Here is a 111970-nt window from a genome sequence, read left to right as displayed (position 1 = left end):
GTCGTTCCAACCGTGTGTCGGCTCGTGCCAATTGCGCGCAGAGCCGCCTGGCTGAGTGCGCCTTTCGATACGCAGCCCTTTCACACGCCTCGCAGACGCTGTGGCCTCTGCGAGGCGAACAGAAGGTTTGCGAAGCTTCCGCTTGCCGCGCAGAACGAAATCGCTGATGGCGCCGTGACGCTCGGCAGATCCGGGCGGTGGCGGGCTCAGGTGATGATGAGAAGTTCGGTGGGGGAGGCGATTTCGGTGCGCAGTCCGGCCTTCTCCGCGACCCGGGCCACGGCGCGGATGTCGGCCGGTTCGGCGCGGGTGAGGACGAGCGCGCGGGCCAGCAGGCCCTTGTGGTGCTTGTTGAAATGACTCACCACGGTGCGGGTGCCGTCGGGGTGCTCGGTGAGCACGTTGGCGGTGATGGCGCCGGGGACGCGGCCGAGTTGCTGGTAGGTGCCCGAGCGCAGATCGACGACGAGGTCGCCCGCGGCCTCGGCCAGCAGGGCCTCGGGCAGGACGTCGCGCCAGACCGCCGAGAGGGTGGGCAGACCCGGCAGCTTGGAGCCGCCGGAGAGCCGGTAGGCGGGGATCGGGTCGCCCGCGCGCACCGCGCCGAACAGCGCGGAGCCGATGCCGAGCCGCGCGTACGCCTTGGCGCGCTGCGCCTTGGTGAACGACTTCGCGTCGAGCGCGTCGTAGAGGACGCCGGTGTAGCGCTCCAGCGCGGGGCGGGTCGGGGCCGTGCGCAGCGCCGCGTTCCTGGCGATCTCGGCGTCGGCGCCCTTGCCGAGCCCGAGCGCCGCGCGGGAGGCGTCCGCATCGGCGGCCAGCCGCCCCAGTTCGGTCGCCAGCTTGTGCCGCACCGGCGTGAGCTGCGGCATCGCGAGTGCGTCCAGGTCGAGGGGCAGACCAGCGCCGCCGTCGGACTTGGTTTCGGAGGGAGGGAGCAGCACCAGCACGAAGCGATACCGTACCGGCGCGAGCCGGTCAGGGCCGGAGGCGGTAGCGCAGCGTGACCATGTAGGCCCCCGGCTCGTGCAGAGTTGGGCACCGCGCGAGCCGGTCAGGGCCGGAGGCGGTAGCGCAGCGTGACCATGTAGGCCCCCGGCTCGTGCAGAGTTGGGCACCGCGCGAGCCGGTCAGGGCCGGAGGCGGTGGCGTGGAGTGATCTTGGCCCTGCTCCGCCGCAGGCCGAAATGGATAACGCGTTGCGGACGCCTCGTGGCCGGCGACTACGCTGTGCACCCGTGATCACCCGCCTCTCCCACCTCTTCCTGCGTACCCTGCGCGACGACCCCGCCGACGCCGAGGTGCCCAGTCACAAACTGCTCGTGCGCGCCGGATACGTCCGCCGCGTCGCCCCCGGCGTGTACTCGTGGCTGCCGCTGGGTCTGAAGGTGCTGCGCAAGATCGAGGACGTCGTCCGGGAAGAGATGAACGCCATCGGCGCGCAGGAGATCTCGCTACCCGCGCTGCTGCCGCGCGACCCGTACGAGACCACCAACCGGTGGACCGAATACGGCGACGGCCTGTTCCGGCTGCAGGACCGCAAGGGCGCTGACTACCTGCTCGGCCCCACCCACGAGGAGTTGTTCGCGCTCACCGTGAAGGGCGAGTACAACTCGTACAAGGATCTGCCGGTCACGCTGTACCAGATCCAGACCAAGTACCGCGACGAGGAGCGGCCGCGCGCAGGCATCCTGCGCGGGCGCGAGTTCGTCATGAAGGACTCCTACTCCTTCGACCTCGACGAGGACGGCCTGAAGAACAGCTACAGCGCCCATCGCGAGGCCTATCAGCGCATCTTCGACCGGCTCGGTGTGCAGTACGTGATCGTGGCGGCCACCTCGGGCGCGATGGGCGGCAGCGCCTCGGAGGAGTTCCTGGCCGACAGCCCGGTCGGTGAGGACACCTACGTGATCTGCCGCGAGTCCGGCTACGCGGCCAACGTGGAGGCCGTGGTCACGCCCGCTCCCGAAGCGCAGCCGATCGAGGGCAAGCCCGCGGCCGTCGTGCACGAGACGCCGGGCACCCCCACCATCGCCACGCTGGTGGACTGGGCCAACGCCGCGGGCATCGGCGAGCAGTACGGCAGGCCGGTCACCGCGGCCGACACCCTGAAGAACGTGATGGTCAAGCTGCGCCTCCCGGACGGCAAGACCGAGATCGTCGGCATCGGCATCCCCGGCGACCGCGAGGTCGACGACAAGCGCCTCGGCGCGTCGGTCGAGCCCGCCGAGGTCGAGTTGATCACCGAGGCCGACTTCGCCGCCAACCCGTTCCTGGTGAAGGGCTACATCGGGCCGAAGGCGTTGCAGGAGAACGGCATCCGCTACCTGGTCGACCCCAGGGTGGTCGCGGGTACCTCGTGGATCACCGGCGCGGACAGCGAGGGCAAGCACGTGGTCGGCCTGATGGCGGGCCGCGACTTCACCCCGGACGGCACCGTCGAGGCCGCTGAAGTCCGCGACGGCGACCCCTCGCCCGACGGGCGCGGCACGCTGGTGTCGGCGCGTGGCATCGAGATCGGGCACATCTTCCAGCTCGGCTACAAGTACACCGACGCCTTCGAGGTCGATGTGCTCGGCGAGAACGGCAAGCCGGTGCGGTTGATCATGGGCTCCTACGGCGTCGGCGTGTCCCGCATGGTCGCGGTGGTCGCCGAACAGCAGCACGACGAGAAGGGCCTGCGCTGGCCCGCGGAGATCGCGCCGTTCGACGTGCACGTGGTCATCGCCAACAAGGACGAGGCGGCCCGCGCGGGCGCCGAGGACGTGGTGTCCGGTCTGCACACCCAGGGGCTGGACGTGCTCTTCGACGATCGCACCGCTTCGCCGGGCGTGAAGTTCAAGGACGCCGAACTCCTCGGCATGCCTTGGGTTCTCGTCATCGGGCGCGGCTGGGCCGAGGGCAAGGTGGAGTTGCGTAACCGCTTCACCGGCGAGGCCGAGGAGATTCCGGCCGCCTCCGCCGTCGAAACGGTGGTCGCGAAGATTCGCGGCTGATCCGCTCCGAGATTCTCGTTCGCCGCCCCGGTCCCGCACAGGGACCGGGGCGGCGGCCGTTTTCGACCGAGACCGTCGAGGGCGCACGGCGACGCGCGCTCCAACGCTTGGCGCATGTCGAGTGGGCGTCCGCGCGCTGCTCTCGTCGACTCGGTATCCGGGCTCCGATGCCTTGCGCGTGAGAAGGTGGGGCAGTCACTTTCTCCTTACGCTTCCGTAGGCTGAATTTGCTGATCGCAGAACCGGCAGACCCGCCACACGCTGCTGTTACCCGCTGGTAAGTTAACCGCCATGACAAGCACCGAGGCGTTGTTGTTCAACCCGGCCACCTACGATCCGCAGCACTTCGACGCGGAGACCCGGCGGTTGCTGAAGGCCACCATCGAGTGGTTCGAGAGCCGCGGCAAGCGGCAACTGCTAGCCGACGACCAGAGCGCCGTGTTCACCGCCGACTTCCTCGAGTTCGTCGCGAAGGAGAAGCTCTTCGCGACGTTCCTGACCCCCGCGGCCTACGCCGACGGCGATTCGAACCGCCGCTGGGACGCCGCGCGCAACGCCGCGCTCTCGGAGATCTTCGGCTTCTACGGCCTGGCCTACTGGTACGCCGAGCAGGTGACCATCCTCGGCCTCGGGCCGATCTGGCAGAGCGACAACGAGGCGGCCAAGCGCCGCGCGGCCGCCGACCTAGCCGACGGGCAGGTGATGGCCTTCGGTCTGTCCGAGCAGTCGCACGGCGCCGACATCTACAACACCGACATGGTGCTCACGCCGACCGAGCCGGGCAGCGCCGACGCCGAGGCCGGAATCCTGTTCCGCGCCAACGGCGTCAAGTACTACATCGGCAACGGCAACGTGGCCAGCATGGTCTCGGTGTTCTCCCGCCGCGGCGACATCGAGGGTGCGGACGGCTACATCTGGTTCGCCGCGGACAGCCGCCACGAGAACTATCACCTCATCGACAACGTCGTGGCCGAGCAGATGTACGTGAGCACGTTCCGGCTGGAGAACTACCCGGTGCGCGCCGAGGACATCCTGCACACCGGGCCCGAGGCGTTCTCCGCGGCGCTGAACACCGTCAACGTCGGCAAGTTCAACCTCTGCCACGGCGGCATCGGCATGGTGGAGCACTCCTTCTACGAGGCCATCACGCACGCCAACAACCGCGTCCTCTACGGCAAGCACGTCACCGACTTCCCGCATGTGCGCGGCAATTTCGTGGACGCCTACTCCCGCATCGTCGCGATGAAGCTGTTCAGCGACCGGGCCGTCGACTACTTCCGCACCGCGAGCCTGGACGACCGGCGCTACCTGCTGTTCAACCCGATGACCAAGTCGAAGGTCACCTCCGAGGGCGAGGTGGTCATGACCCTGCTGCTGGATGTGCTCGCGGCCAAGGGATTCGAGAAGAACACCTACTTCAACGAGGTGCAGCGCCTGATCAACACCCTGCCCCGGCTCGAGGGCACGGTGCACGTGAACGTCGGCCAGATCCTCAAGTTCCTGCCCAACTACCTGTTCAACGCCAAGGACTACCCCGAGGTCGGCACCCGCCTGGACGCGGCCGACGACGAGTTCTTCTGGCGGCAGGGCCCGGCCCGCGGCGCGGGCCGGGTGCAGTTCGCGGACTGGAACCCGGTGTACGAGAAGCACTCCGACGTCGCGAACGTGGCGCGCTTCTACGAGCAGGCCAAGGCGCTGCGTGAGCTGCTCGCCACCGCGGCTCCCGACGAGGCACAGCAGCAGGACCTGGACTTCATGCTCACCATCGGCCACCTCTTCTCGCTGGTGGTGTACGGCCAGCTGATCCTGGAGCAGGCCGCGATCACGGGTCTGGACCGCGACGTGCTCGACCAGATCTTCGACTTCCAGATCCGCGACTTCAACACGCACGCCACCACGCTGTACGGCAAGGCGTCGGCTACCTCGGCGCAGCGTGAGTGGGCCGTGGCTGCGCTGCGCACCCCGAGCGTGGACCGGGAACGCTTCGACCGGGTGTGGGCGCAGGTGGCGTCCTACGACGGCGCGTACGAGATGCGTCCCTGAGTGAGCCGGGTACGGCCGAGTTCGTCTCGGCCGTACCCGATTTCGGCCGCGTCGCACCGGTCCGGATCTGTCCGCCCGAGGCGCTCGGCGCGGATGTGTGCGGCGCGAGGCTCGACGGTGCACGAGGCTTGCCGGGATTGCGTTGCGGCGGGTGACTTACCGAGCGTGGCGCTACTCGCCGGGGTCGGCGTTCGGCGTGGAACCTGTCGAGAGCGCCGCTCGGCTCATGGCTTGCCGGGGAAAGCGGCGGTCGGCGGGGTCGCGCCGAGGATCGCCTGCCAGGCGGCCGCGCGCAGCGCGCATTCGGTCAGCCCGTCGATTCCGGTCCGGCGCGCCTCCCCGGATTCGCCGTGCTCGACCACCGCGCGCCAGGCGACGGCGGTGTCGTTCTCGACGGTGACGGCCAGCCGGGCGGCGGCCACGGGATCGTCCACCGGGAACGGGATGGTGTACGCGGGTTCGGGCGGCGGCGCGGTCGTCCCCGCCGCACGGAGCGCGTCGACGGTGGTGTCGCGGCGGGCTCGGTGCGCGGCGGTGTTCTCGGCGATGAGGCGGTCGCGGTCGGGCGAGGCGAAGGCCGCGATCACACCGTAGGCATAGACCGCGGCGTATTCGGCGGCGAGCGCGCCGAGCAGGGCCTGGCGTTCGGCGTCGGTCATGCCAGCAGCACCCCCGCGTGGACGGCGCAGGCCGCGCTGATCGAGGCGAGCAGACCCGCGCGGTAGGCGGACTGCGTCACGGCGAGATCGGCCGCGGACTTGCGCGAGCGGGCGAGCTGCTCGCGCAACTGGTCGACGCTCGGCGGCGAGATCGGTGGCACGGCCGTACCTGTCGCCTCGGGGCCGGTCGTGCTCGCGGCGAACGGTGCGGCCAGGTCTTTGGTCTTGCGGGCCGGGGTGGTCCCGTCGCCGTAGACGCCGACCACGCGGGCGATTTCCGCGCGCAACGCGTCCGCGTGCGCGGTGCGTTCGATCGCGATCGTGCTCAACGCGGTCTGCCGCTGCGGGGCGAGCGCGATCGCCGCGGTGGCCGCGGCGGCGTCGGTGCGGGCCATGACCTCTTGTGCGGCAAGCGGATCGGGCTCGTGTACGGGCTCGTCCGCGCAGCCCGCGGCGGCGCCGAGCGCGAGTGCGCCGACCGTGCCGCCGCCCGCGAGCCGCAACGCGGTGCGGCGGTCGACCAGCGGGACACGGTGCGCGACGGTGTCCTGGGAGGTGTGCCGGTCGACCCGGCTGCCGAAGGTGCGCCCGGCTCGTGGCGGGGCGGGGAGGCGGAGGGGCACGGCACTATCGTGCCAGACCGGTCCGACCGCTCCGACCATCCCGAGGGCGGCCCGCGCGACCCGCTGCGCGCGCCGGGGACCCGGGACGCTTGCCGCGGGCCGATGGTCCTTTACACTCTCGTGGCGCGTTACGCTAGACCTTCGGTACAGAAAATTCCGACCGCGTCACAACTGAACCAGGAGCCGCCCCACATGCCGATGCCGACCGAGGAAAGGGTGAGCCAGCTCGTTGCTGGACTCGTCGAACGCCGGGGATTCGACCTCGAGGGCGTCGATATCTCGACGGCAGCCGGGCACGCGGACGCGCAAGCCAAAGTCAAGGTCACCGTCGACAGCGACGGTACCGCCGACCTCGACACCATCGCCACCCTCAGTTCGGACCTCTCGCTGCTGCTCGACGACGCGGGCGATTTCGGTGAGACGCCCTACCTGCTCGAAGTGTCGACGCCCGGCATCGACCGCCCCCTCACCGCCGACCGGCACTGGCGCCGCGCGCAGGGCCGCAAGGTGCGCGTCACGCTGAGACCGGGGGCCGAGCCACCGGAACCGGGCGGCTCGGCGCGGTTCGAGGCGCGGGTGGGCGCGCTGGGGCAGGATTCGGTGGCGCTGGTGTTCGGCGGCAAGCGCAATCCGCACCGGGTGCACGTGCCGCTGGCCGATATCGCCGACGCCGTCGTCCAGGTCGAGTTCTCCCCGCCCGGCGCGCGGGAGCTGGAGCTGGCGGGCGGAGTGGCGCCAGGTCGGCCGAGGCCAGGGCACGACGACGATGCCCTCGCGGTCGACGATGCCGCAGATGTCCGAGGAAACACCGAAGCATTACCTGTAACAGCGTCCGATTCGACCGAAGGGATCGTGGAATGAACATCGAAATCGAAGCCCTGCGCGCGATCGTGGCCGACAAGGGGATCTCGATCGAGACGGTGATCTCCGCGATCGAGTCGGCGCTGCTGACCGCGTATCGGCACACCGAGGGCCACCAGCCCAACGCGCGTATCGACATCAACCAGAAGACCGGCGTGGTGCGGGTGATGGCCCGCGAACTCGACGCCGACGGCAACGTGATCTCCGAATGGGACGACACCCCAGAGGGTTTCGGCCGGATCGCGGCGACCACCGCGCGCCAGGTGGTGCTGCAGCGGTTGCGCGACGCGGAGAACGAGAAGTCCTTCGGCGAGTTCTCCACCCACGAGGGCGACATCGTCGGCGGCGTGGTGCAGCGCGACGCGCGCGCCAACGCCCGCGGCACGGTGGTGGTCCGCATCGGCAGCGAACTGCACGGCACCGAGGGCCTGATCCCGCCCGCCGAGCAGGTGCCCGGCGAGACCTACGAACACGGCGACCGCATCAAGTGCTACGTGGTCGGTGTCTCCCGCGGCCCGCGCGGACCGCAGATCACCTTGTCGCGCACCCACCCGAACCTGGTGCGCCGATTGTTCGCGCTGGAGGTCCCCGAGATCGCCGACGGCTCGGTCGAGATCGTCGCGGTGGCTCGCGAGGCCGGGCACCGCTCCAAGATCGCGGTGCGCTCCACCGTGCCCGGCGTCAACGCCAAGGGCGCGTGTATCGGCCCGATGGGTCAGCGTGTGCGCAATGTGATGAGCGAACTGGCGGGCGAGAAGATCGACATCATCGATTACGCCGAGGATCCGGCCGCCTTCGTCGGCAACGCGCTGTCGCCGTCGAAAGTGGTTTCCGTCACTATCGTGGACGCCGACGCGCGCGCGGCCCGGGTCGTCGTGCCCGATTTCCAGCTCTCGCTCGCGATCGGCAAGGAGGGGCAGAATGCCCGCCTGGCCGCGCGTCTGACCGGGTGGCGCATCGATATCCGCAGCGACGCGGCCCCCGACGTGGGCGGTGGCGTGCGGACGGAGGCGCATCGCAGTTGAGCGGAGCTCACACCGCGAACAGGGAATCCCGCCCCGGGGATGACATGTTGGTAACTTCCGCGGGGGAGGGGTTCGGCGTTCGGGGCCGGGCAGCGGTACAGTGGTCCAAGGTTCAGCACGAGCCTTCGGCACCTTCGCCCGAACGCACCACCGAGCAACACCCCGCGCCCGCGCGGCGATCGGTTCCGGTGCGTACGTGTATCGGATGCCGGAAGCGCGAGTTGGCCGTCGATCTGTTGCGGATCGTGGCACAAGATCGGGACGCCGGAGACGGATCCCGTATCGTCGTGATCGTTCCCGATCCGCGGCGCAGACTTCCCGGGAGGGGTGCCTGGTTGCACCCCCTTTCGTCTTGTCTGAGCACTGCAGAACGGCGCCGAGCATTCGGCAGAGCACTACGAGTGTCCGGACATCTGGATATCTCAGCCCTGGAGCATTACCTCGAGAACAGGCACGAGCACTCATGAGCACACCGTGAAGTACCAACGATGAACGTCCATCGGAGATAACCCGAGGTCGTGCGGGCCGCCGTCCCCTGAAACGGTGGCACTGCTCGACCTCTCAGTGAGGAGAGCAGTGGCAGGCAAGGCCCGCGTGCACGAGTTGGCAAAAGAACTCGGTGTCACGAGTAAAGAACTACTCGCAACGCTCAAGGAGCAGGGCGAGTTCGTGAAGTCGGCGTCCTCGACGGTGGAAGCGCCCGTCGCGCGTCGGCTGCGAGAGTCGTTGGCGGCGAAGTCCGCGCCGGCGGCAGACTCCAAGTCCGGGGCTCGCCCCGGGCCCGCTTCGTCGGCTCGACCGGCCGCGAAGCCCGCCGCGGGCGGTCCGCGCCCCGGCCCACGTACCCCGGCTCCGGCGCAGGCCGCCGCGTCGTCCCCGGCCGCTTCCCCGGCCGCCGCGGCGCCCAGCCCGGCCACCGCCCGTCCCGGTGACGGTGTGCGCCCCGGTCCGGCCGTGAAGCCCGGCCCCGCGACGCCCGCGCAGGAATCGGCGCCCGCCGCCAAGGCCGCGCCCGCGCCCGCGCCGTCCGGTCCGCGCCCCACTCCAGGTGGTCCGCGTCCCGGCCAGCAGCAGCGCCCCGGCGCGTCCGCGCAGGGTGGTCCGCGTCCCGGTGGTCCGAAGCCCGGTCCGAAGACCCCGCGTGTCGGTAACAACCCCTACTCGTCGACGCCCGCGCCCGAGCGCGCCCCGCGTCCGGCCCCCGGTCACGGTCCGCGTCCCGGCCCGACCCCGGGTGGTCCGCGTCCCGGCCCGCAGGGTGGCCCGCGTCCGGGTCCGGCCCAGGGTGGCCCGCGTCCCGGTCCGGCTCAGGGTGGTCCGCGTCCTGGTCCCGGTCAGGGTGGTCCGCGTCCGGCAGCCGCTCAGGGTGGCGGCCCCCGTCCGGGTGGTCCGCGTCCGAGCCCCGGCTCGATGCCGCCGCGTCCGAATCCCGGTGCCATGCCGCAGCGTTCGGCGCGTCCGGGTCCGGGCGGCGCCGGTGCCGGTCGTCCCGGTCGTCCGGGTGGCGGCGCCGGTGGCGCCGGTCGTCCGGGCGGCGGTGGCGGCGGCTACCGCGGCGGCGGTGGCGGCGGTACCGGTGCACCCGGTGCGGGCGCAGGCGCTCCCGCGGCCGGTGGTTTCCGTGGTCGCCCCGGTGGTGGCGGCGGCGGTCGTCCCGGCGGTCCCGGTGGCCGTGGCGGTGCGGCAGGCGCGTTCGGTCGTCCCGGTGGCGCGCCGCGTCGTGGCCGTAAGTCGAAGCGGGCGAAGCGCGCCGAGTACGAGAGCATGCAGGCGCCCGCCGTCGGCGGCGTGCGGCTGCCGCGCGGCAACGGCGAGATCATCCGGCTCGCCCGCGGCGCGTCGCTGTCGGACTTCGCGGAGAAGATCGACGCGAACCCGGCCGCCTTGGTCCAGGCGCTGTTCAACCTCGGCGAGATGGTCACCGCGACCCAGTCGGTGAACGACGAGACCCTCGAGCTGCTCGGCAGCGAGATGAACTACGTCGTGCACGTGGTCAGCCCCGAGGACGAGGACCGCGAGCTGCTGGAGAGCTTCGACCTCACCTACGGCGAGGACGAGGGCGACGAGACGGACCTGCAGGTCCGCCCGCCGGTGGTGACCGTCATGGGTCACGTCGACCACGGTAAGACCCGACTGCTGGACACGATCCGCAAGGCCAACGTCCGTGAGGGCGAAGCGGGCGGTATCACCCAGCACATCGGCGCCTACCAGGTGATGACCCACCTCGGCGACGACGACCGCCTGATCACCTTCATCGACACCCCGGGTCACGAGGCGTTCACCGCCATGCGTGCCCGCGGTGCGAAGGCCACCGACATCGCGATCCTGGTGGTCGCCGCCGACGACGGCGTCATGCCGCAGACGGTGGAGGCGATCAACCACGCGCAGGCGGCCGACGTGCCGATCGTCGTGGCGGTCAACAAGATCGACAAGGAAGGCGCGAACCCGGAGAAGATCCGGCAGCAGCTGACCGAGTACAACCTGGTGGCCGAGGAGTACGGCGGCGACACGATGTTCGTCGACATCTCCGCCAAGCAGGGCACCAACATCGAGGCACTGCTCGAGGCGGTCCTGCTCACCGCGGACGCCGCCCTCGACCTGCGCGCCAACCCGGACATGGACGCCCAGGGTGTCGCCATCGAGGCGCACCTCGACCGCGGCCGCGGCCCGGTGGCGACCGTGCTGATCCAGCGCGGCACGCTGCGCGTCGGCGACTCGATCGTGGCGGGCGACGCCTACGGTCGCGTGCGCCGGATGGTCGACGAGCACGGCGACGACGTCGATGCGGCGCTGCCGTCGCGGCCCGTCCAGGTCGTCGGCTTCACGTCGGTGCCGGGCGCGGGTGACAACCTGCTCGTCGTCGACGAGGACCGCATCGCTCGCCAGATCGCCGACCGTCGCAATGCGCGCAAGCGCAACGCGCTGGCCGCGCGCAGCCGCAAGCGCATCAGCCTGGAAGATCTGGATGCCGCGCTGAAGGAGACTTCGGAGCTGAACCTGATCCTCAAGGGCGACAACTCCGGTACCGTCGAGGCCCTCGAAGAGGCCCTCATGGGTATCGAGGTCGGCGACGAGGTGCGCCTGCGGGTCATCGACCGCGGTGTCGGTGGCGTCACCGAGACCAACGTCAACCTGGCCTCGGCGTCGAACGCGATCATCATCGGGTTCAACGTGCGCGCCGAGGGCAAGGCGACCGAGCTGGCCAACCGCGAAGGCGTGGACATCCGGTACTACTCGGTGATCTACCAGGCCATCGACGAGATCGAGAAGGCCCTCAAGGGCATGCTCAAGCCGATCTACGAAGAGGTCGAGCTGGGTCGCGCCGAGATCAGGGCCATCTTCCGCTCGTCGAAGGTCGGCAACATCGCGGGCTGCATGGTCACCTCCGGGTCGGTCAAGCGTAATGCCAAGGCGCGTCTGCTCCGCGACAACGTGGTGATCGCCGAGACCGTGACGATCTCCTCGCTGAAGCGCGAGAAGGACGACGCGACCGAGGTCCGCGAGGGCTTCGAATGCGGTATGACGCTGACCTACTCCGATATCAAGGAGGGCGACGTCATCGAGGCGTACGAGCTGCGCGAGAAGCCGCGCGACTGATCGGTCCGAACTAGCGAACACCGCACCTGTGTCCGAGGCCCCGCCCGTACGGCGGGGCGCCGGGCGCGAGGTGCGGTGTTCGGTTCGGCCTTCGACACTGGAAGGTGTGTGGGTGTACCTAGGTGCACTGGAATTCGACATCCTGCTCGGCGACGTGCATTCGTTGAAGGAGAAGCGGTCGGTCATCCGGCCGGTAATCGCCGAGCTGCAACGCTTCGGTGTGAGCGCGGCCGAGGGCGGGGAACACGATCGGTACCGGCGCTCGTTGCTGGGGGTGGCCATGGTCAGCGCCGGCATGGATCACCTGACCGAAGTGCTCGACAAATGTGAAAGGCACGTCGCGGCGCGTCCGGAGCTACAGTTGCTGGCAGTACGCCGCCGGATCTTCGGGCCCGAGGACTAGGGCCGCGACGCCAACCGAATACTGACAACAGTGAGGAGGAAACGGCCATGGTGGATCAAGCCAGGGCACGCCGACTCGCGAAGCGGATTTCCTCGATCGTGGCGACCGCGATCGAATACGAGGTGAAGGATCCGCGGCTGCGTTTCGTGACGATCACCGACGCGAAGGTCACCGGTGATCTGCGCGAGGCCACGGTGTACTACACGGTGATGGGTGAAACCCTCGACGCCGAGCCGGATTACGCGTCCGCGGCCTCCGGTCTGCAGAAGGCCACGGGGGTGCTGCGTTCCAAGGTGGGGGCGGGGACAGGGGTGAAGTTCACGCCGACGCTGGCCTTCGTACTGGACAAGGTGCCCGACGCCGCGCGTGAGATGGAGGAGTTGCTCGCCCGCGCCAGGGCCGCCGACGACGCGGTGGCCAAGACGGCCGCCAACGCCACCCACGCGGGCGACTCAGACCCGTACAAGGTCGAGCGCGACAGCGCCGAGTGACGCGCGGGCGCGGATGACGACGAGCGGTAACGCGGCCGAGCTCGACGCGGCCGTCGCGGCACTGACGGCCGCCGGATCGGTCACCATCCTGTGTCACGTGCAACCCGACGCCGACACCATCGGCAGCGGCCTGGCACTGGCACTCGTGCTGCATCGGCGCGGCATCCCGGTGTGGGTTTCGTTCGCCGAGCCGGCCGAACTGCCTGCCTCCATGCGCTCGCTACCCGGGATCGAGCATCTGGTCGCGCCCGCGGAGGTGCCGCGCGAGGTGGACCTGCTCGTAGCGGTGGACTGCGGCAGCGCGGGTCGGCTCGGCGCGCTGGCCGACCGATTGTCCGGCGCCGCGACGACTCTGGTGGTCGACCATCACCGCTCGAACACCAGCTTCGGCGCGATCAACGTGGTCGACCCCGGCGCCGAGTCCACGACCAGCCTGATCGCCCGGCTGCTCGACGCCTGGGGCGTTCCGATCGATCCCGAGGTGGCGCACTGCCTGTACGCGGGCCTGGTCACCGACACCGGCTCGTTCCGCTGGGTGCAGCCGGGCACCCATCGACTGGCCGAACGGCTGCTGGCCACCGGGATCGACGGTGCGGAGATCGCGCGCACGTTGCTGGACACGCATCCGTTCGACTGGCTGCCGATGCTCTCGCGGGTCCTCGGCACCGCCCGGTTGGAGCCGGGGGCGCGCGGCGGCACCGGATTGGCGTATGTGTTCGTGCGCCGCGACGACGCGACGGGGGTGCGCTCGGAGGAGGTCGAGAGCGTCATCGATATCGTCCGCACCACGGCGGAGGCCGGGGTGGCTGCGGTGTTCAAGGAGTCGCGCACCGTCGACGGCCGCTGGACGGTGTCGCTGCGGTCGCGGGACTCCGGGCCCGGCGCGCGGGACGGCGTCGACGTCGCCGAGGTGGCGACCGCGCTCGGCGGTGGTGGCCATCGTTACGCGGCCGGGTACACCACCGACGGACGCCCGGAGGATGTGGTGCGGGCGCTGCTCGCCGCGCTGGGATAGCGGATGAGCAGACAGGATGTCGGCGACGCCGAGGAAGTCCGCGCGGATCCGGTCGGTAGCGGCGCCGATCCCGCTGAGGCCGGGCCGCGGCGCATACTCGGGCTCGCGCTGCCCACGCTGGGCGTCCTGGTCGCCGAACCGCTCTATCTGCTGTTCGATCTGGCGGTGGTCGGCAGGCTCGGCGCGCTGGCGCTGGCCGGACTTGCCGTCGGGGGATTGATTCTCGCGCAGGTGAGCACCCAGCTGACCTTTCTGTCCTACGGGACGACCGCTCGGGCGGCGCGCAGGCACGGCGCCGGTGACGAGCGTGGTGCGGTGGCCGAGGGCGTGCAGGCCACCTGGCTGGCGGTCCTGGTCGGTCTGCTGATCCTGATCACGGTGCAGGCGTTCGCCGTTCCGCTGACCGAGGCGATCGCGGGCGGCGGGGACATCGCCGCCGAGGCGCTGCCGTGGGTGCGGATCGCGCTGTTCGGCGTGCCGCTCATTCTGATCGCTATGGCGGGCAACGGGTGGTTGCGCGGTGTCCAGGAGACCCGCCGTCCGCTGCTGTATGTGGTTGCCGGTCTTGCGCTTTCTGCCGTCCTGTGTCCGATGCTCGTGCACGGACTGCTAGGCGCGCCGCCGCTGGGGCTGCCCGGCTCGGCGGTGGCGAACCTCGCCGGGCAGGCGGTGACGGCCGTGCTGTTTCTCGGCGCCCTGATGCGGGAACGGGTTTCGCTGGTTCCGCACTGGTCGGTGATGCGCGCCCAGTTGGTGCTCGGCCGCGACCTGATCCTGCGCAGCCTGGCTTTTCAAGCTTGCTTCGTATCGGCGGCGGCCGTGGCTTCGCGGTTCGGGGCGGCCTCCGTCGCGGCGCACCAGCTGGTCCTTCAGCTGTGGAATTTCCTTGCGCTGACCCTGGACTCGCTGGCCATCGCCGCGCAGACGCTGGTGGGTGCGGCGCTCGGCAGCGGCAACGCCGTGGGGGCGCGGCGGCTCGCGTGGCGCGTCACGCGGTGGTCGGAGGTCTTCGCGCTCGCGCTGTCCGCTGCGTTCGCGGCCGGGTACGCGGTCGTCCCGACGCTGTTCACCGACGACCCGGCCGTGCTTGATCGCACCCACGTGGCGTGGTGGTACTTCGTGGGGATCATTCCGGTCGCCGGTGTGGTCTTCGCGCTCGACGGCGTGCTGCTCGGCGCCGGTGACGCGGCGTTCCTGCGGACCGCTACGCTCGGCGCCGCGCTGGCCGGGTTCCTGCCCGCCATCTGGCTCTCGCTCGTCTTCGACTGGGGGCTCGCGGGCATCTGGTCCGGCTTGGTCGCGTTCATGGTGCTGCGCTTGGCGGCGGTCGTCTGGCGGACACTGTCGGGCCGCTGGGCGCAGGTGGGCGCGGAGATCCCGCGGGGGCGTGCCTGATCGACCGGGTGCGATAGTTCGATAACGATATTCATTCCTGGCAAGATGTGGGAATGCTCGAGCAGCTGACAGCGCGCCGCGCGCGAACCCGGGTGTCGTCGACCTACGTTCTCGCCGGATTGCTGGTGGCGGGCATCGCCTGGCAGGCGCAGCTGGCCTCGGCGATCGACGCGCGAGTGCGGCTACAGACCGCGCTGACGATGTTCGTCGGAGTTTTCGTGCAGGCCATCCCTTTTCTCGTGCTCGGGGTAGTTGTCAGCGGCGCGATCGCCGCGTTCGTCTCGCCCGCGCTGCTGCGGAAGGTCTTGCCCCGCAACGAGATCGCGGCGATCGGAGTCGGCGGGCTGGCGGGGGTCGCGCTGCCAGGGTGCGAATGCGGCGTGGTACCGGTGGCGCGCAGGCTGATCGATCAGGGCGCGCCGAGTTCGGCGGCGCTGGCCTTCCTGCTGTCGGCGCCCGCGATCAACCCGGTGGTGCTGGTCGCCACCGCGGTCGCGTTTCCCGGCGAGCCCGGGATGGTGGCGGCGCGGTTCGCGGGCTCATTGGCAACCGCGCTCGTGATGGGAATGCTGTGGTCGCGTTTCGGCAGCCCCGCCTGGATGCTGCCGCGCGGCGGGCCCGGCCACTGCGTAACCGGCCGCAGTCGGGCCGAGGTCTTCGCCGAGGCAGCCCGGCACGACCTGTTGCAAGCCGGCGCGTTCCTGGTGCTCGGCGCGGCCACCGCGGCGGCGTTGCACGTGCTCGTCCCGCCGCGATGGTTCGAGCAGCTGGCCACCCAGATGCTGCTGGCCGTCCTGGTGCTCGCGGTGCTGGCGGTGGTGCTCGCGCTGTGCTCGGAGGCCGACGCGTTCGTCGCGGCGAGTATGTCGACGCTGCCGCTGCTGCCGCGGCTGGTGTTCCTCGTTGTCGGGCCTGCCGTGGACGTCAAGCTGTTCGCGATGCAGGCCGGCGCGTTCGGGCGGCGGTTCGCGATGTGGTTCGCGCCGTCGACTTTCGTCGTCGCGATCGTCTGCGCGACGGTGGCGGGCTATGTCTTCCTCGGGGGTACGCGATGAGGCGGGAAACGCAGAATCTGCTCGTGCTGCTGATCGGAATCGCGGTGCTGCGCATCACTTTCGACGGCACTTACCTGCGCTACGTCAAACCGGGGCTCTTTCCGTTCCTGCTGGTCAGCGGGATCGGCATCGTCGCGCTCGGCACCGCGGCCATCATCGGCGACCTGTATCGCGGGTCGTCGCGCGGCAGCAACCATCGCCACGAGCACGAGCACGAGCACGGGCGTGTCCAGTGGTTGCTGCTCGCGCCGGTCGCCGTGCTCCTGCTGGTGGCGCCGCCCGCGCTCGGCGCGGGAGCCGCGGTGACCAGTTCGGCGATCCGCCCGCCGGATCCCGTTGTGGCGCAACCCGAGCTGATCGACTACCCGCCGCTGCCCGACGAGCCCGCTCCCATCGTCTCGATCAGCGAGGTGGTGAACCGCGCGACACTCGACGCCACGCGGTCGCTGGACGGCCGCGAGATCACCGTCAGCGGTTTCGTGCTGCGCCGCATGCGCGGCTACAGGATCGACCTGGCCCGCGTGGTCATCACCTGCTGTGTCGCGGACGCCCGCTACATCCGGTTGCACCTGACCGGTATCGAGGAGTCACTCGACGAGGACACCTGGCTGGAGGTGCGCGGCGTCGTCGAACAAGACAGCGCGCGCCGCGATCGCGACGGGACGCCGACGCTCGTGGTGCACGAATTCCGGCGGGTCGAACGACCCGATCACTCCTATGAGCGCGGTCGCTGACGCGGACTCAGGCCAAATTCACCGCGGCGTTCTCGGTCGCGCGGAAGCGGCGGACGACGACGCCCGCGGGACGCACCGACCGGCCCGCGACGGTGAGGCCGGGCTGTACCAGCGCCTCGACGGTGCGGTCGGCATCCGGGTCGGCGGTCGCGGTGACGTCGGCGGCCTCCATGGTGAGCGAGTCGAAAGGGTCGTCGGGTCGCGGCGTGACCAGCGCCGCGCCCCGGCCGGTGAGCAGCCGCTCGACGCGCGCGACGATGGCCTCGAACGCCGCTCGCTCCCTCGGGGTCTCGGCGGTGGCGGCGCAGGCGGCGGTGTCGCCGTGCAGCGCGAACAGCTCGACCACCAGCGGCAGATCGGCGCCCGCGCGGTCCTGGCGGGCGCGGGCCTTGGCCTCGTCGGCGAGGCGCTCGATGGTGGCGGCCTGGCGGGCGACGACCCGGGACAGGTCGTCGACGCGTTCGACGAGTTGGGCGAGCGATTCCGCGACTGGTTCCGTCATGATCGCACCATAGCCGGGGCGCGCGGCTATTGGATTGGGCGTCAGCCGGATTCGCCGAACGGTCGCTGCGCCGCTGTCGGACCCGGCTGATACCATCGCCTGCCATGGGGGTCTACGGCATCGACCTGGGCACAACGAACTCGGCGATCGCGCGGATCGACGCCGACGGTCGGCCCGAAGTAATGATCGGCATGAACGGGGAACCGACGGTTCCCTCCGTCGTGCTGTTCGCATCCGCCTTCGATCATCTGGTGGGCGAGGGCGCCCGGCGGCAGGCCCGGCTGGATCCCGAGCACGTGTGCTCGCTGGTGAAGCGCCGGATGGGCGACTCGGAGTGGCGTTTCGCGGCGCACGGCGAGACCTGGTCGGCGCCCGCCGTGTCGGCGCTGATCCTCAAGAGTCTCGCCGCCGACGCGGAATTCGGCGGCGGCGAACCGGTGCGGCGCGCCGTGATCACGGTGCCCGCGTACTTCGGCGACGAGGAGCGCCGCGCCACGATCCAGGCGGGCGCCTACGCGGGCTTCGACGTCGCCGGCGTGCTGTCCGAGCCGATCGCGGCGGCGTTCTCCTACGGGTTCGGCAGGCTCGACGGCGGCGTGGACATCGGCACATCCGGTGCGCGCGAGACCGTTCTCGTCTACGACCTCGGCGGCGGCACCTTCGACGCCACCGTCATCGAGCTGGCCGACCGGCGTATCTCCGTGCTCGCCGTGGAAGGCGACCATCAGCTGGGCGGCGCGGACTGGGACGAGCGGATCGCCCTGTACCTGTCCCAGCGGTTCTGCGCGGCCAACCCCGATGCCGAAGACCCGCTGGACGATTCGGCCGGTTCGCAGATGCTGGTGCTGGCCGCCGAGCGGGCCAAACGCGAACTCAGTGAACTGGAGAGCACCGAGGTGGTGGTCGCGCACGACGGAGCGCGCGCCGTCGTCACGCTGACCAGGGACGAACTCGAGTCGATGACGGCCTCGCTGATGCGCCGCACCCTCGATCTCACCAGGGACTGCCTCGCCGCGGCGGGCAAGCGCGGCGTGACGTCGATCGACCGGCTGCTGCTGGTGGGCGGCTCCTCCCGGATGCCGATGGTCGCACGCGAATTGACCAAGGAACTCGGCCTGATCGGCGAGCTGCGCGACCCTGACCTGTCGGTGGCGCGCGGTGCGGCGCTCTACGGCGAGAAGCTCGAGATGGAACGGTTGATCGTCGCCGACCTGGTCACCCGCGGCAGGCTGCGGGACGGCTCCGGACTGAACGAGGCGGCGTCCGCGGATCTGGACCAGTCGATCGCCCGGGTCGCGGAGTCGTTCGGCCAGCCGGTGAGCTTGGTGCGGCGGATGCTGGAGATCCAGGTCGACACCGTCGTATCGCGCGGATTCGGTGTGCTGGCGCTGGATTCGCACTACGGGCTGGCGGCCGCCTGGCTGGTGCACCGCAACCAGACGCTGCCGGTGCGGGTGCGCCGTTCGTTCGGCACCGTGCGCGAGGACCAGGACCAGATCGAGCTGACCATCGTGGAACAGCAGGGGCAGGCCGCCTCGGTGCGTCCCGAGGACACGAAAGTACTTGTGGAGGGCCGGATTCGCGGCATTCCCCCGGGCTATCCCGCGGGCAGCGAGGTGCGCGTCACCTTCGAGATGGGTTTCGACGGCGTGCTGCACGTGACCGCGCACCACGTCGACGCCGACATGCCGCTGACGTTGTCGGCGCAGACCGGAGCCACCCTGTCCCAGTCCGACGTCGCGCGGGAACTCGACCAGGTGCAGCGCTCCCGGCGCCGCGACAGCTGAGCCGCCGTGCACGCATTCGACCCCAACGACTACCGCAAGCGGGTGCTCGCCGCGGTCGAGCGCCGCGGCGGCATCGAGCATTCCGACCCGTTCGAGCTCTACGACATTCCGCTCGACGAAGCCGAGACCCTCGGCGACGCCGAGGTGTCCGCCCGGGTGGCCGAGGTGTGGGGCTTCTGGCAGCGCCAGCGTGACCATCCGAAGTACCGCGTGTTGGTCGGGCTGCTGGTGGAAAGCCACGACCGGCTGTCCTTCCTGCTGCTCGACGCGTCCGCGCGACGGGCCGAGGCGATCCGAATCCGGCAGGAGCGCGAACAGCGCGACGCGGAACGGTACGAGATGCTCGACGTCGCGATCTCCCGGCTGGTGCAGCGCCACGGCGGGGTGCCCGCCGCGAAAGTGCCGGGGCTGGAGGAGATCGGATCGATGGGCGGGCTCACCGCCGCCGAGGTCGCCACCCGCCTGCGCCGCCATCGGATCATCCAGAACGAGCAGCCGCCCGCCGCGCCCCAGGCCACCGGCGCACTCTCCGACCAGCGACGCACTCAGATCCGCGGGCTGCTCGCCGAATGGGCGCGGCTGGTGGACGGTCCGCCCGCGCCGACACTGCTCGGGCTGCTCGGGCTGGATCCGAGCCGCGCCACCCACACCGGCGAGATCCGGCTGCGCGCCGACGCGTTGCGCGCGCGGTCGCGCGAGCTGCCGCCGGGGCGGATGCGGGTGGTGCTCGACGAACTGCTGGTGCACGTGCAGGATCTGCTGGAGCCGGGCGGGCCGGTGGTGGCCGAGTACGTCGCCTCGATCGTCGAGGACGTCACCGCGGAACTGCGGCCCAAGGTGCGTGCGGCTGTGCTCATCGAGGACGAGCTGGTGGGGGAGGACTACGAGTTCCTGCTCGACGAGGCGATCGCCCTCGGTATGGACCCGCGCGACGCGAGTCGATTGCTCGAAGATCTCGCCGCCGAATTGGGTTCGCGCGCTGTGGGATCCGCGCGGCCCGCACCGCCGGCGCACACCCCCGCCCCGTCGACTCCGAGCCCGGCGCCGGCGCGACGGCTGTGGGAGGAGTCGCTGAAGGCCGCGCGGGCGGCGCTGCGCAACGGGCACCCGCAAGAGGCCGCGCGGTACATCGCCGAGGCCAGGGGACTGGACCCGCACAACGAGGGCACGACGCCCATCCGCTCGGTGTCCGACGACGTGGAACGGGTGCTCGCCGAGGCGGCGCGGCACTGGCGCGTCGCCCTCGCGGCGCGCGCGGCCACCCGCTATGTCGAGGCGCTCGAACATCTCCGCGAGCTGCGTCGCGTCGCCGCCGACGTGCCGCCGCCCACCGGGTCCACCACGGGCCTCGACGAACTGCTCGCCGAAGCCGAACGGGCCGTCGCCGAGGCCGACCGTTTGGTCGCCGCCGCGGCGGCGGGCCCGCCCGCCGAACGTTCGCGCACACTGCGCGCCGCCCAAGCCGCGTGCCTCGATCACCCCGGGGCGAGCGAGGCGCTGGCCGCCACCCCTCTCCCCGCCCCCGGGCGAGTGACGGCTACCCGCATGACGAACGGCTCGGTGCGAGTGACGTGGTCGCCCGCATCGGCCGACGATGTCGATTACCGCATCACCCGTCTCCAGCCGGACGGCTCGTGGCGTGTGGTCGGCCGCACCCGCGGCACCGAACTCGAAGACGGCGGAGCGCCGACCGGTGAAACCCCGGTCTACGCCGTCGCCGCCGCCACCTCCGGTCGCTACTCCGACACCGTGCGCTCCGACGCCCCTCCCGAACCCCGCGCCGACCGCACTGCTCAAACCGCGGCAAACTCTTCCGGTTCGGCACGGCCCGGCGCCGTCGGCTCGGGAGGTTCGACGAGCGAGCCCGGTGCGAGCTTCGACCCCGGCGGGGTTGGCGGTCCGACCGACCCCGCTACGAGAACCGAGCCCGGTCCGGTCGGCTCTGGTGCTTCGACCAGCGAGCCCGGTGGGAGCTCCGGCTTCGGCGCTGTCGGCGGTTCGACCGTCGAGCCCGCTGTGAATACCGAGCCCGGTCTTGTCGGTGGCTCCGGTGGTTCGACGCTCGAGCCGGGCGCAAGCGCCGAGCCCGGCGTGGTCGGTCAGCACAACTCGGCTACCCCGCCCACGCAGACGACGCAGCCGCACCCTGTCGTTGCGCAGGACCCTGGCGTGGTCGTACAGCCAAACTCAGCCGTCCCGCCCGTGCAGGGGACGCAGCCGGACCCCGTCGTTGCGCAGGGCCCCGGTGCGTTCACCGAGCCGGGCAGCGTCGCCCGGCCTGATCCGGCTGCTGTCCGGCCGGAGCGGGCCACGCCGCAAGCTGCCTCCCCGGTCGTACCGTACAACTCGGCCGTCCCGCCCGTGCAGGGGACGCAGCCGCACCCCGTCATTCCGCAGGGACCCGGCTCGGTCGCCGAGGCAGGCGGCGTCGCCCGGCCTGATCCGGCTGCTGCCCGGCCGGGGTGGGCCGCGCCGCAAGCTGCCTCCCCGGTCGCACAGGACGATCCGATGCCCAGCGGCATCCCCGTCGTCACCGGCCTAGCCGAACGCGCGGGTCTGCTGACCTTCGTATGGCCGACGGGAATCACCGAGGTGATGGTCGTAGCGTGCACCGATCGCCCACCGGCTACCCCGGACGAGCCGGAGGCGCGCGCGTGGAAGGTCACCAACACGCGGTACGAGATCGACGGTGGCGTCCGGGTACCGCCGGATCTCCCGCGCCCGTGCCACATCGGCGTGGCGTCGTGCCGCCGTGAACCCAACGGCACGCTCACCGTGGCCGCCGGTTTCGCGCCGAATGCCCGGATCCACTGGACGCACGCCTGACGCGACGTCGCCCGCCGGAATGCCGCGCCCGCCCGGCGTGTTCGGATCGGGGACGAATGGTGTCGATGGAGGCAGGCGGCCGGTGGTCGCCTCGGATGTGACAAGGTGGGTCTGGTGATACCCAAGTTGATGGCGGTGAGCGACGTACACGTCGGGCATCAGGGGAACCGGCCGATCGTGGAGCAGATCCAGCCGGACTCGCCGGAGGACTGGCTGATCGTGGCCGGCGACGTGGGCGAGAAGACCGAGGACATCCGGTGGGCGCTGGAACTGCTGCGCAGCCGGTTCGCGAAGGTGATCTGGGTGCCCGGCAATCACGAGCTGTGGACCACGGCGAAGGATCCCGTGCAGATGCACGGCGTCGCGCGCTACGACTATCTGGTGTCGATCTGCCGCGACCTGGACGTCGTCACGCCCGAGGATCCCTTCCCAGTGTGGCGCGGCCCGGGCAGCGAGGCGCACGGCGGCGCGGTGACGCTGGCCCCGATGTTCCTGCTCTACGACTACTCGTTCCTCCCGGAGGGCGCCACCACCAAGGCCGAGGGCCTGGCCATCGCGCGTGAGCGCAACGTGGTCGCCACCGATGAGTTCTTGCTCTCCTCGGAGCCGTATCTGACCAGAGACGCCTGGTGTCACGCCCGGGTACAGGTCACCAAGCGCAAGCTGGACGCGCTCCCGCCGGAGACGCCGCTGGTGTTGATCAACCACTTCCCGCTGGTGCGCCAGCCCACCGATGTGCTGTTCTACCCCGAGTTCGCGCTGTGGTGCGGCACCGATCTGACCGCCGACTGGCACACCAGCTACAACGTGGTGTGCTCGGTGTACGGGCACTTGCACATTCCGCGCACCTCCTACTACGACGGCGTGCGCTTCGAGGAGGTCTCGCTCGGCTATCCGCGCGAATGGCAGCGCCGCGGTCTGCCGGACAAGCTGCTGCGCCAGATCCTGCCCGCCCCGGAGTACCCGCCGGGCACGCTGAACAAGTGGGGCGGCCACTTCAAGGTCACCCCCGAGATGGAGGCGGCTGCGGCCGAGATGCGCAGCCGCGCCCAGCGCAGGCGCGGCGTCTGAACCGGCCACCGGCAGGCGCTCGGGGACGGAGTCCGTCGCCGACCTCGCGCATGGCTGGAGCCGATGCGGCGGTACGCCTCGACTAGGCTCGGAGCCGATGATCGAGAACATTCTGCCCAGTGATGTCGCCTCGGCCGAGCTGTTGGCGTACCCGGAGGATCTGAAGCCGCATCCGGCCGAAGAGCATCTCATCGCGAAGTCGGTGGAGAAGCGGCGGCGCGACTTCATCGGCGCCCGCCACTGCGCCCGGCTGGCCCTGGAGCAGCTCGGCGAGCCGCCGGTCGCGATCGGCAAGGGGGAGCGGGGAGCTCCGGTGTTCCCGCGCGGCATCGTGGGCAGCCTCACCCACTGCGACGGCTACCGCGCCGCGGCGCTGGCGCACAAGATGCGCTTCCGCTCGATCGGCATCGACGCCGAGCCGCACGGCGCGCTGCCGGACGGCGTGCTCGATTCGGTGAGCCTGCCCGCCGAACGGGACTGGTTGCACGACACCGATTCTCGACTACACCTGGATCGGCTGTTGTTCTGCGCCAAGGAAGCCACCTACAAGGCGTGGTTCCCGCTGACCACCCGCTGGCTCGGTTTCGAGGAGGCGCACATCACCTTCACCGTCGAGGAGAACGCCGACGGCACGGGCTCGGGCACCTTCCGCAGCCAGCTGCTGGTGCCGGGCCAGACCAACGACGGTGGGCTGCCGCTGACCTCGTTCGACGGACGCTGGCTGATCGCCGACGGGCTGATCCTGACCGCGATCGCGCACGCCTGATGACCGGACCGACCACCCAGGCGCAGCGCCCCGACGTGCTCGGCGGCCTGCTGATCGTCGACAAGGACGGCGGCTGGACCAGCCACGACGTGGTGGCCAAGTGCCGGAAGTTGTTGCGCACCAAGAAGGTCGGGCACGCGGGCACGCTCGACCCGATGGCGACCGGCGTGCTGGTGCTCGGCGTCGAACGGGCCACCAAGCTGCTCGGCCTGCTGACGCTGACCACGAAGGCGTACACCGCCACCATCCGGCTCGGCCAGTCCACCACCACCGACGACGCCGAGGGCGAGACCCTGGTGACCGCCTCCGCGCTGCACCTCGCCGACGCCGACATCGCCGCGCGGATCGCGGCCCTGACCGGCGACATCGACCAGGTGCCCGCCACCGTGAGCGCCATCAAGGTGAACGGCGAACGCGCCTACGCCCGCCACCGCGCGGGTGAGGACGTGCGGCTGGCCGCCCGGCCGGTCACCGTGTCCCGCTTCGACGTGCTGGCCCGGCGCGATGTTCCGGACGGTGAGTTCGTCGATCTCGATGTCGTGGTCGAATGCTCGTCCGGCACCTACGTGCGCGCGCTGGCCCGCGATCTGGGCGCCGCGCTGGAGGTCGGCGGCCACCTGACGGCGCTGCGCCGCACCAGGGTCGGCCCCTTCACGCTCGAACACGCCAGGACGCTGGACGAGCTCGCCGAGGACCCGACCTTGAACCTCGGCATCGACGAGGCGGTCCGAATCGCGTTCCCGCACCGCACGATCGACGACCGCGAAGCCGAATCCCTGCGCGACGGACGGTGGTTGGATCCGATCGGCATCGCGGGCGTGCACGCCGCGCTCACCGCCGATGGTACGGCCATCGCGTTGCTCGAGGAGAAGGGCAAGCGCTCCTCGCCGGTCTTCGTGATCCGCCCGCGCGGCCTGGTCGACTGACAGCGGGCGCGCCGGATCGCTTCGGTGACGCTACGCCCGAACGCGTATCGGCCCAGCGCTATTCGCCGCGCTGCCCGAGGATGGGCTCGAGCGCGCCGAGTAGCGCGCCGACGCTGATGTCGCGCACGTCGTTCCGGCTCATCGCGCGGTGCTCCAGCCAGTCGACGGTGAGGACGCGGACGAACGTCAACCAGCTCATCAGCACCGACGAGGCCGCGGCCCGTTCTGCCTCGCTCAGCCCCATCACGTTCAGCAGACGGCCGCGCAGTTCGTCCAATTCCCCGGAGATGATCGACTGGATGGTCGGGTCCCCGGCCAGCATCCGGTTCGCGGCGATGACAGTGCGTGCGTTGGCCTCGAAGTAGTCGAGGTGGGCGTCCAGCCCGGCCGCCAGCTGGTCGCGCAGCGGGGTCTCGGCGTCCAGTTCGGTCGCCACCAGCAGTCGATCCGCGGCCTGCTGGTAGACGGCCGCGAACAGGTCGCGCTTGCTGGGGAAGTGGCGGTACAGCAGGGCGCGGGACACGCCCGCCGCGGCGGCCACGTCCTCCATGAGCACGGTGTCGTAGGCGCGTGCGGCGAACAGCTCGGCGCCCGCCGCCACCAGTAGGCGGCGGCGTTCGTCGGGGGAGAGGCGGCGGCGGGTACTCATCACCGACGATATTAGTTGACGTGTGTCTACTAGCGGTCGTAGCATCCCTATTAGTAGACATATGTCTACTAAGGTGGCCGTGGATCGTGAAGCTTGATGCGCGGCAGAGGGATACCGTCCTGCTGAGGGAGAACGACCATGGCGAAACTGCTGAAGGTCCTGGCGCTGGTGATGGGCGTCGCCTGCGTGGCGATCGGCGTGTTCCACATCGCGCTCGGCATCGACTCGGTGCCGGGCATGGGCTCGTCCGGTGTCACGGCCGACAGTCAGAGCCGCTTCTTCGGGGCCGTCTTCGTCGGCTACGGCGTGGCGTGGATCTGGACCGCGCGCCGCACGCCCATTCCGGCGGTGGCCGTGCGCTGGCTGGCGGGGATCTTCCTGCTCGGCGCGTTCGGCCGGGTGCTGTCGCTCGCGGTGTACGGGTGGCCGCACTGGTTCCAGATCGTGCTCACCGTCATCGAATTCGTTCTCCCGCCGGTGTATTTCTGGTTGGCCGACGCCGACGAGAAGCGGGCGGCGGCCGTGGCTGTCCGATGACTCGGCCGAGCGTGCCCACGCCGATCTCGCGCACGTCGGTCCGGCGGAGCGACACCCGTCGCGATGGACCCCGGACGCCGGCAACGGAATCGGAGGCGAACCGTACAGTGGTCGTGGGTTCGTCGTCCGAAACCGTCGGCGGCCGTGGGAAGGCAGTGGGCATGAGTGAACATCCGGTCGATACGTTCGAGCTGTGGGACCGGGACGACGACGGGCTCGTCTCCGTGCAGGACATCACCGACGGCATCCGCGCGCTCGGGCTGGAGGTCGACGCCGATGCCGTAGAGCGGCTGGTCGCCGCGGCCGACACCGATGGCGACTTCCTGGTCTCCAAGGCCGAATTCGACGCGGCCTTGGTGACCGGACGCCTGGAGGTGACCGACGCCGACGCCGCCTTCCGCGTCTTCGATACCAACGGCGACGGGCGCATCTCGGTCGAGGAACTCGAATCCCTCATCCGGCACGTCGGCGCGGGCCGTATCGACGTCCCCGCCGCCGACCTGCTCGCCGCCGCCGACCGGGACGCCGACGGCTATCTCTCACCGGCCGAATTCCGCTCTCTGCTGGACGAACTCGCGCGCTGATCCGGGGCAGAGTCGGTCCCGGAACCGGATGAGCACGAGTCGTTGTCCATTCGTCACGCGCCGAACAGTCCTCGGACCAGTCCGGCCGCCTCGGCTGCCAGTCCGGGCGGGTTGGTGGCGATGAACATGGAGTCGGCCGCGAGATTGCCGAGCACATGCCAGCTCGGATCGGGCGTACCGCCGACCATCGCACGCCGAGTGCCCGGTTCGGCGCGCAGGCCACCCGCCGGATGCGGTTCGGCGGCGCCCGCCGCGAGCAGAGCGCCCACCAGCGGCTGGGTTTCCGAGGGCGTCGTGTAGGCGGGCGGGTTGACCGCGTTGAAGACGGTGTCCGCGGACCAGTTTCGCGCGTCGTACACGGTGAACCCGCCGCCGGACCGCGCCTCGATCTTGGTGACGCCCGCGCGCAACCGCAGCTGGCCGGAATCGAGCAGCCGCAGCACGATGCGCGCGTTGTGCGGGACCATCGGCGAGCTCAGGCTGTTGATGGTGCGGAAGTGTCCGGTGCGCAACATCTCTCGGTCCCGCTCGGCCAACAGCGGCCACGCGGTCGGGCCGACGACGCGGATGACCATGGCCAGCAGGCGCCGCCCGTGGTGCGGTGCGTCGACCGCGTCGAGCTGGCGGCGCAGGCGAATCACCGGATCCTCGGAGCCGGTGATCTCGGCGGCCAAGGTGTCGAAATCCTGTCCCAGTGCCGCGAGTTCGGTGCGCATGAGCGAAACCAAGTGGGAGAAGGGGAGTTCGCCGTGCTCTGCAGCCAGTTCCCGCACCGCCCCTGGCGTCAAGTGCACGGGGTCGAGGCGGACCGGACGCTGCTGGACGAAGGGGAGTTGCCCGCTGCGTGAGAGCAGCGTGATCGGCCCGGTGTGCCCGTTCGCCGCCAGGGTGACGGCGATGTCCACCGCGGTCAGACCGCTGCCGATGACGGCGAGATGGTGGTCCGCGGGGAGTCCGGCCACGGTGCGGGCGAGGGGATAGGGCTCGTTGACGTAGCCGGGTGTGCCGGTGAGCCCGTAGTGGTCACGCGGGCCGCCGCTGCCGACCGCGAGGACGGCCCGGTCCACCGGGACGTGATGGCCACTCGCGGTGTGCAGGACCGCCCGCTCGTCGCGGGAGAATCCGGTGACGGCCGAACGCACCACGCGGACAGGGCAGCCCGCGAGACCCAGTCGTGCGATCGCGTCGCGCGCGGTGTCTTCCAGGTACTCGCCGTAGACCGCGCGCGGGACGAGCGGTTGGCCCAGCCCTTCGTCGAGGTAGTCGGCCACCTCGCGATTCGCAAGCCAGCGCTGGTAGTGCCCGGGGTCGCCCGCGCGCACCGACATGATGGGCGGCGGCGCGTTCACCCGCACCGCGTCGAGGTCGGGCTGGTACGGGCGGCCCCGCCAGAGCGCGGGCGCGCCGTCGAACACGGTGACGCCGCTCGGCTTGTCGTCCGCGAGGGCCAGCGCGTCGAGCAGCGCGACGGCGGCCGCGCCCGCTCCGATGATTCCGATGTGCATGGGGCTCCTTCGGTTTCGTGTGTGCGGCACCCAGCGTCCCGGGGTTCGGCGGCGCGGAACATCCCGCGATCGAGGGGGTTCGCCACCGGCGACGCGCGATCGACGGGTCGAGTGTTCGCGGCCGAGGTCTCCGTGGGCCGGAATTTCACCGCGCGGCGGGCGCTTACCCCTCATATGTGGGATGGCGAGCGCGCGACAGGCGGCCGAGGATGACACGCATGACCGCAACGACCGCGTTAGACGCACTGCTCGCGAGCATCGCCGCCGCGCCCGACGCGCACGCGCTGTTCGCCGACGCGTCGGCCCGCCTGCGGCGCATCGCGCCGTTCGACGCCGCCGTGTGGGTGGCCACCGATCCGGTCAACGGGCTCACCACGGCGCCGGTGCGGGTGGAGAACCTGCACGAGGGCGGCTGCGGAACCTACTGGGAGTCGGAGCTTTTCGCCGAACACGTCAATCTGTTCCGCGATCTGGCGCTGGCGAAGGTCCCGGTGGCCGGGCTGCGGGAGGTGACAGGAGACCGGCCGACGCTGAGTCCGCTGTACCGCAGCTTCATGCGTCCGCGCGGGTTCGACGACGAGTTGCGCGCGGTGTTCCGGGTGGACGGGCAGCCGTGGGGACAGCTGAGCCTGTTCCGCGAGCGGGGCAGGCCGCCGTTCCGCGCCGAAGACATCGCCCTGGTCCAAGTTCTCTGCACGCCGATGGCGCAGCGATTGCGCGCCTTCGCGCTGCCCAGCGCGACACCGCCGTCCGCTCTCGCCGCCGCGCCCGGTCTGCTGCTGTTCGGCGCGGGCGGCGAACTGCTGTCCCTCAACGACGAGGCCCGCGAGCTGCTGGCCGAGATGCCGCCCGGCCCTGCCACGCAGACCCCGCTCGGCATCGATCTGCCGCTGCCGGTCTGGATCCTCAGCACCGCAGGCCGCGCCCGGCTCACCGGAGTCGCGTCGCGGATCCGGGTGCGCACCACCGCGGGGCGCTGGCTGGTGTGCCACGCGACCTGCCTGCGCGACGCCGAAGGGCGTTCGGGCACAACGGCTCTGGTGATCGAGCAGGCCAAGCCCGCCGAGGTGGCCGAGTTGATCGTCGCCGCCTACGAACTCACCTCTAGGGAACTCGAGGTGACCGAACTCGTCGCCCGCGGCCTGCCCACCGCCGATATCGCCGCGCGGCTGTTCCTCTCCCCGCACACGGTGCGCGACCATCTGAAGTCGGTCTTCGACAAGGTCGGCGTCACCAGCCGCGGCGAACTGGTCGCCAAACTCTTCACCGAGCATCGCGAACCCCTGACGGCCGCCGCCACGGTCCGCGTTCTCGATGCCGCGAGCTAGACCGACACAGCGGCGGCTACCAGACGATCACCCGCGCTCTGCGCCGCAGGGCGCGGCTGGCCGCCGAACACGACGCGCCGCGCGGGCCAGGCCGACCGGTGCGCGATGACGCCACGCCCGCGACCGATTGCGGTGTCGGGCGATTCGACCACGGCGCGATCGGTCGCGCGCGACGCGCCGCCCGAACCTCGGCGACGACGGCGTGGTTTCGCCGCCGCGTTCGTGCCCACGGAGGCTCGGCGCGGACCTCGTACGGCACGGTCCGGTCACAGGCGCGACGCACCGTCATAACACCCCGTACAGTCCTGTTGACCTGCGTTAACGCGCTTCCCGCTCGGTCGATACGTCGGTAAGAGTGGCTCGATCCGGAGGCTAGGGCGATGCGGGCGGTGGGAATCGTCGGGGTGGTGTGCGCGGTGTTCGCGCTCGTGGCGGGATGCGGCCGAGACGCCGACGTGGCGGATCGTCCGGCGGCGAGCGCCACGGTGAGCGTGAGCGCGACCACCGCGGGCCGTACACCCCAGATCGCCGAGGCGCCCGCCGCCCCCAACTCCCCGCAACCGCGCCCTGCGCCGCCGTCGCCCGCTCCCGCACCGCGACCGCCCGCTTCGCCCGTACACGGCACCGCCGTCATCGAGACCGTGACGCTCGGCGGCGTCGCGGTACCAGACGTCCCGGTCAGCGTGCGCCAGATGCGGCCGTGCGATACCGCGCAGCGCGATATTCCGTTGGGCGCCACCGAGATCGCGCACTGGGACGCGGTGACCGGTGACGACGGGCGGGCCGTCTTCGTGGTGCCGGTCGGTTGCTTCCGATTCCGGATGGACCCGCCGCCCGGCACCGACCCGGTGCCCGAGGGAATGCACACGCTGTTCGTCACCGAATCCGGTCAGGTCGTGACCGGCACGCTGCGCTTCAACGATCCGGCGCCCGCGGCCTGCGCCGCCGCGACCATCGTCGACGAGCTGGACGACGCGGGCGACCTCGCGGCCCACGCGGCGACGGTCGGCGAATGCGACGGAGCCTGGGCGGTCATCGCCTGGGACATCCCCGGCGACAGCCGGCGCATCGTCCACCGCGGTCCCGGCGGCTGGCACACCTACGTCGCCTTCCCGCACGACACCTGCTGGTCCACCGCCGCAGCCGACGGCGTCCCGAGTCGCCTCGAACCGTACTTCCACTCCTGCTGACGCACGCGGCAGGTGTAGCCCCTGCGAGGCGTCGAAATGGCTTGCGAGGCAGTAGGTCAGGCCGTGAGCCAGATGGCTTCGGCGGCGGGGCGGCCGAGATCGGTGGTGGCGGTGGCATCGCCGATGCGGATGGCGATGGTGCCCGCGAAGTCGCGGCGTTCGACGACGGCGATGGTGGTGTCCAGCGCGATGCCGACGGAGTCGAAGTAGCGCAGCATGTCCGGGTCGGAATCGGAGATGCGGGCGACGCGGCCGGACTGGCCCGCCTGGAAATCGCTGAGCTGGCGCGCGGGCGGCGTCGGCACCGCGCCGTCCACCGACGGGATGGGGTCGCCGTGCGGATCGCGGTCCGGGTAGCCGAGTTTGGCGTCGATGCGGGCCATGAGCAGTTCGGAGACCGCGTGCTCGAGCACCTCGGCCTCGTCGTGCACCTCGTCCCAGCCGTAACCGAGTTCGTTGACCAGGAAGGTCTCGATCAGCCGGTGCCTGCGCACCATCGCGACCGCGGCACGGCGGCCGTGCTCGGTGAGCGTGATCGAGCCGTACCTGGCGTGCTCGACCAGGCCCTGGTCGGCGAGCTTGCGCACGGCTTCGGAGACGGTGGAGGCCGAGACGCCGATGCGTTCGGCCAGCAGCTTGGTCGACACCTTCTCCTGCGACCACTCCTGGGCGGTCCAGATGACCTTCAGGTAGTCCTGGGCGACCGAGGTCAGCTCCGGCGCCAGGGTCGCGGTGCTGCCGCTCGGCTCGCCCGGCGCGGTGCTGTCGGTCAGCTCGCGGCGGGTGGCGATGTCTCGTTTACCAGGCACATACCCGAGCTTATGCACTTCGGTCCCGATTCACACAGTCGGACACCGGGATGCGTCGAACTCGTTCACCGCTCGTGTTCTCGCCGGTCGTGGCCCGGTCGCCCGCGGGCAATGTCCCGGACGGAACCGCAGGTCGGCGTGTGCCTGGACGAGCGCGGTCGTTCCGGCGCGGCGACCGCGAAAGCTGACGGCCCGCTCCGGACCGGGTCGGTTGTGTCCGCGATTTGCTCGGAGGAAGCTGAGAGAGTCGGGGCCGTCGGAAGCTGGTTCGGTGGGCCCACGTGCGATCCCCTCTCGTCACGAGCGTGGCGGCACTCGCCGCCGTGCTGAGCACGGGTGTGGTGCTCGCCGTGGACTGGAGCGATGCGGCCGTGCGCGATCCGGCGCGCACCCTGTTGCTCGGGCCGCGCGAGGCCTTCGCGGCGGCGCAGCATCCGGCGTGGCCCGCGTTCACGTCCGCCGAACTCGTGCTCTACCTCCTGGCCGGTGCGGCGTTCGTGGTGCCGGGACTGTGGATCTGGACCAGCGGCCGCTACGACCTGGCCGGTCCGCTGCTGGCCGTGGCGGGTCTGACGTGGCTGGCGGCGGGCGTGCGCCGCTCCAGCGACCCGCTGCTGTTCACCGCGGGCGCCCACCTATACCGACGAGGGCGTCGTCGTGGCCGCCACCATCCGGCGCGACTGCCCGGGGACGGCCGTGCTGCTGCTCTCGCAGTACATCGAGACCGACAGCGTGCTGGACCTCCTCCGCGACGGCGCGGACCACCTCGGCTATCTGCTGAAGGACCGGGTTTCCGACATCGACGACTTCGTGGCCGCGCTGCGCCGGGTCGCCTGCGGCGGATCGGCGATCGATCCCGACCTCGTCACCCGCCTCGTCGGCAGGCCGCATCGTGGCCACCGCCCGCTCGACGAACTCTCGCCGCGCGAACGAGAAGTCCTGCGGCTCATGGCCGAAGGACGCTCGAACCGGGCGATCGGCGCCGCGATGTTCCTGGGGGAGCGCACGGTCGAGGCGCACGTGCGCAGCATCTTCGTCAAGCTCGGCCTCCAGTCCGAACCCGACGACCACCGCCGCGTCCTCGCGGTGCTGACGTATCTGCGCGCCGAGTCCTGATCAGCGCACCCGCCCGGCGTCCAGTCGGGCCGTTGCCGTCCAGGAAGTGGACGACCTCTCACAGATGCCCGTCCGGGTCGGCGAAATAACCGGCGTAGATGCCCCATGCCGGGCCAGGAAGTCTTGAAGGAATCGGACATGTCCGCGTGACGGTGCGGCAGACGTTCTGTGACATCTGGTACGCCCGAATACTGTTCGCACCTCGACTTGCGTAGGCTGCGAACGTGCAGAGATGGCGATCCCTCGACGAGGTGCCCGCGGACTGGGGACGGTGCGTGCTCACGATCGGCGTGTTCGACGGAGTGCACCGCGGCCACGCGCAATTGATCAGCCGGGCCGTGAAGTCCGCGGCCGCGCGCGGCGTCCCCTCGGTGTTGATGACCTTCGACCCGCACCCCATGGAGGTGGTGCGGCCCGGATCGCACCCCGCGCAGCTGACCACGCTGACGCGGCGGGCGGAACTGGTCGAGGAACTGGGCGTCGACGTGTTCTGCGTGATGCCGTTCACCCACGAATTCATGAAGCTCACCCCCGGCCGCTACGTGCACGACCTGCTGGTCGAGCGGCTGCACGTGACCGAGGTCGTGGTCGGCGACAACTTCACCTTCGGCAAGAAGGCGGCGGGCACCGTCGAGACCATGCGCGAACTGGGCGAGCGCTTCGGCTTCGAGGTCGACGGCGTGACGCTGCTCGCTGAGCACGCGGTGACCTTCTCCTCCACCTACATCAGGGCCTGCGTGGACGCGGGCGACATGGCCGCGGCCGCCGAGGCGCTCGGCCGCCCGCATCGCGTCGAGGGCGTGGTCGTGCACGGCGACGGACGCGGCCGCGAACTCGGCTTCCCCACCGCCAACGTAGCGCCGCCCATGCACGCGGCGATCCCGGCCGACGGTGTGTACGCGGGCTGGTTCACGGTGCTCGGGCCCGGCCCCACGATCGGCACCGTCACGCCGGGCGAGCGGGCGATGGCCGCCATCTCGGTCGGCACCAACCCCACGTTCTCCGGCCGCGCCCGCACCGTCGAGGCGTACGTCATCGACGGTGACGCCGACCTCTACGGCCAGCACGTCGCGGTGGACTTCGTCGAGCATCTGCGCGGCATGCGCAAGTTCGACACCATGCACGACCTCATCGAGGCCATGGGCCGCGACGTCGAGAATTCGCGCAAGGTGCTCGCCGCCGCCGACGCGGGAGCTCGGTCGAGCACCGAGTCCTGAGCTCAGTCCTGATCCTCGCTCGGCACCGTCCAGCGGTAGATCTGACCGTCGCGCAGCTCGTAGGAGACGGGCGGCGCGCTGGTCGGGTTCGCGGCGATGTGGGCGAGCACCTTGGTGCGCCCGCGAATCGTGTCCGCGCCGTCGGTCCACCGCAGATACGGGTGCAGCAGCGGACGCAGGGACGCGTAGTCCCCGCGGGCCAAGGTGTCCAGCACGTCGCGTACGGCGGGATCCATGGCTCGATTGCAGCACGCCGATCCGGTGGCCGCACCGCGATTGGGTTCGCGCGATGCGCTCCGGTAAGGTGGATCCTCGGGTTTGCTGCGGTCCGCGGTGGCGCCCGACCCGGGAAACCGGAACCTTCGAACGCGGAACTGAGAAATAGGAGTGGATGCCTCGTGGCGCTGACCACCGAGCAGAAGTCGGCGATTCTCGCCGAGTACGGCCTGCACGAGAAGGACACCGGTTCGCCGGAAGCGCAGATCGCGCTGCTGTCCAAGCGGATCGCCGACATCACCGAGCACCTGAAGAAGCACAAGCACGACCACCACACCCGCCACGGCCTGATGGCGCTGATCGGTCGTCGCAAGCGCCTCTCGAAGTACCTGCAGGACAACGACATCGCGCGTTACCGCTCGCTGATCGAGCGCCTGGGCCTGCGCAGGTGATCTCCCGCCGCGCCGTCGGCGCGGCGAGTTCCGCGGCTTCCCGGCCCGGGATCCGACGATCTCGGGCCGGGGCCGCGAACGGTGATCGACGGCCTCGCACGAGGCGGTGAATCCGTCCGAACGGACGTGCGACACGCTGCCTGCCAGAGGCGGTCGTCATATCGCCAACGGCGAGACGTACAATCTCCCCGTTGGCTATTTGTGTATGAGGGGTGGACCGCATCCCGTCGTACGACAACATGGACAGCCGTATGCACCCGCCGCGTGGCGTCGGTCTTCGGTAGTGGCCTCCCGGCGCAGCGCCGGCGGGCTTCGATCGATGACCGCCTCCGCGTCGCCGTATCCAAGGGGATTTCGGCCGGGTGTGCGCGTCGCAGCCAGGAGGGTTGCCGCGCGTCCGTCTCCGGGTACGGCTGACGACAGCCGGATCGCGCCCACTGCGCGCTCGAGCCGGCGAGACGAGAGGTTGAGAGAAGAGAATGTCCGAAACAACTGAACGCAAGTCCTCGGCCGTAGAGGTCGAGCCGGGTGTGTTCGAGTCCGTCGCGCTGATCGACAACGGCTCCTTCGGCACCCGCACCGTACGTTTCGAAACCGGTCGGCTGGCCCGCCAGGCCGCCGGTTCGGTCGTCGCCTACCTGGACGACGAGACCATGCTGCTGTCGGCGACCACCGCGAGCAAGGCGCCGAAGGATCAGTTCGACTTCTTCCCGCTGACGGTCGACGTCGAAGAGCGCATGTACGCCGCGGGCCGCATTCCCGGCTCGTTCTTCCGCCGCGAGGGCCGCCCGTCCACCGACGCGATCCTGACCTGCCGCCTGATCGACCGTCCGCTGCGTCCGTCCTTCGTCGACGGCCTGCGCAACGAGATCCAGGTCGTGGTCACGGTCATGAGCCTGGACCCGAAGGATCTGTACGACGTCGTGGCGATCAACGCCGCGTCCGCGTCCACCCAGATCGCGGGCCTGCCGTTCTCCGGCCCGGTCGGCGGCGTGCGCGTCGCGCTGATCGAGGGCCAGTGGGTCGCGTTCCCGACCGTGGAGCAGCTCGAGAGCGCCGTGTTCGACATGGTGGTCGCGGGTCGCGTGGTCGAGTCCGGCGACGTCGCGATCATGATGGTCGAGGCCGAGGCCACCGACAAGGTCATTGCCCTGATCGAGGGCGGCGCGCAGGCGCCGACCGAGGCCGTGGTGGCCGAGGGCCTGGAGGCCGCCAAGCCGTTCATCGCCCGCCTGTGCCGCGCGCAGGCCGACCTCGCCGAGCTGTCCGCCAAGCCGACCGGCGAGTTCCCGCTGTTCCCGCCCTACGAGGCCGACGTGTTCGAGGCCGTGGAGGGCACCGCCAAGCGTGAGCTGAACGAGGCCCTGAGCATCGCCGACAAGCAGGAGCGCGAGGCGAAGATCGACGAGATCAAGCTCGACGTGCTCTCCCGCCTCGGCGACGACTTCGCGGGCCGCGAGAAGGAGCTGGGCGCCGCCTTCCGCTCGGTCACCAAGAAGCTGGTGCGTCAGCGCATCCTGACCGACGGCTTCCGCATCGACGGCCGCGGCCTGGCCGACATCCGCGCGCTGTCCGCCGAGGTCGCCGTGGTGCCGCGGGCGCATGGTTCGGCGCTGTTCGAGCGCGGCGAGACCCAGATCCTGGGCGTCACCACGCTGGACATGGTGAAGATGGCGCAGCAGGTCGACTCGCTCGGCCCGGAGACCTCCAAGCGCTACATGCACCACTACAACTTCCCGCCGTTCTCCACCGGTGAGACCGGTCGCGTCGGTTCGCCGAAGCGTCGCGAGATCGGCCACGGCGCGCTGGCCGAGCGGGCGCTGATCCCCGTGCTGCCCAGCCAGGAAGAGTTCCCGTACGCGATCCGTCAGGTCTCGGAGGCGTTGGGCTCCAACGGTTCCACCTCGATGGGCTCGGTGTGCGCCTCCACCCTGGCGCTGCTGAACGCCGGTGTGCCGCTGAAGGCCCCGGTCGCCGGTATCGCGATGGGTCTGGTCTCCGACACCGTCAAGAACGACAAGGGCGAAGACGAGGTCCGCTACGTCGCGCTGACCGACATCCTCGGCGCCGAGGATGCCTTCGGCGACATGGACTTCAAGGTCGCGGGCACCCGCGAGTTCGTCACCGCGCTGCAGCTCGACACCAAGCTGGACGGCATCCCCTCGCAGGTGCTGGCCGGCGCGCTGAGCCAGGCGCACGACGCCCGCACCACCATCCTGGACGTGATGGCCGAGGCCATCACCACCCCGGACGAGATGAGCCCGTACGCGCCGCGCGTCACCGCGATCAAGATCCCGGTCGACAAGATCGGCGAGGTGATCGGCCCCAAGGGCAAGGTCATCAACCAGATCACCGAGGACACCGGCGCCAACATCTCCATCGAGGACGACGGCACCGTGTTCGTCGGCGCGACCGACGGCCCGTCGGCGCAGGCCGCGATCGACGCGATCAACGCCATCGCCAACCCGCAGCTGCCGAAGGTCGGCGAGCGCTTCCTGGGCACGGTCGTCAAGACCACTGCCTTCGGCGCGTTCGTCTCGTTGCTGCCGGGTCGCGACGGTCTGGTGCACATCTCCAAGCTGGGCAACGGCAAGCGGGTCGCCAAGGTCGAGGACGTGGTGAACGTCGGCGACAAGCTGCGCGTGGAGATCGCCGACATCGACAACCGCGGCAAGATCTCGCTGATCCCGGTCGACGAGAGCGCCGAGGAGCCCGGCGACTCGGATGCCGTCGACGCCGGAACCGAGTAGTACTTGTCGGTGTGACGAAGAAGAAGACGGCAACCCCCCTGCTCCCGACCGGGCAGGGGGGTTCGTCACTACAGCGGCGGGTGGACGAGGCACGGATGGCGGATACCGGGGTGCGGCGCACCGTGCTACCCGGGGGGCTGCGGGTGGTCACCGAGCACGTGCCGGGCGTGCGCTCGGCTTCGATCGGCGTCTGGGTCGGCGTCGGCTCGCGCGACGAAGGGCGCACGGTGGCGGGCGCCGCGCACTTCCTGGAACACCTGCTGTTCAAGGCGACTCCGACCAGGAGCGCGCTGGACATCGCGCAGGCCATGGACGCCGTCGGCGGTGAACTGAACGCTTTCACCGCCAAGGAGCAGACCTGCTACTACGCGCACGTGCTCGACGAGGATCTGCCGCTGGCGGTCGATCTCGTCTCCGACGTCGTGCTCAACGGCCTGTGCCGCGCGGTGGACGTGGACGTCGAGCGTCAGGTGGTGCTCGAGGAGATCGCGATGCGCGACGACGACCCGGAGGATCTGGTCGGCGACGCGTTCCTCACCGCGCTCTTCGGCGACCACCCGATCGGACGACCGGTGATCGGTTCGGTGGAGTCCATCGAGGCCATGCAGACGGGTCAGCTGCGGAGCTTTCACGTGCGCAGGTACCGTCCGGACCGGATGGTCGTCGCGGTCGCGGGCAATGTCGAGCACGACCACACGGTGGAACTGGTGCACCGCGCGTTCGAAAGCCGCCTCGACCTGGCAGCCGAACCGGCGCCGCGCCGGGAGGGACGGTTCCGTCCGCACGGTGTCCCGGAATTGGAGTGGAACTACCGCGACAGCGAACAGGCCCACCTCGCCTTCGGCGTCCGCGCGTTCGGCCGCCACGAGGGCGATCGCCGGTGGCCGCTGTCGGTGCTCAACACCGTCGTCGGCGGTGGGCTGAGTTCTCGTCTGTTCCAACGGATCCGGGAGGAACGCGGCCTGGCGTACTCGGTGTACTCCAGCGTGGACACCTTCGCCGACACCGGCGCGTTCTCGGTGTACATCGGCTGCCAGCCCGAAAACCTCGGCAAGGTGGCCTCTTTGGCGCGCGGCGTACTGGAGGAGGTCGCCGAGCACGGCATCAGTGATGCCGAATGCGCTCGCGCGAAGGGCTCGCTGCGCGGCGGATTGGTGCTCGGCCTGGAGGATTCGGCTTCCCGGATGAACCGGATCGGTCGCAGCGAACTGAGCTACGGCAACCACCGCAGCGTCTCGGAGACGCTCGCGCGGATCGACGCGGTCACCACCGAGGAAGTCACCGCCATCGCTCGCACGCTGCTCGCCCGGCCGTTCGGTGCGGCGGTCGCCGGACCGTATCGCCGATCCCGCGATCTGCCCGTTGCGGTGCGCCGTCTCGTCGATCACTGAGCCGCGCGTACGTAAGTCGTTGTGCGGCTGAGTAGCGGTACTGGGATCGAGCGGGCCTGAGTGGCTGAGGAATTGGGGCGGCGAATCCTCGGTGGCGGGTCGACCGACCGAAGCTGCTGCGGCTGAGGTGGTCGACGCCGCGGAGGCCGTCGAGCCCCTGAACGATACGACGCCCGCGCGCCCCTCGGTCGACGTTTCGGCAGTGGTCCTCGGAATGTGGTGGGGCATTGCCGAGTTGGCGGCGAAGCGCTGCTGAGCGCGACGCTGCCCTGTCCGGTTGTCGATGTGCGTTCATCGAGGCCGACCGGGTAGCGTGCGGGCGACCGATCTGGCGAGGGGGAGTCGATGAGCACGGTATGGGAGGCGGTGGGGCGGGCGCGCGCCGCGCGGGATCTGGATCGGCTGCCCGAGGCGCGGCGCATTCTCGGCGAGGCGCTGTCGGCGGAGCCGTTCGATCCACTGTTGCTCACCGAACTGGCCGATATCGATTACCGGCTGGACGACCACGCCGCGGCGCTGCGCGGCGCGCGGGCCGCGATCGCCGCCGACCCGAACCGGGTCGACGCCTACCTGACTGCCGCCCTCGTCCTGCATCTGGAGGACGAACGAGACGAGGCGCTGCGGCTCGCCCGCGCCGCGCTGCGGATCGCGCCGTACAGCGTCAGCGCGCTGCTCACCCTCGCCCAGATCATCGCGGGCGGTCCGAAGACGGACGAGCTGCGCGCCGAGGCCCGCGCCGCGCTGCGAACCGCGTGCGAATACGCGCCGCACGACGCGGACGTCCTCGCCCACGCGGCCGAAAGTTACCGGAAGCTGGCCGATTCGGCCGAGGCGCGCCGCCATGTGGAGCGCGGGCTCGCCGAGAATCCGCTGCACGTCGAACTGCTGGAGATGCGCGCCCGGCTGGAGTTCGAAGATTTCTCCACCCGAGACAAGGCGGTGGCGACGCTGCGCGGACTGCTCGGCGCGAGCCCGGACCACGCGCCCGCACGGCGGCTCCTCGCCGAGATCATGTGGCGGGCGCTGTTGCGTCTGGCGGCATGGGTGTGGTTCTTCGCGGTCGCGGTCGTCGCGCTGTCGATGTGGGTCGGTCCCGGTGTGCTGCGGGTCGTGACCCCGGTGCTGTTCCTCGTCGTGTTCGCCGCGTGGATTCGAGTGTTCCGCTCCCTGCGCGGGCAGTTGCCGCCGCGCTATCTGCGCAAGCGGCTGCTGCGCCGCCCCGAAGCGCTGTTCGGACTGTGCGTGCTGGTGTTCGCGAGCCTGATCGCCGACCTCGGCGCGGTGGTTTTGCGCAGTTCGCTGGTCGGCGTCGGCTACGCGCTGCTGATCGTCGGGGTGTTCGGTGCGTGCCTGGCGCACCTGCTGCTCTTCGCGGCGTGGCTGCGCCGCTTCGGTGACGAGACCGACCGTGACGCCGCCGAGAGCTACGCGCTGCTGAGCGTCACCGCGGTGGTGTGCTTCGGACTCGTGGTGCTCGGCGTGCTCGGCGCACTGCGGTCGTGGTCGCGGGCGCCGGAAGCCTTTCCGGTGCTCGCCGCGGTGCTCGGCGTCGTCGTGGTGACGTTGCTGCTCGAACTGTTGCTCGTCTTCGCGGTGGGGCCGAGGTACTGGCGGCGGCCGGTCGCCTATTGCGCCGTGCTGCTGACGTTGCTCGCTCTGGCGGTGCTCGGAACCCGGTGGAGCTTTCTGCGGATGGCGGCCGAGACGTTCACCGGGCCGTCCTGATCACCGGGTGATGTCGACCGTCGCGTCCTCGTGCGCCCGGTTGGCGGCATCGACGACCACGTCGAGCAGTCCGGGGAGCGCGGCGTCGAGGTCTTGGGCGCGCAGCCGCTGACAGGTCTGTCCCTCGATGACGAGGCGCTCGATCACGCCCGCCTCGCGCAGGATCTTGAAGTGGTGGGTCGCGGTGGACTTGTTGATCACGTCGTAGAGCGCGCCGCAGCGCACGGCGGTCCCCGCGTTGCGGAGGCGGCGCACCATCTCCAGGCGCACCGGATCCTGAAGCGCGCCCAGCACCGCGGGCAAGGGTGCGATGGGCGGAGCGGCTTCGTTCGCGTCGGTCATGATCTACCTCACTAGGGGGTTTGATGATCATCGAACCGGTTGTATGGTCGATGGAGTTCGATCAATATCAAACTTACCTGATCGGGGTATCGATGGCAGCGACAACGGCAGTGGCCGCCGACGAAAGGACCACGCAACGCTGGGCCTACGCGCTGGTGCTGGTCGCCAGCGGCGTGGCGCTCGGCGTGTCGGGCGTGCCCGCGCCGCTGTACGGCATCTATGAAACGCAGTGGCACCTCTCGCCGCTCACCACCACCATCGTCTTCGCGGTGTACGCCATCGCTGCGCTGGGTGCGGTCCTGGTGTCCGGCCGCATCTCGGATGTGGTCGGCCGAAAGCCCGTGCTGCTCGGCGCATTCGCCACCATGATCGCGGGGTTGGTGGTGTTCGTGCTGGCCGACTCGGTCCCGATGCTGTTGCTGGCCAGGGCATTGCACGGCATGGCCGTCGGCTCCACCGTGGTGGCGGGCGCCGCCGCGCTGCTCGACCTGCGTCCGCACCGCGGCGCGCGCTCCGGACAGCTGAGCGGCGTCGCCTTCAATGTCGGTATGGCCGTGGCGATTCTGGGTTCGGCGCTGCTCGCGCAGTACGCGCCGCACCCCCTGCGCACGCCCTACGTCGTCATCACGGTGGTCTGCTTGGCGATCGCCGCGGGCGTGCTCGCCCTGCAGGAACCGCACAGCGCCCGGCAGGCGGGACGGATCCGCATCGCCAAACCGGCCGTGCCGCAGGAGATCCGAGCGGACTTCTGGTTCTCGGCGATCGGCGTGATGGCCGCCTGGTCGGTGCTCGGCGTGCTGCTCTCGCTGTATCCGTCGCTGGCCGCACAGCAGACCGGCATCCACAACCTGGTCTTCGGCGGTGCGGTCGTCGCCTCGACCGCCCTGTCCGGCGCCACCGCGCAGCTGTTCGCGACCGGCATCCCCGCGCGCAGGGCCGCCGTCCTCGGCGACACCGGCATGGCGCTGGCGCTGCTGCTCACGGTGCCCGCGCTGGCCACGCACAGCTGGATCGCGGTGCTCGGCGCCGGCGTCGCCCTCGGCGCCACCTTCGGCCTCGGCTTCGGCGGATCGCTACGCCACCTGTCGAATGTCGTCCCGCAGCACAAGCGCGGCGAGACGATGTCGGCGTACTACCTGCTCGCGTACTCGGCGATGGCGTTGCCGACGATCCTGGCGGGCTGGGCGGCTACGACCTGGGGGTTGGACACGGTGTTCCCGTGGTTCGTCGGGGTGGTGGCGGTGGCTTGCCTGGTGGCGGCTGGGTTGGGGGTTCGGGGGAGTCAGGCGGAAGCAGTCGAGGCGGTGGGTGTTTCGGATTAGGACCGAGGCTCCGAATCACTCCTCCACGGCGGTCTCGTGCACGGTCAACCAGCGATACCCGGAACTCGAATCCTCCAACACGGCTGACACCCGGCGCGAAGACGAGCCCTCATCGGAAAGGTGGCGCTCCAGAAATCGCACCACCACGAGCTCACCCTCGTGGTACAGCTCCGTCAGCTCGGCCACCTCGATCCGCAAGCCCGGCTCCGTATTTCGCGCTTCCCGCAACCCGGTCAGCAACTCGTCGCGGCCGAGCACCGTACCGCACATGGCTACCATCGAGAACCACTCGTGCTGCGCTTCGGCGAACCGCTCGAAGACCTCGAGCGGTGCGGCCGATCCCAGCCAAGCAGCGAGGTCGGCGTGCAGCGATTCGACCACACTCACGATGTCCTTCTCCTGTCCGGTCATCTCCGAATCATACGAATGAATTGCCTCGCAGCGTTTTCGCGCACCTCGCGGGCAACTACGAATGCCGCGCGGTGTAGCGAAGCTCTGCGAGGACGGAATCGGCCCCGGTAGTGGGGGCGCGGTGATCGGGTTACCATGCAGCTCATGCGATGGTGGGGGAAGTTGGGACGCCGGATGCACCGTGCGGCGTTGTTGCTCGCGGTGTTCGGTGCGGTGCTCGGTGGACTGGCCGTCGCGGGGTTGACCTGGTGGTTGTTGTGGTGGGGGCTCGGTGCGAAGGCCGAGACGCCGAATCAGGTGGAGCTCACCAAGATTGCGTTGTCGGTGTCGGCGGGCGTCGGTGGCGCGGTGGCATTGGTCGTGGCATACCGGCGGCAGCGCGACCTGGAGCGCGGCAGGTTCGCCGAGCTGTTCGGGGCGGCGGCGCGGCAACTCGGCGACGAGGATCCGGCCGTTCGGCTGGCCGGTGTCTACGCGATGGCCGGTGTGGCGGACGAGTTCTCGGCTCCGGTGCGGCGTCAGCAGTGCATCGATGTGCTGTGCGGATACCTGCGCCTGCCCTACGAACCGGACGACGGCGCCAACCACCTGATCTCGCGCGCCGAGACCGCCCAGGAATCGGGCCGCGAAATCGAGCGCGTCTATCGGATACGGCACAACGATCGCGAGGTGCGCGCCACCATCGTGCGCGTGATCGCCGAACACCTACGGCCGTACACCGAAGCGTCCTGGTCGCGTTGCGATTTCGATTTCACCGGCGCGGTGCTGGAGAACGCGGACTTCGAGGCGACCGAATTCGGCGGGCGCTGGACCACTTTCGCCAGAGCCAGGTTCGTCGGCGACCGTTTCGCCGACTTCAACCGGACCCGGTTCACCGGGCACCACGTGACCTTCCGCGACGCCGCCTTCGCCGTTCCGATCGTGAACTTCGAGAACACCGAATTCCGCACCGAGCGAACCACCTTCGACGGCGTGACCTTCGAGAGTCAGCGAACCTGCTTCGACGACGCGACCTTCGCGGGCGCGCGCACCGGGTTCGTCGGCGCGCGATTCCTCGGCGCGCGAACATCGTGGCGGGCGGCCGTGTTCCGGGCCGAACTGACCTCCTTCGCGCAGGCGACCCTGGACGGCGAGCACGTCTGCTTCGAGCGGGCCGTCTTCTCCGGTCAACGTGTCGCGTTCACCGCGGCGCAACTCTATGCCACGGCCGTCACCTTCGAGGAAGCCGAACTCGGCGCCGCCCAGCGCCTGCGCCGCCGCAGTACCCGCGAAATCGATTTCGTCGGAGCGGAATTCCACGGCGCGGTGAGCTTCGCCCGCAGCACCATCGCCGGACGCACCGCCGACTTCCGCACCGGCGATTTCTTCGGCGACATCTCCTTCGTCGCCACCCGATTCATCGCAGGGGAAACGCATTTCGACCGCCCCAAGGCATGGGTCGGCGTACGTTTCGACTGGGACGACAACCCCACCAGCAAACCCGCTTCGGTACAACCGAATCCGTGGCCGCCCGTCCCGGAGACCGCGCCCACGCCGAGCGCCTAGCACCGCAGGCCGGGGCGCGGTAGCCGAGCCCGCGCTGGAGCTTCGAGCACAAGCGGGCGGCACCCGAAGTGGATGCCGCCCGCTCGCGCACTACTCGTGGCTCCGCCTTCACCCGGCCCTGCACCGGCTTCCGGCGGACGGCCCACTACTCCCGCCAACCCCCGTACGGAACGGTGATCAATTCCATGAAGTGGCCGTTCGGGTCCAGGAAGTACACGCCGCGCCCGCCGTCGTTGTGGTTGATCTCGCCGGGCGCCTGCTGGCGCGGATCGGCCCAGTGGTCCAGCCCGTAGCGCTGGATCTTGGCGTAGGCCGCGTCGAACTCGGCCTCGGAGACGAGGAAGGCGTAGTGCTGGGGTTGGATCTCGGTGACGTCGTCGGGCACGGCCGCGAAGTCGAAATCGACGCCGTTGCTCATCGGAAGCTCGATGAACGGTCCCCATTCCTTGCCGACTTGGAGGCCGAGGATATCGGCCCAGAATTCCGCGGAAACTCGGTTGTCGCGGCAGCCGACGATGGTGTGGTTGAACTGAATGGACAGGATATTCTCCTCGAATCGTGACGGTCCCGACCCTGGGCTCGGTACAAGGCGGCCTACAGGAGCACCGTCACGCCGAACGACAATAGCGGCGGATCCCCGGCCGCGCCACCCTCCGCTTCTCCGGAGGTCGTCGCGTCGCCCGAGTTTCGGCGGTGTCGGCGCCACTCCGCGCGGCGCGCGGTAGCGTCGCAACCATGAAGATTCGTGGAGCGGTCCTGGAGCGGATCGCGGCGCCGGCACCGTTCGCCGAGTCGGCGCCGATCAACGTCTGTGAGCTGGAGCTCGGCGAACCGGGACCGGGTGAACTGCTGGTGCGGATCGAGGCCGCCGGGCTGTGCCACTCCGACCTCTCGGTCGTGGACGGCAACCGGGTGCGCCCGGTGCCGATGCTGCTCGGGCACGAGGCGGCGGGCCGCGTCGTGGCGGTCGGTGCGGGCGGCAGCGATATCGCCCTCGGGCAGCGCGTGGTGATGACCTTCCTGCCCCGCTGCGGCGAGTGCGCGGGCTGCGCCAGCGAGGGCCGCACACCGTGCGTGCCGGGCAGCGCGGCCAACAACGCGGGAGAACTGCTCAACGGCGGACGCCGGCTGCGCCGCGACGACGCGGAGGTGCACCACCACCTTGGCGTCTCGGCGTTCGCGACGCACGCGGTGGTGGACCGCCGCTCGGTCGTCCCGGTCGACGACGACGTGCCGCCGGAGGTCGCGGCGGTGCTCGGCTGCGCGGTGCTCACCGGCGGTGGCGCGCTGCTGAATTCGGCGCGACCCGGGCCCGCGGATCGGATCATGGTGGTCGGCCTCGGCGGTGTCGGCATGGCTGCCGTGCTGGTGGCCGTCTCACTGGGCGCTCCCGAGGTGATCGCCGTCGACACTGTCCCCGAAAAGCTCGCTATGGCAAAGGAGCTCGGCGCTACGGCGACATACACCCCGGCCGAGATCGCCGAACAGGGCGTGCAAGCCGAGGTGGTCGTCGAGGCGGCGGGCAACGTGCGCGCGTTCGAGACCGCGGTCGCGGCGACCGCGCCGGGCGGCACCACGGTCACCGTCGGTCTGCCCGCCCCCGACGCCCGCGTGAGCATCTCGCCGCTGGGCTTGGTGGCGCAGGGACGCTCCATCGTGGGCAGCTACCTGGGTTCGGCGGTGCCCTCACGCGACATCCCCGAGTACGTGCGGATGTGGCGGGAGGGGCGGCTTCCGGTGGAGCGGCTGGTGTCGGCGCACGTCGGCCTGGACGACATCAACCGCGCCATGGACGAGCTCGCGGCCGGGCACGCGTTGCGTCAGGTGATCGTCTTCGACTGACCGGTGATCGTCGTCACCGCTGCCGCGCCGTGCGCTCGTTGCTTACCTGGACGTGCGTATTCGACCGAAAAGTAGGTACTTGTCGGTCGTCGCGGCCCCGCGCAGACTCGCCTCCGCAAGCCCCGGACGGGGACGAAACGGCTTGGGAGGCAAGATGACCGACGGAGCGCGCGGGCCCGTGACCGTAGTGGGACTCGGTTCGATGGGCGGTGCCGTGGCCGCGGCGTTCGTCGCGGCCGGACATCCCACCACGGTGTGGAACCGCACCCCCGGCAAGGCCGCCGCGCTGGTGGCGCTCGGCGCGAGGCAGGCGACGACGATCGGCGACGCGGTCGCGGCGAGCCCGCTGATCGTGTCGGTGCTCACCGGATTCGAGGCCACGCTCGACGCGCTCGCCCCGGCGGGCGAGGCGCTGGCCGGACGCACCCTGATCACCCTCAACAGCGGTACACCGGCGGGCGCACGGCGCGTCGCCGCGTGGGCCGAGGCGCGCGGGGCGCGCTTCCTCGGCGGCGCGATCAAGAACGTGCCCGCGGCCGTCGGCGCCGCCGACACGCTGCTGTACTACGGCGGTGACCGCGCCGTGTACGACGAATACCTGCCCACGCTGGGTGTACTCGGCGGCGAGACAGTGCATTTGGGCGAAGAACCGGATCTCGGCGCGCTGTACGAGTCGGCCGTCGGCGCGACCCTGCTGCCCGCCCTGCTCGGCTTCTTCGAGGGCGCCGCGGTGCTCGCCGCGCGCGGTATCGAGGCCCACGCGATGGTGCCGTACTCGGCGAAGTGGCTGCGGATGATCGAGTCGCTGCTCCCGCTGCTGGCCGAGGAGATCGACACCGGCGACTACACGAAGCTCGGCTCCTCGGTGGGGCTCTTCCACGACGCCGTCGGCGACGACCTGGCGGTGGGCGCGGAATCGGGCGTCGACATGTCGTGGCACGCGCCCATGGCGGAGTTGCTGCGCCGTGCGGTCGCGCGCGGGTATCGCGAACACAGTGTGACGGCGCTGATCGAGGTGCTCAAGACTCCGGCGGCGTAGCGTCGGCCGCGTCCATCGCGTCCACGAAACGGCCTAGCAACCGGGCGAATTCGGCGCGTTCGCGCTCGGTCCAGTGCGCCATCGCCGCCGCCGTCGCCGCCGCGCGCCTGCGGTGGGCCGCGGCGAGGATCCTGCGGCCGAGCTCTGTCGGCCGCAGCACCGCCTTGCGTCCGTCGCGCTGGTCGGCGACACGTTCCAGCCATCCCTCCGAAACGGCATGGGCGACAAGGCGGCTCGCGCGCGGCTGGTCGACGCCCAGTGCCGGGGCAAGCGCTCCCACGGTGGCGTTCTCGATGCTCGATGCCGCATCGAGAACCCGGAAAACCGCTGCGGGAACCCGGCTCTCGCCCGCCAGCGCGCCGCGCGTCTGCCTGTGCCGGATGCGGACCATGGCCGCCGCGACCGCCTCGGTGTACGCGCTGTGCTCTTCCATCGCACCTATTTCCATGTAAGACTGCATATAAATGTCATAGTACATGTACTTGGAGGACTGATGGCCGAGCGCAGAATCGGATACCTGCTCAAGGAACTCGACCGGCTGATCGAGGCGCGATTCGACGACGATCTCGCGGCAGGCGGGCTGAGTCGTCGCCATTGGCAGCTGCTGCACACACTGTCCGAGGGGCCGCGCTCGGCCGACGAGCTGCGCGAAGCCTTGGCGCCATTCTGGAAAACCGAGGGGGAATGGCGCATCGAGATTCGCGACTTGTCCTCGGCCGAGCTGATCGACGGCGATGCGGGCGCACTCGCCCTGACCGCCGCGGGCCGGACGATCCACGACGAAACTTTCGTCCGTATCGGCGAACGCCGCCGCGCGATGGCGTCGGGGGTCGAACCCGACCAGTTCGCGACCACGTTGCGAGTCTTGGAACGGATGATCGGCAATCTCGCTGGCACTCGGAATGGGTGAAACCGCGGCGACGGCCGAGTCGCACGGGGTGGACATCGTCACCCGCAATGTTCGGCACTTCAGCTCTACCGGGGTGCGAGTCGTCTGTCCGTGGACATAGCCCTATCGAGTTATGCGCATCGATCGATGCATTGCGAGGCGGGTGGACGCCCGGGGAAGTCGCGCTCCCCCACCGCTCGATAGGCTTGCCCCAACACCAGCGGAACGAGGAGGTGCGGTGACCATTCGGGTCGGAGTGCTCGGAGCACGCGGGAAGGTCGGACAGGCGATCTGCGCGGCGGTACAGGCGGCGGACGACCTGGAGTTGGTCGCTGAGGTCGACAAGGGCGACGCGCTGGAGACGTTCGCGGCGAACGGCGTCCAGGTTGTGGTCGACTTCACCCACCCCGACGTGGTGATGGGGAACCTGAAGTTCCTGGTGGAGCACGGCATTCACGCGGTCGTCGGCACCACGGGCTTCGACGAGGCGCGGCTGAACGAGGTGCGCGGCTGGCTGGCCGACCGCCCCGAGACCGGCGTGCTGATCGCCCCGAACTTCGCCATCGGCGCGGTGCTGTCCATGCGCTTCGCCGAGCAGGCGGCGCGGTTCTTCGAATCCGTCGAGGTCATCGAGCTGCACCACCCGAACAAGGCCGACGCGCCCTCGGGCACCGCCTACCGCACCGCGGGCCTGATCGCCGAGGCCAGGGCGCGCGCGGGTGTGGGCCGCAGCCCCGACGCGACCACCACCGAACTGGAAGGCGCGCGCGGCGCCGACGTCGACGGCGTACGGGTGCACTCGGTGCGCCTGGCCGGGCTGGTCGCGCACCAGGAGGTGCTGTTCGGCACCCAGGGCGAGACCCTGACCATCCGGCACGACTCGATCGATCGCTCCTCGTTCGCGCCGGGCGTGCTACTCGGCGTCCGGGAGATCGCGGGTCGACCAGGCCTGACCGTCGGACTCGATCCGTTCCTCGATCTATGAGCGGGATGAGCGAGCGCGCCGTGCGGTCGACGGCCCCGTCGAAGGCGCACCCGTGAACGCCGAACCGGAGGCGAATGCCAGCCGCGGTGAGATCGTGCGCGTCGTCGGACTGATCGCCGCGCTGGTACTCGCGCTCGGTTTCTACTTCCTGCTGCTCGGCCGAATCGCGTTCGCCCTGATCGGCTCCGGCGAACCCGCTGGCGTCGCGATGGGTATCGGCGTGCTGCTGCTGCCGATCGTCGGCGTGTGGGTGGTGGTCGCCACCGTGCGCGCGGCACTCGCTCACCAGCACCTGTCTCGCCGCATCCACGAGGAGGGCCTGGAACTGGACACCTCCACGCTCGCGCGGCGACCGTCCGGCCGCATCGAACGCGCCGCGGCCGACGAACTGTTCGAGCAGGTGAAGCAGGAATGGGAGGCCGACCCGGACAACTGGCGGGTCTCCTATCGCCTGGCCCGCGCCTACGACTACGCGGGCGACCGCACCCGGGCGCGCGAAACCATGCGCCGCGCGGTGGCACTGGAGAAACTGGAACGCGAGCAGCGCGAAGGGTAGCGAACAGTGGCCCGACTGTTGATCATCCACCACACCCCGTCGCCGCACATGCAGGCGATGTTCGAGGCGGTGGTGTCCGGCGCGACCGATCCCGAGATCGAGGGCGTCGAGGTGGTGCGTCGTGCGGCGCTCGGGGTCACCGCGAGCGACGTGCTCGCCGCCGACGGATATCTGCTCGGCAGCCCGGCGAACCTCGGCTACATGTCGGGTGCGCTCAAGCACGCGTTCGACACGTTCTACTACCCGTGCCTGGACTCCACCAAGGGTCGCCCCTACGGCCTGTACCTGCACGGCAACGAAGGCACCGAAGGCGCCGAACGCGGTGTCGATCGCGTGACCACCGGGCTCGGCTGGGTGAAAGCGGTCGCGCCGGTGATCGTCATGGGCGCGCCGACCAAGGCGGACTTGGAACAATGCTGGGAGCTGGGCGCCACGGTCGCCGCACAGCTGATGGAATAGATCGGCCCCGATTTTTGGTGTCTGACCGGCTTGCCCACAGTGCCGTCATACTGCGAGGTGACGTTGAAGCGGGGGGCTGTGGACGAGTTGCTCGGGATGGGAGTGTCTAGGTGACGTGGGCCGACGGCGGCGGCGAGAGGGTAGTGCGAAGGATCGGGCTGGTCGAGGACCACGAATCGGTCGCGATAGGGCTCGCCGCGATGCTCGCGCCGGAACCGGATCTCGATCTGGTGTACACGGCGGGAACCGTGCCCGACCTGCTCACGGCGGCCGGGCCGGCGGCCGCGCTGGATCTGGTGGTGCTGGATCTGCGGCTGGCCGACGGCTCCGCACCCGAGGACAACGTGCGCGCGCTGCGTGAACGCGGCATCGAGGTGCTGGTGTTCACCGGAGCCGACAACGCGTTCTTGGTGCGGTCCGCGGCTCGCGCCGGCGTGCTCGGCGTGGTGCGCAAATCCGAGGACGTCCCGACCGTGGTGGCGGCCGTGCGCCGCGCCGCCTCGGGTGAGCAGGTGGTCACCACCGACTGGGCCGCCGCCATCGATGGCGACCCGCAACTGTCCGACGTGGGCCTCAGCCCCCGCCAGGAGGAAGTGCTCACCCTGTACGCCTCGGGCGAGAAGGCCTCCCGCGTGGCACGCTTGACCGGCCTCTCCGAGCAGACCGTCAACGACTACCTCGGCCGCATCCGCCAGAAGTACGCCGACGCGGGCCGTCCCGCCCCGACCAAGACCGACCTCTACAAGCGCGCCGTCGAGGACGGATGGCTTCCGGTTCCCGAGCGGCACCCGCGCGGATGATCCCGTCCAGCACGCTGGACACCGCATCGAGCGCGCTCGCGCCCGGACCCGACTCGACGTCGGCGAGCCGGTGGCGTCGCGTACGGGGAGTGGTGGGCGCCAACCATATCGACGAGGCCGCCTCGGACCGCATCCTGCGCAGGCTCGGGTTGACCTTCGCCATCGCCGGAATGATCGCCGCGGTGGTCGAGCTGCCGGAGATCGCCGATCAAAGCCGGTTCGCGCCGCTGGGCTGGACGGTGCTCGCGTTCGCGCTGGCCTTCGGGTGGTCCCCGGTGCTCGCCATCGTGTCGGTCCGCATGAGCAGGCGGGTCATCCAGTTCGTCGCGGGCGCCGCGGCGATCAGCTACATCGTCGCGATGGCGCTCATCCCGTTCGCGTATCACCAGCCCGTGACCGACGCCACCTCGGTGTGGCTGTACCGGGTGTTCGCGCTGGGCGTGCTGGCGGCGGCGCTGGCCTGGCGGCGGCCGATCGCGGTGTGCTACTTGGTCTTCGGCGGCGCGGTGGCGTCCGCTGCCAACATGTCCGTGGTGCCGCACGGCACGGGCTGGTCGCTGCTCAGCGATTTCGCGCGTGCCGTCGGGCTGTGCGCGCTGTTCCTCTGGTGTGCCGTCTACGCCAGGGCCGCCGCCGCCCGCGTCGACCGGGAATCGGCGATCGCGAGCAGCCGGGCCGCCGCCGCGGCGGGCGCGGCCGCCCGCGACCGGGAACGCGCCCGCTTCGCGGCGCTGATCCACGACGCGGTGCTCTCCACGTTGCTGGACGCCTCGCGCACCGGCACCGATTCCCCGGTGCTGCGCAAGCAGGCCGAACGCACCCTCGCCCAGCTCGACGAACTGCGCGGCAGCGAAGCCGAACCCGACCGGCTCAATGCCCAAGGGGCCGTCGGCTTCCTGCGCGCGTCGGTGCACGAGGTCAACCAGGGCATCGCGTTCAGCGCGCGCCGCTGGTCCGGAGTGGACGACCTGCGGCTGCCGGTGGACGCGGCGGGAACCATCGCCGCGGCGCTGGCGGAGGCGGTGCGCAACAGCCTGCGGCACGCCACGGTGCCGGGGCGCGCGGTGCAGCGCGCGGTCACCGTCACAGTGAGCGCGGGCGGTATCCGGGTGGTCTTCCGCGACGACGGTGCTGGCTTCGACCCGGCCAAGGTGCCGGTGGACCGGCTCGGCATCTCGGTCAGCATCCTCGGCCGCATGCGCAGGCTGCCGGGCGGCGCGGCGTTCGTCGAATCACAGCCGGGGGAAGGCACGTCGGTGACGCTGGTGTGGGGGAGCGATGGTTGACGCCGATTCCGATCTCGGGGTGCGCGATCTGCTCGGCCTGCGCGACGCGGCGGCCTGGCTGTTCCTGATCATCCTCGAGGTGACCATCGTCCTGTACATGGTCCGCAACTTCTCCGACGCGTCGCCGTTCGCGGCCATCACCGGGATCGTCCTGCTCGTGGTGGCCGGGGTCCTCGTGCTCGTCATCCCGGTGGACCCCTTGCCGTGGCCCGCAACGGTTTTCGTGGCCGCCTCCGGGCCCGCCGCGACCGCACTGAACACCTTGCACATCGATGAGGCCTGGTCGAAGCCGGTGTGGTCGGCGTTCGCCTCTTCGTATGTGCTCGCGGTGCTGGTGCTGCGCGGCAGGCTCGGAGCCGCCTGGCTCGGCGTCGCCGGCGTGGCCGCGGTGGTCGCGACCGTCAGCGCGACGGCCGGGCTGCGCGGCGGCGTCCTCGCGGGGACCGTGGTGCCGATCGCGACGGTCGCGAGCGTCTCGGTGTGCGCCGCGATCATGCGGCCCACCCAGCGCTCGCTGCGCCTGCTGCGCGAGGAAGCGACCATGCGCGCGGCGGCCGAGGCCACGATGGCCGCGGAGAACGGCGAACGCGATCGACAGCTGGCCCGGCTGGACAAGGTGGCGCGTCCGATTCTGGAGCGCATCGCCGACGGCGTCGAACTCACCGCCGCCGAGCGCGAACAGTGCAGGCTGCTGGAAGCCGAACTGCGCGACGGTCTGCGCGCGCCCCAGCTGGTCACCGACGAACTCAGCAGCGCCGCCCGCGGCGCGCGCTCGCGTGGTGTCGAGGTGGTGCTGCTGGACGACGGTGGTTTCGCCGGTGTGCCGCGCTGGGTGCGGCAGCGGGTGATCGACGCGGCGATCAGGGAATTGGACGCGGCGAACGCGGGCTCGATCACGGTCCGCGTGCTTCCGATGGGCCGCCGCATCCTCGCCACGGTGCTCGCGAACGCCCCCGCCAATGCGCGCCGCACCGAGATCGACGCGGCGGGCGAGGTCGCCGTCACGATTTGACCCCGGTCATTCGAGCAACGGGAAACGGCCCGAGGTCAGCAGCCCGGTGATGGCATCGATCTTCGCTTGCGGCGCGGCGTAATCCGGGTGTGCGCTCAGCACGGCGGCGGCGTCGCGGAGGCGATGGATCTGGGCGGCGGCTTCGGCGACGCCGCGCCCGCCCGCGCTGACCCGGTGACCGGCGAAGGCCGGGTTGCCGATGTCGACGCGGCCGAGGGCCATGGCCTTGTCGACGCGACGTGGGCAGCGGCACAACGCCTTCGGCTCGACCACCCCGCAGGTCGACCGCAGGAATGCGGCGAGACGCTGTTTGACGCGTTCGAGCCGCTTCTGGCAGGCCGCCGGTGTGGTGCCGAGGATCCAGGCGGCCTCGGCGGCGGTCAGTTCGAAGATCTCGCCGAGCACGAAGACGACGCGTTCGTCGCGGCCGAGGCATTGCAGCATCGCCTGCGTGCAGCTCAGCCGCACTTCCTCGGCCAACAGGGCGGCCTCGGGGCCCGCGTAGTCGACGGCGGCGAGTCCGTCGGCGAGGTCGTCGCGGAGATCGTCCAGGCCGATCTGATCGCGTTCCTGCGGTGACCGCCTGCGCAGGTTCAGCAGGTAGTTGACGCCGACGCGGTAGGCCCAGGTCAGCAGTTTCGCCTCGCCCCGCCAGGTGGACAGCCGGGTGACGACGCGCAGCAGGATCTCCTGCACGGCGTCCTCGGCATCGGGCGGCCGGCCGACCATGCGCAGCGCCAGCCGGTACAGCGGATCCTGCAGGCGGCCGATCACCTCCCGCAGCGCCGCCTGGTCACCGTCGACGGCGCGCGCGACGAGCCGCAGCTCTTCCTGATCCGGGCCCGTCACCTGATGGCCGGGGAGCTGGTCGGCTTCGACGGTCCGTGCCTCGAGCGGCCCCGACGGAGCGCTTCCGGCCGGGCTGTCGACGGGCTCGTGCGTGCCCCGTTCCCGCCGACGAGCGCTCGGTGGCGTGGCCGCCGCCCTTTCGGAAGCGTCGCGCATCGTTATCGATCCTCTCTGTTTCACACCGCGGTCGGCTGCGCGGTCAGCGCGTGCCTGCGCAGCCAGTTCGCGACCGCCCGCCCGATGGCGTCGGGCTGGTCCTCCGGGCTGTGGTGGGCGCCCGGTCCGACCGACTCGACCTCGACGGCGGCGAAAGTCCGTGCCGCCCAGTCGATCACCTCCGGAGAACCGAGGCCGACCCCCGGCTCGACACGCATCAGCAGCTTGGGCACCTCCGGGCTCTCCGCCATCCAGCGTCCGTAGTCGCGGACCCGCTGGGCGACGTCGGCGGGCTCGCCGTCGAGGGGGAACTCCCTGGCCCACGCCAGCATCGGCTTGCGCGTGTCCGGGGTGGGGTAGGGCGCGCGGTAGGCGTCGAGATCGGCCTCGGTGAGTCCGGCGATGAGCTTGGGCAGGTTGTATTCGATGAACAGATTCTGTTCCAGCACGGCCTTTTCGCCCTCCGGCGAGCGGAAGGTGCGGAACATCTCGGCCGATCCCTGCGGCAGTTCGTCCCAGCGCGTCGGGCGCAGGAACGTCTCGATCAGCGCGATGCCGCCGACCCGGCCCGGGTGGCGGGCCGCGTAGTCCATCGCGAGCGTGCCGCCCCAGTCGTGGCCGACGACGACGAACCTATCGAGGCCGAGGGCGTCGAACCACGCGTCGAGGTACCGGGCGTGATCGTCGAGCCGGTAGGCGATGTCCGGCTTGCCCGAGGCGCCCATGCCGATGAGATCCGGTGCCAAGCACCGGGTCTGGTCGGCGACATGCGGAATCACGTTGCGCCACAGGTAGGACGACGTCGGGTTGCCGTGCAGGAAGACGACGGGGGTCTCACCCGACCCGGTGTCGTGGTAGTGGAGGTAGGAGTCGAGAACGTCGATGGTGGCCATGGGGGCGTCCTTTCCGGTGTTGTGCCCTGTCACTCCGGTTCGACACCGGATTTCGACGCCGTCCGACAACTCCGGTCTGTGATGTGCGCCACTGGACGCGGGGCGCTCAGGCCAGCAGCGGAAACTGCCCCGACCGTAACAGCGTCGCGATGGCGTCCATCCGTTCGCTGGGCGCGGCGTAATCCGGATGCCCGCGCAGCACCGCCGCGACGTCGTGCAGCCGGATCATCTGTTCCTCGGCCTCGAGCACCGTCCGGCCGCCGGGGCTCACCGGATGGGTGGCGTACCGCGGCGCGGCCGGGTCGACGCGGCCGAGTGCGACCGCCTTCTCGACCCGCCGCGAGCAGCGGCACGCCGCACGCGGGTCGGCCACACCGCACGCGGAGCTCAGGAACGCGCCGAGACGTTTCTTGGCGCGCTCCAATCGTTTTCGGTAGGCGGCCGGGGTGATGTCGAGAATCCACGCCGCGTCCGCCGAACCGAGTTCGAAGACCTGGCCGAGCACGAACGCGACACGCTCCTCGCGGGCCAGGCATTGCAGCATGCCCTGGCTGCAGTTGAGCCGGACCTCGCTGGACAGCAAGGCGGCCCTGGGCCCGCGGTAGTCCTCGGCGGCCAAGCCGTCGGTGAGTCCGGCGCCGAACTCCTCCAGGCTGAGCTCGTGTTGTTCCTGCGGCGACCGGGTGCGCAGGTTGATCAAGTAGTTGACGCCGATGCGGTACGCCCAGGTGAGCAGCTTCGCCTCGCCGCGGAAGGTGGCGAGACGGGTGACCGCGCGGATCAGGATCTCCTGGGTGGCGTCCTCCGCCTCGGCGGGTCGCCCCACCATCCGCAGGGCCAGCCGATACAGCGGATCCTGCAACATGCGAACGATGTCGGCGACCGCGTCCCGATCGCCGTCCACCGCGCGGGCGACCAACGCCGCCTCCGCGCGGCGGACGTCCGTCGCCGCCTCGTGGTCCGGATCGCCCGCCGTGGTGTCTGCACTGCTCATTCGGGCAATCTTCGCCAGCGCGCGGCGGTGTCGCAAACGCGACGGTTCGGCGCGGGGCGACCGGGCCGACGGCCCGGCTCGGTCGCCCCGAACGACGCCACGGACGACAGGGATTCAGGCCCGCGCGACGGCCGGAATCAGCGCGCGCCTGCGCAGCCATTCCGACACCGCCGCGCCGATCTCGTCCGGCCGATCCTCCGGCGCGTGGTGCCCGGCGGGCGGGATCGACACCAGCTCGGTGTCGGCGAAAGTGGTTGCGGCCCAGCGCGCCGTCTCGGGCGAGCCGAGGCCGACGCCGTTCTCCAGCGCCATGATCAGCGTCGGGATACCCGGCGTCTCGGCCAGGTATCGGCCGTAGTTGTGCATGGTGGCGACCACGTCGGCGGGCTCGCCGCCCAGCGGGATCTCCCTCGGCCACGCCAGCAGCGGCTTGCGCGTGGCGGGCGTGGGGTAGGGCGCGCGATAGACGTCGTGGTCCTGCTGCGACAGGTTCGCGACGCCGTTCGGCAGATTGAACTCGATGAACATGTTCTCCTCCAACACCATTCGTTCGCCCTCGGCGCTGCGGAACTTGCGGAACAGCTCGGCGCCGAGCGGCGGCATCTCCTCCCATTCCAGCGGCCGCAAGAAGGTCTCGATCAGCGCGATGCCGCGCACCCGGCCCGGGTGCCGGGCGGCCCAGTCCATGCCGAGCGCGCCGCCCCAGTCGTGGCCGACCAGGACCACCTCGTCCAGGCCGAGCGCGTCGAACCAGGCGTCCAGGTAGCGGGCGTGGTCGACGAAGCGGTAGTCGATGTCGGGCTTGCCCGACGCTCCCATGCCGATGAGATCGGGGGCCAGCGCCCTGGCCTGATCGGCGACGTGCGGAATCACGTTGCGCCACAGGTACGACGAGGTCGGGTTGCCGTGCAGGAACACCACGGGCACGGAACCCGCGCCGGTACCGGTGTCGGTGTAGGAGATGAACGAATCGAGAACGTCGACGGTGGGCACGATGTTGCTCCCTCGGAATCGTGGGTGTGACGCGGTGCGCCACTCCCTTCGCTGCTGACACCTGTTTCGACACACCGCTCGGCCCCGCTGTGACCGGACGATGTGTGACGCTCGACACAGTGCGTCGCGGGGTCCGGACCTGCGGACGAGCCCGGCGCGGGAACATGCCGTCCGATTCGTGTCGGACCCCCGTGGCATTGTTCGGGTATGCGGAAGATGAGTGCGGCGGCCGCGCGGCGGACGGCCCTGGCCGCGCAGGGGTTCGGCAGGCGGCGCCCGGCGACTGTCACCCGGCGCACGGTGGCCGACATGCTCGCCAGAACACAACTGCTGCAACTCGATTCGGTGTCGGCGGTGGTGCGCGCGCACTACGCCCCGGTGTTCAGCAGGATCGGCGGCTACGATCGCGCGCTGCTCGACGAGTTCGCCTGGAGTCACAGCCCGAAGCGTCCGCGGCGGCTGGTCGAATACTGGGCGCACGAGGCCGCGCTCATCCCGGTAGAGGACTGGCCGCTGATGCGCTGGCGGATGGTGCAGTACCAGCACGGCCGCTGGTCGGGGATGCGTAAGGTGCTGGAACGGAATCCGACGCTGGGCAAGGACATCCTGGACGTGATCCGCGACGTGGGCGCCGCGACCGCCGGTGAGGTGGAACGGCATCTCGAGCTGGACAAGCCGCGGCCCAAGGGTTCCTGGTGGAACCTCAGCGACACCAAGATGATCTGCGAACAGCTCTTCGCCGCGGGCGAGCTCTCCGTCGACAAGCGCGTCGGCTTCACCCGGCACTACGACCTCGCCGAGCGGGTGATCCCGCCGGAAGTGTTGGCGCGCAACGTCTCCGAAGCGGACGCCGTGGTGGAACTGGTCCGCCACGCAGCCACCGCGCTCGGCATCGGCACCGAGACCGACCTGCGCGATTACTACCGGCTGCACCGTGCCCAGACCGAGCCCGCGATCGCGGCGCTGGTGGACGCGGGCGAACTCGAAGAGATCGAGGTCGCCGGGTGGGGCAAACCCGCCTACCTGTGGTCCGAGGCGGCCACGCCGCGGCGCGTCGAGGGCGTCGCGCTGCTGTGCCCGTTCGATCCGCTGGTCTTCTTCCGGCCGCGCACCGAGCGGATCTTCGACTTCCACTACCGCATCGAGATCTACACCCCCGAGCACAAGCGGGTGCACGGCTACTACGTCTTCCCCTTCCTGAAGGACGGGGAGCTGGTGGGCCGCGTCGACCTGCGCGCCGAACGCGCGCACGGGCGGCTGCTGGTGCCCGGCGCGTTCGCCGAACCGGGCCGCTGCGACGCGGAGACCGCGGCGGCGCTGCGCACGGCCCTGCGTGAGATGGCGGACTGGCTCGAACTCGACGATGTCGTGATCGGTGAACGCGGCGATCTGGCGGCGCTGCTGTAGTCGCCCGGATGTAGCAGGCCGGATCGGGTGCGGCGGCCGGTGTCAGATGTCGCGCTTGGGTCCGTGGCCCCGCATCTGGTCGCGCAGCGCACCGGACACCGCGTTGGACAACCACGAGTTCAGCGAGACCCCGTTGGCCGCGGCCGCCTCCTCGGCCTTCGCCTTCATCTGCTCGACGAGGCGCAGCGTGACCCGGCTGATGTCGCCGGTCATGTCCTCGATGGTCGGGTGCTCCTCGCCGGCGTTCCTGCGCACGTCCACCGTGGCGTCGGTGCCGTCCACCGAGACGCGCACGGTGCGGTCGGCCAGTTCCGCGCTGACCTCGGCGGCCAGCTCGGAGAGGGCCGCGAGCAGCACGAGCCGGGCCGAGGATTCGGTCGCCGCGGCCAAGGCGGCGGCGGTGGCCTGGGTCTTCTCGTCGCCGAGCGCTGCTGCCGCCACGAGGTTCTCGCGCAGCTGAGCGGTGTACTTGTTCAAATCCATGACACCATTATGACGTCGTTTTTGGCGTCATTCAAGGAAAAGATTGATGTCTTCGCGGCGTCGGTGGGAGGTGAATCACCCGGCCGGGCAGCCGGATCGCCGGTCAGGGTGTCGAGGGTGCTCCGGGGACCGGGTAGCCTTTCTGACCATGACGAACGGTGAATCGACGCCAACGGAGTTGCGCGCGTCCGGCACGGTAGGTGTCGCGATGGTGACCCCCTTCAGTGCCGACGGCAAGCTGGATGTCGATGCCGGGGTCGCGCTGGCGGCCCGTCTCGTCGACCGCGGCGTCGATCTGCTCGCGATCTCCGGTACCACCGGTGAGTCGCCGACCACCACCGAGTCGGAGAAGTTCGACCTGCTGCACGCCGTCGTCGACGCCGTGGGCGATCGCGCCACCGTGATCGCGGGTGCGGGCACCTACGACACCGCCCACTCCATCGAACTCGCGCGCAACGCGCAGCGGGCGGGCGCGCACGGTCTGCTCGTGGTGACGCCCTACTACTCGCGCCCGTCGCAGGAGGGCCTGATCGCGCACTTCACCGCGGTCGCCGATGCCACCGATCTGCCGGTCACCCTCTACGACATTCCGCCGCGCTCCATCATCCCGATCGGCCCCGACACGATTCGCAAGCTCGCCGAGCATCCGCGCATCGTCGCGGTCAAGGACGCCAAAGGCGACCTGAACGCGGGCGCCGACCTCATCGCCAGCACCGGGCTGGCCTGGTACTCCGGTGACGACAGCCTGAACCTGCCCTGGTTGTCCATCGGCGCCGTCGGATTCATCAGCGTCATCGGCCATCTCGTGCCCGAGCGCCTGCGCGAGCTGGTCGACGCCTATCAGGCGGGAGACGTGGCGCGAGCCCGTGACATCAACGCTCGACTCGTCCCGTTGAACCACGCGATGGCGCGCCTGGGCGGCGTCGCGATGACCAAGGGTGGGCTGCGCCTGCTCGGCGTCGACGTCGGCGAGCCGCGGTTGCCGCAGCTGATGCCGAGCGCCGACGCGCTGAACCGGCTCGCCGAGGACCTGCAGGCTGCGGGGGTCCTGGGATGAGCGACCGCAGTGATCTAGCCGTAGGCGCATCCGTCATCCGACAGGAGGTGTCGAAATGACCACTCCGCGCCGCCCCCGCCGCTCCGCGTCCCGTCCCGCGGGCGCTCCCGAACCCGCTCCCGTCGAACGGGAACGCACCGAAAAGCCCGCCGCCGAACCGGTCGCGGCGCAGCCCGAGGTCGCCGCGCAGCCCGAGGTCGCGGCTCGGCCCGAAAAGGTCCAGCAGCCCGAGGTCGCCGAGTCCCCCCGCGCGGAGTCCGCACGAAAGTCGGACCGCACCAAGAAGGCTCAGGCTCAGCAGCCCGAACCCGCGCGGCAGAACGGTCAGGGCCGCCGCTCCGGCCGCGGTCGGCAAGGTCGCGGTCGCGGCGAACAGCCGCCCGCCAAGCCGCCCGTGGTGGCGGCGCAGGACCGGCTCGGCGCCCCGCCGAAGCTGCCCAAGAACGGTCTGCGCGTCTTCGCGCTGGGCGGCATCGGCGAAATCGGCCGCAACATGACCGTTTTCGAATACGACGGCAAGCTGCTCATCGTCGACTGCGGCGTGCTCTTCCCCGAGGATCAGCAGCCCGGCGTCGACCTGATCCTGCCCGACTTCCGGCCCATCGAGGACCGGATGGACGACGTCGTCGCGATCGTGCTCACCCACGGTCACGAGGACCACATCGGCGCGGTGCCGTTCCTGCTGCGCATGCGCGGTGACATCCCGGTCATCGGCGCCAAGTTCACCCTCGCGCTGGTCGCCGCGAAGTGCCGCGAGCACCGGCTGCACCCCAAGCTCATGGAGGTCGTCGAGGGCGAGACCACCATCCACGGTCCGTTCGAGTGCGAGTACTTCGCGGTCAACCACTCGATCCCGGACGCGATCGCGGTCGCCATCCGCACCCCGGCGGGCGTCGCGCTGCACACCGGCGACATCAAGCTGGACCAGCTGCCGCTGGACGGACGGCTCACCGACCTGGCCGGTTTCTCCCGGCTCGGCGACGAGGGCGTCGATCTGTTCCTGGTGGACTCCACCAACGCCGAGGTTCCCGGGTTCGTCACGCCGGAACGCGAGATCGGCGGCGTGCTGGACAACGTGATCGGCAAGGCGCGCAACCGGGTCATCGTGGCGTCCTTCGCCAGCCACGTGCACCGCATCCAGCAGGTCGTCGACGTGGCCCAGAAGTACGGCCGCCGTATCTGTTTCGTCGGTCGCTCGATGGTCCGTAACATGCAGATCGCCCAGGATCTGGGCTATCTGACGGTGCCCGACGGCGTCGTTGTCGACCTCGATGTCGCCGCGACCCTGCCCGGCGACCGCCTGGTGCTGATCTCGACCGGTTCGCAGGGCGAGCCGCTCTCGGCGCTGTCCCGGATGGCGCGCGGCGATCACCGGCAGATCCACATCCGCGCCGACGATCTGGTGGTGCTGGCCTCCTCGCTGATCCCCGGCAACGAGAACTCGGTGTTCGCCGTGGTCAACGGGCTGGCCAGGCTGGGCGCGACGGTCATCACCCAGCAGAACGCCAAGGTGCACGTCTCCGGCCACGCCTCCGCGGGCGAGCTGCTGTACCTGTACAACGCGGTGCGACCCACCAATGCCATGCCGGTGCACGGCGAATGGCGGCACCTGCGGGCCAACGCCGCGCTCGCGGTGGCCACCGGCGTCCCCGAGGACCGGGTGGTGCTCGCCGAGGACGGCGTGGTGGTCGACCTGGTGGACGGTATCGCGTCCATCGTCGGCCGGGTGCCGGTCGGCCACGTCTACGTGGACGGCCTGTCCGTCGGCGATGTCGGCGAGTCCACGCTGTCGGACCGCCTGGTGCTCGGCGAGGGCGGGTTCATCTCCATCACCGTCGCCATCGATGAGACCACCGGCAAGGCCGTGAGCACACCGGAGCTGAGCGGGCGCGGCTTCTCCGACGACCCGACCGCGCTGGCCGATGCCGCCGAACTCGTCGAGGCCGAGCTGCTGCGGTTGGCGGGCGAGGGCGTCACCGACATCCACCGCATCGCCCAGGGCGTGCGCCGGGTGGTCGGACGCTGGGTCGCCGAGACCTACCGCCGCCGTCCGATGATCGTGCCGACTGTCATCGGCGTCTGATCCGAAACGCGAAAAGCGCCGGAAGGCATTGCCTTCCGGCGCTTTTCGCTTTTCTGCTACTGAGCCTGGCAGGCCGCCGAGTCCAGCTTCGCCGAGCGCACGATGTTGCAGGTGAACTGGTGGGAGACCTTCCAGTCGCTGCCTTCGGCGACGAACTCGACGAACGCGTTCTCCACCGGCTGCCCGTCGATGGTGACCTTCGCGTCGGCCTTCAGCTTGCCGTCCTTCGGCTCCTGCACATTGGTGATCTGGACGGTCACCTTGTTGCGCTTGGCCGCGTCGACCAGCTTGTCGACCAGCTGCGGATCGCGCTCGGCGTCCTGGATCCAGCTGATCTTCTCCTCGGCGCTCACCGAGGGATCGAAGGCGCGGTTGATGCGCTCGTTGAGCAGCGAAGCGGCCGGCTTGGGCAGGTTCGGCGCCGTGGTGGTGGCGGGCGCCTTGCCGTCGACGGCCTTGTCCTCGTTCTTGCCTTCCTCGAACTTGCCTGCGGGCGAGGTGCTGGTGCCCGTGCTCGAGGAGTCACTGGTGGAGCTGCACGCGCCGAGCGCGAACGCCGAGGCGGTCAGCAGCACGGCGACCGCGGCCCGAATGGAGCGGTGTTTCACGATTTTCCCCTGGTGAAGTGGTGTCGCGGTCTCGGAGCGGACGACGCGACGGTGTCGGATTTACAGCGAGTAGCCCGAGGTGCAGCGCCAGTCGACGACCCAGCCGCCGGAGAGGCGGCTCAGCGCCGCGGCGCGGGCCTCGGAGTAGCTGGGCCGCGCCGACGCGCTCCAGCGCGTGTCGGAGCTTGCGAGCACGCCGCAGCCGTTGGTCCAGGAGACCAGGGTGGAGCAGCCGTAGCCGCAGACGTCGATCGCGGCGTCCTCGGCGGCGCTGTAGCTTCCGTAGTTGTTGGCGATGCCGTAGCTACCGTCGCTCGACACGGCGATCGCGCCGTAGTAGCCGTATCCGGCCTGCGCCGGTGCCGAGGTGGCCAGCATCGAACCGACCGTTGCCACGATGACCGCGGCAGCGGTGAAGAACTTCTTCAAGGTGAATCCCTTCGAACTGATAGGTCCACGACCCTATGGACCAGTGACAAGCTACCGAGCAACCATTCGGGAATCCAGTCCGGGCTTTCCTTTTCGGAATTGCGCGGGTCCGGACCACCGGCCGGTCATCATGGCGACCGCCCGGTATTCGATAGGGTTGGCACGTGAGCATGGCACAACGGGAACGTCAAGCGCTGGTGGCCGCGATGTCGTCGGCCGGTCCGGATGCGCCGACCCTCTGCGGCGCGTGGACCGTGCGAGATCTGGCGGCGCACTTGATCGTTCGGGAACGCCGCCCCGACGCCGCGCCGGGCATCCTGCTGAAACCGTTCGCCGGCTACCTCGAATCGGTGCAGGACCGCGTGGCGCGCAAGCCGTTTCCCGAACTGCTCGACCTGGTGCGGACCGGCCCGCCCTGGTGGTCGCCGCTGAAGCCGGTGGACGCGCTGGTCAACCTGAGCGAGATGTTCGTGCACCACGAGGATGTGCGCCGCGCCGGATCGGACTGGCAGCCGCGCGAACTCTCCGACGCCGACGAGTCCCAGCTGTGGAACCAGGTGCGACGGGTCGGCAAGATGGCCTACCGTGATTCGCCGGTGCCGGTGGTGCTGGCGACGCCCGACGGCCGCCGGGCGGAGGTGAAGTCGGCGCAGGGCGCCGCGGTGACGCTCACCGGTAAGCCTTCCGAACTCCTGCTGCACGCCTTCGGCCGCGACAAGGTCCGCATCGAGACCGCGGGCGACGAGGATGCCGTGCGCGCGGTGCTGGAACTCGACCGCTCCTTCTGAACCGACCCCTGTCCACCGCCCGAGCGGGGCCTTCGACTGTGATCCGCCGCGCTCGAGGCGGGCGATACGGGTGTTGCGGATGGTCTGTATGGGGCGTTTGCGGCTAGCCTGGGTCCATGGCAGGTAAGTCCCGCAGCACCACGACACCTCGTGCGCGGGCGGGATCGGCCCGGGGGAGGACCACCACGGCGCGATCTCGTTCCACCACACCCCGGGGTGGTTCCGCACCGCGCGGGCGCGCTACACCGGCCCGTAGACCCGTGCGCCGCACGTCCGACACCGCGCCGCTGGCCGTCATCAGCCGCGGCATCACCAGCGGCTGGAACATGCTGGCCCGTGGGCTCGGCGCCACCACCCGCACGCTCAGCCGGGCGGGCGAGATCGAACACGGTCACCGCCGCGACGGGGTCGCGCTCGCGCTGATCGCGCTGAGCGGCGTCATCGCGGCCGCGGTGTGGCTCTCGGCGGGTGGCCCGATCGGGCACTGGGTGGAAGAAGCGATCCGGGCGGTGTCCGGGTCCGCCTCGGCCGCACTGCCCTTCGTCGCGACCGGCATCGCGATCACCCTCATGCGCACCGAGCCGCACCCCGAGATCCGGCCGCGATTGGTGCTGGGCGGATTGCTGGTCGGTCTGCCGCTGCTGGGCATCTGGCATCTCGCCGCGGGCGCGCCCACCGACGCGCACGGCCGCTCGCGCGCCGCCGGTTTCGTCGGTTACGTGATCGGCGGGCCGCTGGCGAGCGGGCTCACCGCCTGGCTGGCCGTGCCGATCCTTTTGCTCGCCATCGTCTTCGGCGTGCTGCTGCTGACCGGGACCACAGTCAGGGAGGTCCCGCAGCGGCTGCGCGAATACTTCGGCACCGCGGCGGGCGGCGACGAGTACGGCGATCTCGAGCCGGAACGCGACTACGACCCCGCCAACTACGACGCCGACGGTTTCCCCGTGCACCGCACCGCCTCCCGGCGCCGCGGCCGCACCCCGGCCGAGAACTATCCGCCCGACGAGTTCGCCGGATCCGACGCGGTCACCGAATCGCTGGGCGAGCCGCCGCTGCGCGACGCCAAGCCCATCGCCGCGGAACCGCCGCCGGAACCGCCCAAGCCCAAGAAACGCCCGGCGCCGAAGGCACAGGATCAAACCCCGCCGCCGCCGAAGGAACCCGAGTTCGTCGCCGACCGGGTGATCGAGGGCGATTACTCGCTGCCGCCGCTGACGCTGCTCACCGACGGTGAACCGCCCAAGAAGCGCAGCGCCGCCAACGAATCGATGATCGAGGCGATCACCGAGGTGCTCGTGCAGTTCAAGATCGACGCGGCGGTCACCGGATTCGTGCGCGGCCCGACGGTCACCCGGTACGAGGTGGAACTCGGTCCGGGCGTGAAGGTCGAGAAGATCACCGCGCTGGCGCGCAACATCGCCTACGCCGTCGCCACCGAGAACGTCCGGCTGCTCGCCCCGATCCCGGGCAAGTCCGCCGTCGGCATCGAGGTGCCCAACGCCGACCGTGAACTGGTGCGGCTGGCCGACGTGCTGAAAGCGCCGTCCACCCGAAACGACCACCACCCGTTGGTGATCGGTCTCGGCAAGAACATCGAGGGTGAATTCGTCTCCGCGAACTTGGCGAAGATGCCTCATCTGCTCGTTGCGGGTTCCACCGGATCGGGTAAGTCCAGCTTCGTCAACTCGATGCTGGTCTCGCTGCTGCAACGCGCCACGCCGGAGGAGGTCAGGATGATCCTGATCGACCCCAAGATGGTCGAACTCACCCCGTACGAGGGCATTCCGCACCTGATCACGCCCATCATCACCCAGCCGAAGAAGGCCGCCGCCGCGCTGGCCTGGCTGGTGGAGGAGATGGAGCAGCGCTACCAGGACATGCAGGCCAACAAGGTGCGCCACATCGACGACTTCAACAAGAAGGTGAAGTCCGGTGCGATCACCGCGCCGCTGGGCAGCGAGCGGGTCTACCGGCCCTACCCCTACATCCTCGCCATCGTCGACGAGCTCGCCGACCTGATGATGACGGCGCCGCGCGACGTGGAGGACGCGATCGTCCGCATCACCCAGAAGGCCCGCGCCGCGGGCATCCACCTGGTGCTGGCGACACAGCGTCCGTCGGTGGACGTGGTCACCGGTCTGATCAAGACCAACGTGCCGTCCCGCCTGGCGTTCGCGACCTCTTCGCTCACCGACTCCCGGGTCATCCTCGACCAGCCGGGCGCCGAGAAGCTGATAGGCATGGGCGACGGCCTGTTCCTGCCCATGGGCGCGGGCAAGCCCACCCGCTTGCAGGGCGCGTTCATCAGCGACGAGGAAATCCACGCCGTCGTCGACTTCGCCAAGAACCAGGCCGAACCCGAGTACCAGGAGGGCATCACCGCGGCCAAGGCCGGGGAGAAGAAAGACGTCGACCCCGATATCGGCGACGACCTCGACGTGCTACTCCAGGCCATCGAGCTGGTCGTCACGTCCCAGTTCGGCTCCACCTCCATGCTGCAACGCAAGCTGCGCGTCGGTTTCGCCAAGGCGGGCCGCCTGATGGACCTCATGGAGACTCGCGGCGTCGTCGGTCCCAGCGAAGGGTCCAAGGCCCGTGACGTGCTCGTCAAGCCCGACGAGCTGGAGGGGCTGCTGTGGTCTGTCCGCGGCGGCGGACCGGAGCCGGACGACGCCGACGAGTAGACGTACCTCCGCCCCGGTCGTGCGCGATCCGGAGACGGACTCCAAGCCGGCCGCGTCTACCGGTCACCACAGGTGTGTGTAGTGGACGATCGCGTCGGCGATCAGGGCCGCGCCCAAGAGCCCGAAGATGATTCGCACCGAGAGCGGACCGTATTCGGTCAGGACGCGGACGATCGTTCGATACACGCGGCGGGCTCGCGCGGTGCCGCGGACGGACAGGGCGAGAATCAGCAGCGGCGGCAGCAGCGCGACCGCGCAGTAGGCGATGATGATCAGCGGCCACAGCGTCGGTAGCGGGTCGTGCGCCGACAGCATGGCCAGACCCGCGAGATACGGCACCGCCGTCGGCGCCTGCGCGAAGCCGATCGCGACGCCGACCAGCGCCAGCACCCAGGGCCGTCGCCGAGCTTTGGTCGCCCACGCGGGCGGGTCACGGCGCGCGCCGGAAGGCAGCACGGAGAACAGCAGCAGCACCAGGCCCACCGCCAGTTCGCCCCAGTAGCGGATGGTCGGCGTCAGCTCGAAGCCGATCAGCGAGGTGAGCCAGTTGATGCCGAGCACGGCGCAGATCCCGAACGTGGTGGTCATCGCGAACACGCCCGCGACGAAACTCAGACCGCCGGGCAATGGTGACCGCCGCGCGAGCTTGCTGTCGTACACGATCGCCACCGTGACGCCGACGAGCAGCAGATCGAGCGAATCGAGAAAGGCGAAGCCGGTCAGCGCCAAGAGCAGAGTCACCATGACCACACCGAACATACGCGAGGTCCGTGCGGCCCCGGTCGGCCAGCATGCTGCGGATACAGTCTCGAGTGGTGGCCGTCACTCCTTGCGGGCTTGCAGGGTGTAGCTGAGCGGGACGCGCTCGGGATGCTCGATCAGCCGCCACTCGTCGTGCTCGTCGCAGGTCATCCTGCCCGGCAGGGCATTCCACGGGACGCTGCGGTGTTCGGTCAGCCCGGTGAGGGTGAGGCCGGTGGCCAGCAGCGCCGACACGATCTCGCCGAGGCCGTGGTTCCACTCGTGGGTGATGGTCGGGTCGAGACGGCCGTCGATCTCGACATAGGTGGACTCGTTGGAGAACACCATCGGCTCGGGCGTTTCGAAATACGAGTAGCCGAGGGTCAATCGGTCGGTGACCTCTTCGTCGAGCGCCCACAGCATCGGGTGGGCTTCGCGCAGGAACAGCCGCCCGCCGGGGCGCAGCAGCTCGGCCACGGTCCGTGCCCAGTGGTCGACGCTCGGCAGCCAGCACAGCGCGCCGATTCCGGTGAACACCAGGTCGAACCGTTCCGCGCCGAGCGCCGAGACCGCGTCGTACACATCGGCTTCGACGAAATCCACCTCGGCGTCCGCCTGACGTGCCAGCGATCGAGCCTGCGCCAGCGACGCGGGACTGAAGTCGAGGCCGGTCATGCGAGCGCCGAGGCGGGCCAGCGAGATCGTGTCGGTGCCGATGTGACACTGCAAGTGCACGCCGCGCAGACCACGCAGGTCGCCGAGCAGCGGCAGATCGAAACGCACTGTCGCGCTCAGGAAGTCCGGTTCGGCGAGGAACCGCGCCACCCGATAGCCCGGCGACGCGGCATGCATGGGCGCACGCTGGTCCCAGTTGGCCCTGTTCAGGGTGCGGTAGTCCTCGGTCACAGTCATCGACTGTGACACGCCTGAGCACCTGCCGCACGCGAATATTCGGGCCCCGAACCGGCCCGCGAGATTGCGGCGCATCCGCCATGCTCGACGTCGCACGTCATCGGCGCGCTTGGGAGGACTCGAACCTCCGACCTCCCGCTTCGTAGACGGGCGCTCTTTCCCACTGAGCTACAAACGCTCGTCCGCGCTTGCGCGCGAACTCGTTCCCTCGGCGAGATTCGAACTCGCAACTCCCGGCTCCTAATGCCGGCGCCTCTGCCAGTTGGGCTACGAGGGACTACGGTCTGGCGGCCGAAAGTTCTCGGCAGCAGGAGGATTCGCGCCTCCGTGGTGTGCGCGCCCGGGTGACGACCGGTCCCTTCGTCCGCTCGGGCATGCTGCCGGACCGCTGTTTCGTTGTACGGCGCGGACGGAGGGAGTCGAACCCCCGACCTTCGGTTTTGGAGACCGGTGCTCTACCAGTTGAGCTACGTCCGCAGACGGAAAGGGGTCATTCCTGGCAGTTGCCGCGGAATGACCCCGTGCGAGAGGTTCTCGAACGTCGAGAACTCAGGGACCGCTCCGGACGCGCGTCCAGCGGTGATCGAGTAGGTGAGTGGAGCGCGGGGCGTTCGGGCGCGCGGCGGCGTCGAGCGACCACTGTCGCTGCTGCCGGATCCGCGCGGTCATCGCCGAGGCCTTTCGGTTCGTGGGTGGGGAAGTGGTTCCCCCGGTGCTCTTTCGAGAGCGGTATTCGTCTTCTTCGAAGCTAACACCCGAATCCGCCCGGGGACACCGGTTTTCCGTACCCGGTCGGTATGTCCGATTTTCTGCCATGCCGCAATGTGCTCGCAATCACCTAGACATGGCCTTTCATGCGTCCGACGTGTGTTCTTGTGCCCGACAGGCGGCTCTCCGGAGTGTGACAGGATGGTCGGCAACCAACCCGCTAGCCGACAAGAACGGACAAATCGGGCATGATGGCCGTCATGACTACCGCCTCCGATCGGGCCGCAGCATGCAGGTGACCGCACTCGAATGGGGGATCACCATCGCGGTGATCCTCGGCTTGTTCGTCTTCGACTTCTTCGCCCACGTGCGCACCCCGCACGAACCGACCTTCCGCGAATCGGCCTTCTGGTCGGCGGTCTACATCAGCATCGCCTTGGCCTTCGGCGGGTTCGTCGCCTGGCGGTGGGGCTCGACCTTCGGCGGGGAGTACTACGCCGGTTTCGTCACCGAGAAGGCGCTCTCGGTGGACAACCTGTTCGTCTTCCTGATCATCATGACCACCTTCGCCGTGCCACGGATCTACCAGCAGAAGGTGCTGCTCATCGGCATCGTGCTCGCGCTGGCCATGCGTGGTGCGTTCATCGCGGTCGGCGCCGCCGCGATCAGTGCGTTCAGCTGGGTGTTCTACCTGTTCGGCGCTTTCCTGATCTACACCGCCGTCAAGCTGCTGCGCGAGAGCGGGCACGAGGTGGAGGCCGAGGAGAAGCGCGACAGCCGCATCGTCGCGCTGGCCAAGCGGGTGCTGCCGACCACCGACGAGTACGACGGCGACAAGCTCGTCACCCGGGTCGGCGGCCGCTGGGTGGTGACCCCGCTGCTGCTCGCGTTGCTCGCCATCGGCTTCGCGGACCTGCTGTTCGCGCTGGATTCCATCCCCGCGATCTACGGCCTCACCGAGGAGCCGTACCTGGTGTTCACCGCCAACGCGTTCGCGCTCATGGGCCTGCGCCAGCTGTACTTCCTGATCGGCGGCCTGCTGGACCGGCTGGTGTACCTGTCCTACGGCCTGGCCGCGATCCTGGCGTTCATCGGCGTCAAGCTGGTGCTGCACGCGCTGCACGAGAACACGCTGCCGTTCGTCAACGGCGGCGAGCACGTCAGCGTGCCGGAGATCTCGACCCCGGTCTCGCTGGGCGTCATCATCGGCGTGCTGGTCGTTGCCACCGTCGCCAGCCTGATCAAGACCCGAGGCACGGCGCCCCAGGACGCCCGATAGGCGTACCGCCGAGCCCCGCGTGCCGGGACATGTGACGAAGAGCCCCGCACCCCGGACAGGGTGCGGGGCTCGCTTCGTTCGATCAGGCGGAGAAAGCCCCCATGACGGGCTGCCACTCCACCGCGCGCACCGCCTCGATGAGACCTTCCCTGGCGAAGGGATCCTGCGCGAGCAGGTCCTTCAGTGCCGCCGTGTCCTCGGCACGGAAGATCAGCAACGCGCCCGACCCGTCCGGGTACGGTCCGCTCGACAGCAGCGTGCCCGCGTCGACCAGCCCGGACAACCAGCCGCGGAGCTCGGGCCGGTGGGTGTCGCGACCGGGAACGGTGGCCTCGGAGTAGGTGTAGTGGACGGCGAAGATCGGCACGGTGTATCGCTTTCTGGTCGGCGCTTCAGAGGGTCAGCAGCATGCGGGTGTTGCCGAGTGTGTTCGGCTTCACATAACTCAGATCGAGGAACTCGGCGACGCCGGTGTCGTAGGACCGGCACATCTCGGCGTACACCTCGGCCGTGACCGGGGTGCCGTCGATCTCCACGAAGCCGTGCCCGCTGAAGAACTCCACCTCGAAGGTCAGCACGAACAGCCTGCGCAGCTCCAGTTCCCTGGCCACCGCGATGAGCCGCTGCACGATGAGCTTGCCGACGCCGGTGCCCTTGGCGTCGGGGTGCACCGCGACGGTGCGCACCTCGCCGAGATCGGCCCACAGCACGTGCAGCGCGCCGCAGCCGACCACCCGGCCACCGACCTCGGCCACCCAGAACTCCTGCACCGACTCGTACAGGGTGACCAGGTTCTTCTCCAGCAGAATGCGGCCGGCGTAGACATCGATGAGGCGTTTGATCTCGGGGACGTCCGAGGTTCGAGCGCGTCGCACAACCGGTCCGGAGCCGGGCGCGGCAGAGGCCGCGCTGGGATGCGCGTCGCTGGTCGAACCACCTAGTGGTCCCCGAGAGGTCATGGGGTGCACAGTAGTCGGCGCGCTTACCGATAGTCTGAACATGTGCCGCACATCCTGTCGTTCCGCTCACCGCATCGCGCCGGGGTAGCGCAACCGGATGGAGACGTGGCCGTCTTCGGATCGCGCACCCTCGAGGCGAGGGCATGAGCGTGCAGCCCGAAGAGATCGATCGTCGCTGGCCCGACGCGGCCGTGCTGCGTCCCGGAGCGGAACCCTCCGGCGCCGGTTTCGCGGCCGCCCCGGCCGCCACCGCGGTGCCGCTGATGAACATCGCGAACGTGCTGACCATGGCGCGCATCGCCATCGTTCCGCTGTTCGTCGTCGCGCTGTTCGCGGGCGGCGGGCACCAGACCGGATGGCGGATCGCCGCCGCCGCGCTGTTCGCGCTGGCCGCGATCACCGACCGTTTCGACGGGCAGCTGGCCCGCAAGTACGGCTTGGTCACCGATTTCGGCAAACTGGCCGACCCGATCGCCGACAAGGCGCTGATCGGCGCGGCCCTCATCGGACTGTCCGTGCTCGGCGACCTGGCCTGGTGGATCACCCTGGTGATCTGCGGGCGTGAACTGGGCGTCACGGTGCTGCGGCTGCTGGTGATGCGGCGCGGGGTGATCCCCGCGGGGCGCGGCGGCAAGCTGAAGACGCTGGTGCAGTCGCTGGCCATCGGGGTGCTGCTGCTGCCGCTGTCCGGCGGCTTCGAGGTCGCGGGCATGGCGCTGATGTACCTGGCCGTGGTGCTGACGGTCGTCACCGGTCTCGACTACGTCGGGCAGGCCGCGCGGGTGTGGTTCGCGGGCGGCTCCGGCCGGGCTCGCGGGCATGACTGATCCGCTGACCGCGTCCGTTCCCGCCGACGAGCTGGTGCGCGCCCTGGTGGCCGCCCGCCAGACCGTGGCCACGGCCGAATCGCTCACCGCCGGGCTGGTGGCCGCGACCATCGCCGGTGTGCCTGGCGCGAGCGTGGTGCTGCGCGGCGGACTGGTGGTGTACGCCACCGACCTCAAGAGCAGCCTGGCCGGGGTCAGCGCGGACCTGCTCGCCGCCGAGGGACCGGTGGCGGCGAGCACCGCCGAGCAGCTCGCCGTCGGCGCCCGCACCCGCTGCGTCGCCGACTGGGGTATCGGCCTGACCGGTGTCGCCGGCCCCGACAGCCAGGACGGGCACCCGGTCGGCACCGTCTTCCTCGGGCTGTCCAGTCCGTGGCACACCGAGGTGATGCGGTTGCAACTGTCCGGCGACCGGTGGACCATCAGACTCACCGCAACCGAGAACGCGGTGCGGGAGCTGCTTCGGTGCGTTCAGGGCGGCTGAGCGCGGCGCGCGAGGAATCGCTCGACGAGTTCGCCCGCCGGGAACCAATGGGCCGCCCCGGGACGTTGTGCCAGAAAGAACGGTGCGCGCCAGGCGACTGCGCGAAGCTGCGCCCGGTGTTCGGAGCGAAGGAGATCGAGATGACGCTGCTGCGAGAGGCGATCGGGGACAGTCTGCGGCGTGCACGTCTCGCCCAGCACCGGACCCTGCGGGAAGTGTCCACCTCGGCGCGCGTGAGCCTGGGGTATCTCTCGGAGGTCGAGCGGGGCCGCAAGGAGGCGTCGAGCGAGCTGCTCGCCGCGATATGCGCCGCACTGGATGTGCCGTTGTCGCGGGTGTTATGGGATGTGAGCACGATCATGGCGGGCGTCGACGGTGTTCCGGCAGGCGAGGCCGCCCAGCCCGCCGCGGCATCCGCCGACGAGGCCGAGCAGACGGCCGCCGTTGCGGAATCCGCCGAGGTCGCCCCGGCACAGGAGCCCGCCATGGCTCCGGCGTCCGCGTCCATGTCGGCTGCCCGTCCGCACATCGCCGAGGACACCCGAATCGTCATTCGGGCGCCGAAGGCCGACATGCTCGTCCTGGTGAAGAGCAACTGACAACAGAACACCGGACGCCCAGCCGCGGGCAACGCTGCGGGCCGACGCCGAAAACGGATAGATTCTGTAGTAGGCGTCGGTTGGGCCGGGATGCCCCGGTCCAGGTGCCGCATGGTGGAGGATAGGCACAAGCGGGTGCGCGAGGGTCGTGTACCCGGGCCGCGTCAAGCGGTACATCAGATGGAGGCGGGATCAATCGATGGCTAATCCGTTCGTCAAGGCCTGGAAATACATGATGGCCCTCTTCGATTCCAAGATCGAGGAGCACGCGGATCCGAAGGTGCAGATTCAGCAGGCTATCGAGGAAGCTCAGCGCCAGCACCAGGCTCTGTCGCAGCAGGCCGCTTCGGTCATCGGCAACCAGCGTCAGCTGGAGATGAAGCTGAACCGCCAGCTCGACGAGGTCGAGAAGCTCAACGCCAACGCGCGCCAGGCCGTTCTGCTCGCCGACCAGGCCACCGCCGCGGGCGACACCGAGAAGGCGATCCAGTACACCAACGCCGCCGAGGCGTTCGCCGCCCAGCTGGTCACCGCCGAGCAGTCCGTCGAGGACCTGAAGGTGCTGCACGACCAGTCGCTGCAGGCCGCCGCGCAGGCCAAGAAGGCGGTCGAGCAGAACGCGATGCTGTTGCAGCAGAAGGTCGCCGAGCGCACCAAGCTGCTCAGCCAGCTGGAGCAGGCCAAGATGCAGGAGCAGGTCTCCGCGTCGCTGCAGCAGATGGACTCGACGCTGTCGGCGCCGGGCACCACCCCAAGCCTCGACGCGGTGCGCGAGAAGATCGAGCGCCGCTACGCCAACGCGCTCGGCGCCGCGGAGCTCGCGCAGAACTCGGTGCAGGGCCGCATGCTCGAGGTGCAGCAGGCCAGCATCCAGATGGCGGGCCACAGCAAGCTCGAGCAGATCCGCGCCTCGATGCGCGGCGAGGCGCTGCCCGCGGGCGGCGGCCAGTCCGCCATCAATCCCGCTCAGACGCAGGCGAATCCGGCGCAGCCGCAGATGAACAAGGGCCAGGCCGCCCAGCAGTAGCGGCTCGATGCAGGCAAGGACCGGTGCGGTGAAGGACGCGGGCACGCGCGAGACCGTGCAACGCCGAGGGGTGTCCTCGTCACGCCCCGCGGCCGCGACGCGCGCACAGCGCCGTCCCGCCCGGGTCCCGACTGCGATCCGGCTCGAACGGTGTGAGGAAAGCGCATGAGCGAACGGAGTGAGCGAATCGTGTGCCAGTGCGCTTCGCGCATGCCGGAGCCGAGCGTCAGCGAGGTGCAGGCATGAGCGAACGGAGTGAGCGAATCGTGTGCCAGCGCGCTTCGCGCATGCCGGAGCCGAGCGTCAGCGAGGTGCAGGCATGAGCGATCGACTGCCGGACACGCTGCGCGACATGAGCGAACACGCGCTGGTCTCGGTGCGCCGCTGGGCCGACCCGCGCGAGCGGGAACTCCGTAAGCGTCGCCGCGCCCGGCGGCGCAGCTATCAGCTCGGCACCGTCTCCGGGCTGACCACCGCGGGCGCGGTCGGTCTGGTCGTCGTCTCGGCGCCCGCCTGGGCGGTGGTCGTGCTCGGCGGCGGCGCGATCGCGTTCGTCACCGGGACCGCGCTCAGCGCGCGGCGCTATCTGCGGCTGCGTCGATCCCCGTTGCCGCAGGCCGCTTTCCTGCCGCGCAAACAGCCGCCCGCGCGCTCGGCCGCCCGCGCCCCGATCGCCCGCCTGGTACAGGCCGAACGGGCGATGCACGGGCTCGCCGCGCAGATCGCCGCCTCGCGCCGGCTGCCCGACGAGGAATTCACCGAAATGGTCGAGACGGCCGCCTCCGGAGCCGCCGCGCTGCACGCTCTCGCCGCCGACATCGTTCAGATGGAGAGCGCCGCCGCCGTGGTCGGCCGGACCAATCCGGAGGCCACTGCCTCTCTCACCGGCGACGTGCGATTCGCGTTGACCAGGCTGGAATCCGGTATCGCCGAATACGAGCTGGTCGTCGCGGCCGCGAGCCGCGTCCTCGCGGTGCCCGAAACCACTGTCGTGGCACATCGATTCGACGGCATCGTCGCGGAATTGCGGCACGCGGCGGATCGCCTGGACGGCTGGGCGCAGGCGCTGACCGAGGTCGCAGACCGTCCCGCCATCGCGGTCTCCCCGCCACCGCCCGGTCTGCCGCGGTAACCTCCGGGCGCACCCCCCGAACCGATCGGGGTGAACCCTGATTTGCACCCGGATATCGCTGCTGACCTGGTGATTTATCGCCCCGGGGCTGTCAGCATGGAGGTATCGGATCGCCGGACGGCGGTTCGGGAGAGACCTCCGGGAGGCTGGAAATGCTGTGGAAGATCATCGGTGTCGTCGCGGTCGTCTGGATCGCGCTCGCCATCATCGGTGCGCTGATCAAGGGGCTGTTCCCGATTCTGGTGATCAGCGCGGTGGTGTTCGGCCTGTACCTGCTGTACAAGGCGGTGTCGGGCTCGGACAACTCGACGGTCAGCAAGCTGTAGTGCGAAAAGCCAACGGGCCGTGCGTCATCCGGGAGGATGGCGCACGGCCCGTTGCCGGTTCTGGGGTCAGAGCTGCCCGCTGTTGTCGATCACGACCTTGCGGCCGGGAGTGCCGGAGGGCGAGCCGACCTGCTCGATCGCGTGCACCACGTCCAGGCCCTCGACCACGGAGCCGAACACCACGTGCTTACCGTCCAGCCACGGGGTGTCCTTCATGGTGATGAAGAACTGCGAGCCGTTGGTGCCCGGCCCGCGGTTGGCCATGCTGACCGTGCCGGGAGTGGCGTGGGTCAGCTGGAAGTTCTCGTCGGCGAACGTCGGGCCGTAGATGCTCTTGCCGCCGGTGCCGTCGCCGTTGGTGAAATCGCCGCCCTGTGCCATGAACCCGGGGATCACGCGGTGGAACGTCGACCCCTTGTAGCCGAAGCCCTGCTCGCCGGTGGCCAGTGCCCGGAAGTTCTCGGCGGTCTCGGGCACCACGTCGGAGCGCAGCTCGATGACGATGCGGCCGGTGGGGATGCCCTCCACGGACACGTCGAAGAACACCCTGGGTAGCGGGTCGGCTTTGGCGGGGGCCGCGGTCAGCGGGCCGGGGCTGAAGAGTGCGATGAGCGCAAGACCGAGGACGGCGGCGGCGCGTGTGAGCTTCGTCATGGCCACACTGTCTACCGCAGCACCGATCGGGCTGGCTACCCGGACCCGGTTCCCGGCCGTTTTCGGGCTCGGCTGCGCGTTTGCGCCCGTGCGGATCTCGGGTGTTTCAATGGGTGCCATGGAGCAGGTTCCCGAGGACTGGCAGCGCGGCTTGGTGATCGTGGCGCACCCCGACGACATCGAATACGGCGCCGCGGCGGCCGTCGCGCGGTGGACGGGACAGGGCAAGGACATTCGCTACGTGCTCGTCACCAGCGGCGAAGCGGGTATCGCCGGAATGCCGCCTGCCGAAGCCGGACCGCTGCGCCAGGCCGAGGAGATCGCCTCGGCGAAGGTGGTCGGCGTCGACCAGGTGGAATTCCTCGGTTATCCGGACGGCCGGGTGCAGGAGAGCCTCGAGCTGCGCCGCGATCTCGCCGCCGCGATCCGCAGGCACCGCCCGGAGATGCTGGTGCTGTTCAACTTCGGCGACACCTGGGCGCCCGGCTACGCCAACAGCGCCGATCACCGCGCCGTCGGCCGGGCGGGGCTGGATGCCGTCTCCGACGCGGGCAACGAATGGATCTTCCCGGAACTGGCCGATCTGCCGCCGTGGTCGCCGCGCTGGGCCGCGGTCGTCGGGCCGGTCGCGACGCACGCCGTCGATGTCACCGCCACCGTCGAGCAGGCGGCCGCCTCCCTGTCCGAACACCGCCGCTACCTGGAGGTGCTCAGCCCCGAGCCGCTCGCCCACCAGGTGAAAGCCATCGTCGACATGGCCACCGGTCCCAAGGAAGGGTTCCCCGCCGAGCGCGCGGTGGGATTCGAGCTGTACTACTTCGGCTGAGCGAATCCGGCTACCGCATCCGTGGTCGCGTACGTCCGGTCCCGGCACGAACCGTCGAAATGGTCTGGACCAGAATGACTTCGGCATCGGTCGGGCGGATGGCGCGCCGATGGCGGCGCGGTGAACCCTCGCCCTGCTCGCCAACTCGGGGCGGGCGCCGTCGGTTCGGAAGGCCAGTGTGGCAGGCTGGGCTGATGCGTGTTGCCGTCGTTGCCGGTCCCGATCCGGGACATGCCTTTCCGGCGTTGGCGCTGTGCGACCGGTTCCTGGCCGCGGGCGACGAGCCGGTGCTGTTCACCGGGCCCCGCTGGTTCGACTCCGCGAAGAACGCGGGCATCCCGGTGCGCAGGCTCAAGGGTCTCGCGCCGCGCGCCGTCGACGACGACGGAGACGCGGGCCGGCGCATCCACGAGCGCGCCGCACACATCTCGACCGAGATCCTGCCCGACCTGAGCGCGATGCTGCCGGAGCTGGTGGTCTCCGACGTGCTCACCGCGGGCGGCGGCATGGCCGCCGAACGGCTCGGCGTGCCGTGGGTCGAGCTCTCGCCGCATCCGCTGTATCTGCCGTCGAAAGGTTTGCCGCCGATCGGCAGTGGGCTCGCGGTGGGGGAGGGCCTGCGCGGCGAGCTGCGCGACCGGATGCTGCGCGCGATGACGTCGCGGGCGATCCGCAACGGCCTGCGCCAGCGGGAGAAGGCCCGCGCGAGCGTGGGACTGCCCGCCGCCGATCCCGGCCCCGCCGCCCGCCTGCTGGCCACCCTGCCCGCACTGGAGGTGCCGCGCCCCGACTGGCCGGACAACGCCCACGTCGTCGGCCCGTTGCTGTGGGAGCCCACGGACGACATCCTCGCGCCGCCGCCGGGCGACGGTCCGCTGGTCATGGTCGCGCCGTCCACCGCGCACACGGGCGTGACGGGCATGGTCGAGACCGTGCTCGAGGCGCTCGACGGCGCCGGTGTCCGGATCGCCGTCTCCATGATCGACACCCCGCCGGCCGGGCTGCCGTCCTGGGCCACCGCGGGACTCGGCCGCCAGGACGAGCTGCTCGGCCACGCGGCCGTCGTGGTCGGCGGCGGCGGCCACGGCTTGCTCGCCAAGTCGCTGCTCGCCGGTGTCCCCGTCGTCACCGTGCCGGGCGGTGGCGACCAGTGGGAACTGGCCAATCGCGCGGCACGCCAAGGCAGTTCGATCGTGGTGCGTCCGCTGACCGTCGAATCCGTGCGCGCCGCGGTGCTCGCCGTGCTCGATCACCCGCGCTACACGGCCGCCGCCGAGGAAGCGGCCATGAGCATCGCGGAGGTCACCGACCCGGTGGAGCTGTGTCATCGGGTGCGCGAGGGCGTGCTCGCCCCTTGAGGCGCCTCTCCGCCTCCGCTGCGCCCACTGGATCCGCGCCGGCGGGGACCGGAGTATCTTGAATACGGTGCGGTTGACTGAGTTCCAGGAGCTGTTGCATACCGAATTCGGCGTGGCGCGCGGTGACGCGCTGCTGACCGACCACGTGATCCCCTCCCTGGGCGGCCGGACCGGCGCCGCCGCCATCGAGGCCGGGATCGATCCACGGGATGTGTGGCGCGCGCTGTGCGCCGACTTCGACATACCGAAGGTGCGGTGGTGACCGCCCCCGACCCGGTGGCCGAGCGGCGGCCGTACCGATTCGACGAGCGACTGCGCATGGTCCCCGTCGACCCGGAAGGACTCGCCGCCCGCGTGGCGCAGGCGCATCCGGACGATTTCGCGAGCTTCCGGCAGACCGGTCTCGAACTGATGCTGCTCGGCCGCCACGACGAGGCGCTCGACCACCTGGATCGGGCACTCGAGCTGGCCCGCGCCCCGCGTCAGCAACTCTCGGTCTGGATCAACCTGGCCGACGTGTACCGGTATCGCGGTGACGCGCCGACCGCCGAAATCCTCTACCGGCGAGCCGTCGAGGACGCCCGCGGCACCGACGCCGAGGCACTGTCGTTCGCCGCCCAGCACTTGGGCAAGGCACTGGCCGAACAAGGCCGCCTCGACGAGGCCCGCGAACTGCTGACCGAGGCGCTGCGACTACGGGTCGCCGAGGGCGACATCGAGCTGATCGAATCGACCCGCACCGCGCTGGACGGCCTCGCGGAGCTGCCGATCCCGCTGCCGCCCGCCGTGCTGGCGGTGGTCGGCGCGAACCCGGAGTTCTCGGACGAGCACGAGGGTCTCAGCGGCGGCGTCGCCCTGGTGAACGGCGCCTACTGGGTCAAGCGGGGCCCGCGCGCGACCGCCGAGCACGATCGCCTGAACTGGTTGCGCGCCAGGGGAATCCAGGTGCCGGAGGTGGCCGCCTTCGCCGAGGACGTCCTCGTGCTCGGCGACGCGGGCGCGCCGAGCCTGGCCGCGCGCGAAGGCTCCGACCGCGCCGCGGCGTCGCCGTCGATCGGCACGGTGATGGGCGAGCTGCTGCGGCGGCTGCACGCGCTGCCCATCGCGGAATGCCCGTTCGACGGCAGGCTCGACACCGCGCTGGCGCTGGCGCGCAGGCACGTGCTCGAAGGGCTGGTCGATCCGGACGATTTCGACGACGACAACGCCCACCTCGATCCCGGACAGGTCCTGGATCGGTTGGTCGCCGAGCGTCCGGAGACCGAGGACCTGGTGGTGGCGCACGGCGATTTCACGCCGCCGAACGTGCTGGAGAACGGCACCCTGCTGGACGTCGGCGGCCTCGGCGTCGCGGATCGCTACCGCGACCTCGCCCTGGCCGAACGCGACCTGCGCGAGGATTTCGGCGACGGCGAGGTGCGCGCCTTCTTCGCCGCCTACGGGCTCGACGCGCCGGACAAGCGGCGGCTGGACTACTACCGGCTGCTCGACGAACTCTTCTGAGCCGGGGTCCTTCGGCGCACGGGTCTCGGACCGCTCAGGTCTTCTTGCTGTAGTGCCTGGCCGCCTTGGTGCGGTTGCCGCAGGTGGCCATGGAATGCCAGCGGCGGGTGCCGTTCTTGGACGTGTCGTAGAAGAACAGCACGCACTGCGGGTGCGCGCACTGGCGAATCCGGTCCGGCGCCTTGGCGATCAGTTGCAGCAGGTTCTCCGCCGCCAGCCAGCCGGGCAGCCAGGCCGGGTCGGTCACGTCGGGCAGGTCGTCCGGGCCGTCGTCGGTGAGGCGGCGCTTGATCCTGCCGTGCTCGAGCACGTCGTTGAGCGCCCCGTGCGCACCGTGCTGGATGGCGTCGTGGATCGCGCTGCGCGCGGTCAGCACCGCGGCCAGTGTCCGCTCGTCGGCGGGTGCTCGATCGGCCAGGTTCGCGGCGGTCAGCCAGACGCGCAGGCCCGCCACGTCGGTGAGCAGATCCTGCGGTCCGTTCTGGATCCACCGCGTGTTCAGCAGGTCGAGCGCCAGCGGTTCGCCGACGTGAGGGCGTGGATCGAGCATGCCTGAGGGTATCGAGCCGTCTCGGGGTGTCATGAGGATCACCACCTTTCTAACCAATCAATTCAAGATCATTGGGTTGACGTCATCGGATCGCGCCGACTACGTTCTAACTGCTGAAACGGTTGACAGTGGTTGTGGATTCCAGGGGAACCGCCGAAGCCCGCCGGAACTGTCTCCGCTCGAAAGGATGAACCCATGCGACCTCCACTTCCGCCGTTCGACCGCGCCTCCGCCGAGGCCAAAGTGCGTGCCGCCGAGCACGCCTGGAACACCCGTGACCCCGAACGCGTCGCGGCCGCCTACACCGAGGATTCCGTGTGGCGTAACCGCGACGAGTTCTTCACCGGGCGTGCGGCCATCGTCGACTTCCTGACCAGGAAGTGGGCCAAGGAGAACGGGTACGCGCTGCGCAAGGACCTGTGGGCGTTCGACGGCAACCGCATCGCCGTGCGGTTCCAGTACGAATGGCACGACGAATCCGGCCGGTGGTGGCGCAGCTACGGCAACGAACAGTGGGAGTTCGCGCCGGACGGGCGAATGTCGCGGCGCGAGGCCAGCATCAACGACGTCCCCATCGCCGAATCGGAACGCCGCATCTTCGGTCCGCGCGGCCCGGAGGAGGACGACGCGGTACTGCCGCAGCGCTAGCGCGAATCGCGGGCGGCCGGTGCTCGCCGGCGGATAGCGCGGAAATTGCCGGTCGCGGAAGAAGCGGCGCGTGTCGCGGGGCGCGTCGCTTGACTCGAACACTTGTTCGTCTAGTCTTGTCGTCAGAACTTGTCGGTGCCGCCCTCTACTGTGGGCGCCAACCACAGATCGAGAGACTCACCCGTCGAAAAGGGGACCAAGGACATGGCACCACAGGCGTACGACCGCGACAAGGCGCTCGAGCTCGCCCTCGCCCAGGTGGAGAAGAGCTTCGGCAAGGGCGCGGTGATGCGGCTCGGCGAGGAGGCGCGTCAGCCCATCTCGGTGATTCCGACCGGATCCATCGCGCTGGACGTCGCCCTCGGCATCGGCGGTCTGCCGCGGGGCCGCGTCGTCGAGATCTACGGCCCGGAGTCCTCGGGTAAGACCACCGTCGCGCTGCACGCGGTAGCCAACGCGCAGGCGGCGGGTGGCGTCGCCGCGTTCATCGACGCCGAGCACGCCCTCGACCCGGACTACGCTCGCAAGCTCGGCGTCGACACCGACGCGCTGCTCGTCTCCCAGCCCGACACCGGTGAGCAGGCGCTGGAGATCGCCGACATGCTGGTGCGCTCCGGCGCCATCGACATCATCGTCATCGACTCCGTCGCCGCGCTGGTGCCGCGCGCCGAGATCGAGGGCGAGATGGGCGACAGCCACGTCGGTCTGCAGGCTCGCCTGATGAGCCAGGCGCTGCGCAAGATGACCAGCGCGCTGAACAATTCCGGCACCACCGCCATCTTCATCAACCAGCTGCGCGAGAAGATCGGCGTCATGTTCGGCTCCCCCGAGACCACCACCGGTGGTAAGGCGCTGAAGTTCTACGCCTCGGTGCGCCTGGATGTGCGCCGCATCGAGACCCTCAAGGACGGCAGCGACGCGGTCGGCAACCGCACCCGGGTGAAGGTCGTCAAGAACAAGGTCTCGCCGCCGTTCAAGCAGGCCGAGTTCGACATCCTGTACGGGCACGGTATCTCCAAGGAGGGCTCGCTCATCGACATGGGTGTCGAGCACGGCTTCATCCGCAAGTCGGGCTCCTGGTACACCTACGAGGGCGACCAGCTGGGCCAGGGCAAGGAGAACGCCCGCAAGTTCCTGCTGGAGAACACCGACGTGCGCGACGAGATCGAGAAGAAGATCAAGGAGAAGCTCGGTATCGGCGCCGACGTCACCGCGGATGCCGCGGGCGAGGTGCCCGCCGATTTCTGAGTCCACCTCCGGTCGGCCGGGCGAAGGCATGAGCGCGTCGATTCGGCGCCGTACCGATCGAGCCGCCGATCGGCCCGATCCGGTGCACGACATGCGGCGCCGGCTGCACGAACTCCTGTCCGCCGACGGGCGATCCGTGGAACGCCACGGACCTCGCCCCGGCGTACGGGAGCCGGGACCGGTCCGGTCGGCCGATGGTGGTTCGGCCGACGCGGACATCCTGGGAACCCGGTCGAGCGCGCCCGATCCGCAGCGGGCGGGCTCGACCGGGTCCTCCCACTCGTCCCGGCGCGGACGGCGGAACGATTCCCGCCGTAACGACTCCCGGACGGTCGAGACCGGTCGAAACACCGGCCGACGGGTGGATCCGGTGGCGGCCGGATCCGCAGGGGATGCGCTGGAGGCGGAGGCGGGCGCGAGCCGGTCGACGTCGGAACGCACCCCCGAAGGCGGGACGGTCGAGCAGGCGAAGGAGGCGTGTCTTCGTCTGCTCGCCGTCCGCGCCCGCAGCCGCGCCGAACTGGCGCAACGATTGGCCGCCAAGGGTTTCACCGCCGAGATCGCCGAGCGCGCGCTCGACCGCCTCGCCGAGGTCGGTCTCGTCGACGACGCGGCCTTCGCCGAACAGTGGGTCCACTCCCGGCACGCCTTCTCCGGCAAGGGCAAACAGGCACTCGCCCAGGAGCTGCGCCGCAAGGGCGTCGCGCCTTCCGACGCCGCGCCCGCCCTGGAGGCGATCAGCTCCGACGACGAAGAGTCCCGCGCCGCTGAATTGGTGCGCCGCAAACTTCGCACCCTGCCTCGGGATCTGGACCGCGACAAGGCCATTCGCCGCCTCGTCGGCATGCTCGCCCGCCGTGGCTACCGCCAATCCACGGCCTTCACCGTGGTGAAAGCCGAACTCGCCCATGCCGACTGGAGCGCGGAGCCGCTCGACGAGGCGGGCGATCCGCCGGACTGATCCGGCGTCCGCGCGTGAGCGCCGGTGTGGCAGGCTGGCGGGGCCATCACGGCCCCGCCGCGGTACCGCCCAGGGCCGTCCCCCGAGGTTTGCCGAATCGTTACTCGGGTCCGGTCGATTTATCCGATACCGGTCGGTCGTTCGTCGGCGCGCCGGCGCACGCGGGGCCATGATGGGGGTATGGAGTCCACGGAGAGTGGGGTCGTACCGCGCGGCGAACCGCGCGCCGTGGCTCCGACGCCGAAGGGGCCGGCGCTCAGGGGTTTCGTCTCGCTGCCGTGCGCATTCCGGGGCGGACCGTGCCCCGTGACGAGGGAGGAGAACGAGTATGGCCATCGATATTCGTAAGGTGACAGTCCTGGGGACCGGGGTGCTCGGTTCGCAGATCGCTTACCAGACCGCGTTCCGCGGCTTCGACGTCACGGCCTACGACATCAACGAACCCGCGCTCGAGGCCGCGCGGGAGCGGTTCGCCAAACTCGCCGCGGTCTATGTGGCCGAGGTGCCGGGCGCCGCGGGCGGCAAGGCGGAGCAGACCGCGTCGGGCATCGCGCTCACCACCGAGCTCGCCGAAGCGGTGAAGGACGCCGATCTGGTGATCGAGGCGGTGCCCGAGGTGCTGACCCTCAAGCAGGAGATCTACGGCCACCTCGGCGAGGTCGCCCCCGAGCGGACCATCTTCGCGACGAACTCCTCGACCCTGCTGCCGAGCGACATCAAGGACTCCACCGGCCGCCCGGACAAGTTCCTGGCGCTGCACTTCGCGAACCAGGTGTGGAAGTTCAACACCGCCGAGATCATGGGCACGACCGACACCGACCCCGCGGTGTTCCGCGCCCTCGTCGATTTCGCCGAGGCGATCGGCATGGTCCCGATCGAAGTGCACAAGGAGAAGGCGGGTTACGTGCTCAACTCGCTGCTCGTGCCGTTCCTGAACTCGGCCATGGCGCTCGGCGCGGGCGGCTACGCCGACCCGGAGGCCGTCGACAAGACGTGGCGGATCGCCACCGGCGCGCCGATGGGCCCGTTCCAGATCCTCGACGTCATCGGCCTCACGACCCCCTACAACATCCTGGCGCACGGCGACGCGGACGCCCAGCGCCTGGCGGCCTGGCTCAAGGACAACTACATCGACAAGGGCAAACTCGGCATCGCGACCGGCGAGGGTTTCTACCGGTACTCCGCATAGGGCCACTTCGGGAGCCGAGCGTCGATCCCGGAAAACGAACGGGAGAGAAACGGTGGCCCACCGAGGCCGGTGCGCTCCCGCTTCTCTCCCGAATTTGCTTGTCCGCTAACGCCTTACGCGTGCAGGTCTACGGCTTCTTCACCACGTCGACGCCGGGAGCGGCATCCGTGATGATCGAATCCGCGGCGAGGACGGTCCCGCCCTTGGTGCGCTTGCGCGCCCGCAACCTCCGCTCCAGCCTGGTCGCCACCATCGTCAGCGTGCTGTTCAGCGCGATCATGATGATCGCCACGACGATCAGCGAGGGCAGCGTGTTCTGCTCCGACGCGCCGAGCTGCTGGCCCGAGCGAACGATCTCGACGTAGGTGATCTGGTAGCCCAGCGCCGTATCCTTCAGCGCGACAACCATTTGCGAGACCAGCGCGGGCAGCATCGCGGTGATGGCCTGTGGCAGCAGGATCAGTCGCATCAGCTGGTTCTTGCGCATCCCGAGCGCGACGGCGGCCTCGGTCTGGCCCTTGGGCAGCGAACGAATGCCCGCGCGCACGATCTCCGCGATCACCGAGCCGTTGTAGATCGTCAGCGCCGTCACCACCGCGGCCAGCGCGAGGTCGTCGGACTTGAACAGGTCGTATTCGCTGTAGAGGGCGAACAGGAAGATCATCAGGATCAACACCGGGATGGCCCTGGCGAATTCGACGATCGCGCCGGCGACCAGCCGCACCGGACGATGGTCGGACAGTCGCAGGATGCCGAAGATCATGCCGATCGCCATCGCGAAGACGATCGAGATGACCGCCGCGACGACGGTGCCACGCAGACCGGGCAACAGGTAGGTCGACCAGACGTCGCTGTCCAGGAACGGCTCCCACTTTTCCGCAGCGAACTGACCCTGTCGGTAGAACGCGAGGAAGAGCAGGAACCCGGCCACCAGGACGAGGACGAGCACCACCAACGAATAGATGATGTTACGCAGCCGTGCCTTCGGTCCCGGCGCGTCGAAGAGGACGGAAGCGCTGGCACTCATGCCTGCACCTCGCTGACGCTCGGCTCCGGCATGTGCACGGCACGCTGGCACATGATTCGCTCACTCCGTTCGCTCATCGGGCGACCTCGTATCGCTTGGCGAGCCAGCCGAACAGCAGGCCCGTTGGCAGGGTGATGATGACGAACCCGAGCGCGAAGATCGCGCCGATGGCGAGCAGCGCGGCCTCGGTCTCGATCATCTCCGCCATCAGGTTGGCGGCCTCGGCGACACCGATCGCCGCGGCGATGGTGGAGTTCTTGGTCAACGCGATGAGCACGCTGCCCAGCGGCGCGATCACGGACCGGAAGGCCTGCGGAAGCACTAGGAGCCGCAGGTTCTGGGTGAAGCCGAAGCCGAGCGAGCGGCCCGCCTCGGACTGGCCGAGCGGCACCGTGTTGATGCCCGCGCGCAGCGACTCGCAGACGAACGAGGCGGTGTACACGCTCAGGCCGATGATGGCCCAGCGGTAGTTGTTGTCGGTGATCGAATCGCCCGCGATCTTCCAGCCCAGCGTCGAGTACAGGCCCAGCGAGCAGAAGATAATGATCAGCGTGAGCGGGGTGTTGCGAAAGATCGTGACATAGGCGGTGCCCAGCCAGCGGGCGACCGGTATGGGGGACACGCGCATCGCGGCGACGATCGTGCCGAGTATCAGCGCCCCGACCGCGGAGAACGCGGTCAATTTGATCGTGACCCAGAAGGCTTCCAGGATCTTGGTGTCGTATTCCGAGATCAGATCGAACACGGCGGGCGCGTCCCTCCCATCGGTGTGGCGTGGTTCATCGGGGGTGAGCCGAGCGGGTGGCCCGGAGGATCACCCCGGACCACCCGCGTCACGAATCTCAGTAGCGGTTCACCTGCGGAGCGGGCGAGGGGGTGAAGCCGGCGCCGCCGACGGTCTGCTCGATCGCCTTGGCCCACGAGCCGTCGGCGATCATCGCCTCGATCGCGTCATTGATCTTGTCCCGGGTCTCCTGATCACCCTTCTTCAGGCCGATGCCGTAGTTCTCGGTGGTGAAGGGCTTGCCGACCACCTTCAGCTGGCCGGGCGACTGCGCGGCGAAACCGGCCAGGATGATGTCGTCGGTGGTCACCGCGTCGACCGAGCCGTTGCGCAGCGCCTCGACGCACAGCGAGTAGGTGTCGAACTCCTGCAGCTGAACGTCCTTGGCGTACTTCTCCTTGACGTTCTGCGCGGGCGTGGAGCCCTTCACCGAGCAGAGTTTCTTGTTGCCGGTGAGGGATTCGACGCCGGTGATGTCGGTGTTGTCGGCCTTCACCAGCAGTGACTGGCCCGCCACGTAGTACGGGCCCGCGAAATCGACCTTCTCCTTGCGCTTGTCGTTGATCGAGTAGGTGGCGACGATGAAATCGACCTGACCGTTCTCGATCAGCGTCTCGCGCTGCGGCGTCGGCGATTCCTTGAAGGTGATGGAATCCGGCTGCACGCCGAGCTTTCCTGCCACGTACTTGGCGACCTCGACGTCGAAGCCGGTGTAGGAGCCGTCCTTGGTGCGCAGACCCAGACCCGGCTGGTCGAACTTGATACCGATGGTCAGTTTGCCTTCCTTGGCGTGGTCGAGGGCGCTGCCCTCGTCACCGCCGCCGCAGGCGGTGGCGGCCAAAGCCAGGGCGATCGCCCCGACCCCGAGTCGAAGTGCACGATTGATCCTCATCGAGTTCCTAACTCCTTGTGTGACTGTCGATGCCGTCGTCTGTGCCGGGTGGGTCAGTGACTGAGAATCTTGCCCAGGAAGTCCTTGGCGCGCTCGGATTTCGGTGCGGTGAAGAAGGTTTCGGGCTCGGTGTCCTCGACCACCTGACCGTCGGCCATGAACAGCACCCGGTTGCCCGCGCGGCGCGCGAAGCCCATCTCGTGGGTGACCACCAGCATCGTCATGCCGTCCTTGGCCAGCGAGACCATCACCTCGAGCACCTCGTTGACCATCTCGGGGTCCAGCGCCGAGGTCGGCTCGTCGAACAGCATCACCTTCGGGTTCATCGCCAGCGCGCGGGCGATGGCCACGCGCTGCTGCTGGCCGCCGGACAGCTGAGCCGGGTACTTCTCGGCCTGGTTGGCGATGCCGACCCGCTCGAGCAGTTCCATGGCGCGGGTTCGCGCCGCGTCCTTCTTGACCTTGCGCACCTTGATCGGCGCGAGCATCACGTTCTCGACGATGGTCTTGTGCGCGAACAGGTTGAACGACTGGAACACCATGCCGACGTCGGCGCGCAGCGCGGCCAGCGCCTTGCCCTCCGCGGGCAGCGGCACGCCGTCGACGGCGATGTCGCCGGAGTCGATCGGCTCGAGCCGGTTGATGGTGCGGCACAGGGTCGATTTCCCGGAACCCGAGGGGCCGAGAACGATGACGACCTGTCCCTTGGGGACCTCGAGATTGATATCGCGCAAGACGTGCAGATCACCGAAGTGCTTGTCCACTTTGCGCATCGAGATCATCGGCGGCGCGCTGGTGGCGGGGCCCTTGTCCAAGCTCGTGGCGTCCCCGGTCGTGTCGGGCGCGGCGGCGGCGTCGGTCATGGTCCTTGACCTTAAGGGGAAAAACCGAATTTGCCCCGGTTTCGGCGACACACCGGTCCGCCACGCCGAAACGTCACAGCTCTGTAATGTCTCGGCCGTCTCCGGCACCGGACCGCGACGAGGCCCGGAGCCTGCGGCGATGCGCTCGAAACCCGCTCGACGGGCCCCCGTACCCTGGATGGGTGGATTCGATCGGACAGGTTGTGGCGGGAGTGCGCAGTTACGAGGTCCGCACCTTCGGGTGCCAGATGAACGTGCACGATTCCGAACGCTTGTCCGGCCTGTTGGAGGACGCGGGCTATGTGAAGGCCGCGCCGGGGGCGACGGCGGACCTCGTGGTCTTCAACACGTGCGCGGTGCGCGAGAACGCCGACAACAAGCTCTATGGCACCCTCGGCCACCTCGCCCCGATCAAGGCGGACAGGCCGGGCATGCAGATCGCGGTCGGCGGCTGCCTGGCGCAGAAGGACCGTGACACCGTCGTGCGCAAGGCGCCGTGGGTGGACGTGGTGTTCGGCACGCACAACATCGGCTCGCTGCCGGTGCTGCTGGAACGGGCGCGGCACAACGAAGAGGCCCAGGTCGAGATCCTGGAATCGCTGGAGGCTTTCCCGTCGACGCTGCCCGCCAAGCGTGAGTCCGCGTACGCGGGCTGGGTGTCGATCTCGGTGGGCTGCAACAACACCTGCACGTTCTGCATCGTGCCGTCGCTGCGCGGCAAGGAGGTGGACCGCCGTCCCGGCGACGTGCTCGCCGAGGTGCAGGCGCTGGTCGATCAGGGCGTGCTCGAGGTGACGCTGCTGGGTCAGAACGTGAACTCCTACGGCGTCAACTTCGTCGACCCGGACGAGCCGCGCGACCGCAGCGCGTTCGCGAGGCTGCTGCGCGCCTGCGGCGGCATCGCCGGTCTCGAGCGCGTCCGGTTCACCTCGCCGCACCCGGCCGAGTTCACCGACGACGTCATCGAGGCGATGGCCGAGACGCCGAACATCTGCCCGCAGCTGCACATGCCGTTGCAGTCCGGGTCGGACCGGGTGCTCAAGGCCATGCGACGCTCCTACCGCAAGGCGCGCTACCTGGGCATCATCGAGAAGGTCCGCGCGGCCATGCCGCACGCGGCCATCACCACCGACATCATCGTCGGCTTCCCCGGCGAGACCGAGGAGGACTTCCAGGAGACGCTGGACGTGGTGCGCCAGGCCCGCTTCACCAGCGCGTTCACCTTCCAGTACTCGAAGCGGCCCGGCACGCCCGCCGCCGACATGCCCGACCAGCTGCCCAAGCAGGTGGTCCAGGAACGCTACGACCGGCTGATCGCGCTGCAGGAGGAGGTCTCGCTGGAGGCCAACCGCGCGCTGATCGGCACCGAGGTGGAGCTGCTCGTCGCGGACGGCGCGGGCAAGAAGAACGCCGCGACCGCGCGGATGAGCGGGCGGGCCCGCGACGGCAGGCTGGTGCACTTCCGGCCCGGCGGCACCGCCGAGCCGGTGCGCCCCGGCGACGTGATCACCGTCGACATCACCGAGGCCGCGCCGCACCACCTGATCGCGGACGCCCCGATCAAGACCCACCGCAGGACCCGGGCGGGCGACGCGCACGAGCGCGGCGTCACGCCGAAGACCGCGCCCATCGGCGTCGGCCTCGGGTTGCCGCAGATCGGCGCGCCTGCCAAGGAGCCGGTCGCCTCCGGCTGCGCGACGGGCTGCGACGCATGAGCGAGCGTAGCGAGCGAATCATGTGCCAGCGCGCTCTGCGCATGCCGGAGCCGAGCGCCGGCGAGGCGCAGGCATGAGCGCGCGCCCCGCCGCGGGAGACGACGAGACCCCACGCCAGGGCCCCGACGATTCCGTGCGGGGCGCGGCCGACGCCGCTGGGAGCGGCGCGACGCCCGAAGCCGAGCCCGGTACTACCGCGCGTAGTGGGTCGGATGACGCGGCGGCCGACGGTGCTGGCACAGTGGACGCGGACAAGCCACACGCCGACCATGCAGAAGGAGACGACAGCGCCGTGAGCTCGGTCGAGAGCAAGGATTTCGAGCAGTTCCGTGCCGAGCTCGACGCTGTCGAGCGACGCCTGGCCGGGGAGATCGATCCCGGCGTGCGCGCCATGGTGGTGGCGGGCGCGGTGTTCGTGCTGCTGTTCTCGCTGGTGCTGTCGCACGCGGGCAGCGCGCGCGGCTTCGACGTGCTGCTCGACACCGACGTCACCGGGATCGAGCACATCGGGCTGCCCTCGCGCATTTTCGTCTGGTTCGTCGTGGTGTTCGGCATCGGCTTCTCGTTGCTGGCGTTGATGACCCGGCGCTGGGTGCTGGCCTGGATCGCGGTCGCGGGTTCGGCCATCGGCAGCGTGTTCGGCGTCTTCTCGATCTGGCACCGCCAGACCCCGGGCCTCGGCAACTACGTCGGCGCGGGCCCCGGCATCGGCCTGATCGTCGGCACGCTGGCCATCATGGTGCTGACCTTCCACTGGATCCGCGTGGTGTGGAGCCGCACGTCCGTGCACCTGGCCGCCGAGGAACAGCGCCGCAATGCCGCGGCGGCCGCCGAGGAACGCGACCGCCGCAGGCTGCTCGGCGACTCCTGAGCACTGCCGGGCCTCGCCTGTCACACGGGCGAGCCGTCACCTCGAGCGGGCTGCGTCAAGCAGCCCAGCCCAGCCCAGCTGAGCGAGCACGCGAGCGCTGCGTGAGCGACCGGCCTCGCGTCGCGCGACATGGATCCGGGCCAGCAGCGCGCCCAAGCCCGCGCCCGCGGCGTTCATCAGCACGTCGTCCACGGAGGACACGCGGCCGAGATCGAACACGTACTGCGCGATTTCCAGCGTCGCGGACACCGCCGCACCGAGCGAGGTCATCCGCGCGACGCCCGTGAACCAGGGCAGGCGCAGCGGAAGGAAGAAGCCGAGCGGCACGAACAGCAGTGTGTTCGCGCCGATTTGGACGACCGCGCTCGACGGCGAATCGCTCAGCGTCGCGACGAGATCCCGCAGCGGCACCAGGCTGACCGCGCCTTCGCCCGCCACCGGTGTCAGGATCATCCACACCCAGGGCAAGGTGCCCGCGACCAGGCCCACCTCAGCCGCTGTGTACCGCAGCGCGAGCTCCGGCGTCAGCCCGCGGCGCGTCCGCCATCGCGTCATCGAGACGATCGCCGCGACCAGCGCGGGTACCGCGCACGCCCACACGATCAGCACGTGGCCCCACGCGTCCCATACCTGTCGCACCGGGTCGACGCTACCGGCCCGGCCGAAAGACGTTGGCCGCCAACCGGAATCGCGCGCGGGTCAGCGGTTGCTGACGGCGCCCTCCGCGGCCTCGGCCCACTCGCGCCACTGCTTGGCCTGTTCGAGCGCCTTTTCGGCGTCGCGCTGCTTGCCCGCCGCCTGCGCCTTGGCCGCCTGCTCCTCGAACTGGGCGACCTTCTCGCGGAACTGAGCGGCGCGCGCCACGGCCTCGGGGTCGGTGCGCCGCCACTGGGCGTCCACCGCGTCGCGGACCCGCTTCTCGATGGACCGCAACTTGCCCTCGAGTTCCTGGATGCGTTCCCGTGGCACCTTGCCGATGGCGTCCCACTTGTCCTGTAGCTCGCGCAGCTGCGCCCTGGCGGCATCGAGTCCGGTCGCCGGGTCGATGTGCTCGTAGGCGTGCAGCAGCTCCTCCTTGGCGGACGCGTTCGACTCGAACTCGGCGTCGCGCTCGGAGACCGCGGCGTTGCGCGCCGCGAAGAACACGTCCTGGGCGCTCTTGAAGCGCCGCCACAACGCCTCGTCGGCCTCGCGGGGCGCGCGGCCCGCGGCCTTCCACTCGGCGAGCAGGTCGCGGAAGACGGCGGCGGTGCCGACCCAGTCGGTGGAGCCGGACAGTTCCTCGGCCTGCACGCACAGCTCTTCCTTGCGGCCCTTGGCGGCGGCCCGCTCGCGGTCGAGTTCGGCGAAGTGCGCGCCGCGGCGGCGGTTGAAGGATTCGCGGGCCTTGGAGTAGCGCTTCCACAGCGCGTCGTCGACCTTGCGATCCACGCCGCGGATGGACTTCCATTCGTCGAGGATCTCGCGCAGCCGGTCGCCCGCGGCCTTCCACTGGGTGGATTCGGCGGCGATCTGCTCGGCCTCGGCGCAGAGCGCTTCCTTGCGCTCGGTGTGCTCGTGGCGGGCGCGCTCCTTCTCCTCCTTGGCGTGCGCGGCCGCTTCCTCGGAGTGCTCGGTGATAGCTTGCAGCCGCTTGGCCAGCCCGTCGATGTCGCCGATGACGGCGGCGGTGGGCAGCGATTCGGCCAGCGCCAGCGCGGCGGCCTTGGTCTTGCGGGCGTCGGCGCCCGCGGCGAGCCGCGCCTCCAGCAGCGCGACCTCGGTGGCGAGGTCGTCGAAGCGGCGGCCGAAGTGCTCGAGGCCCTCGGCGGCGTCGCCGGCCTGCCAGGAGCCGACAATCCGTTCGCCCTCGGCCGTCTTCACCCAGGCGGTGCCGTCCTCGTCGACCCGGCCCCAGCGGCTGGGGTCGGTGACGGTGGGCACGACCACCGCGTGCGGGTGCTGCTGATCGGCTGGGCCCGGTGCGGGCTTGACCGCGTGGGGCTTGGGATGAGTTTTCTGGCCACCGGGCTTCGGGGCACCGGAGGGGCGCGGTGTCGTGCCGGGAGTGGCCTTCGCGGTTCCGTTGCTGTCGGTCATCATTCTCCGTCCCTGCCGCGCGTCACGGCTGCCTGGTTACGCCCTAGCTCATCCCATTGAACCCGGTCCGAGCCCTCGAGACCATTGATCCACGCTCTCTCCGAGATGAAACCCCGGGCGGACAACCCCTGGTGACCTGGGTTGTCGCATGTCGACACTATCAATCTCGGGGCGAATTGACGCTACAGACACTCGAAGCCGACCGGCGGGCGTCTCGGTACCGCCGTGCGCCGGGCCCGCGGGCCGAACAGATACGGTTTATCGCGTGTTCAGTATTGCGGCCCTGGTCCCGTCGCCGCCGATCCTGGTGCCCGAACTCGGCGGCGATGCGGCGCTCGGAGCCGGGGCGGATCCGGCCGACCCGCCCGCCGTGTTGCGCGCGGCCGCGTTGAACGCCGCCGGGGAGCTGGCGGCGGTGACGCAGCGGTGGACGGTGCTCGGCATCGGGACCGCAGACGGTGTGCTCGGTCCGGAATCGGCGGGAACTTTCCGCGGTTTCGGCGCGGACGTGCGGGTCGCGCTGGCCGACGCGCCCGGGTTCGCTCCGGATCCGCAGCTTCCGTTGCCCGCCTTGATCGCCGGATGGTTGCGGGGGCGCGTCGCGCCGGCTGCCCGCGCCACCGCGCGTCTGATCGCGCCCGACACCGCCCCCGCGCGGTGCCTGGAGCTCGGCGCGGAGCTACGTGCGGAGCTGGACGCCGACGACGAGCCGCGCGGCGTCCTCGTCGTCGCCGACGGCGCCGCCACCCTGACCGTCAAATCGCCCGGCTATCTCGACGAGCGCGCCGTTCCGCTGCAAGCCGAGCTCGACCGCGCGCTGAGCGCGGGCGACCGGTCGGCCCTGCGCGCGCTCGATCCCGGGCTGTGCGCCGAGCTGGCCGTATCGGGGCGGGCCGCCTACCAAGTCCTGGGCGGTCTGTTCGCCGCGGATCCGTCGGACCCATCCGTCGAAACCCACTACCGGGACGCGCCGTTCGGAGTTGGCTATCACGTGAGCGTCTGGCGACCGGAGAGGGAGGTGCGATGAGCGTGCCGATCGCGGTGGTCGGCCCCACCGCCACCGGCAAGTCCGATCTCGGACTCGATCTCGCGGCCCGCCTCGACGGGGAGATCGTGAACATCGACGCCATGCAGCTCTACCGCGGCATGGACATCGGCACCGCCAAGCTGCCCGTCGCGGAACGGCGCGGCATCCCGCACCACCAGCTCGACGTGCTCGCGGTGACCGAGACCGCGAGCGTGGCCACCTATCAGCGCGCGGCGACCGCCGACGTCGAGGACATCATGGCCCGCGGCCGCACGCCGGTCATCGTGGGCGGCTCGATGATGTACGTGCAGGCGCTGCTGGACGAGTGGGAGTTCCCGGCCACTGATCCGGCGGTGCGCGCCCGGTGGGAGCGGGTCTTGGCCGACGACGGCGTTGCCGCCGTGCACGCGGCGCTGCGCTCGGCGGATCCGGTCGCGGCCGCCACCATCCTGCCCACCGACGGCCGCCGCATGGTGCGAGCGCTGGAGGTCGTCGAGCTCACCGGGCAGCCGTTCGCGGCCTCGGCGCCGACCATCGGCGCACCGCGCTGGAACACCGTCATCCTGGGCGTCGACCGCGACACCGCCGAACTGGACGCGCGCATCGAGCGACGCACCGCGCTGATGTTCGAGACGGGACTGGTCGACGAGGTGCGCGGACTGATCGATCAGGGCCTGCGCGAGGGCGTCACCGCGCGCAGGGCCATCGGCTACGCGCAAGTCCTCGCCTACCTGGACAACGAATACGACCTGAACCACGCCGAGGAACGCACTTTCATCGGCACCCGCCGCTACGTGCGCAGGCAGCGCTCCTGGTTCCGCCGCGATCCCCGGGTGCGCTGGGTGGACGGCGCGGATCCTGACCTGCTCGGCGCGGCGCTGCGTGCGATCGAAACGCCGAGTGCGATCGAAACACCGAGTGCAATCGACACACCGCATGCGATCGGAACGCCGCGCGCGATCGAAACGCCGGGCGCGATCGACAGCACAGAACGGACCCCTCAGTGACCAGACGCGTCAGCACCCGCAACGCTTCCGTGCAGGTGTGGCAGGCATACCTGAACAATCGCACCAAGCGCCACCGCGACAGCCGGTTCCTGGTGCAGGGCGTGCGCCCAATCACCCAGGCGCTCGCCAACGGGTGGCCGCTGGAGACGCTGCTCTACCGGCTCGGCGCGCCGGACCTGTCCGGCTGGGCGAGGGAGGTGCTCGACACCACCGACGTGCCGCAGGTTGGCTTGGTCCCGGAGTTGATGGCGGAGCTGGGCGAAAAGGCAGGCGGGGTACCGGAATTGGTGGCCGTCGCGATGTCGCGTCAGCCCGAGCTGGAGACCTTCGAGCCCGGCGAACCCGGCGAGGACCCGCCGGTCGTCGTGGTGTTCGACCGGCCCAACTCGCCGGGCAATCTCGGCACCTTGATCCGGTCGGCGGACGCTTTCGGCGCGTGCGCGGTCATCGTCACCGGCCACGGCGCCGACCAGTACGACCCGCACTCGGTGCGTGCCTCCACGGGCTCGCTGTTCGCGGTCCCCGTCTACCGTGCCGCCGGGCCCGCCCAGGTGCTCGAACTGCGCGATCGCCAGATCGCGCGCGGCATTCCGACCCGGATCGTGGGCACCGACGAGCACGGGACGCACGCGGTGTTCGACCACGATTTCACCGAGGCCACCATCCTGGTCATCGGCAACGAGACCAGCGGGATGAGCGCCGCCTGGCAGGATGCGTGCGACGACCTGGTGTCCATCCCGATGGGCGGCACCGCGAGCTCGCTCGGCGCGCCCTCGGCCGCCGCGGTGGCACTGTACGAAATTTCCCGGCAGCGCCGGACGTTTGCCAGATGACGACCATGAGGAGAGCACACGCGTGACGGACATCGAATTCACGAAGGGGCACGGCACCCAGAACGACTTCGTGGTGCTGCCCGACGAGGATGTCCGGCTCGACCTGACCCCGGACCGCGTCGCCGCGCTCTGCGACCGGCAGCGCGGTCTCGGGGCCGACGGCGTGCTGCGGGTCGCGCGGGCCGGTGCGCTGCGGGACGCGGGCGTGCTCGCCGACCTGCCCGAGGGCGTCGGCGCGGACGACTGGTTCATGGACTACCGCAACGCCGACGGCTCCCTGGCCGAGATGTGCGGCAACGGCGTGCGGGTCTTCGCGCACTACCTGGCCGCGACCGGTCGCGAGCCGCGCGCGGAGTACGTAGTGGGCAGCAGGGCGGGCGCCCGGCCGGTCACCGTGCACGCGGGCGGCCCGGTCGAGGGCGAGGTGACCGTCACGATGGGCCGGGTGAAGGAACTCGGGGAATCCACGGCGACCATCGCGGGTTGGCCGTATCCGGGGATCGGCATCGATGTCGGCAATCCGCATCTGGCCTGCGTGGACGCCGGGCTGTCGGCGGAGGCGCTCGGCAAGCTCGATCTGACCGTCTCGCCCGGCTACGACCCCGACCTCTTCCCGCACGGGGTGAACGTCGAGATCCTGACCCCGCTGGACGCGGACCGCGCGGTCGACATGCGCGTCTACGAGCGCGGTGTGGGCGAAACCCGTTCGTGCGGAACGGGAACTGTGGCGGCGGCCGCGGCGGCGCTGGCCGCCGATGGCTTCCGCATCGCCGAGGACACCGGCCAGGTGACGGTCCGGGTGCCCGGCGGCGCGGTCACGGTGGGCCTCGAAAGCGGGTCGGCATGGCTGCGCGGGCCCTCTGTGCTGGTCGCCACCGGCACGCTCGCCGAAGATTGGTGGAACGGACGCTGAGCGCGCCCGGCGAATAACGGAATGCGCCCGGTGGTCGTACCGTGGCAGCATGGATGGTGTATGAGGAATTCAGAGACGTATGACATCAATCCGGCCGACGACGACTTCGTCGACTCGGCCGACGACACCGAGCGCTCCGGTGACGTGGTGGCCGAACGTGCCGCCCGGATGAAGCGCAACGGCTGGACCGAAGAGCCGACGGTCGGCGAGCTGCAGCTGGACGAACGCAGCTCGCTGCGCCGCGTCGCCGGTCTGTCCACCGAGCTCACCGACATCACCGAGGTCGAGTACCGGCAGCTGCGCCTGGAACGGGTCGTGCTGGTCGGCGTGTGGACCTCGGGCTCGGTGGCCCAGGCCGAGGCGAGCATGGCCGAGCTGGCCGCGCTCGCCGAGACCGCCGGTTCGGAGGTGCTCGAGGCGCTGATCCAGCGTCGCGACCGTCCGGACCCGGCCACCTACATCGGTTCCGGCAAGGCCGACGAGCTGCGCTCCGTGGTGCTGGAGACCGGCGCCGACACCGTCATCTGCGACGGTGAACTGACCCCGGCCCAGCTGACCGCGCTGGAGAAGGTGGTCAAGGTGAAGGTGATCGACCGGACCGCCCTGATCCTGGACATCTTCGCCCAGCACGCCACCTCCAGCGAGGGCAAGGCGCAGGTCGCCCTGGCCCAGATGGAGTACATGCTGCCCAGGCTGCGCGGCTGGGGTGAGTCGATGTCCCGGCAGGCCGGTGGTCGTGCGGGCAGCAACGGCGGCGTGGGTCTGCGCGGTCCCGGTGAGACCAAGATCGAAACCGACCGTCGCCGCATTCGCGAGCGCATGGCCAAGCTCCGGCGCGAGATCCGGGAGATGAAGACCGCCCGCGAGACCAAGCGGGCGCGGCGCTCGTCCTCGGGCATCCCGCAGGTCGCCATCGTCGGCTACACCAACGCGGGCAAGTCCAGCCTGATGAACGCGCTCACCGGCGCGGGTCTTCTGGTCCAGGACGCGCTGTTCGCGACCCTGGACCCGACCACCCGGCGCGCCGACCTCGACGACGGCCGCGAGGTCGTGTTCACCGACACCGTCGGGTTCGTGCGGCACCTGCCGACCCAGTTGGTCGAGGCGTTCCGCTCGACCCTGGAGGAGGTCACCGGCGCCGATCTGCTGCTGCACGTGGTGGACGGCTCCGACTCGCTGCCCGCGGAGCAGATCAAGGCCGTGCGCGAGGTGATCACCGACGTGATCAAGGAGCAGGGTTCGGCCGCCCCGCCGGAACTGCTGGTGCTGAACAAGATCGATGCCGTCGATCCGATGGAGCTGACCAAGCTGCGCGCCCTGCTTCCGGACGCCGAGTTCGTCTCGGCCCAGTCCGGCGAGGGCATCGACAGCCTGCTCGACCGGCTGGCCGAGGTGCTCGGCGGGCTGGACGTCGAGGTCGGCGTGCTGCTGCCGTACACCCGCGGCGATCTGCTGGCGCGCATTCACGCCGACGGCCGGATCCTGTCCTCCACCCACGAGGAGTCGGGCACCAGGGTCAGGGCGCGGGTACCGCACGCGTTGGCCGCGGCGCTCTCGGAATACGCCCACGCGGGCGGCGACGGCGCGGCGCCCATCGAAGGGTAGCCCGCGGTGCGCTCCGCCGAGGGACGGAAAATAGAACCGACCGTCACGTTCGGTCTCCGGCGGATGCCGGACGTGACGTGTCGGATCTCTGTACGGCGGTGTTCGATCTGCGCTCGGACTACGTTCGGCCACAAGGGGATTCGACGTCGAATTGCTGCGGGGCCGCCGATTCGGCGCAAGCCGGTGTTGTGACCGGCCACACAAATCGATCGCCCGTGTTGCAACGTGTTCCAAAGCCATCGGGTAGGGTGGGCCCGAAGCCGTATTCGATTGCGGCGCAGGGGACGTGAAATTCCGTACGACGATGTGCTGGGATCCGACATGCGATGGGGTAGCCACCTATGCCTGAATCCTCGCCTACCGCGGTGGTGTTGACCGACGGGGCGCCACTCGAGGTGCGTCTCGACGAGACCGACATCCGGCTGATCGAAGCCTTGCTCGCACCGCTGCGAGCCTGGACGAGTCCACGCTTCTACGGCCTGGACAACATTCCCGCCGACGGCCCGGTGCTGCTGGTCGGCAACCACAATCTGATGGGCGGCATCGACGCTCCGCTGCTCATGCCCGAGGTGCTGCGCCGCCGCGGCAGGCTGATCCGCGGCCTCGCCGAGAACGTGCTGATCGCGGTGCCGGGCCTGCGCCACTTCCTGCACTACTACGGCGCGGTCCGGGGCAACCGGCACAACTGCATGGCGCTGCTCGCGCGGGGCGAGGCGGTCATCGTCTTCCCCGGCGGCGGGCGCGAGGCGGTGCGCCGCAAGAACGAGAAGTACCTGCTCAAGTGGGAGGGGCGCAGCGGCTTCGCGCGGATGGCGATCGAGGCGGGCGCCCCGATCGTGCCGGTCGCGATGATCGGCGTGGACGACGCCTACGACATCGTCTTCGACGGCGACCACCCGGTGATGCGCCCGCTGCGCTGGACGGTCGAGGCGCTCGGTCTCAAGCGCGAGCTCACCCCGCCGCTGCTGCGCGGTCTGGGTCCGACGCCGATCCCCCGTCCCGAACGGTTCTACTTCTCCGCGGGCGCGCCGATCGATCCGGCGCCCTGGCGCGACGCCGACGATCTCGACGCCGCCGCCACCGATCTGCGTGATGTGGTGCGCAAGGGGCTCGAGGAGGAGCTGAAGTTCCTGTTCGCCGAGCGCGAGCGCGACGCGGGCCGCACCCTGGTCGGCCGGGTGCGCGGGTTGCTGCCTTTCTGAGCCAATACCAAGAATCAGCTTGGCAATCTCTCAGCTACGGGTACGTAGCGTGGGGAGATGAGCAGGAGAAGAATCAGATCGGCCGTCACGGCCGGCGCGGCCGTGCTCGTCTGCGGCGTCACCGCGACGGTCGCCGGAAACGCGGCGGCGACGACGAACGACTCGCTCGCCGCATCCGGAATGTCACTGCGCGCCAACGCCTCCCGCATCACCGGCAGCACCGTGCTCGACGGCCGCAGCCTGCGGCTCGAGGTGTACTCGGCCGCCATGGACCGGACGATCGAGATCGACGTCCAGCGTGCGGCCGACACCTCGGCGCCACGCCCGACGCTGTACCTGCTCGACGGCGCGGGCGGCGGTCAGGATACGGCCACCTGGCAGCAGCGGACCACCGCGCTGGAGTTCCTCGCCGACAAGAACGTCAACGTCGTCCAGCCGGTCGGTGGGGCGTGGACCTACTACACCGACTGGCGAGCGCCCGATCCCGTGCTCGGAGTCAACAAGTGGCAAACCTTCCTGACCGACGAGCTGCCGCCGTTGATCGATCGCGCGCTGGGCGCGAACGGTACGAATGCCATCGCGGGACTCTCGATGTCGGGAACCTCGGTGCTGCAACTGCCGATCGCCGCGCCGGGACGCTACCGCGCGGTCGCGGCCTACAGCGGCTGCGCTCAGATCAGCGACCCGGTCGGCTACAACTTCGTCAGAACGGTCGTGGCCACCGGCGGCGGTGACACGGCGAACATGCCCTGGGAGGACGCGCTCGTCGCGTCGTGGCCGGTGCTTGCCAAGGGCCTCGACCTTCCCGCCTGACCTCGTTTCAATAGCGAGAAGCTATTGAAACCTAGGTGCTCAGGTTTGTCGGGAATCGGCGCGAATATGTCGACGATGGCGCTACCCATGCCAGGTGAGCGCGCGAATTTCAGACGTGAAGTGAACTGTCATTCGTGCTCCGGGTAACGTATGCGGTAACGACGGGTCGGTGTGGACCGCCCGGTGTGGTCACTAGGAGGTTGGTGTGGAGCGCACACTGTTCGAGCCCGAACACGATCTGTTCCGGGAGTCGTTCCGCAAGTTTCTCGATCAGCACGTCGCGCCGAACCACGCGAAGTGGGAAGAGCAGGGCATCGTCGATCGCGCGGTCTGGCTGGAGGCGGGCAAGCAGGGCTTCCTCGGTATGGCCGTCCCGGAAGAGTACGGCGGCGGCGGGGTGAAGGACTTCCGCTACAACTCGGTCATCACCGAGGAGTGCGTGAAGGGCCAGTACTCCGGCCTCGGCTTCTCGCTGCACAACGACGTCGTCGCGCCGTACCTGCTGGAGCTGGCCAACGACGAGCAGAAGCAGCGGTGGCTGCCCGGGTTCTGTTCCGGCGAGATCATCACCGCCATCGCGATGACCGAGCCCGGCACCGGCTCGGACCTGCAGGGCATCAAGACCCGCGCGGTGCGCGACGGCGACGACTGGATCCTCAACGGCGCCAAGACCTTCATCACCAACGGCATCAACGCCGACATCGTCATCGTCGTCGCCCAGACCGACCCCGAGAAGGGTGCCATGGGCTTCAGCCTGCTGGTGGTCGAGCGCGGCATGGCGGGCTTCGAGCGCGGCCGCAACCTGGACAAGATCGGCCTCAAGGCCCAGGACACCGCCGAGCTCAGCTTCACCGACGTGCGGGTGCCCGGCAAGAACCTGCTCGGCACCGAGGGCATGGGCTTCATCCACCTGATGCACAACCTGCCCCAGGAGCGACTGTCCATCGCCGTCATGGCCGCCTCCGCCATGGAGGCCTCGCTGGAGATGACCTGCCAGTACGTGCGCGACCGGAAGGCGTTCGGCAAGCCGATCGGCGCGCTGCAGAACACCCGCTTCGTGCTCGCCGAACTGGCCACCAAGACCACGGCCGTGCGCATCATGGTCGACCGCTTCATCGACGACCTCAACGCGGGCAAGCTCTCCGCCGAGGATGCCGCCATGGCCAAGTGGTGGAGCACCGAGGAACAGCTCGACCTCATCAACCGCTGCCTGCAGTTGCACGGCGGCTACGGCTACATGAAGGAATACCCGATCGCCAAGGCCTACATGGATGCCCGCATCCAGACCATCTACGGCGGCACCACCGAAATCATGAAGGAGATCATCGGCCGCTCCCTGAACTTGGCCTGATCTCTGCCTTTCGCCTCCGGCCGCACGGAATACCGTGCGGCCGGACCCGTTTCCGGGGCGGACGTGTTCGGCGTGAAGGACGGGCGCACGGCACGGCACGGGGACATCGCGTCGATGTTGCTGGACCGGCTCGATGACGATCGGCTCGGGCTGCGCACGCGCGCCCGCGACTGGACATGGGACGCGGTGGTGCGGGAATCGGCCGCACGCGCGGCACTGGCTCGGGAGTTGCGGCGCGAGGGGCCTTTTCATATCGGCGTGCTGCTGGACAACGTCCCCGACTTCAGCTTCTGGCTGGGCGCTGCCGCGCTGGCGGGCGCCACCGTGGCAGGCATCAATCCGACCCGCGGCACCGCTCAGCTCGAAGACGACATCCGACCCGTGGACTGCCAGATCGTCGTCACCGATACGGCGGGGATGCGTCGCTTGCGCGATCTGGATGTGGGGCTGGAACACGATCGGTTCCTGGTCGTGGACGATCCCGCCTACGCGGAGCTGGTGGAGAAACACCGCACCTAGTAGCGGTGGTCGATCCCGAAACTCTGCGGGACTGCGAAACCGCCGGCTGAACGAACACGGCCGAGTGCTGAACGCGGACGAGGCCATCGGTGAAATCGTGGACAAGGCGGGAAGCCTGGTCTTCGAGGGCGCCGCCGGACGCTTTCCGGGGCGAGCGTTATCCGGCGGGAACGGGCGGGGGATCCGTGGTGCGGAGGAGGTTGGCGACGGAGGTGGGAGTCCAGTGCAGGTCGGCGCCGGGACGGGTGGCGAGGTAGGCGGCGGTGCGGGGGAGCGGCCAGCCGTGTGATTCGGTGATGCCCGCGGCGAGGTGGCGCAGGTAGGCGGGGGCGGGTGGGTTGCCGGGAAGGTCGGTGTGGCGCCAGGGGGCGGTGCAGGTGAGGATCGGGTGGCCGTCGAGAGTGCCCGCGCGGACCAGGGTTTCGTAGCGTCCGGGGCCGAGGGTGGTGCGACCGTCGGCGAGCACCTCGGTCAGGTCGAGATCCTCGCCCGGCGGGCGATACATCTCCTGGGCCACGATGTCGGAGAACTGCGCGGCCGTCAGCAGGTAGGCGCGGACGGCCGTCTCGCCCGCGGCGTCCGGCGCGTAGAAAGCCCGGCCGCCGGTCCAGGTGAGCGATTCGGTGGCGAAGTAGAGCAGGCCGGGCAGCACGAGCGGGCGGGACCGCCGCGGGCCGGAACGGTCGCGGCATCCGGGCAGTTCGATCGCGCCGCCTTCGGGCCTGCCGCCTTCGAGATAGCAGTGCAGGCGGCGGTGATGCATGTTCGAGCCGTAGGCGGCGTACCACACGAGGCACGTCACCCTGCCATTGTCCCTCGTTCCGACGGGCGCCTGCCCGACGACGGCGGGCGCTGAGAGTGGCTCTCGTCACCCGAATACTTCAGAGCCACCCGGTGAGCTGCTGCAAACCCAAGCACGACACGGCGAGTGCCAGCCCGAGCGCCCCGCCGAATATCAGCGGCCGCACGCCCGCGGTGCGCACCCGTTGCCACGAGAGCGACGTCCCGATCGCCGCCAGCACCGCCGCGATCAACCACGCGCTCACCGCGCCCAGCGGCCCCGACCACGATTCGGGCACCAACCCGAATCCGGCGATCACCGAGGCCGCTACGAAGAGCACCACGAACAGCGGCACCACTTGCCATGCCGCGCGGCGGTGGTCGGTCTCGGCCTCGGCTTGCCCGGCGCTGCGTCGCCCAGCGTCAGGTTGGCCGGCGTCGTGCTGCCTGGCGCCGCGTCGCCCACTGCCGGAATTCCCGGTGTCGCGCTGCCCCAGATGCAACCCCACGCACATCGGCACGATCAGCAGACTGCGCACCAGTTTTACGATCACCGCGAACTGCGCCGCCGCGGGCCCGAAGATAGCGCCCGCCGCCAGCACCGACGAGGTGTCGTTGATCGCGGTGCCCGCCCACAGCCCGAACGCCTCCTCGGACATGCCGAGCAGTCGGCCGAGCGGCGGAAAGGCCAGCACCGCAAGGACGTTGAAGACGAAGATGGTGCCGAGCGCGTAGGCGACCCGCTCCCGGTCCGGCTTGATCACCGCGGTCGCCGCCGCGATCGCCGACGCGCCGCAGATCGTCGTCCCCACCGCGACCAGCGTCGCCGACTCCCGATCCAGCGCCAGCATCCTGCCGACCACGACCGCGGCGACCGCGCCCGCCACGACGGTCCCGACCAGCACCACCGCCGTCTGCCGCCCCACGCTCAGCACCGCGCCGAACGGCAGCCCCAGGCCGAGCAGCACGATGGCGAGCCCGAGCACTCGCTGCCTGGTCACCGCGAGCCCCGGCCCGAACACGCCGTCCTCGTCCACCGACCGCCTGCGCGCGAGCCCGACCAGCGCCCCGGCAGCGAGCGCGAACACCGGCGCTCCGATCACGGGCGCGGCCCGGCCGATCAGCGTCGCGGCGGTGGCGAGCCCGGCGACCAGCGCCAGCCCGGGCAGAAGGCGAGGAAAGCAGCACACGCTTTCACCCTCGCGCCGCGCATGTCACCCAGGTAGAGAGCGCTTTCGGAGGACCTCATAAGATCTGCTTATGTCCGTCCACCACGCTCCGGGCCGCCGCCGGGCCCATAATCGGTGCCCATGACGCTGCCGCCGGGAACGCCCGATCTGGATGTTCTCGATCTGCTCGTCTCCGTCGCCGAACTCGGCAGCCTCGGCGCGGCCGCGCGCCGCCATGGCATCAGCCAGCCCGCCGCCAGCATGCGCATCAGCGCGCTGGAACGCAGGTTGCACCTGCGGCTGCTGGACCGTGGGCCGACCGGTTCGGCGCTGACCGAGGCGGGCCGCGCGGTGGTCGATCACGCGCGCCCGGTGCTCGAGGCCGCCCGCTCCTTCGGCGTGGCGGTTGCCGCCCTGCGCGCGGGCAGCGTCCCGCGATTGCGCGTGGCGGCCTCCAAAACCATTGCCGACCATCGGATTCCGCAGTGGTTGCAGGCACTGCGCGGCATCCACCCGGAGGTGACGGTCGCGCTGGAGGTGGCCAACAGCAGCCAGGTCATGGACCTGGTCCGTAGCGAGGCCGCCGATATCGGGTTCGTCGAGGGACCGCATCCGCCCGCGGATCTCGGCAGCCGGGTGCTCGGCACCGACGAACTCGTCGTCGTGGTCGCGCCCGCCCATCCGTGGGCGCGCCGCCGCAGGCCATTGTCGCTGCGGGAACTGACCGCCACGCCACTGCTCTGGCGAGAGCCGGGATCGGGGACCCGCGATGCGGTCTGGGAGGTGCTCGGCGTCCACGGCGAGCCCGCAAGACCTGCCTCGGAACTGGGCTCGGCGGCCACGATCCTCGCCGCCGCCCGCGCGGCGGTGGCGCCCGCGGTGGTCAGCAGACTGATCGCCGCGCCCGAACTCGAGCGCGGGACGCTCGTCCAGGTGCCGCTGACCGATGCCACCGCGCTGACCCGGCAGTTCCGCGCGGTCTGGCGGTCGCGTTTCCCGCCCGCCGGTCCGGCGAAGTTGCTGGCCGAGATCGCCGCGCGCAACGAATCGGACAGCTGAGTCAACTGGTGATACTCGGGAGGGCTCGGGTGTTTTCGCAGGTGGAAGACCTGCGCCGGGATCCGGAACTGGCGTAACCATCCGGTAATCGCCGGAAACGTCGCGCGTAACGATCCGTTTCCAGCATTTGCCGCATGACAGCCAGAACGTATCCCGGCACCGGACGTCGCTCGGCGCCCGCTCGGCGGGTGAGGGACATTCTGCGGGCGCGCATTCGCAGCGGTGTCTACGGCAACCGGCCGTTGCCTTCGGAGAGCCAACTCGCGGCCGACTTCGACACCAGCCGCAATATCGTGCGCGACGCGCTGGCCCTGCTGCGCGACGAGGGACTCGTCGACCGGGTTCCCGGCGCGGGCACGTTCGTGGTGGCCGACAAGGCCGTGCAGGGCCTGGACCGCCTGCGCGGCTTGGCCGAGACCTTCGAGACGGGCAGCGACCGCGTGGTCAACACGGTCCTGCTGGCCGAGCTCGTACCCGCCACCCCGATCGTCGCCGAGCGACTCGAGCTGGAACCCGGCACGCCGGTGGTGGCGCTCGAACGTGTCCGCCATCTCGACGGCGCGCCGCTGTCGTTGGATGCCAGCTACCTCACCGCCGACGTCGGCGCGCCACTGCTGGAGTGCGATCTCACCGGCTGCGACGTCTTCGGCCTGCTGGAGGCGGAACTCGGTCTGCCGCTCGGCTCGGCGGCGGTGTCCATCGAGGCCGTCGCGGCCGACCCGACGGTGGCCGGTCTGCTCGCGGTGCGGCCCGGCTCGCCGCTGCTGTTCCTGGAACGACTCACCTACACCGATTCCGGCCGGCCCATCGACCTCGAGTACGTGCGCTATCGCGGCGACCGGTTCTCGCTGTCCGGCCGGCTGCACCGCATCCCGGTCACACCGAATCGCGGTGCGGCCGAACCGAAGGAAAGGGGCTGATCCGGATGTCGATGGACATTCCACCTGTCGCGGGACGCCGAGAACTGAGCTGCGACGTGCTCGTCGTCGGCGGCGGCACCGCGGGCACCATGGCCGCGCTGACCGCGGCCAGGCACGGCGCCGACGTGCTGCTGCTGGAGAAGGCGCACGTGCGCCACTCCGGGGCGCTGGCGATGGGCATGGACGGCGTCAACAACGCCGTCGTGCCCGGCAAGGCGAGCCCGGAGGACTACGTCGCCGACATCACCGTCGCCAACGACGGCATCGTCAACCAGCGCACCGTCTATCAGACCGCCACCCGCGGCTTCGAGATGGTGCAGCGGCTGGAGGGCTACGGCGTCAAGTTCGAGAAGGACGAGCACGGCGAGTACGCGGTGCGCAAGGTGCACCGATCCGGCAGCTACGTGCTGCCGATGCCGGAGGGCCGCGACGTGAAGAAGGTGCTGTATCGCACCCTGCGCGCCCGCGACGTCCGCGCCAAGGTGACCATCAGCAACCGGGTGATGCCGGTACGGGTGCTCACGGTGGACGGCCGGGCCGTCGGCGCCGTCGGATTCGATACGCGGACAGGCGAATTCGTCACCATTTCGGCGGGCGCGGTGATCCTGGCGACCGGCGCGTGCGGTCGCCTCGGACTGCCCGCCAGCGGCTATCTGTACGGCACCTACGAGAACCCGACCAACGCGGGCGACGGCTACGCGATGGCCTATCATGCGGGCGCGGAGCTCTCCGGCATCGAGTGCTTCCAGATCAACCCGCTCATCAAGGATTACAACGGTCCCGCCTGCGCCTACGTCGCGAATCCGTTCGGCGGCTACCAGGTCAACGCCGAGGGCAACCGGTTCGTCGACTGCGACTACTGGTCCGGGCAGATGATGGCCGAGGTCAAGCGGGAACTCGACAGCGCGCGCGGCCCGATCTACCTCAAGCTGAGCCACTTGCCCGACGCGACGATCCAAGAGATCGAGGGCATTCTGCACACCACCGAGCGCCCGACCCGCGGGACCTTCCACGCGGGTCGCGGCACCGACTACCGCACCAGCGACATCGAGATGCACATCTCCGAGATCGGTTTGTGCAGCGGACATTCCGCGTCCGGCGTGTGGGTCGACGAGCACGCGGCCACCACCGTGCCGGGTCTGTACGCGGCGGGGGACATGGCCTTGGTGCCGCACAACTACATGATCGGCGCCTTCGTCTACGGTGACATCGCGGGGGAGAGCGCGAGCGAATACGCTCGCGGCGCGGCGCGACCCGGGCTGCCGGAGGATCAGATCGAGGCGGCGCACGCGCTGATCTACCGTCCGCTGGGCAATCCGGACGGTCCGCCGCAGCAGCAGGTCGAATACAAACTGCGCCGCTTCGTCAACGACTACCTGCAACCCCCGAAGACACAGAGCTACCTCACCCTCGGCCTGGCGGCGTTCGAGCGGATGCACGCCGACATCTCCCAGATGAGCGGGCACACCCCGCACGAGCTGATGCGGTGCGCCGAGGTGACATTCATCCGTGACTGCGCGGAGATGGCGGCGCGGGCGTCGTTGCGGCGCACCGAAAGTCGATGGGGGCTCTACCATCAGCGCTCCGACTGGCCCGCGCGCGACGACGCGGAATGGTTCTGCCACCTCAACCTCTATCGCGGCGAGTCCGGCGACATGCGGTTCCTGACCCGTCCGGTGGCGCCCTACATCGTTCCGGTGCCCGGCTTCACGCGGCCCGACGGCGTTCCCGACGTCGCGGCGCCGGAGCTGGTCGGCGCGTGGAGCGCCCGATGAGCGCCCGGCTGCTCGAGCTGATGGACCTCGCCGACGAGTGTCCGCAGCTGTCCGAGCTGAGGCCGTTCCTGACCGACGCCGATCCGGAGGTGCGCCGCACCGCGCTCTCGGTGCTCAGCGAGACCACCGAAGAGTGGGCGGAATCCTCGCCGCTGGTCGCGGCGGGCCTGTCCGATCCGGATGTGTCCGTGCGCCACGCCGCCATCGGTCTGCTCACCGAGTTGCTCGAAGTCCTGGTCGCGGGAACGGAATTCGACGCGGCCCTGCATGTCGCGGTGACGGCGCAGGAACCCGCGGTGCGCGCCGCCGCGATCGAGGCGCTGTGGCGGCACCGCCGCACCGACGCCGCGGAACTGTCCAGCTGGTTCGCCGACGCCAACGCCGAGGTGCGCCGCACCGTGGTGGCCGGTTTCACCTCGGTGGACGCGCTCGTCGAACTCGATGCCGCGGCCGCCGACCCGGCGCCGAACGTCCGCATCGCGGTCGCGAAAGGCGTTGCCGCGGTGGGCGATCCGCGCGGCGCGGCGACCCTGATCCGGCTGGCGGGCGACCAGGACCCGTTGGTTCGGGCCGCCGCGCTGACCGCGCTCGCCCGGACCGGCTGCGGCGACGACGCCGCGGCCGTCGCGGCGGCCGCCCTGGACGATCCCGCCTGGCAGGTGCGCCAAGGCGCGGCGATCGCACTGGCCGTCGCCGACCCCGATCTCGCCGCGCCGCGGCTGATCTCGGCCGTCACCGACGGCAATCTCGACGTCCGCAAAGCCGCCGTGCGCGGTCTGGCCGAGCGGATCGCCGAACGACCGGAGGTCACCGCCGCCCTCCGCACCGCACTCGAGGACCCGGACGCCGATGTCCGCGCCTTCGCACGCATCGGCATAGCCAACTCCGGAAAGGAACTCTGATGGCCCAGGTCAACACCCGTATCGACGTCCCAGTCACCGTCGACGAGGCCAAGTGCATCGACGGCTGCACACTCTGCGTCGACATGTGCCCGCTCGACTCGCTCGCGATCCACTCCGACACCGGCAAGGCGTACATGCACGTCGACGAGTGCTGGTACTGCGGACCGTGCGCCGCGCGCTGCCCGGTCGGGGCGGTCACCGTGAACATCCCCTATCTGCTGCGCTGAATCCGGGCGGAGGAACACACGATGAGGACACCATCCACCCGGCTCACGGCCCTGCTGCTCGGCGCCGTCACCGCGACCACACTGCTCACGGGCTGCGGCTCCGGCGGCGACGACAACACGATCACCGTCGACATCGGCTACCAATCCAAGACCATCAACACCGTCACGGCGGGCACGTTGCTGCGCGACCGCGGCGCCTTCGAGGCCAAGCTGGCCGAACTCGGCAAGGCCAAGGGCGTGCGCTACCGCGTGGAGTGGAAGGACTTCGCCTCCGGCCCGCCGCTGACCGCGCAGATGCTCGCCGGTCAGGTGGACATCGGCTCGATGGGCGATGCCCCGATCCTGGTGAACGGCTCCAAGACCCGCGACCATCCCGACGTCGCCTCGGAGCTGATCGCGGTCACCGGCTACAATCTGCGCGGTTCGCTGAATCAGGTGGTGGTTCCGGTGAATTCGCCAGCCGCCACGCTCGCCGACCTGCGCGGCAAAGTGGTCTCGACCAGCGTCGGCTCGGCCGCGCACGGCATGCTCGCCACCGGCCTGTCCGCCGCGGGGATGAGCCTCGACGACGTGAAACTGCTCGGCCAGGATCCGCCCGTCGGCGCCTCGGCGCTGCAAGGCGATCAGGTCGCCGCGCTGGCGCAGTTCGTGCCGTGGCCACAGAAGCTGGTGTTCGACGGCAAGGCCCGGCTGCTCTACGACGGCGGCAGCGCGAACATCCCGACGTTCCACGCCGTGGTGTCCACCAAGCGATTCGGCGTCGAGCACCCGGAGGTCGTCGAGGCGTTCCTGGCCGCGCAGCGTGAAACGACCGACTATCTCAATCGCAACCCGCTGGCCGCGGCGCAGCGCGTCGCCGAGATCACAGGCATACCGGCCGAGGTCGTCTACCTGTACAACGGGCCGCACGGTCTGGTCAGCTTCGACCCGACCATCAAGCAGCCGCTCGTCGACGGGCTGGGCAGGCTCCTGCCGTTCCTGAAAAGCCTTGGCGCGCTGGCCGATCTGAACTTGGACGAGTTCGTCGAGGACAAGTATCTGCGCGCGCTCTACGGCGCCGACTACGACGCCGAGCGCGCCGACATCGCCCCGCCCAGCCCGTTGACCGGCGTCGACCCGGTCTGCGGAGGGACGTTGGACGATCCGGCCACCGCCTCGGAGGTGTGGTTCGCCGGACAGGACAGCACCTCGGTCGCGAGGACGCCGAGCTGTCTGCTGCGCCAGATCGCCGAGCGCGGCGGCGAGGTCCGCGCCGCCTATGTGCCCGACGCCGCGACCGGCATCCGGATCTTCGCCGCCACCGCCACCTGGGTCAGCGATCCGGCGGGCGCGCCCGAGCAGCGGCTCCGGCCGTTCGCCGTCGCGGCCGATGCCGAGCGCTACGCGGGCGCCCATCCGGGCAGCACGGTCCTGGACTACCGCGCCGCACTCCAGGCGCGCTGATCCGCACCACTTTTCGAGATCGAGGAGGTCAACCATGACGGTATCCGCGGAGCCGATTTCCGCCGCACCCGCCGCGTCCACCGAAACCGTGACCACGACCCGCCCGCGCAGCGGGCAATCCCTCCGAAACCCCGTGCCGCCCAAGCTTCGTGCCGCACTGCTCACCGCGGTGCCGCTGGCCGCGCTCGTGCTGCTCTGGTACCTGCTGACCACCAACCAGGTGGTGTTCTGGCTGCGCTTCGACAAGGTCCCGACACCCGGCGCGGTGTTCGAGTCCTTCCGCGCGCAGCTGGGCACCGGGTCGTACTACAGCAACATCCTCGCCAGCACCCGGCGCATCCTGGTCGGCTTCGGCCTCGCCACCGTCGCGGGCGTGCTGATCGGCATGGCCATCGGCCGGTCGGCGCTGGTCAGCGCGCTGGTACGACCGGTCGTCGAGGTGTTCCGCCCGATTCCCGCGATCGCGCTGGTACCGCTCGCCATCCTGCTGTTCCCCACCGGCGAGCAGGGCATCGTGTTCATCACGTTCTTCGCCGCGTTCTTCCCGGTGACGGTCAGCACCATCCACGCCATGCACGCCCTGCCCAAGGTGTGGGAGGAAGCGGCCCGCACGCTCGGAGCACGCCGCGGGACCATCCTGTTCCAGATCGCGCTGCCCGGTGCGTTGCCCGGCATCTTCTCCGGGCTCTCGGTCGCCATGGGCGTCGCGTGGATCTGCGTCATCAGCGCCGAGATGATCTCCGGCCAGTTCGGCATCGGTTACTTCACCTGGCAGTCCTACGGTCTGCTCGACTATCCGAGCGTGGTGGTCGGCATGCTCTCCATCGGCGTGCTCGGCTGGGCCACCGCCTTCCTTGTCGAACTGGTCGGCCGCCGGGTCAACCGCTGGCTGCCGAGGGCCGTCCGATGAGCGCCGGAGCGGCCGTGCGCCTGACCGGTCTGCGCATCGCCTACGGCGAAAGCCTCGCCGCGGAAGTCGATCTCGCGGTCGATCCGGGAGAGATCGTGGTGTTGCTCGGGCCGTCGGGCTGCGGCAAGTCCACCATCCTGCGAGCCATGGCGGGACTGCTCCCGCCGATCGGCGGCACCGTCGCGGTGGACGGCGCCACCGTCGGTGCGGCGGCCGACCAGTGCGCCATGGTGTTCCAGGAGGATGCGTTGCTGCCCTGGCGCTCGGCACGCAAGAACGTCGAATTCGCGCTGAAATTGCGGGGCGTGCCGCGCGGGCGACGCCGTGCCGAAGCGCTCGACCTGTTGGACCAGGTCGGTCTCGCGGGTTACGGCGACCACCTGCCCGGCGCGCTGTCCGGCGGCATGCGTCAGCGGGTGCAGCTGGCCCGCACATTGGCCGCGCAGCCGCGGGTGCTGCTGATGGACGAGCCGTTCGGCGCACTGGACGCCCAGACGCGCGCGGACATGCAGCGGTTGCTGATCTCGGTGTGGCAGCGGCACAAGACCACCGTCCTGTTCGTCACCCACGATGTGGACGAGGCGCTGCTGCTCGCCGACCGCGTCGTCTTGCTGACGCCGCGGCCCGCCCGCATCCAGCGCGTCATCGAGATCGAACACCCGAGGGCGCCCGGCGCCCGGTTCGAACCCGAATTCGCCCGCAGGCGTTACGAAATCCTGGCCGCGCTCGGCGAGACCGCCGACGCGGCGATCGAAGTGAGGAGCGCGTCATGACCTTCGTGATCGGCGCCGCCTGTGTCGACGTCATGGACCGGGCGTGCGTGGAGGAATGCCCCGTGGATTGCATCTACACCGGAGGGCGGATGGCCTACATCCATCCCACCGAATGCGTGGATTGTGGTGCGTGCGAGCCGGTCTGCCCGGTCGAGGCAATCTATCTCGACGCCGACATCCCGGAGGGGCAACGGGCTTTCGTGGCCGAGAACGCCCGGTTCTTCGACCAGCCGCTGCCCGGCCACGACGCCGCGCTCGGCTCTCCCGGCAGCGCCGCGAAGATCGGGGAGCTCGGGGTCGACACGCCGTACGTGGCGGAGTATCGGTCGTGAGCGCGCCGCAACGTCCGCTCCGCATTGCGATCGTGGGCGCCGGACCGGCCGGGATCTACGCCGCCGACGCGTTGATGAAGTCCGATGCCGAC

107 protein-coding genes, 3 tRNA genes and 3 pseudogenes are annotated in these 111970 nt (G+C 70.0%); 77 read left to right on the top strand and 36 right to left on the bottom strand.

Annotated elements, in window-relative coordinates:
* Positions 1 to 206: 206 nt before the first annotated feature.
* Entirely contained in the window at positions 207 to 950 is a 744-nt protein-coding gene (gene yaaA, locus AC3ERS_RS19060) for a peroxide stress protein YaaA (RefSeq protein WP_431969301.1), read from the bottom strand.
* A gap of 288 nt (positions 951 to 1238) precedes the next feature.
* On the opposite strand from yaaA, the gene AC3ERS_RS19055 reads away from it, so the two are divergent.
* The gene (locus AC3ERS_RS19055) at positions 1239 to 2996 is read left to right on the top strand and encodes a proline--tRNA ligase (RefSeq protein WP_431969299.1); all 1758 of its coding nucleotides are present in this window, start codon (positions 1239 to 1241) and stop codon (positions 2994 to 2996) included.
* Between the two features lie 291 nt (positions 2997 to 3287).
* A complete protein-coding gene (locus AC3ERS_RS19050; RefSeq protein ID WP_431969297.1) occupies positions 3288 to 5039 on the top strand; it encodes an acyl-CoA dehydrogenase family protein in 1752 nt (583 codons plus the stop codon).
* 224 nt (positions 5040 to 5263) lie between these two features.
* Here the strand turns inward: AC3ERS_RS19050 and AC3ERS_RS19045 are convergent, their stop codons facing one another.
* Positions 5264 to 5698, bottom strand: a complete 435-nt coding sequence (locus AC3ERS_RS19045) for a ferritin-like domain-containing protein (protein ID WP_431969295.1) — start codon at positions 5696 to 5698, stop codon at positions 5264 to 5266.
* Positions 5695 to 6222 carry a hypothetical protein gene (locus tag AC3ERS_RS19040; protein ID WP_431969539.1) on the bottom strand — a complete coding sequence of 176 codons (528 nt, stop codon included), beginning with the start codon at positions 6220 to 6222 and terminating at the stop codon, positions 5695 to 5697. The genes AC3ERS_RS19045 and AC3ERS_RS19040 overlap by 4 nt, the downstream gene beginning before the upstream one ends.
* A 291-nt stretch (positions 6223 to 6513) precedes the next feature.
* Between AC3ERS_RS19040 and rimP the strand changes: the two genes are divergently transcribed.
* The 10 genes from rimP (at position 6514) to AC3ERS_RS18990 (ending at position 16897) form a co-directional block, all read left to right on the top strand.
* The gene (gene rimP / locus AC3ERS_RS19035; RefSeq protein ID WP_431969293.1) at positions 6514 to 7182 is read left to right on the top strand and encodes a ribosome maturation factor RimP; all 669 of its coding nucleotides are present in this window, start codon (positions 6514 to 6516) and stop codon (positions 7180 to 7182) included.
* Complete coding sequence (gene nusA, locus AC3ERS_RS19030; RefSeq protein WP_068069413.1) at positions 7179 to 8207, top strand: transcription termination factor NusA; 1029 nt, start codon at positions 7179 to 7181, stop codon at positions 8205 to 8207. Before rimP ends, nusA begins: the two co-directional genes overlap by 4 nt.
* A gap of 188 nt (positions 8208 to 8395) precedes the next feature.
* Complete coding sequence (locus AC3ERS_RS19025; protein WP_431969291.1) at positions 8396 to 8674, top strand: YlxR family protein; 279 nt, start codon at positions 8396 to 8398, stop codon at positions 8672 to 8674.
* A gap of 109 nt (positions 8675 to 8783) precedes the next feature.
* Positions 8784 to 11804 (top strand): translation initiation factor IF-2, encoded by a 3021-nt coding sequence (gene infB / locus AC3ERS_RS19020; RefSeq protein ID WP_431969289.1) that lies wholly within the window; start codon positions 8784 to 8786, stop codon positions 11802 to 11804.
* A 112-nt stretch (positions 11805 to 11916) separates the two neighbouring features.
* Positions 11917 to 12207: a DUF503 domain-containing protein gene (locus tag AC3ERS_RS19015; RefSeq protein WP_068062976.1), complete on the top strand. Its 291-nt coding sequence runs from the start codon at positions 11917 to 11919 to the stop codon at positions 12205 to 12207.
* Between the two features lie 47 nt (positions 12208 to 12254).
* Positions 12255 to 12698 (top strand): 30S ribosome-binding factor RbfA, encoded by a 444-nt coding sequence (gene rbfA / locus AC3ERS_RS19010; protein WP_431969286.1) that lies wholly within the window; start codon positions 12255 to 12257, stop codon positions 12696 to 12698.
* Positions 12699 to 12711: 13 nt separating this feature from the next.
* Positions 12712 to 13713, top strand: coding sequence for a DHH family phosphoesterase (locus AC3ERS_RS19005; protein WP_431969284.1), 1002 nt, complete (start codon positions 12712 to 12714; stop codon positions 13711 to 13713).
* A 3-nt stretch (positions 13714 to 13716) separates the two neighbouring features.
* A complete protein-coding gene (locus tag AC3ERS_RS19000; protein WP_431969282.1) occupies positions 13717 to 15108 on the top strand; it encodes an MATE family efflux transporter in 1392 nt (463 codons plus the stop codon).
* Between the two features lie 53 nt (positions 15109 to 15161).
* Positions 15162 to 16163 (top strand): permease, encoded by a 1002-nt coding sequence (locus AC3ERS_RS18995; RefSeq protein ID WP_431969280.1) that lies wholly within the window; start codon positions 15162 to 15164, stop codon positions 16161 to 16163.
* Complete coding sequence (locus AC3ERS_RS18990) at positions 16160 to 16897, top strand: TIGR03943 family putative permease subunit (RefSeq protein ID WP_431969278.1); 738 nt, start codon at positions 16160 to 16162, stop codon at positions 16895 to 16897. Before AC3ERS_RS18995 ends, AC3ERS_RS18990 begins: the two co-directional genes overlap by 4 nt.
* Positions 16898 to 16904: 7 nt before the next feature.
* On the opposite strand, the gene AC3ERS_RS18985 is transcribed toward AC3ERS_RS18990, so the two are convergent.
* Entirely contained in the window at positions 16905 to 17399 is a 495-nt protein-coding gene (locus AC3ERS_RS18985; protein ID WP_431969276.1) for a nucleotide exchange factor GrpE, read from the bottom strand.
* Positions 17400 to 17503: 104 nt separating this feature from the next.
* On the opposite strand from AC3ERS_RS18985, the gene AC3ERS_RS18980 reads away from it, so the two are divergent.
* From AC3ERS_RS18980 to truB, 5 genes are all read left to right on the top strand, one after another.
* Positions 17504 to 19186, top strand: a complete 1683-nt coding sequence (locus AC3ERS_RS18980; RefSeq protein WP_431969274.1) for an Hsp70 family protein — start codon at positions 17504 to 17506, stop codon at positions 19184 to 19186.
* Between the two features lie 6 nt (positions 19187 to 19192).
* Positions 19193 to 22012, top strand: coding sequence for a SaeA-related protein (locus tag AC3ERS_RS18975; protein ID WP_431969272.1), 2820 nt, complete (start codon positions 19193 to 19195; stop codon positions 22010 to 22012).
* Positions 22013 to 22126: 114 nt separating this feature from the next.
* Entirely contained in the window at positions 22127 to 23083 is a 957-nt protein-coding gene (locus AC3ERS_RS18970) for a metallophosphoesterase family protein (RefSeq protein ID WP_431969270.1), read from the top strand.
* A 97-nt stretch (positions 23084 to 23180) separates the two neighbouring features.
* A complete protein-coding gene (gene npt, locus AC3ERS_RS18965; RefSeq protein WP_431969268.1) occupies positions 23181 to 23849 on the top strand; it encodes a 4'-phosphopantetheinyl transferase Npt in 669 nt (222 codons plus the stop codon).
* On the top strand, positions 23849 to 24775 hold the full coding sequence (truB, locus tag AC3ERS_RS18960) for a tRNA pseudouridine(55) synthase TruB (RefSeq protein ID WP_431969266.1): 927 nt from the start codon (positions 23849 to 23851) through the stop codon (positions 24773 to 24775). The genes npt and truB overlap by 1 nt, the downstream gene beginning before the upstream one ends.
* A 58-nt stretch (positions 24776 to 24833) precedes the next feature.
* Here the strand turns inward: truB and AC3ERS_RS18955 are convergent, their stop codons facing one another.
* A complete protein-coding gene (locus AC3ERS_RS18955) occupies positions 24834 to 25424 on the bottom strand; it encodes a TetR/AcrR family transcriptional regulator (RefSeq protein ID WP_431969264.1) in 591 nt (196 codons plus the stop codon).
* 138 nt (positions 25425 to 25562) lie between these two features.
* Here AC3ERS_RS18955 and AC3ERS_RS18950 point away from each other — a divergent pair, with 138 nt between their 5' ends.
* Together AC3ERS_RS18950 and AC3ERS_RS18945 are read left to right on the top strand one after the other, a co-directional pair.
* Positions 25563 to 25961, top strand: a complete 399-nt coding sequence (locus tag AC3ERS_RS18950; RefSeq protein ID WP_431969262.1) for a DUF4345 domain-containing protein — start codon at positions 25563 to 25565, stop codon at positions 25959 to 25961.
* Positions 25962 to 26122: 161 nt separating this feature from the next.
* Positions 26123 to 26545 (top strand): EF-hand domain-containing protein, encoded by a 423-nt coding sequence (locus AC3ERS_RS18945; RefSeq protein ID WP_431969260.1) that lies wholly within the window; start codon positions 26123 to 26125, stop codon positions 26543 to 26545.
* 53 nt (positions 26546 to 26598) lie between these two features.
* Here AC3ERS_RS18945 and AC3ERS_RS18940 read toward each other — a convergent pair whose 3' ends face one another.
* A complete protein-coding gene (locus AC3ERS_RS18940; RefSeq protein WP_431969258.1) occupies positions 26599 to 28050 on the bottom strand; it encodes an FAD/NAD(P)-binding protein in 1452 nt (483 codons plus the stop codon).
* A gap of 218 nt (positions 28051 to 28268) precedes the next feature.
* Between AC3ERS_RS18940 and AC3ERS_RS18935 the strand changes: the two genes are divergently transcribed.
* The gene (locus AC3ERS_RS18935) at positions 28269 to 29378 is read left to right on the top strand and encodes a LuxR C-terminal-related transcriptional regulator (RefSeq protein WP_431969256.1); all 1110 of its coding nucleotides are present in this window, start codon (positions 28269 to 28271) and stop codon (positions 29376 to 29378) included.
* Between the two features lie 380 nt (positions 29379 to 29758).
* Positions 29759 to 30568, top strand: coding sequence for a hypothetical protein (locus tag AC3ERS_RS18930; protein WP_431969254.1), 810 nt, complete (start codon positions 29759 to 29761; stop codon positions 30566 to 30568).
* A gap of 56 nt (positions 30569 to 30624) precedes the next feature.
* Here the strand turns inward: AC3ERS_RS18930 and AC3ERS_RS18925 are convergent, their stop codons facing one another.
* Positions 30625 to 31293, bottom strand: coding sequence for a metal-dependent transcriptional regulator (locus AC3ERS_RS18925; RefSeq protein WP_431969538.1), 669 nt, complete (start codon positions 31291 to 31293; stop codon positions 30625 to 30627).
* Between the two features lie 741 nt (positions 31294 to 32034).
* Between AC3ERS_RS18925 and AC3ERS_RS18920 the strand changes: the two genes are divergently transcribed.
* Together AC3ERS_RS18920 and AC3ERS_RS18915 are read left to right on the top strand one after the other, a co-directional pair.
* Positions 32035 to 32493 carry a response regulator transcription factor gene (locus AC3ERS_RS18920; protein WP_431969252.1) on the top strand — a complete coding sequence of 153 codons (459 nt, stop codon included), beginning with the start codon at positions 32035 to 32037 and terminating at the stop codon, positions 32491 to 32493.
* 224 nt (positions 32494 to 32717) lie between these two features.
* A complete protein-coding gene (locus AC3ERS_RS18915; RefSeq protein WP_431969250.1) occupies positions 32718 to 33710 on the top strand; it encodes a bifunctional riboflavin kinase/FAD synthetase in 993 nt (330 codons plus the stop codon).
* A 2-nt stretch (positions 33711 to 33712) separates the two neighbouring features.
* Here AC3ERS_RS18915 and AC3ERS_RS18910 read toward each other — a convergent pair whose 3' ends face one another.
* Complete coding sequence (locus AC3ERS_RS18910; protein WP_431969248.1) at positions 33713 to 33946, bottom strand: nuclear transport factor 2 family protein; 234 nt, start codon at positions 33944 to 33946, stop codon at positions 33713 to 33715.
* A gap of 162 nt (positions 33947 to 34108) precedes the next feature.
* Between AC3ERS_RS18910 and rpsO the strand changes: the two genes are divergently transcribed.
* The 4 genes from rpsO (at position 34109) to AC3ERS_RS18890 (ending at position 40244) form a co-directional block, all read left to right on the top strand.
* Entirely contained in the window at positions 34109 to 34378 is a 270-nt protein-coding gene (rpsO, locus tag AC3ERS_RS18905; RefSeq protein ID WP_067847364.1) for a 30S ribosomal protein S15, read from the top strand.
* 479 nt (positions 34379 to 34857) lie between these two features.
* A complete protein-coding gene (locus AC3ERS_RS18900) occupies positions 34858 to 37128 on the top strand; it encodes a polyribonucleotide nucleotidyltransferase (protein ID WP_431969245.1) in 2271 nt (756 codons plus the stop codon).
* 95 nt (positions 37129 to 37223) lie between these two features.
* Positions 37224 to 38519 carry a M16 family metallopeptidase gene (locus AC3ERS_RS18895; RefSeq protein ID WP_431969243.1) on the top strand — a complete coding sequence of 432 codons (1296 nt, stop codon included), beginning with the start codon at positions 37224 to 37226 and terminating at the stop codon, positions 38517 to 38519.
* 345 nt (positions 38520 to 38864) lie between these two features.
* The gene (locus AC3ERS_RS18890; protein WP_431969241.1) at positions 38865 to 40244 is read left to right on the top strand and encodes a tetratricopeptide repeat protein; all 1380 of its coding nucleotides are present in this window, start codon (positions 38865 to 38867) and stop codon (positions 40242 to 40244) included.
* Here the strand turns inward: AC3ERS_RS18890 and AC3ERS_RS18885 are convergent, their stop codons facing one another.
* On the bottom strand, positions 40245 to 40586 hold the full coding sequence (locus tag AC3ERS_RS18885; RefSeq protein WP_431969239.1) for an ArsR/SmtB family transcription factor: 342 nt from the start codon (positions 40584 to 40586) through the stop codon (positions 40245 to 40247).
* 50 nt (positions 40587 to 40636) lie between these two features.
* On the opposite strand from AC3ERS_RS18885, the gene AC3ERS_RS18880 reads away from it, so the two are divergent.
* On the top strand, positions 40637 to 41908 hold the full coding sequence (locus AC3ERS_RS18880) for an MFS transporter (RefSeq protein WP_431969537.1): 1272 nt from the start codon (positions 40637 to 40639) through the stop codon (positions 41906 to 41908).
* 15 nt (positions 41909 to 41923) lie between these two features.
* Here AC3ERS_RS18880 and AC3ERS_RS18875 read toward each other — a convergent pair whose 3' ends face one another.
* Entirely contained in the window at positions 41924 to 42319 is a 396-nt protein-coding gene (locus AC3ERS_RS18875; RefSeq protein WP_431969237.1) for a hypothetical protein, read from the bottom strand.
* A gap of 144 nt (positions 42320 to 42463) precedes the next feature.
* On the opposite strand from AC3ERS_RS18875, the gene AC3ERS_RS18870 reads away from it, so the two are divergent.
* Positions 42464 to 43864, top strand: coding sequence for a pentapeptide repeat-containing protein (locus AC3ERS_RS18870; RefSeq protein ID WP_431969235.1), 1401 nt, complete (start codon positions 42464 to 42466; stop codon positions 43862 to 43864).
* Between the two features lie 145 nt (positions 43865 to 44009).
* On the opposite strand, the gene AC3ERS_RS18865 is transcribed toward AC3ERS_RS18870, so the two are convergent.
* Positions 44010 to 44405, bottom strand: a complete 396-nt coding sequence (locus tag AC3ERS_RS18865; RefSeq protein ID WP_431969536.1) for a VOC family protein — start codon at positions 44403 to 44405, stop codon at positions 44010 to 44012.
* A gap of 194 nt (positions 44406 to 44599) precedes the next feature.
* Here AC3ERS_RS18865 and AC3ERS_RS18860 point away from each other — a divergent pair, with 194 nt between their 5' ends.
* Entirely contained in the window at positions 44600 to 45706 is a 1107-nt protein-coding gene (locus AC3ERS_RS18860; protein ID WP_431969233.1) for a zinc-binding dehydrogenase, read from the top strand.
* Positions 45707 to 45860: 154 nt separating this feature from the next.
* The gene (locus AC3ERS_RS18855) at positions 45861 to 46745 is read left to right on the top strand and encodes an NAD(P)-dependent oxidoreductase (RefSeq protein WP_431969231.1); all 885 of its coding nucleotides are present in this window, start codon (positions 45861 to 45863) and stop codon (positions 46743 to 46745) included.
* Here AC3ERS_RS18855 and AC3ERS_RS18850 read toward each other — a convergent pair.
* Positions 46726 to 47178, bottom strand: a complete 453-nt coding sequence (locus AC3ERS_RS18850; RefSeq protein WP_435591802.1) for a MarR family winged helix-turn-helix transcriptional regulator — start codon at positions 47176 to 47178, stop codon at positions 46726 to 46728. The genes AC3ERS_RS18855 and AC3ERS_RS18850 overlap by 20 nt on opposite strands.
* A 60-nt stretch (positions 47179 to 47238) precedes the next feature.
* On the opposite strand from AC3ERS_RS18850, the gene AC3ERS_RS18845 reads away from it, so the two are divergent.
* From AC3ERS_RS18845 to AC3ERS_RS18815, 7 genes are all read left to right on the top strand, one after another.
* Positions 47239 to 47655 carry a MarR family winged helix-turn-helix transcriptional regulator gene (locus tag AC3ERS_RS18845; protein ID WP_431969227.1) on the top strand — a complete coding sequence of 139 codons (417 nt, stop codon included), beginning with the start codon at positions 47239 to 47241 and terminating at the stop codon, positions 47653 to 47655.
* Between the two features lie 217 nt (positions 47656 to 47872).
* Positions 47873 to 48619 (top strand): 4-hydroxy-tetrahydrodipicolinate reductase, encoded by a 747-nt coding sequence (dapB, locus tag AC3ERS_RS18840; RefSeq protein ID WP_431969225.1) that lies wholly within the window; start codon positions 47873 to 47875, stop codon positions 48617 to 48619.
* Between the two features lie 52 nt (positions 48620 to 48671).
* Entirely contained in the window at positions 48672 to 49175 is a 504-nt protein-coding gene (locus AC3ERS_RS18835) for a hypothetical protein (protein ID WP_431969223.1), read from the top strand.
* A gap of 6 nt (positions 49176 to 49181) precedes the next feature.
* Positions 49182 to 49634: a flavodoxin family protein gene (locus AC3ERS_RS18830; RefSeq protein WP_431969221.1), complete on the top strand. Its 453-nt coding sequence runs from the start codon at positions 49182 to 49184 to the stop codon at positions 49632 to 49634.
* A gap of 110 nt (positions 49635 to 49744) precedes the next feature.
* Complete coding sequence (locus AC3ERS_RS18825; RefSeq protein WP_431969217.1) at positions 49745 to 50434, top strand: DNA-binding response regulator; 690 nt, start codon at positions 49745 to 49747, stop codon at positions 50432 to 50434.
* Positions 50398 to 51720 carry a sensor histidine kinase gene (locus AC3ERS_RS18820; RefSeq protein ID WP_431969215.1) on the top strand — a complete coding sequence of 441 codons (1323 nt, stop codon included), beginning with the start codon at positions 50398 to 50400 and terminating at the stop codon, positions 51718 to 51720. Before AC3ERS_RS18825 ends, AC3ERS_RS18820 begins: the two co-directional genes overlap by 37 nt.
* On the top strand, positions 51713 to 52732 hold the full coding sequence (locus AC3ERS_RS18815) for a hypothetical protein (protein ID WP_431969213.1): 1020 nt from the start codon (positions 51713 to 51715) through the stop codon (positions 52730 to 52732). Before AC3ERS_RS18820 ends, AC3ERS_RS18815 begins: the two co-directional genes overlap by 8 nt.
* A gap of 6 nt (positions 52733 to 52738) precedes the next feature.
* Here the strand turns inward: AC3ERS_RS18815 and AC3ERS_RS18810 are convergent, their stop codons facing one another.
* From AC3ERS_RS18810 to AC3ERS_RS18795, 4 genes are all read right to left on the bottom strand, one after another.
* Positions 52739 to 53737, bottom strand: coding sequence for an RNA polymerase sigma factor (locus AC3ERS_RS18810; RefSeq protein ID WP_431969211.1), 999 nt, complete (start codon positions 53735 to 53737; stop codon positions 52739 to 52741).
* Between the two features lie 20 nt (positions 53738 to 53757).
* A complete protein-coding gene (locus tag AC3ERS_RS18805) occupies positions 53758 to 54630 on the bottom strand; it encodes a haloalkane dehalogenase (RefSeq protein ID WP_431969209.1) in 873 nt (290 codons plus the stop codon).
* 106 nt (positions 54631 to 54736) lie between these two features.
* Positions 54737 to 55624, bottom strand: coding sequence for an RNA polymerase sigma factor (locus tag AC3ERS_RS18800; RefSeq protein WP_431969207.1), 888 nt, complete (start codon positions 55622 to 55624; stop codon positions 54737 to 54739).
* 114 nt (positions 55625 to 55738) lie between these two features.
* Complete coding sequence (locus tag AC3ERS_RS18795) at positions 55739 to 56617, bottom strand: haloalkane dehalogenase (RefSeq protein WP_431969205.1); 879 nt, start codon at positions 56615 to 56617, stop codon at positions 55739 to 55741.
* Positions 56618 to 56824: 207 nt separating this feature from the next.
* Here AC3ERS_RS18795 and AC3ERS_RS18790 point away from each other — a divergent pair, with 207 nt between their 5' ends.
* Complete coding sequence (locus AC3ERS_RS18790; RefSeq protein ID WP_431969203.1) at positions 56825 to 58024, top strand: winged helix-turn-helix domain-containing protein; 1200 nt, start codon at positions 56825 to 56827, stop codon at positions 58022 to 58024.
* Between the two features lie 42 nt (positions 58025 to 58066).
* Here the strand turns inward: AC3ERS_RS18790 and AC3ERS_RS18785 are convergent, their stop codons facing one another.
* Positions 58067 to 58507: a toxin-antitoxin system HicB family antitoxin gene (locus AC3ERS_RS18785; protein ID WP_431969201.1), complete on the bottom strand. Its 441-nt coding sequence runs from the start codon at positions 58505 to 58507 to the stop codon at positions 58067 to 58069.
* A 148-nt stretch (positions 58508 to 58655) separates the two neighbouring features.
* Between AC3ERS_RS18785 and dapA the strand changes: the two genes are divergently transcribed.
* Both dapA and AC3ERS_RS18775 read left to right on the top strand, forming a co-directional pair.
* The gene (dapA, locus tag AC3ERS_RS18780; RefSeq protein WP_431969199.1) at positions 58656 to 59564 is read left to right on the top strand and encodes a 4-hydroxy-tetrahydrodipicolinate synthase; all 909 of its coding nucleotides are present in this window, start codon (positions 58656 to 58658) and stop codon (positions 59562 to 59564) included.
* Between the two features lie 55 nt (positions 59565 to 59619).
* Positions 59620 to 61647, top strand: a complete 2028-nt coding sequence (locus tag AC3ERS_RS18775) for a ribonuclease J (protein WP_431969197.1) — start codon at positions 59620 to 59622, stop codon at positions 61645 to 61647.
* 56 nt (positions 61648 to 61703) lie between these two features.
* Here the strand turns inward: AC3ERS_RS18775 and AC3ERS_RS18770 are convergent, their stop codons facing one another.
* Positions 61704 to 62255 carry a WKL family lipoprotein gene (locus AC3ERS_RS18770; RefSeq protein WP_431969195.1) on the bottom strand — a complete coding sequence of 184 codons (552 nt, stop codon included), beginning with the start codon at positions 62253 to 62255 and terminating at the stop codon, positions 61704 to 61706.
* A gap of 60 nt (positions 62256 to 62315) precedes the next feature.
* Positions 62316 to 62684 carry a DUF4189 domain-containing protein gene (locus AC3ERS_RS18765; protein ID WP_084501663.1) on the bottom strand — a complete coding sequence of 123 codons (369 nt, stop codon included), beginning with the start codon at positions 62682 to 62684 and terminating at the stop codon, positions 62316 to 62318.
* A gap of 164 nt (positions 62685 to 62848) precedes the next feature.
* Here AC3ERS_RS18765 and AC3ERS_RS18760 point away from each other — a divergent pair, with 164 nt between their 5' ends.
* Positions 62849 to 63472: a TIGR03085 family metal-binding protein gene (locus AC3ERS_RS18760; protein WP_431969193.1), complete on the top strand. Its 624-nt coding sequence runs from the start codon at positions 62849 to 62851 to the stop codon at positions 63470 to 63472.
* Positions 63473 to 63588: 116 nt separating this feature from the next.
* Complete coding sequence (locus AC3ERS_RS18755; protein ID WP_431969191.1) at positions 63589 to 66156, top strand: DNA translocase FtsK; 2568 nt, start codon at positions 63589 to 63591, stop codon at positions 66154 to 66156.
* Positions 66157 to 66219: 63 nt separating this feature from the next.
* Here AC3ERS_RS18755 and AC3ERS_RS18750 read toward each other — a convergent pair whose 3' ends face one another.
* From AC3ERS_RS18750 to AC3ERS_RS18730, 5 genes are all read right to left on the bottom strand, one after another.
* The gene (locus AC3ERS_RS18750; RefSeq protein ID WP_431969189.1) at positions 66220 to 66900 is read right to left on the bottom strand and encodes a GAP family protein; all 681 of its coding nucleotides are present in this window, start codon (positions 66898 to 66900) and stop codon (positions 66220 to 66222) included.
* 78 nt (positions 66901 to 66978) lie between these two features.
* On the bottom strand, positions 66979 to 67803 hold the full coding sequence (locus tag AC3ERS_RS18745; RefSeq protein WP_431969535.1) for a class I SAM-dependent methyltransferase: 825 nt from the start codon (positions 67801 to 67803) through the stop codon (positions 66979 to 66981).
* Positions 67804 to 67913: 110 nt separating this feature from the next.
* Positions 67914 to 67987 (bottom strand) — tRNA-Arg (locus AC3ERS_RS18740).
* A gap of 25 nt (positions 67988 to 68012) precedes the next feature.
* A tRNA-Leu gene (locus AC3ERS_RS18735) sits at positions 68013 to 68086 on the bottom strand.
* Between the two features lie 127 nt (positions 68087 to 68213).
* A tRNA-Trp gene (locus tag AC3ERS_RS18730) sits at positions 68214 to 68286 on the bottom strand.
* Positions 68287 to 68806: 520 nt separating this feature from the next.
* Between AC3ERS_RS18730 and AC3ERS_RS18725 the strand changes: the two genes are divergently transcribed.
* A complete protein-coding gene (locus AC3ERS_RS18725) occupies positions 68807 to 69796 on the top strand; it encodes a TerC family protein (protein ID WP_431969187.1) in 990 nt (329 codons plus the stop codon).
* Positions 69797 to 69878: 82 nt separating this feature from the next.
* Here the strand turns inward: AC3ERS_RS18725 and AC3ERS_RS18720 are convergent, their stop codons facing one another.
* Positions 69879 to 70163, bottom strand: a complete 285-nt coding sequence (locus tag AC3ERS_RS18720; protein WP_431969185.1) for a YciI family protein — start codon at positions 70161 to 70163, stop codon at positions 69879 to 69881.
* Positions 70164 to 70188: 25 nt separating this feature from the next.
* Positions 70189 to 70755, bottom strand: coding sequence for an amino-acid N-acetyltransferase (locus AC3ERS_RS18715; protein ID WP_431969183.1), 567 nt, complete (start codon positions 70753 to 70755; stop codon positions 70189 to 70191).
* Positions 70756 to 70898: 143 nt separating this feature from the next.
* On the opposite strand from AC3ERS_RS18715, the gene pgsA reads away from it, so the two are divergent.
* The 6 genes from pgsA to AC3ERS_RS18685 all read left to right on the top strand — a co-directional run bounded on the left by pgsA (position 70899) and on the right by AC3ERS_RS18685 (position 75150).
* Positions 70899 to 71582: a CDP-diacylglycerol--glycerol-3-phosphate 3-phosphatidyltransferase gene (gene pgsA, locus AC3ERS_RS18710; protein WP_431969181.1), complete on the top strand. Its 684-nt coding sequence runs from the start codon at positions 70899 to 70901 to the stop codon at positions 71580 to 71582.
* The gene (locus tag AC3ERS_RS18705; protein WP_431969179.1) at positions 71575 to 72066 is read left to right on the top strand and encodes a CinA family protein; all 492 of its coding nucleotides are present in this window, start codon (positions 71575 to 71577) and stop codon (positions 72064 to 72066) included. Before pgsA ends, AC3ERS_RS18705 begins: the two co-directional genes overlap by 8 nt.
* A gap of 140 nt (positions 72067 to 72206) precedes the next feature.
* Positions 72207 to 72665, top strand: a complete 459-nt coding sequence (locus AC3ERS_RS18700; protein WP_431969177.1) for a helix-turn-helix domain-containing protein — start codon at positions 72207 to 72209, stop codon at positions 72663 to 72665.
* 199 nt (positions 72666 to 72864) lie between these two features.
* Positions 72865 to 73692 (top strand): PspA/IM30 family protein, encoded by an 828-nt coding sequence (locus tag AC3ERS_RS18695; RefSeq protein ID WP_431969175.1) that lies wholly within the window; start codon positions 72865 to 72867, stop codon positions 73690 to 73692.
* A 319-nt stretch (positions 73693 to 74011) separates the two neighbouring features.
* The gene (pspM, locus tag AC3ERS_RS18690) at positions 74012 to 74824 is read left to right on the top strand and encodes a phage shock envelope stress response protein PspM (RefSeq protein WP_431969173.1); all 813 of its coding nucleotides are present in this window, start codon (positions 74012 to 74014) and stop codon (positions 74822 to 74824) included.
* A 152-nt stretch (positions 74825 to 74976) separates the two neighbouring features.
* Entirely contained in the window at positions 74977 to 75150 is a 174-nt protein-coding gene (locus AC3ERS_RS18685) for a hypothetical protein (protein WP_169810825.1), read from the top strand.
* A 66-nt stretch (positions 75151 to 75216) separates the two neighbouring features.
* Here AC3ERS_RS18685 and AC3ERS_RS18680 read toward each other — a convergent pair whose 3' ends face one another.
* Complete coding sequence (locus AC3ERS_RS18680; RefSeq protein ID WP_431969171.1) at positions 75217 to 75804, bottom strand: peptidylprolyl isomerase; 588 nt, start codon at positions 75802 to 75804, stop codon at positions 75217 to 75219.
* A gap of 118 nt (positions 75805 to 75922) precedes the next feature.
* Between AC3ERS_RS18680 and AC3ERS_RS18675 the strand changes: the two genes are divergently transcribed.
* From AC3ERS_RS18675 to AC3ERS_RS18660, 4 genes are all read left to right on the top strand, one after another.
* Positions 75923 to 76630, top strand: coding sequence for a PIG-L deacetylase family protein (locus tag AC3ERS_RS18675; RefSeq protein ID WP_431969169.1), 708 nt, complete (start codon positions 75923 to 75925; stop codon positions 76628 to 76630).
* Positions 76631 to 76824: 194 nt separating this feature from the next.
* Positions 76825 to 77988 carry a glycosyltransferase gene (locus AC3ERS_RS18670; RefSeq protein WP_431969167.1) on the top strand — a complete coding sequence of 388 codons (1164 nt, stop codon included), beginning with the start codon at positions 76825 to 76827 and terminating at the stop codon, positions 77986 to 77988.
* Between the two features lie 67 nt (positions 77989 to 78055).
* Complete coding sequence (locus AC3ERS_RS18665; RefSeq protein WP_431969165.1) at positions 78056 to 78250, top strand: DUF3046 domain-containing protein; 195 nt, start codon at positions 78056 to 78058, stop codon at positions 78248 to 78250.
* On the top strand, positions 78247 to 79491 hold the full coding sequence (locus AC3ERS_RS18660) for an aminoglycoside 3'-phosphotransferase (RefSeq protein ID WP_431969163.1): 1245 nt from the start codon (positions 78247 to 78249) through the stop codon (positions 79489 to 79491). Before AC3ERS_RS18665 ends, AC3ERS_RS18660 begins: the two co-directional genes overlap by 4 nt.
* A 34-nt stretch (positions 79492 to 79525) precedes the next feature.
* Here AC3ERS_RS18660 and AC3ERS_RS18655 read toward each other — a convergent pair whose 3' ends face one another.
* A complete protein-coding gene (locus AC3ERS_RS18655) occupies positions 79526 to 80041 on the bottom strand; it encodes a CGNR zinc finger domain-containing protein (RefSeq protein WP_431969161.1) in 516 nt (171 codons plus the stop codon).
* 195 nt (positions 80042 to 80236) lie between these two features.
* Here AC3ERS_RS18655 and AC3ERS_RS18650 point away from each other — a divergent pair, with 195 nt between their 5' ends.
* From AC3ERS_RS18650 to AC3ERS_RS18635, 4 genes are all read left to right on the top strand, one after another.
* A complete protein-coding gene (locus AC3ERS_RS18650; protein WP_431969159.1) occupies positions 80237 to 80689 on the top strand; it encodes a nuclear transport factor 2 family protein in 453 nt (150 codons plus the stop codon).
* Between the two features lie 204 nt (positions 80690 to 80893).
* The gene (gene recA, locus AC3ERS_RS18645) at positions 80894 to 81937 is read left to right on the top strand and encodes a recombinase RecA (protein ID WP_067841747.1); all 1044 of its coding nucleotides are present in this window, start codon (positions 80894 to 80896) and stop codon (positions 81935 to 81937) included.
* 397 nt (positions 81938 to 82334) lie between these two features.
* Positions 82335 to 82898, top strand: a complete 564-nt coding sequence (gene recX / locus AC3ERS_RS18640; protein WP_431969534.1) for a recombination regulator RecX — start codon at positions 82335 to 82337, stop codon at positions 82896 to 82898.
* Between the two features lie 328 nt (positions 82899 to 83226).
* Positions 83227 to 84087, top strand: coding sequence for a 3-hydroxyacyl-CoA dehydrogenase (locus tag AC3ERS_RS18635; RefSeq protein ID WP_431969157.1), 861 nt, complete (start codon positions 83227 to 83229; stop codon positions 84085 to 84087).
* Between the two features lie 127 nt (positions 84088 to 84214).
* Here AC3ERS_RS18635 and AC3ERS_RS18630 read toward each other — a convergent pair whose 3' ends face one another.
* From AC3ERS_RS18630 to AC3ERS_RS18615, 4 genes are all read right to left on the bottom strand, one after another.
* Positions 84215 to 85114: an amino acid ABC transporter permease gene (locus AC3ERS_RS18630; protein ID WP_431969155.1), complete on the bottom strand. Its 900-nt coding sequence runs from the start codon at positions 85112 to 85114 to the stop codon at positions 84215 to 84217.
* 73 nt (positions 85115 to 85187) lie between these two features.
* Positions 85188 to 85859 (bottom strand): amino acid ABC transporter permease, encoded by a 672-nt coding sequence (locus AC3ERS_RS18625; RefSeq protein WP_431969153.1) that lies wholly within the window; start codon positions 85857 to 85859, stop codon positions 85188 to 85190.
* 97 nt (positions 85860 to 85956) lie between these two features.
* Complete coding sequence (locus AC3ERS_RS18620) at positions 85957 to 86790, bottom strand: glutamate ABC transporter substrate-binding protein (protein WP_431969151.1); 834 nt, start codon at positions 86788 to 86790, stop codon at positions 85957 to 85959.
* Between the two features lie 53 nt (positions 86791 to 86843).
* Positions 86844 to 87572, bottom strand: coding sequence for an amino acid ABC transporter ATP-binding protein (locus tag AC3ERS_RS18615; RefSeq protein WP_431969533.1), 729 nt, complete (start codon positions 87570 to 87572; stop codon positions 86844 to 86846).
* A 263-nt stretch (positions 87573 to 87835) separates the two neighbouring features.
* Between AC3ERS_RS18615 and miaB the strand changes: the two genes are divergently transcribed.
* Together miaB and AC3ERS_RS18605 are read left to right on the top strand one after the other, a co-directional pair.
* A complete protein-coding gene (miaB, locus tag AC3ERS_RS18610; RefSeq protein ID WP_431969149.1) occupies positions 87836 to 89368 on the top strand; it encodes a tRNA (N6-isopentenyl adenosine(37)-C2)-methylthiotransferase MiaB in 1533 nt (510 codons plus the stop codon).
* 292 nt (positions 89369 to 89660) lie between these two features.
* Positions 89661 to 90239, top strand: a complete 579-nt coding sequence (locus tag AC3ERS_RS18605) for an Rv2732c family membrane protein (RefSeq protein WP_431969532.1) — start codon at positions 89661 to 89663, stop codon at positions 90237 to 90239.
* A gap of 36 nt (positions 90240 to 90275) precedes the next feature.
* Here the strand turns inward: AC3ERS_RS18605 and AC3ERS_RS18600 are convergent, their stop codons facing one another.
* Complete coding sequence (locus tag AC3ERS_RS18600) at positions 90276 to 90878, bottom strand: VanZ family protein (protein ID WP_431969147.1); 603 nt, start codon at positions 90876 to 90878, stop codon at positions 90276 to 90278.
* A gap of 60 nt (positions 90879 to 90938) precedes the next feature.
* Positions 90939 to 92318 carry a DUF349 domain-containing protein gene (locus AC3ERS_RS18595; RefSeq protein ID WP_431969145.1) on the bottom strand — a complete coding sequence of 460 codons (1380 nt, stop codon included), beginning with the start codon at positions 92316 to 92318 and terminating at the stop codon, positions 90939 to 90941.
* A 265-nt stretch (positions 92319 to 92583) separates the two neighbouring features.
* Here AC3ERS_RS18595 and AC3ERS_RS18590 point away from each other — a divergent pair, with 265 nt between their 5' ends.
* The 9 genes and pseudogenes from AC3ERS_RS18590 to AC3ERS_RS18550 form a co-directional block, all read left to right on the top strand.
* On the top strand, positions 92584 to 93345 hold the full coding sequence (locus AC3ERS_RS18590; protein ID WP_431969143.1) for a class III extradiol ring-cleavage dioxygenase family protein: 762 nt from the start codon (positions 92584 to 92586) through the stop codon (positions 93343 to 93345).
* On the top strand, positions 93342 to 94352 hold the full coding sequence (miaA, locus tag AC3ERS_RS18585) for a tRNA (adenosine(37)-N6)-dimethylallyltransferase MiaA (RefSeq protein ID WP_431969141.1): 1011 nt from the start codon (positions 93342 to 93344) through the stop codon (positions 94350 to 94352). Before AC3ERS_RS18590 ends, miaA begins: the two co-directional genes overlap by 4 nt.
* A complete protein-coding gene (locus AC3ERS_RS18580; RefSeq protein ID WP_431969139.1) occupies positions 94349 to 95185 on the top strand; it encodes a TrmH family RNA methyltransferase in 837 nt (278 codons plus the stop codon). Before miaA ends, AC3ERS_RS18580 begins: the two co-directional genes overlap by 4 nt.
* 31 nt (positions 95186 to 95216) lie before the next feature.
* On the top strand, positions 95217 to 96098 hold the full coding sequence (dapF, locus tag AC3ERS_RS18575; RefSeq protein WP_431969531.1) for a diaminopimelate epimerase: 882 nt from the start codon (positions 95217 to 95219) through the stop codon (positions 96096 to 96098).
* A gap of 168 nt (positions 96099 to 96266) precedes the next feature.
* Positions 96267 to 97703 carry a GTPase HflX gene (hflX, locus tag AC3ERS_RS18570; protein ID WP_431969530.1) on the top strand — a complete coding sequence of 479 codons (1437 nt, stop codon included), beginning with the start codon at positions 96267 to 96269 and terminating at the stop codon, positions 97701 to 97703.
* Between the two features lie 341 nt (positions 97704 to 98044).
* Entirely contained in the window at positions 98045 to 98905 is an 861-nt protein-coding gene (locus tag AC3ERS_RS18565) for a lysophospholipid acyltransferase family protein (RefSeq protein ID WP_431969136.1), read from the top strand.
* Between the two features lie 180 nt (positions 98906 to 99085).
* Positions 99086 to 99682 (top strand): annotated as a pseudogene (locus tag AC3ERS_RS18560) (alpha/beta hydrolase); the annotation flags it as partial.
* Positions 99683 to 99923: 241 nt separating this feature from the next.
* On the top strand, positions 99924 to 101069 hold the full coding sequence (locus AC3ERS_RS18555; protein ID WP_431969134.1) for an acyl-CoA dehydrogenase family protein: 1146 nt from the start codon (positions 99924 to 99926) through the stop codon (positions 101067 to 101069).
* Positions 101070 to 101183: 114 nt separating this feature from the next.
* A pseudogene (locus AC3ERS_RS18550) lies at positions 101184 to 101582 on the top strand (acyl-CoA synthetase); the annotation flags it as partial.
* A 163-nt stretch (positions 101583 to 101745) separates the two neighbouring features.
* Here AC3ERS_RS18550 and AC3ERS_RS18545 read toward each other — a convergent pair.
* Together AC3ERS_RS18545 and AC3ERS_RS18540 are read right to left on the bottom strand one after the other, a co-directional pair.
* Entirely contained in the window at positions 101746 to 102390 is a 645-nt protein-coding gene (locus tag AC3ERS_RS18545; RefSeq protein ID WP_431969132.1) for a histone deacetylase, read from the bottom strand.
* A gap of 79 nt (positions 102391 to 102469) precedes the next feature.
* Entirely contained in the window at positions 102470 to 103558 is a 1089-nt protein-coding gene (locus AC3ERS_RS18540) for a YeiH family protein (protein WP_431969130.1), read from the bottom strand.
* Positions 103559 to 103678: 120 nt separating this feature from the next.
* Here AC3ERS_RS18540 and AC3ERS_RS18535 point away from each other — a divergent pair, with 120 nt between their 5' ends.
* From AC3ERS_RS18535 to fdxA, 8 genes and pseudogenes are all read left to right on the top strand, one after another.
* Positions 103679 to 104596, top strand: a complete 918-nt coding sequence (locus AC3ERS_RS18535; RefSeq protein ID WP_431969128.1) for a LysR substrate-binding domain-containing protein — start codon at positions 103679 to 103681, stop codon at positions 104594 to 104596.
* 134 nt (positions 104597 to 104730) lie between these two features.
* The gene (locus tag AC3ERS_RS18530; RefSeq protein ID WP_431969126.1) at positions 104731 to 105516 is read left to right on the top strand and encodes a GntR family transcriptional regulator; all 786 of its coding nucleotides are present in this window, start codon (positions 104731 to 104733) and stop codon (positions 105514 to 105516) included.
* Between the two features lie 11 nt (positions 105517 to 105527).
* A pseudogene (locus AC3ERS_RS18525) lies at positions 105528 to 108193 on the top strand (fumarate reductase/succinate dehydrogenase flavoprotein subunit).
* The gene (locus AC3ERS_RS18520; protein ID WP_431969124.1) at positions 108193 to 108420 is read left to right on the top strand and encodes a 4Fe-4S dicluster domain-containing protein; all 228 of its coding nucleotides are present in this window, start codon (positions 108193 to 108195) and stop codon (positions 108418 to 108420) included. Before AC3ERS_RS18525 ends, AC3ERS_RS18520 begins: the two are co-directional and overlap by 1 nt.
* Before the next feature lie 21 nt (positions 108421 to 108441).
* Positions 108442 to 109863 carry an ABC transporter substrate-binding protein gene (locus AC3ERS_RS18515; protein ID WP_431969122.1) on the top strand — a complete coding sequence of 474 codons (1422 nt, stop codon included), beginning with the start codon at positions 108442 to 108444 and terminating at the stop codon, positions 109861 to 109863.
* Between the two features lie 34 nt (positions 109864 to 109897).
* Positions 109898 to 110773 carry an ABC transporter permease gene (locus AC3ERS_RS18510; protein ID WP_431969120.1) on the top strand — a complete coding sequence of 292 codons (876 nt, stop codon included), beginning with the start codon at positions 109898 to 109900 and terminating at the stop codon, positions 110771 to 110773.
* Positions 110770 to 111546, top strand: a complete 777-nt coding sequence (locus AC3ERS_RS18505) for an ABC transporter ATP-binding protein (RefSeq protein ID WP_431969118.1) — start codon at positions 110770 to 110772, stop codon at positions 111544 to 111546. Before AC3ERS_RS18510 ends, AC3ERS_RS18505 begins: the two co-directional genes overlap by 4 nt.
* Positions 111543 to 111878: a ferredoxin gene (gene fdxA / locus AC3ERS_RS18500; RefSeq protein WP_431969116.1), complete on the top strand. Its 336-nt coding sequence runs from the start codon at positions 111543 to 111545 to the stop codon at positions 111876 to 111878. The genes AC3ERS_RS18505 and fdxA overlap by 4 nt, the downstream gene beginning before the upstream one ends.
* The last annotated feature ends 92 nt before the right edge of the window (positions 111879 to 111970 follow it).

It is taken from the genome of Nocardia sp. bgisy134, from assembly GCF_057708325.1.
Note: the sequence above shows the minus strand (reverse complement) of the source record. Positions and strands in the feature narration are given on the sequence as shown.

What these genes read in the sequence shown, in the direction of transcription:
- AC3ERS_RS19050 (WP_431969297.1), top strand. Translation starts at nt 3,288, where the DNA reads ATGACAAGCACCGAGGCGTTGTTGTTCAACCCGGCCACCTACGATCCG.
- AC3ERS_RS19045 (WP_431969295.1), bottom strand. Translation starts at nt 5,698, where the DNA reads ATGACCGACGCCGAACGCCAGGCCCTGCTCGGCGCGCTCGCCGCCGAA.
- rimP (WP_431969293.1), top strand. Translation starts at nt 6,514, where the DNA reads ATGCCGATGCCGACCGAGGAAAGGGTGAGCCAGCTCGTTGCTGGACTC.
- nusA (WP_068069413.1), top strand. Translation starts at nt 7,179, where the DNA reads ATGAACATCGAAATCGAAGCCCTGCGCGCGATCGTGGCCGACAAGGGG.
- rbfA (WP_431969286.1), top strand. Translation starts at nt 12,255, where the DNA reads ATGGTGGATCAAGCCAGGGCACGCCGACTCGCGAAGCGGATTTCCTCG.
- AC3ERS_RS19005 (WP_431969284.1), top strand. Translation starts at nt 12,712, where the DNA reads ATGACGACGAGCGGTAACGCGGCCGAGCTCGACGCGGCCGTCGCGGCA.
- AC3ERS_RS19000 (WP_431969282.1), top strand. Translation starts at nt 13,717, where the DNA reads ATGAGCAGACAGGATGTCGGCGACGCCGAGGAAGTCCGCGCGGATCCG.
- AC3ERS_RS18995 (WP_431969280.1), top strand. Translation starts at nt 15,162, where the DNA reads ATGCTCGAGCAGCTGACAGCGCGCCGCGCGCGAACCCGGGTGTCGTCG.
- AC3ERS_RS18990 (WP_431969278.1), top strand. Translation starts at nt 16,160, where the DNA reads ATGAGGCGGGAAACGCAGAATCTGCTCGTGCTGCTGATCGGAATCGCG.
- AC3ERS_RS18985 (WP_431969276.1), bottom strand. Translation starts at nt 17,399, where the DNA reads ATGACGGAACCAGTCGCGGAATCGCTCGCCCAACTCGTCGAACGCGTC.
- AC3ERS_RS18980 (WP_431969274.1), top strand. Translation starts at nt 17,504, where the DNA reads ATGGGGGTCTACGGCATCGACCTGGGCACAACGAACTCGGCGATCGCG.
- npt (WP_431969268.1), top strand. Translation starts at nt 23,181, where the DNA reads ATGATCGAGAACATTCTGCCCAGTGATGTCGCCTCGGCCGAGCTGTTG.
- truB (WP_431969266.1), top strand. Translation starts at nt 23,849, where the DNA reads ATGACCGGACCGACCACCCAGGCGCAGCGCCCCGACGTGCTCGGCGGC.
- AC3ERS_RS18955 (WP_431969264.1), bottom strand. Translation starts at nt 25,424, where the DNA reads ATGAGTACCCGCCGCCGCCTCTCCCCCGACGAACGCCGCCGCCTACTG.
- AC3ERS_RS18950 (WP_431969262.1), top strand. Translation starts at nt 25,563, where the DNA reads ATGGCGAAACTGCTGAAGGTCCTGGCGCTGGTGATGGGCGTCGCCTGC.
- AC3ERS_RS18945 (WP_431969260.1), top strand. Translation starts at nt 26,123, where the DNA reads ATGAGTGAACATCCGGTCGATACGTTCGAGCTGTGGGACCGGGACGAC.
- AC3ERS_RS18940 (WP_431969258.1), bottom strand. Translation starts at nt 28,050, where the DNA reads ATGCACATCGGAATCATCGGAGCGGGCGCGGCCGCCGTCGCGCTGCTC.
- AC3ERS_RS18935 (WP_431969256.1), top strand. Translation starts at nt 28,269, where the DNA reads ATGACCGCAACGACCGCGTTAGACGCACTGCTCGCGAGCATCGCCGCC.
- AC3ERS_RS18930 (WP_431969254.1), top strand. Translation starts at nt 29,759, where the DNA reads ATGCGGGCGGTGGGAATCGTCGGGGTGGTGTGCGCGGTGTTCGCGCTC.
- AC3ERS_RS18910 (WP_431969248.1), bottom strand. Translation starts at nt 33,946, where the DNA reads ATGGATCCCGCCGTACGCGACGTGCTGGACACCTTGGCCCGCGGGGAC.
- AC3ERS_RS18900 (WP_431969245.1), top strand. Translation starts at nt 34,858, where the DNA reads ATGTCCGAAACAACTGAACGCAAGTCCTCGGCCGTAGAGGTCGAGCCG.
- AC3ERS_RS18895 (WP_431969243.1), top strand. Translation starts at nt 37,224, where the DNA reads ATGGCGGATACCGGGGTGCGGCGCACCGTGCTACCCGGGGGGCTGCGG.
- AC3ERS_RS18890 (WP_431969241.1), top strand. Translation starts at nt 38,865, where the DNA reads ATGAGCACGGTATGGGAGGCGGTGGGGCGGGCGCGCGCCGCGCGGGAT.
- AC3ERS_RS18885 (WP_431969239.1), bottom strand. Translation starts at nt 40,586, where the DNA reads ATGACCGACGCGAACGAAGCCGCTCCGCCCATCGCACCCTTGCCCGCG.
- AC3ERS_RS18880 (WP_431969537.1), top strand. Translation starts at nt 40,637, where the DNA reads ATGGAGTTCGATCAATATCAAACTTACCTGATCGGGGTATCGATGGCA.
- AC3ERS_RS18875 (WP_431969237.1), bottom strand. Translation starts at nt 42,319, where the DNA reads ATGACCGGACAGGAGAAGGACATCGTGAGTGTGGTCGAATCGCTGCAC.
- AC3ERS_RS18870 (WP_431969235.1), top strand. Translation starts at nt 42,464, where the DNA reads ATGCGATGGTGGGGGAAGTTGGGACGCCGGATGCACCGTGCGGCGTTG.
- AC3ERS_RS18860 (WP_431969233.1), top strand. Translation starts at nt 44,600, where the DNA reads ATGAAGATTCGTGGAGCGGTCCTGGAGCGGATCGCGGCGCCGGCACCG.
- AC3ERS_RS18855 (WP_431969231.1), top strand. Translation starts at nt 45,861, where the DNA reads ATGACCGACGGAGCGCGCGGGCCCGTGACCGTAGTGGGACTCGGTTCG.
- AC3ERS_RS18850 (WP_435591802.1), bottom strand. Translation starts at nt 47,178, where the DNA reads ATGGAAGAGCACAGCGCGTACACCGAGGCGGTCGCGGCGGCCATGGTC.
- AC3ERS_RS18845 (WP_431969227.1), top strand. Translation starts at nt 47,239, where the DNA reads ATGGCCGAGCGCAGAATCGGATACCTGCTCAAGGAACTCGACCGGCTG.
- AC3ERS_RS18820 (WP_431969215.1), top strand. Translation starts at nt 50,398, where the DNA reads ATGGCTTCCGGTTCCCGAGCGGCACCCGCGCGGATGATCCCGTCCAGC.
- AC3ERS_RS18815 (WP_431969213.1), top strand. Translation starts at nt 51,713, where the DNA reads ATGGTTGACGCCGATTCCGATCTCGGGGTGCGCGATCTGCTCGGCCTG.
- AC3ERS_RS18810 (WP_431969211.1), bottom strand. Translation starts at nt 53,737, where the DNA reads ATGCGCGACGCTTCCGAAAGGGCGGCGGCCACGCCACCGAGCGCTCGT.
- AC3ERS_RS18805 (WP_431969209.1), bottom strand. Translation starts at nt 54,630, where the DNA reads ATGGCCACCATCGACGTTCTCGACTCCTACCTCCACTACCACGACACC.
- AC3ERS_RS18800 (WP_431969207.1), bottom strand. Translation starts at nt 55,624, where the DNA reads ATGAGCAGTGCAGACACCACGGCGGGCGATCCGGACCACGAGGCGGCG.
- AC3ERS_RS18790 (WP_431969203.1), top strand. Translation starts at nt 56,825, where the DNA reads ATGCGGAAGATGAGTGCGGCGGCCGCGCGGCGGACGGCCCTGGCCGCG.
- AC3ERS_RS18785 (WP_431969201.1), bottom strand. Translation starts at nt 58,507, where the DNA reads ATGGATTTGAACAAGTACACCGCTCAGCTGCGCGAGAACCTCGTGGCG.
- dapA (WP_431969199.1), top strand. Translation starts at nt 58,656, where the DNA reads ATGACGAACGGTGAATCGACGCCAACGGAGTTGCGCGCGTCCGGCACG.
- AC3ERS_RS18775 (WP_431969197.1), top strand. Translation starts at nt 59,620, where the DNA reads ATGACCACTCCGCGCCGCCCCCGCCGCTCCGCGTCCCGTCCCGCGGGC.
- AC3ERS_RS18755 (WP_431969191.1), top strand. Translation starts at nt 63,589, where the DNA reads ATGGCAGGTAAGTCCCGCAGCACCACGACACCTCGTGCGCGGGCGGGA.
- AC3ERS_RS18750 (WP_431969189.1), bottom strand. Translation starts at nt 66,900, where the DNA reads ATGGTGACTCTGCTCTTGGCGCTGACCGGCTTCGCCTTTCTCGATTCG.
- AC3ERS_RS18725 (WP_431969187.1), top strand. Translation starts at nt 68,807, where the DNA reads ATGCAGGTGACCGCACTCGAATGGGGGATCACCATCGCGGTGATCCTC.
- AC3ERS_RS18715 (WP_431969183.1), bottom strand. Translation starts at nt 70,755, where the DNA reads ATGACCTCTCGGGGACCACTAGGTGGTTCGACCAGCGACGCGCATCCC.
- pgsA (WP_431969181.1), top strand. Translation starts at nt 70,899, where the DNA reads ATGAGCGTGCAGCCCGAAGAGATCGATCGTCGCTGGCCCGACGCGGCC.
- AC3ERS_RS18705 (WP_431969179.1), top strand. Translation starts at nt 71,575, where the DNA reads ATGACTGATCCGCTGACCGCGTCCGTTCCCGCCGACGAGCTGGTGCGC.
- AC3ERS_RS18700 (WP_431969177.1), top strand. Translation starts at nt 72,207, where the DNA reads ATGACGCTGCTGCGAGAGGCGATCGGGGACAGTCTGCGGCGTGCACGT.
- AC3ERS_RS18695 (WP_431969175.1), top strand. Translation starts at nt 72,865, where the DNA reads ATGGCTAATCCGTTCGTCAAGGCCTGGAAATACATGATGGCCCTCTTC.
- pspM (WP_431969173.1), top strand. Translation starts at nt 74,012, where the DNA reads ATGAGCGATCGACTGCCGGACACGCTGCGCGACATGAGCGAACACGCG.
- AC3ERS_RS18685 (WP_169810825.1), top strand. Translation starts at nt 74,977, where the DNA reads ATGCTGTGGAAGATCATCGGTGTCGTCGCGGTCGTCTGGATCGCGCTC.
- AC3ERS_RS18680 (WP_431969171.1), bottom strand. Translation starts at nt 75,804, where the DNA reads ATGACGAAGCTCACACGCGCCGCCGCCGTCCTCGGTCTTGCGCTCATC.
- AC3ERS_RS18675 (WP_431969169.1), top strand. Translation starts at nt 75,923, where the DNA reads ATGGAGCAGGTTCCCGAGGACTGGCAGCGCGGCTTGGTGATCGTGGCG.
- AC3ERS_RS18670 (WP_431969167.1), top strand. Translation starts at nt 76,825, where the DNA reads ATGCGTGTTGCCGTCGTTGCCGGTCCCGATCCGGGACATGCCTTTCCG.
- AC3ERS_RS18655 (WP_431969161.1), bottom strand. Translation starts at nt 80,041, where the DNA reads ATGCTCGATCCACGCCCTCACGTCGGCGAACCGCTGGCGCTCGACCTG.
- AC3ERS_RS18650 (WP_431969159.1), top strand. Translation starts at nt 80,237, where the DNA reads ATGCGACCTCCACTTCCGCCGTTCGACCGCGCCTCCGCCGAGGCCAAA.
- recA (WP_067841747.1), top strand. Translation starts at nt 80,894, where the DNA reads ATGGCACCACAGGCGTACGACCGCGACAAGGCGCTCGAGCTCGCCCTC.
- AC3ERS_RS18635 (WP_431969157.1), top strand. Translation starts at nt 83,227, where the DNA reads ATGGCCATCGATATTCGTAAGGTGACAGTCCTGGGGACCGGGGTGCTC.
- AC3ERS_RS18630 (WP_431969155.1), bottom strand. Translation starts at nt 85,114, where the DNA reads ATGAGTGCCAGCGCTTCCGTCCTCTTCGACGCGCCGGGACCGAAGGCA.
- AC3ERS_RS18620 (WP_431969151.1), bottom strand. Translation starts at nt 86,790, where the DNA reads ATGAGGATCAATCGTGCACTTCGACTCGGGGTCGGGGCGATCGCCCTG.
- AC3ERS_RS18615 (WP_431969533.1), bottom strand. Translation starts at nt 87,572, where the DNA reads ATGATCTCGATGCGCAAAGTGGACAAGCACTTCGGTGATCTGCACGTC.
- AC3ERS_RS18595 (WP_431969145.1), bottom strand. Translation starts at nt 92,318, where the DNA reads ATGACCGACAGCAACGGAACCGCGAAGGCCACTCCCGGCACGACACCG.
- miaA (WP_431969141.1), top strand. Translation starts at nt 93,342, where the DNA reads ATGAGCGTGCCGATCGCGGTGGTCGGCCCCACCGCCACCGGCAAGTCC.
- hflX (WP_431969530.1), top strand. Translation starts at nt 96,267, where the DNA reads ATGAAGCGCAACGGCTGGACCGAAGAGCCGACGGTCGGCGAGCTGCAG.
- AC3ERS_RS18565 (WP_431969136.1), top strand. Translation starts at nt 98,045, where the DNA reads ATGCCTGAATCCTCGCCTACCGCGGTGGTGTTGACCGACGGGGCGCCA.
- AC3ERS_RS18535 (WP_431969128.1), top strand. Translation starts at nt 103,679, where the DNA reads ATGACGCTGCCGCCGGGAACGCCCGATCTGGATGTTCTCGATCTGCTC.
- AC3ERS_RS18530 (WP_431969126.1), top strand. Translation starts at nt 104,731, where the DNA reads ATGACAGCCAGAACGTATCCCGGCACCGGACGTCGCTCGGCGCCCGCT.
- AC3ERS_RS18520 (WP_431969124.1), top strand. Translation starts at nt 108,193, where the DNA reads ATGGCCCAGGTCAACACCCGTATCGACGTCCCAGTCACCGTCGACGAG.
- AC3ERS_RS18515 (WP_431969122.1), top strand. Translation starts at nt 108,442, where the DNA reads ATGAGGACACCATCCACCCGGCTCACGGCCCTGCTGCTCGGCGCCGTC.
- AC3ERS_RS18510 (WP_431969120.1), top strand. Translation starts at nt 109,898, where the DNA reads ATGACGGTATCCGCGGAGCCGATTTCCGCCGCACCCGCCGCGTCCACC.
- AC3ERS_RS18505 (WP_431969118.1), top strand. Translation starts at nt 110,770, where the DNA reads ATGAGCGCCGGAGCGGCCGTGCGCCTGACCGGTCTGCGCATCGCCTAC.
- fdxA (WP_431969116.1), top strand. Translation starts at nt 111,543, where the DNA reads ATGACCTTCGTGATCGGCGCCGCCTGTGTCGACGTCATGGACCGGGCG.